At 56.1% G+C, this 113,903-nt stretch carries 107 protein-coding genes and 1 other RNA gene (2 of these 108 cut by a window edge); 57 read left to right on the top strand and 51 right to left on the bottom strand.

The genetic code is table 11. The annotated features are described in order from the left end of the window. From dacB to MY069_RS06485, 6 genes are all read right to left on the bottom strand, one after another. Positions 1–131, bottom strand: the 5' end (the start) of a protein-coding gene (dacB, locus tag MY069_RS06510; protein ID WP_482796260.1) for a D-alanyl-D-alanine carboxypeptidase/D-alanyl-D-alanine endopeptidase. 1,357 nt of this gene lie to the left of the window's left edge; 131 of the gene's 1,488 nt are visible here — the first part of the coding sequence; it begins with the start codon at positions 129–131; the stop codon falls past the left edge of the window. 73 nt (positions 132–204) lie between these two features. Further along, positions 205–1,314 carry a DNA replication/repair protein RecF gene (gene recF, locus MY069_RS06505; RefSeq protein WP_482796259.1) on the bottom strand — a complete coding sequence of 370 codons (1,110 nt, stop codon included), beginning with the start codon at positions 1,312–1,314 and terminating at the stop codon, positions 205–207. Further along, on the bottom strand, positions 1,314–2,432 hold the full coding sequence (dnaN, locus tag MY069_RS06500) for a DNA polymerase III subunit beta (RefSeq protein ID WP_482796258.1): 1,119 nt from the start codon (positions 2,430–2,432) through the stop codon (positions 1,314–1,316). Before dnaN ends, recF begins: the two co-directional genes overlap by 1 nt. A 147-nt stretch (positions 2,433–2,579) precedes the next feature. After that, positions 2,580–4,046 (bottom strand): DnaA ATPase domain-containing protein, encoded by a 1,467-nt coding sequence (locus MY069_RS06495; protein ID WP_482796257.1) that lies wholly within the window; start codon positions 4,044–4,046, stop codon positions 2,580–2,582. Between the two features lie 446 nt (positions 4,047–4,492). Beyond that, positions 4,493–4,756, bottom strand: coding sequence for a 30S ribosomal protein S20 (gene rpsT / locus MY069_RS06490; RefSeq protein WP_482796256.1), 264 nt, complete (start codon positions 4,754–4,756; stop codon positions 4,493–4,495). 132 nt (positions 4,757–4,888) lie between these two features. Next, entirely contained in the window at positions 4,889–5,665 is a 777-nt protein-coding gene (locus MY069_RS06485; protein WP_482796255.1) for an enoyl-CoA hydratase, read from the bottom strand. Between the two features lie 346 nt (positions 5,666–6,011). On the opposite strand from MY069_RS06485, the gene MY069_RS06480 reads away from it, so the two are divergent. After that, the gene (locus MY069_RS06480) at positions 6,012–6,995 is read left to right on the top strand and encodes a diguanylate cyclase domain-containing protein (RefSeq protein ID WP_482796254.1); all 984 of its coding nucleotides are present in this window, start codon (positions 6,012–6,014) and stop codon (positions 6,993–6,995) included. Here MY069_RS06480 and mutS read toward each other — a convergent pair. Beyond that, positions 6,992–9,619 (bottom strand): DNA mismatch repair protein MutS, encoded by a 2,628-nt coding sequence (mutS, locus tag MY069_RS06475; protein WP_482796685.1) that lies wholly within the window; start codon positions 9,617–9,619, stop codon positions 6,992–6,994. The two genes, MY069_RS06480 and mutS, sit on opposite strands and share 4 nt — an antisense overlap. Positions 9,620–9,788: 169 nt before the next feature. On the opposite strand from mutS, the gene MY069_RS06470 reads away from it, so the two are divergent. Further along, positions 9,789–12,062 carry an NADP-dependent malic enzyme gene (locus MY069_RS06470; RefSeq protein ID WP_482796253.1) on the top strand — a complete coding sequence of 758 codons (2,274 nt, stop codon included), beginning with the start codon at positions 9,789–9,791 and terminating at the stop codon, positions 12,060–12,062. On the opposite strand, the gene MY069_RS06465 is transcribed toward MY069_RS06470, so the two are convergent. From MY069_RS06465 to rsmI, 8 genes are all read right to left on the bottom strand, one after another. Beyond that, positions 12,059–13,831, bottom strand: a complete 1,773-nt coding sequence (locus tag MY069_RS06465; protein ID WP_482796252.1) for an MFS transporter — start codon at positions 13,829–13,831, stop codon at positions 12,059–12,061. The genes MY069_RS06470 and MY069_RS06465 overlap by 4 nt on opposite strands. Next, a complete protein-coding gene (locus tag MY069_RS06460) occupies positions 13,828–15,306 on the bottom strand; it encodes a response regulator (RefSeq protein WP_482796251.1) in 1,479 nt (492 codons plus the stop codon). The genes MY069_RS06465 and MY069_RS06460 overlap by 4 nt, the downstream gene beginning before the upstream one ends. Before the next feature lie 47 nt (positions 15,307–15,353). Continuing rightward, positions 15,354–16,907 (bottom strand): YifB family Mg chelatase-like AAA ATPase, encoded by a 1,554-nt coding sequence (locus MY069_RS06455; protein ID WP_482796250.1) that lies wholly within the window; start codon positions 16,905–16,907, stop codon positions 15,354–15,356. 66 nt (positions 16,908–16,973) lie between these two features. Beyond that, positions 16,974–17,363: a hypothetical protein gene (locus MY069_RS06450; RefSeq protein ID WP_482796249.1), complete on the bottom strand. Its 390-nt coding sequence runs from the start codon at positions 17,361–17,363 to the stop codon at positions 16,974–16,976. 28 nt (positions 17,364–17,391) lie between these two features. Continuing rightward, positions 17,392–18,342 (bottom strand): glutathione synthase, encoded by a 951-nt coding sequence (gshB, locus tag MY069_RS06445; RefSeq protein ID WP_482796248.1) that lies wholly within the window; start codon positions 18,340–18,342, stop codon positions 17,392–17,394. 77 nt (positions 18,343–18,419) lie between these two features. Then, a complete protein-coding gene (locus MY069_RS06440; RefSeq protein WP_482796247.1) occupies positions 18,420–19,070 on the bottom strand; it encodes a BON domain-containing protein in 651 nt (216 codons plus the stop codon). A gap of 80 nt (positions 19,071–19,150) precedes the next feature. Next, positions 19,151–19,513, bottom strand: a complete 363-nt coding sequence (locus MY069_RS06435) for a YraN family protein (protein ID WP_482796246.1) — start codon at positions 19,511–19,513, stop codon at positions 19,151–19,153. Beyond that, a complete protein-coding gene (gene rsmI, locus MY069_RS06430) occupies positions 19,506–20,387 on the bottom strand; it encodes a 16S rRNA (cytidine(1402)-2'-O)-methyltransferase (RefSeq protein ID WP_482796245.1) in 882 nt (293 codons plus the stop codon). The genes MY069_RS06435 and rsmI overlap by 8 nt, the downstream gene beginning before the upstream one ends. Positions 20,388–20,424: 37 nt before the next feature. On the opposite strand from rsmI, the gene MY069_RS06425 reads away from it, so the two are divergent. Continuing rightward, complete coding sequence (locus MY069_RS06425) at positions 20,425–21,783, top strand: penicillin-binding protein activator (protein ID WP_482796244.1); 1,359 nt, start codon at positions 20,425–20,427, stop codon at positions 21,781–21,783. Here MY069_RS06425 and MY069_RS06420 read toward each other — a convergent pair. Continuing rightward, the gene (locus tag MY069_RS06420) at positions 21,780–22,193 is read right to left on the bottom strand and encodes a YkvA family protein (RefSeq protein ID WP_482796243.1); all 414 of its coding nucleotides are present in this window, start codon (positions 22,191–22,193) and stop codon (positions 21,780–21,782) included. The genes MY069_RS06425 and MY069_RS06420 overlap by 4 nt on opposite strands. A gap of 58 nt (positions 22,194–22,251) precedes the next feature. Between MY069_RS06420 and MY069_RS06415 the strand changes: the two genes are divergently transcribed. Beyond that, positions 22,252–23,031, top strand: coding sequence for an SDR family NAD(P)-dependent oxidoreductase (locus MY069_RS06415; RefSeq protein ID WP_482796242.1), 780 nt, complete (start codon positions 22,252–22,254; stop codon positions 23,029–23,031). A 93-nt stretch (positions 23,032–23,124) separates the two neighbouring features. On the opposite strand, the gene MY069_RS06410 is transcribed toward MY069_RS06415, so the two are convergent. From MY069_RS06410 to MY069_RS06400, 3 genes are all read right to left on the bottom strand, one after another. Continuing rightward, positions 23,125–23,718 carry a CC0125/CC1285 family lipoprotein gene (locus MY069_RS06410; RefSeq protein ID WP_482796241.1) on the bottom strand — a complete coding sequence of 198 codons (594 nt, stop codon included), beginning with the start codon at positions 23,716–23,718 and terminating at the stop codon, positions 23,125–23,127. Between the two features lie 226 nt (positions 23,719–23,944). Further along, the gene (locus MY069_RS06405) at positions 23,945–24,748 is read right to left on the bottom strand and encodes a mechanosensitive ion channel family protein (RefSeq protein ID WP_482796684.1); all 804 of its coding nucleotides are present in this window, start codon (positions 24,746–24,748) and stop codon (positions 23,945–23,947) included. A 210-nt stretch (positions 24,749–24,958) separates the two neighbouring features. Continuing rightward, entirely contained in the window at positions 24,959–26,389 is a 1,431-nt protein-coding gene (locus MY069_RS06400) for an aldehyde dehydrogenase family protein (protein ID WP_482796240.1), read from the bottom strand. 174 nt (positions 26,390–26,563) lie between these two features. Between MY069_RS06400 and MY069_RS06395 the strand changes: the two genes are divergently transcribed. Continuing rightward, complete coding sequence (locus MY069_RS06395; protein WP_482796239.1) at positions 26,564–27,481, top strand: class I SAM-dependent methyltransferase; 918 nt, start codon at positions 26,564–26,566, stop codon at positions 27,479–27,481. Here MY069_RS06395 and MY069_RS06390 read toward each other — a convergent pair. The 3 genes from MY069_RS06390 to MY069_RS06380 all read right to left on the bottom strand — a co-directional run bounded on the left by MY069_RS06390 (position 27,478) and on the right by MY069_RS06380 (position 30,396). Beyond that, on the bottom strand, positions 27,478–28,014 hold the full coding sequence (locus MY069_RS06390) for a TetR/AcrR family transcriptional regulator (protein ID WP_482796238.1): 537 nt from the start codon (positions 28,012–28,014) through the stop codon (positions 27,478–27,480). The genes MY069_RS06395 and MY069_RS06390 overlap by 4 nt on opposite strands. 9 nt (positions 28,015–28,023) lie before the next feature. Beyond that, positions 28,024–29,565 (bottom strand): helicase HerA-like domain-containing protein, encoded by a 1,542-nt coding sequence (locus tag MY069_RS06385; protein WP_482796237.1) that lies wholly within the window; start codon positions 29,563–29,565, stop codon positions 28,024–28,026. 75 nt (positions 29,566–29,640) lie between these two features. Further along, the gene (locus MY069_RS06380) at positions 29,641–30,396 is read right to left on the bottom strand and encodes a hypothetical protein (protein WP_482796236.1); all 756 of its coding nucleotides are present in this window, start codon (positions 30,394–30,396) and stop codon (positions 29,641–29,643) included. Positions 30,397–30,517: 121 nt separating this feature from the next. Between MY069_RS06380 and MY069_RS06375 the strand changes: the two genes are divergently transcribed. Continuing rightward, the gene (locus tag MY069_RS06375) at positions 30,518–31,252 is read left to right on the top strand and encodes a TIGR04283 family arsenosugar biosynthesis glycosyltransferase (protein ID WP_482796235.1); all 735 of its coding nucleotides are present in this window, start codon (positions 30,518–30,520) and stop codon (positions 31,250–31,252) included. A gap of 28 nt (positions 31,253–31,280) precedes the next feature. On the opposite strand, the gene MY069_RS06370 is transcribed toward MY069_RS06375, so the two are convergent. Next, positions 31,281–32,756, bottom strand: coding sequence for a cytochrome c peroxidase (locus tag MY069_RS06370; protein WP_482796234.1), 1,476 nt, complete (start codon positions 32,754–32,756; stop codon positions 31,281–31,283). Between the two features lie 164 nt (positions 32,757–32,920). On the opposite strand from MY069_RS06370, the gene MY069_RS06365 reads away from it, so the two are divergent. After that, entirely contained in the window at positions 32,921–33,430 is a 510-nt protein-coding gene (locus tag MY069_RS06365; protein ID WP_482796233.1) for a DnaJ domain-containing protein, read from the top strand. Here MY069_RS06365 and MY069_RS06360 read toward each other — a convergent pair whose 3' ends face one another. From MY069_RS06360 to MY069_RS06345, 4 genes are all read right to left on the bottom strand, one after another. Beyond that, a complete protein-coding gene (locus MY069_RS06360) occupies positions 33,431–34,948 on the bottom strand; it encodes a phosphomannomutase/phosphoglucomutase (protein WP_482796232.1) in 1,518 nt (505 codons plus the stop codon). Positions 34,949–35,112: 164 nt separating this feature from the next. Beyond that, the gene (locus MY069_RS06355) at positions 35,113–36,342 is read right to left on the bottom strand and encodes an MFS transporter (protein WP_482796231.1); all 1,230 of its coding nucleotides are present in this window, start codon (positions 36,340–36,342) and stop codon (positions 35,113–35,115) included. A 50-nt stretch (positions 36,343–36,392) separates the two neighbouring features. Then, entirely contained in the window at positions 36,393–37,115 is a 723-nt protein-coding gene (locus tag MY069_RS06350) for a type 1 glutamine amidotransferase (RefSeq protein WP_482796230.1), read from the bottom strand. After that, a complete protein-coding gene (locus tag MY069_RS06345; RefSeq protein WP_482796229.1) occupies positions 37,112–38,857 on the bottom strand; it encodes a DUF885 domain-containing protein in 1,746 nt (581 codons plus the stop codon). The genes MY069_RS06350 and MY069_RS06345 overlap by 4 nt, the downstream gene beginning before the upstream one ends. A 198-nt stretch (positions 38,858–39,055) precedes the next feature. On the opposite strand from MY069_RS06345, the gene sdhC reads away from it, so the two are divergent. The 4 genes from sdhC to MY069_RS06325 are packed head-to-tail and all read left to right on the top strand — an operon-like array spanning position 39,056 to position 42,452. After that, positions 39,056–39,454, top strand: coding sequence for a succinate dehydrogenase, cytochrome b556 subunit (gene sdhC, locus MY069_RS06340; RefSeq protein WP_482796228.1), 399 nt, complete (start codon positions 39,056–39,058; stop codon positions 39,452–39,454). 10 nt (positions 39,455–39,464) lie between these two features. Next, positions 39,465–39,845 (top strand): succinate dehydrogenase, hydrophobic membrane anchor protein, encoded by a 381-nt coding sequence (gene sdhD / locus MY069_RS06335; protein WP_482796227.1) that lies wholly within the window; start codon positions 39,465–39,467, stop codon positions 39,843–39,845. Positions 39,846–39,870: 25 nt separating this feature from the next. Next, positions 39,871–41,661 carry a succinate dehydrogenase flavoprotein subunit gene (sdhA, locus tag MY069_RS06330; protein ID WP_482796226.1) on the top strand — a complete coding sequence of 597 codons (1,791 nt, stop codon included), beginning with the start codon at positions 39,871–39,873 and terminating at the stop codon, positions 41,659–41,661. Between the two features lie 8 nt (positions 41,662–41,669). Further along, positions 41,670–42,452 (top strand): succinate dehydrogenase iron-sulfur subunit, encoded by a 783-nt coding sequence (locus MY069_RS06325; protein ID WP_482796225.1) that lies wholly within the window; start codon positions 41,670–41,672, stop codon positions 42,450–42,452. 19 nt (positions 42,453–42,471) lie between these two features. On the opposite strand, the gene MY069_RS06320 is transcribed toward MY069_RS06325, so the two are convergent. Next, positions 42,472–43,548 carry a GNAT family N-acetyltransferase gene (locus tag MY069_RS06320; protein WP_482796224.1) on the bottom strand — a complete coding sequence of 359 codons (1,077 nt, stop codon included), beginning with the start codon at positions 43,546–43,548 and terminating at the stop codon, positions 42,472–42,474. 43 nt (positions 43,549–43,591) lie between these two features. On the opposite strand from MY069_RS06320, the gene MY069_RS06315 reads away from it, so the two are divergent. Then, on the top strand, positions 43,592–44,383 hold the full coding sequence (locus tag MY069_RS06315; RefSeq protein WP_482796223.1) for a polysaccharide deacetylase family protein: 792 nt from the start codon (positions 43,592–43,594) through the stop codon (positions 44,381–44,383). Here MY069_RS06315 and MY069_RS06310 read toward each other — a convergent pair. Both MY069_RS06310 and MY069_RS06305 read right to left on the bottom strand, forming a co-directional pair. After that, entirely contained in the window at positions 44,380–45,195 is an 816-nt protein-coding gene (locus MY069_RS06310) for an exodeoxyribonuclease III (RefSeq protein ID WP_482796222.1), read from the bottom strand. The genes MY069_RS06315 and MY069_RS06310 overlap by 4 nt on opposite strands. Positions 45,196–45,282: 87 nt before the next feature. Then, positions 45,283–46,137: a DUF3108 domain-containing protein gene (locus tag MY069_RS06305; RefSeq protein WP_482796221.1), complete on the bottom strand. Its 855-nt coding sequence runs from the start codon at positions 46,135–46,137 to the stop codon at positions 45,283–45,285. A gap of 218 nt (positions 46,138–46,355) precedes the next feature. Between MY069_RS06305 and rpmB the strand changes: the two genes are divergently transcribed. Next, complete coding sequence (gene rpmB / locus MY069_RS06300) at positions 46,356–46,646, top strand: 50S ribosomal protein L28 (RefSeq protein ID WP_482796220.1); 291 nt, start codon at positions 46,356–46,358, stop codon at positions 46,644–46,646. Positions 46,647–46,761: 115 nt separating this feature from the next. Further along, a complete protein-coding gene (locus tag MY069_RS06295) occupies positions 46,762–48,435 on the top strand; it encodes an amidohydrolase (protein ID WP_482796219.1) in 1,674 nt (557 codons plus the stop codon). On the opposite strand, the gene MY069_RS06290 is transcribed toward MY069_RS06295, so the two are convergent. Further along, positions 48,417–49,325, bottom strand: a complete 909-nt coding sequence (locus MY069_RS06290; protein WP_482796218.1) for an alpha/beta fold hydrolase — start codon at positions 49,323–49,325, stop codon at positions 48,417–48,419. The genes MY069_RS06295 and MY069_RS06290 overlap by 19 nt on opposite strands. 165 nt (positions 49,326–49,490) lie before the next feature. Between MY069_RS06290 and cobS the strand changes: the two genes are divergently transcribed. The 5 genes from cobS to MY069_RS06265 all read left to right on the top strand — a co-directional run bounded on the left by cobS (position 49,491) and on the right by MY069_RS06265 (position 55,706). Continuing rightward, positions 49,491–50,474 (top strand): cobaltochelatase subunit CobS, encoded by a 984-nt coding sequence (cobS, locus tag MY069_RS06285; RefSeq protein ID WP_482796217.1) that lies wholly within the window; start codon positions 49,491–49,493, stop codon positions 50,472–50,474. A 91-nt stretch (positions 50,475–50,565) separates the two neighbouring features. Then, the gene (locus MY069_RS06280) at positions 50,566–51,780 is read left to right on the top strand and encodes a glycosyltransferase family 87 protein (RefSeq protein WP_482796216.1); all 1,215 of its coding nucleotides are present in this window, start codon (positions 50,566–50,568) and stop codon (positions 51,778–51,780) included. Between the two features lie 76 nt (positions 51,781–51,856). Continuing rightward, entirely contained in the window at positions 51,857–53,845 is a 1,989-nt protein-coding gene (gene cobT / locus MY069_RS06275; RefSeq protein WP_482796215.1) for a cobaltochelatase subunit CobT, read from the top strand. A 56-nt stretch (positions 53,846–53,901) separates the two neighbouring features. Further along, positions 53,902–54,951: an esterase-like activity of phytase family protein gene (locus MY069_RS06270; RefSeq protein WP_482796214.1), complete on the top strand. Its 1,050-nt coding sequence runs from the start codon at positions 53,902–53,904 to the stop codon at positions 54,949–54,951. A gap of 11 nt (positions 54,952–54,962) precedes the next feature. Continuing rightward, on the top strand, positions 54,963–55,706 hold the full coding sequence (locus tag MY069_RS06265; protein ID WP_482796213.1) for a sulfite exporter TauE/SafE family protein: 744 nt from the start codon (positions 54,963–54,965) through the stop codon (positions 55,704–55,706). Here MY069_RS06265 and MY069_RS06260 read toward each other — a convergent pair. Next, the gene (locus tag MY069_RS06260; protein ID WP_482796212.1) at positions 55,703–56,305 is read right to left on the bottom strand and encodes a TlpA family protein disulfide reductase; all 603 of its coding nucleotides are present in this window, start codon (positions 56,303–56,305) and stop codon (positions 55,703–55,705) included. The genes MY069_RS06265 and MY069_RS06260 overlap by 4 nt on opposite strands. A 42-nt stretch (positions 56,306–56,347) precedes the next feature. On the opposite strand from MY069_RS06260, the gene argH reads away from it, so the two are divergent. From argH to MY069_RS06240, 4 genes are read left to right on the top strand one after another with little or no spacing between them, the layout of a single operon-like run. Then, entirely contained in the window at positions 56,348–57,745 is a 1,398-nt protein-coding gene (argH, locus tag MY069_RS06255) for an argininosuccinate lyase (protein ID WP_482796211.1), read from the top strand. Positions 57,746–57,768: 23 nt separating this feature from the next. Then, complete coding sequence (gene lptM, locus MY069_RS06250) at positions 57,769–58,041, top strand: LPS translocon maturation chaperone LptM (RefSeq protein WP_482796210.1); 273 nt, start codon at positions 57,769–57,771, stop codon at positions 58,039–58,041. 9 nt (positions 58,042–58,050) lie between these two features. Next, positions 58,051–59,316, top strand: a complete 1,266-nt coding sequence (gene lysA, locus MY069_RS06245; RefSeq protein ID WP_482796209.1) for a diaminopimelate decarboxylase — start codon at positions 58,051–58,053, stop codon at positions 59,314–59,316. Further along, complete coding sequence (locus tag MY069_RS06240; RefSeq protein WP_482796208.1) at positions 59,304–61,934, top strand: DUF4175 domain-containing protein; 2,631 nt, start codon at positions 59,304–59,306, stop codon at positions 61,932–61,934. The genes lysA and MY069_RS06240 overlap by 13 nt, the downstream gene beginning before the upstream one ends. Here MY069_RS06240 and MY069_RS06235 read toward each other — a convergent pair. Beyond that, positions 61,917–62,831, bottom strand: a complete 915-nt coding sequence (locus MY069_RS06235; RefSeq protein WP_482796207.1) for a class I SAM-dependent methyltransferase — start codon at positions 62,829–62,831, stop codon at positions 61,917–61,919. The two genes, MY069_RS06240 and MY069_RS06235, sit on opposite strands and share 18 nt — an antisense overlap. Positions 62,832–63,029: 198 nt before the next feature. On the opposite strand from MY069_RS06235, the gene MY069_RS06230 reads away from it, so the two are divergent. After that, a complete protein-coding gene (locus MY069_RS06230) occupies positions 63,030–63,509 on the top strand; it encodes an Hsp20 family protein (protein ID WP_482796206.1) in 480 nt (159 codons plus the stop codon). A gap of 228 nt (positions 63,510–63,737) precedes the next feature. On the opposite strand, the gene MY069_RS06225 is transcribed toward MY069_RS06230, so the two are convergent. The 3 genes from MY069_RS06225 to MY069_RS06215 all read right to left on the bottom strand — a co-directional run bounded on the left by MY069_RS06225 (position 63,738) and on the right by MY069_RS06215 (position 66,315). Then, a complete protein-coding gene (locus MY069_RS06225; protein ID WP_482796205.1) occupies positions 63,738–64,868 on the bottom strand; it encodes a glycosyltransferase in 1,131 nt (376 codons plus the stop codon). Continuing rightward, the gene (gene galE, locus MY069_RS06220; RefSeq protein WP_482796204.1) at positions 64,861–65,844 is read right to left on the bottom strand and encodes a UDP-glucose 4-epimerase GalE; all 984 of its coding nucleotides are present in this window, start codon (positions 65,842–65,844) and stop codon (positions 64,861–64,863) included. The genes MY069_RS06225 and galE overlap by 8 nt, the downstream gene beginning before the upstream one ends. 75 nt (positions 65,845–65,919) lie before the next feature. After that, positions 65,920–66,315: a PaaI family thioesterase gene (locus MY069_RS06215; RefSeq protein WP_482796203.1), complete on the bottom strand. Its 396-nt coding sequence runs from the start codon at positions 66,313–66,315 to the stop codon at positions 65,920–65,922. Positions 66,316–66,502: 187 nt separating this feature from the next. On the opposite strand from MY069_RS06215, the gene MY069_RS06210 reads away from it, so the two are divergent. Next, the gene (locus MY069_RS06210; protein ID WP_482796202.1) at positions 66,503–67,486 is read left to right on the top strand and encodes a class I SAM-dependent methyltransferase; all 984 of its coding nucleotides are present in this window, start codon (positions 66,503–66,505) and stop codon (positions 67,484–67,486) included. 113 nt (positions 67,487–67,599) lie between these two features. Then, a complete protein-coding gene (locus MY069_RS06205; protein ID WP_482796201.1) occupies positions 67,600–68,592 on the top strand; it encodes a glutathione S-transferase family protein in 993 nt (330 codons plus the stop codon). Here MY069_RS06205 and rimM read toward each other — a convergent pair. Continuing rightward, positions 68,589–69,128, bottom strand: coding sequence for a ribosome maturation factor RimM (rimM, locus tag MY069_RS06200; protein ID WP_482796200.1), 540 nt, complete (start codon positions 69,126–69,128; stop codon positions 68,589–68,591). The two genes, MY069_RS06205 and rimM, sit on opposite strands and share 4 nt — an antisense overlap. A gap of 96 nt (positions 69,129–69,224) precedes the next feature. On the opposite strand from rimM, the gene MY069_RS06195 reads away from it, so the two are divergent. From MY069_RS06195 to MY069_RS06175, 5 genes are all read left to right on the top strand, one after another. After that, the gene (locus MY069_RS06195) at positions 69,225–70,439 is read left to right on the top strand and encodes a threonine ammonia-lyase (RefSeq protein ID WP_482796199.1); all 1,215 of its coding nucleotides are present in this window, start codon (positions 69,225–69,227) and stop codon (positions 70,437–70,439) included. Positions 70,440–70,535: 96 nt separating this feature from the next. Continuing rightward, positions 70,536–73,004: a M1 family metallopeptidase gene (locus MY069_RS06190; RefSeq protein ID WP_482796198.1), complete on the top strand. Its 2,469-nt coding sequence runs from the start codon at positions 70,536–70,538 to the stop codon at positions 73,002–73,004. Between the two features lie 3 nt (positions 73,005–73,007). After that, positions 73,008–73,544, top strand: a complete 537-nt coding sequence (locus MY069_RS06185; protein WP_482796197.1) for a DUF6702 family protein — start codon at positions 73,008–73,010, stop codon at positions 73,542–73,544. A 56-nt stretch (positions 73,545–73,600) separates the two neighbouring features. Further along, entirely contained in the window at positions 73,601–74,488 is an 888-nt protein-coding gene (locus tag MY069_RS06180) for an FKBP-type peptidyl-prolyl cis-trans isomerase (RefSeq protein WP_482796196.1), read from the top strand. 42 nt (positions 74,489–74,530) lie between these two features. Then, positions 74,531–75,529 carry an FKBP-type peptidyl-prolyl cis-trans isomerase gene (locus MY069_RS06175; protein ID WP_482796195.1) on the top strand — a complete coding sequence of 333 codons (999 nt, stop codon included), beginning with the start codon at positions 74,531–74,533 and terminating at the stop codon, positions 75,527–75,529. 3 nt (positions 75,530–75,532) lie between these two features. On the opposite strand, the gene MY069_RS06170 is transcribed toward MY069_RS06175, so the two are convergent. Further along, positions 75,533–76,144, bottom strand: coding sequence for a DUF924 family protein (locus MY069_RS06170; protein ID WP_482796194.1), 612 nt, complete (start codon positions 76,142–76,144; stop codon positions 75,533–75,535). Positions 76,145–76,149: 5 nt separating this feature from the next. Beyond that, entirely contained in the window at positions 76,150–76,926 is a 777-nt protein-coding gene (ubiG, locus tag MY069_RS06165; RefSeq protein ID WP_482796193.1) for a bifunctional 2-polyprenyl-6-hydroxyphenol methylase/3-demethylubiquinol 3-O-methyltransferase UbiG, read from the bottom strand. Positions 76,927–77,019: 93 nt separating this feature from the next. Here ubiG and MY069_RS06160 point away from each other — a divergent pair, with 93 nt between their 5' ends. The 3 genes from MY069_RS06160 to MY069_RS06150 are packed head-to-tail and all read left to right on the top strand — an operon-like array spanning position 77,020 to position 81,404. Beyond that, positions 77,020–78,270 (top strand): aspartate kinase, encoded by a 1,251-nt coding sequence (locus tag MY069_RS06160; protein WP_482796192.1) that lies wholly within the window; start codon positions 77,020–77,022, stop codon positions 78,268–78,270. A 25-nt stretch (positions 78,271–78,295) separates the two neighbouring features. Beyond that, positions 78,296–80,566: a phosphoenolpyruvate--protein phosphotransferase gene (ptsP, locus tag MY069_RS06155; protein ID WP_482796191.1), complete on the top strand. Its 2,271-nt coding sequence runs from the start codon at positions 78,296–78,298 to the stop codon at positions 80,564–80,566. Next, positions 80,556–81,404, top strand: coding sequence for a RodZ domain-containing protein (locus tag MY069_RS06150; RefSeq protein ID WP_482796190.1), 849 nt, complete (start codon positions 80,556–80,558; stop codon positions 81,402–81,404). The genes ptsP and MY069_RS06150 overlap by 11 nt, the downstream gene beginning before the upstream one ends. Positions 81,405–81,483: 79 nt before the next feature. Here the strand turns inward: MY069_RS06150 and MY069_RS06145 are convergent, their stop codons facing one another. Further along, complete coding sequence (locus MY069_RS06145; RefSeq protein ID WP_482796189.1) at positions 81,484–81,924, bottom strand: pilus assembly protein N-terminal domain-containing protein; 441 nt, start codon at positions 81,922–81,924, stop codon at positions 81,484–81,486. Between the two features lie 250 nt (positions 81,925–82,174). Between MY069_RS06145 and MY069_RS06140 the strand changes: the two genes are divergently transcribed. The 10 genes from MY069_RS06140 to MY069_RS06095 all read left to right on the top strand — a co-directional run bounded on the left by MY069_RS06140 (position 82,175) and on the right by MY069_RS06095 (position 91,771). Continuing rightward, entirely contained in the window at positions 82,175–82,324 is a 150-nt protein-coding gene (locus tag MY069_RS06140; RefSeq protein ID WP_482796188.1) for a Flp family type IVb pilin, read from the top strand. Positions 82,325–82,715: 391 nt separating this feature from the next. Then, positions 82,716–82,865, top strand: coding sequence for a Flp family type IVb pilin (locus MY069_RS06135; RefSeq protein WP_482796187.1), 150 nt, complete (start codon positions 82,716–82,718; stop codon positions 82,863–82,865). 147 nt (positions 82,866–83,012) lie between these two features. Next, entirely contained in the window at positions 83,013–83,528 is a 516-nt protein-coding gene (locus MY069_RS06130) for an A24 family peptidase (protein WP_482796186.1), read from the top strand. Positions 83,529–83,610: 82 nt separating this feature from the next. After that, complete coding sequence (gene cpaB / locus MY069_RS06125; RefSeq protein WP_482796185.1) at positions 83,611–84,444, top strand: Flp pilus assembly protein CpaB; 834 nt, start codon at positions 83,611–83,613, stop codon at positions 84,442–84,444. Continuing rightward, entirely contained in the window at positions 84,445–86,109 is a 1,665-nt protein-coding gene (locus MY069_RS06120; RefSeq protein WP_482796184.1) for a type II and III secretion system protein family protein, read from the top strand. It abuts the gene before it with no gap. Positions 86,110–86,122: 13 nt separating this feature from the next. After that, complete coding sequence (locus tag MY069_RS06115) at positions 86,123–86,824, top strand: CpaD family pilus assembly protein (protein ID WP_482796183.1); 702 nt, start codon at positions 86,123–86,125, stop codon at positions 86,822–86,824. Positions 86,825–86,854: 30 nt separating this feature from the next. Continuing rightward, positions 86,855–88,252, top strand: a complete 1,398-nt coding sequence (locus tag MY069_RS06110) for a CpaE/TadZ family protein (RefSeq protein ID WP_482796182.1) — start codon at positions 86,855–86,857, stop codon at positions 88,250–88,252. Between the two features lie 21 nt (positions 88,253–88,273). Further along, the gene (locus tag MY069_RS06105) at positions 88,274–89,749 is read left to right on the top strand and encodes a TadA family conjugal transfer-associated ATPase (protein WP_482796181.1); all 1,476 of its coding nucleotides are present in this window, start codon (positions 88,274–88,276) and stop codon (positions 89,747–89,749) included. 3 nt (positions 89,750–89,752) lie between these two features. Continuing rightward, complete coding sequence (locus tag MY069_RS06100; RefSeq protein ID WP_482796180.1) at positions 89,753–90,790, top strand: type II secretion system F family protein; 1,038 nt, start codon at positions 89,753–89,755, stop codon at positions 90,788–90,790. Positions 90,791–90,799: 9 nt separating this feature from the next. Then, the gene (locus MY069_RS06095; RefSeq protein WP_482796179.1) at positions 90,800–91,771 is read left to right on the top strand and encodes a type II secretion system F family protein; all 972 of its coding nucleotides are present in this window, start codon (positions 90,800–90,802) and stop codon (positions 91,769–91,771) included. A gap of 68 nt (positions 91,772–91,839) precedes the next feature. Here MY069_RS06095 and MY069_RS06090 read toward each other — a convergent pair whose 3' ends face one another. Then, positions 91,840–92,844, bottom strand: coding sequence for a hypothetical protein (locus MY069_RS06090; RefSeq protein ID WP_482796178.1), 1,005 nt, complete (start codon positions 92,842–92,844; stop codon positions 91,840–91,842). Positions 92,845–92,943: 99 nt separating this feature from the next. Between MY069_RS06090 and MY069_RS06085 the strand changes: the two genes are divergently transcribed. Beyond that, positions 92,944–94,311, top strand: a complete 1,368-nt coding sequence (locus MY069_RS06085; protein ID WP_482796177.1) for a leucyl aminopeptidase family protein — start codon at positions 92,944–92,946, stop codon at positions 94,309–94,311. Here MY069_RS06085 and soxR read toward each other — a convergent pair. Further along, the gene (gene soxR / locus MY069_RS06080) at positions 94,308–94,757 is read right to left on the bottom strand and encodes a redox-sensitive transcriptional activator SoxR (protein WP_482796176.1); all 450 of its coding nucleotides are present in this window, start codon (positions 94,755–94,757) and stop codon (positions 94,308–94,310) included. The two genes, MY069_RS06085 and soxR, sit on opposite strands and share 4 nt — an antisense overlap. An 86-nt stretch (positions 94,758–94,843) precedes the next feature. On the opposite strand from soxR, the gene MY069_RS06075 reads away from it, so the two are divergent. The 5 genes from MY069_RS06075 (at position 94,844) to MY069_RS06055 (ending at position 100,925) form a co-directional block, all read left to right on the top strand. Further along, entirely contained in the window at positions 94,844–95,230 is a 387-nt protein-coding gene (locus MY069_RS06075; RefSeq protein ID WP_482796175.1) for a VOC family protein, read from the top strand. Positions 95,231–95,367: 137 nt separating this feature from the next. Beyond that, complete coding sequence (locus tag MY069_RS06070; RefSeq protein WP_482796174.1) at positions 95,368–97,269, top strand: gamma-glutamyltransferase family protein; 1,902 nt, start codon at positions 95,368–95,370, stop codon at positions 97,267–97,269. A gap of 305 nt (positions 97,270–97,574) precedes the next feature. Next, positions 97,575–99,203, top strand: a complete 1,629-nt coding sequence (locus MY069_RS06065; RefSeq protein WP_482796683.1) for a cisplatin damage response ATP-dependent DNA ligase — start codon at positions 97,575–97,577, stop codon at positions 99,201–99,203. Positions 99,204–99,237: 34 nt separating this feature from the next. Continuing rightward, the gene (locus tag MY069_RS06060) at positions 99,238–100,146 is read left to right on the top strand and encodes a DMT family transporter (RefSeq protein WP_482796173.1); all 909 of its coding nucleotides are present in this window, start codon (positions 99,238–99,240) and stop codon (positions 100,144–100,146) included. Further along, the gene (locus MY069_RS06055; protein ID WP_482796172.1) at positions 100,143–100,925 is read left to right on the top strand and encodes a peptidoglycan recognition protein family protein; all 783 of its coding nucleotides are present in this window, start codon (positions 100,143–100,145) and stop codon (positions 100,923–100,925) included. The genes MY069_RS06060 and MY069_RS06055 overlap by 4 nt, the downstream gene beginning before the upstream one ends. Before the next feature lie 7 nt (positions 100,926–100,932). Here MY069_RS06055 and MY069_RS06050 read toward each other — a convergent pair whose 3' ends face one another. Beyond that, positions 100,933–101,544 carry a glutathione S-transferase family protein gene (locus tag MY069_RS06050; RefSeq protein ID WP_482796171.1) on the bottom strand — a complete coding sequence of 204 codons (612 nt, stop codon included), beginning with the start codon at positions 101,542–101,544 and terminating at the stop codon, positions 100,933–100,935. Positions 101,545–101,562: 18 nt separating this feature from the next. Further along, the gene (locus MY069_RS06045) at positions 101,563–102,333 is read right to left on the bottom strand and encodes an SDR family NAD(P)-dependent oxidoreductase (RefSeq protein WP_482796170.1); all 771 of its coding nucleotides are present in this window, start codon (positions 102,331–102,333) and stop codon (positions 101,563–101,565) included. Between the two features lie 118 nt (positions 102,334–102,451). On the opposite strand from MY069_RS06045, the gene rnpB reads away from it, so the two are divergent. The 3 genes from rnpB (at position 102,452) to MY069_RS06030 (ending at position 104,779) form a co-directional block, all read left to right on the top strand. Next, positions 102,452–102,816, top strand: an RNA gene (gene rnpB / locus MY069_RS06040) — RNase P RNA component class A. Positions 102,817–102,945: 129 nt separating this feature from the next. Beyond that, positions 102,946–103,545: a TetR/AcrR family transcriptional regulator gene (locus MY069_RS06035; protein ID WP_482796169.1), complete on the top strand. Its 600-nt coding sequence runs from the start codon at positions 102,946–102,948 to the stop codon at positions 103,543–103,545. 16 nt (positions 103,546–103,561) lie between these two features. Beyond that, complete coding sequence (locus tag MY069_RS06030; RefSeq protein WP_482796168.1) at positions 103,562–104,779, top strand: serine hydrolase domain-containing protein; 1,218 nt, start codon at positions 103,562–103,564, stop codon at positions 104,777–104,779. Between the two features lie 144 nt (positions 104,780–104,923). Here the strand turns inward: MY069_RS06030 and MY069_RS06025 are convergent, their stop codons facing one another. From MY069_RS06025 to ppa, 5 genes are all read right to left on the bottom strand, one after another. Further along, on the bottom strand, positions 104,924–105,397 hold the full coding sequence (locus MY069_RS06025; protein ID WP_482796167.1) for a hypothetical protein: 474 nt from the start codon (positions 105,395–105,397) through the stop codon (positions 104,924–104,926). 109 nt (positions 105,398–105,506) lie between these two features. Then, positions 105,507–106,307, bottom strand: coding sequence for a 3'(2'),5'-bisphosphate nucleotidase CysQ (gene cysQ / locus MY069_RS06020; RefSeq protein ID WP_482796166.1), 801 nt, complete (start codon positions 106,305–106,307; stop codon positions 105,507–105,509). After that, positions 106,304–107,278: a Gfo/Idh/MocA family protein gene (locus MY069_RS06015; RefSeq protein WP_482796165.1), complete on the bottom strand. Its 975-nt coding sequence runs from the start codon at positions 107,276–107,278 to the stop codon at positions 106,304–106,306. Before MY069_RS06015 ends, cysQ begins: the two co-directional genes overlap by 4 nt. A gap of 101 nt (positions 107,279–107,379) precedes the next feature. Beyond that, positions 107,380–107,967 (bottom strand): TetR/AcrR family transcriptional regulator, encoded by a 588-nt coding sequence (locus MY069_RS06010; protein WP_482796164.1) that lies wholly within the window; start codon positions 107,965–107,967, stop codon positions 107,380–107,382. A gap of 264 nt (positions 107,968–108,231) precedes the next feature. Continuing rightward, on the bottom strand, positions 108,232–108,765 hold the full coding sequence (gene ppa, locus MY069_RS06005) for an inorganic diphosphatase (RefSeq protein ID WP_482796163.1): 534 nt from the start codon (positions 108,763–108,765) through the stop codon (positions 108,232–108,234). 139 nt (positions 108,766–108,904) lie between these two features. Here ppa and MY069_RS06000 point away from each other — a divergent pair, with 139 nt between their 5' ends. Further along, on the top strand, positions 108,905–109,534 hold the full coding sequence (locus MY069_RS06000) for a hypothetical protein (protein WP_482796162.1): 630 nt from the start codon (positions 108,905–108,907) through the stop codon (positions 109,532–109,534). Positions 109,535–109,536: 2 nt separating this feature from the next. Here MY069_RS06000 and MY069_RS05995 read toward each other — a convergent pair whose 3' ends face one another. Further along, positions 109,537–110,151: a TIGR02466 family protein gene (locus MY069_RS05995; protein ID WP_482796161.1), complete on the bottom strand. Its 615-nt coding sequence runs from the start codon at positions 110,149–110,151 to the stop codon at positions 109,537–109,539. Positions 110,152–110,314: 163 nt separating this feature from the next. Between MY069_RS05995 and MY069_RS05990 the strand changes: the two genes are divergently transcribed. The 3 genes from MY069_RS05990 (at position 110,315) to MY069_RS05980 (ending at position 113,569) form a co-directional block, all read left to right on the top strand. Next, a complete protein-coding gene (locus MY069_RS05990) occupies positions 110,315–110,776 on the top strand; it encodes a (2Fe-2S)-binding protein (protein ID WP_482796160.1) in 462 nt (153 codons plus the stop codon). A gap of 11 nt (positions 110,777–110,787) precedes the next feature. Next, the gene (locus MY069_RS05985) at positions 110,788–112,989 is read left to right on the top strand and encodes a xanthine dehydrogenase family protein molybdopterin-binding subunit (protein ID WP_482796159.1); all 2,202 of its coding nucleotides are present in this window, start codon (positions 110,788–110,790) and stop codon (positions 112,987–112,989) included. Between the two features lie 118 nt (positions 112,990–113,107). After that, positions 113,108–113,569, top strand: a complete 462-nt coding sequence (locus MY069_RS05980) for a hypothetical protein (RefSeq protein WP_482796158.1) — start codon at positions 113,108–113,110, stop codon at positions 113,567–113,569. Between the two features lie 57 nt (positions 113,570–113,626). Here the strand turns inward: MY069_RS05980 and lpdA are convergent, their stop codons facing one another. Further along, positions 113,627–113,903, bottom strand: the 3' end of a protein-coding gene (lpdA, locus tag MY069_RS05975) for a dihydrolipoyl dehydrogenase (protein ID WP_482796157.1). It continues 1,127 nt past the right edge of the window; 277 of the gene's 1,404 nt are visible here — the last part of the coding sequence; its start codon lies beyond the right edge, outside the window; its stop codon occupies positions 113,627–113,629.

Raw genomic sequence — 113,903 nt, 5'->3', positions numbered from 1 at the left:
ACCAATCCCCAACGAATGCCGGTATGATCTGGATTATAGAGCGCGGCCTCAACATCGCTTTGCAGCGTACTCGCGCACCCTGTGACGGCGATGAGCGAAAGCCCGAGGATGCTGAGAACACATTTATGCATGAGAGGCCTCAATCGATGCTGGCGGCAAGTTAGGCGGGGCCGGGGCCTCTGTCAGCAAGCAAATCGACCTGGATTAGACCGCATCTGCCTCTGCTTGGATTTCGACGCGTTGCGCGCGGTCCCCAAACGCCTCGAACAGGAATTCTTCGGTGCCTGTGAGCCATGCCTGTCCACCCAGCTCGATCAGCTCATCGAACAAGGCGGCGCGGCGGTCGCGGTCCAAATGTGCGGCGGCTTCGTCAAGCAAGATGAGCGGGCTCGGGCCGTCGCCATCTTCGGACAGCGCGCGGGCGCTAGCGAGGATTAAGCCGATCAGGAGCGCTTTCTGTTGACCGGTCGATGCCTCGCTTGCGGGTGCGCCGGTGGGGCGGTGGATCACCGTGAGGTCGGTTCGATGAGGACCAGACAGTGTGCGACCGGCGGCTTGATCACGATAACGGCCTTTGACGAGGGATTCGGCGATTAAGTCTTGAATATCGAACAGGCTAGCGCCTTCGCTCGCCAATCGTTCAGCCTCGCCCTCCAGCGCGAGATCGCCTTTCGGGAAATAGCCTTCAGGCCGGGCATTGATACCGTCTTGCAGGGCCGTCAGCACGCGCGCGCGATGGCTGGCTATCAGGGCGCCCGCTTCGGCCATACGGCCCTCAATTGCGTCGGCCCAGGCCGGGTCCACGCGCCCGCGCTCAAGCAAGGCATTGCGTTCGCGCATGGCTTTTTCATAGCGGCTGGAGACGCTGCCATGGCCAGGAATATGGGCCATGACTTGCCGATCAAAGAAGCGCCGCCGTTCGCTCGCCCCGCCGCGGAACACGCTGTCCATGGCGGGCGTGAGCCAGACTATGCGGATCAGATCGGCGAGATCCGTCGCTGTGGCTGGAGCGCCATCAAGCCGAATGGTTCGCTTGTTCCCCGTCGCGCCGCGCTCTAGGCCGACGCCAATTTTGCGCTCATCATCAAGCGTTGCAGAAATGGTCCAGCCATTCTCACCCGTGTGGCGCGTCATGTCGGGAAGGGCGGCTGCGCGCAGTCCTCGGCCAGGCCCGAGCTGGCTGATCGCCTCTAGCACATTAGTCTTGCCTGCACCGTTCGAGCCCCAGAGGCAAACGGGGCGCGCATCCAGTTTAAGATCGAGTGCGGCGTGACTACGAAAGTCAGTCAGACGAAGGCGAGTTAGAGCGGTCACTAGACCCTTAGCGGCATCAACACATATTGTGCGCTCTCATCACCGGGATCGAGAACCAGGGCCGGTGAGGCGGGATCATTGAACAGGAAGCGGGCATCTTCGGCTTCGATTTGGGCCGTTACGTCGAGCAGGTATTTCGCGTTAAAGCCAATATCCATTTCGTCTTCTTGATAGTCGCACTCGATTTCTTCGTGCCCTTGGCCGGTTTCGGCGCTGTTCACGGCGAGTGTCAAACGGCCCTCAGCAAGCGACAGCTTGATTGAACGTGATCGCTCGGCAGACACGGTAGCGACGCGGTCCACGGCGGCTTCAAATAATTTATTGTCGATGATCAGCGCCTTGGCATTCCCTTTTGGGATTACGCGCGCATAGTCTGGAAACGAGCCATCGATCAGTTTGGAGGTCAGCTGCGCGCGGCCGGATTTGAAGACGATTTTGGTGTCTGATACAGAGACCGAAACGTCGCCATCTTCGCTATCGATCAGGCGGCGCACTTCGCCCACTGCTTTGCGCGGTACGATCACGCCTTCCAGCGCTTCTGCCCCTTTTGGGGCGTCCGTTTCTGACAAGGCCAGGCGGTGGCCATCAGTGGCAACGGTGCGCAATTTCTTACCTGCATCCGTGTCGGCAGTATGCAGATAGACGCCGTTCAAATAATAGCGCGTCTCTTCGGTCGAGATAGCGAACCGGGTTTTATCAATTAGGCGGCGGAGGTTTGCGGCTTCGAGGTCGAACTCGGTGGCGTCCTCATCCGGCGTCATGGTTTGAAAGTCGCCAGCGGGTAGGGTCGGGAGAGAGAATTTTGACCGGCCTGACCGAATGGCGAGCTGGCGGTTCTCCGGATTTAGTTCCAGCTCAACATCAGCGCCGGTGGGCAGCTTGCGGATGACATCAAACAGCGTTCCGGCTGGCGCGGTCACCGCGCCTTCATCATCGATCTTTGCGTCTGCGTGATCGACGGCCTCAATATCAAGATCGGTTGCGGTGAACTTCACTTCGCCACCCTTTGCGTCAATCAAGATATTGGACAGGATCGGGATCGTGTTCCGGCGTTCCACGACGTTTTGGACATGTCCAAGCGCATTCAAAAGCGCGCCGCGTTCGATCGTCAGTTTCATCTCATCATCCCTTTGCCGGTAATCCGGTCTTGCCCACGTGTTTTCTTGTCCCGCATCAACGAATCAGCCCGCTCCTTTTCGGGAGCGGGCCGCTAAAGTCACGAATTTCCAGCCAAATGCAAGTCTTTGTCAGCCTCGGGCTGTGGATCAGGCTTGATCGTGGCCAGCGAGGCGATCGAAGACAGCATTTTTGACCCGTTCGATTTCCTCGCCCATGTCGCGATCGCCTTTGTCGAGCGCCTTTTTGACTTTGCGATAGGCGTGAAGAACGGTTGTGTGATCTTTCTTTTTGTAAGCTGTCGCAATCTGCGGGAATGACTTATCGGTCATCACGCGCGACAGATACATGGCGACCTGGCGCGGATGGCAAATTGTGCGGACTTTACTGGCGCTCTCAATGTCGGTTTTTGAAATCCGATAGAGATCCATACAAGTGCGCTTAATGTCATCGAGCGTCGGCGTCCGCGGCTCACCCGCGATGCGGCGGATGACGGTTTCCAGCATTTCTGGCGTTGGGGCAAGTTCGCCATAGCCGGTTTCGAGCTGCAGGCTCCAGAGGACACCGCATAGCTCACGTCCGGCGCCGCGCACAGTGGCGATGATGCGCTCAACCATCGCATCTGTGAGCGCGAAATTCGGTGTGTCTTTTGCGATCAGGTCGACATGCCGGCGAATAATCGCTTTGCGCATTTCATTGTCTGGCATCGCGACTTCGACAGAGGCCGCGCCTTTGATCTCACCGGCGAGCTCTTTTGACAGACCGACCATGTCGCCCGGCGCCGCATCAGCCGTGATGATCACATGGCCGCCCATAGAGGTGACCGCCCGCAGCGCGCCAAAGAAGGCTTTGTCGGTTTTCGCTTTGCCAGCGATCCAATGCAGATCGTCAATCAATAGAAGATCGTTCTGCTTCACATAGGCTTGCAGCGCGCTGGTATCGCCAGACCGCGAGTCATTCACAAACCGGGTCATGAATTCTTCGGCAGAAATATAAGCGAGACGGCGCTTGTCTCCGCGCAATTGCGCATCAGCTTCAATCGCCTTGAGAATGTGGGTTTTGCCAGTGCCGGGCTGGCCATAGATGACAATCACGCCAGCTGGAATTGGCGCGCCTTTTGCGAGGCGTTTGCCGAGACCGACGGCGCGTGCGTTGGACGGACCTGAGACCAGCGTCGCGAATGTCATCGCGTGGTCGAGATCCAAAGCTTCATACTCAGCCTGGACATCATCCGTTTCGGCAACAGCCTGCGCGTCTTCGCTCAGCCAAGGGTCGCCCACTACATCGCGGACGTCTTCAGGGACCCGGCCCCAAAGCTCAAACTTCAATCGGCGGTTTTTCGGATCCAGCTTCAGCCACGCTTGTTGCAGTGGCCGCGCGAAATCCGATGTTACACGATCAAGGGTGAGTTGATCAGGTGCCGCAATCACAATTGACTTATTAACTTCCGCGACAAAGCGAATGGCGGTCAGCCATTGCTGCGCGTTGCCTGGCTTGGTTTCCGCTTCGACAGCTTCGAGCGATTTCGACCAGATTGCTTTTGCACCTTGATGAGCAACGGTGTCTCCCGTTTTGGGTGCAGCCTTCTGCCCATCAACCCCATGCGTCAGCCCCATCAGATGTTCCTTTCTTAGAATTCTTTTTTTGTTCATCTTGGTGACCGAACGGAACAGACACGCCCTCTGATCAGGCTTTTACAAACCTGCCCCAAATACGCTGTGCACAGAGGACATTCCGTCGATAAAGATAGTTAACCAGAGACGGATTTTCGTGGCAACTGAAGAAACCCTATCATGCTCGTGAGAGTCCCGGTTGACTCGTCGAAAGCCCTTGAAGAATCACACAAAAAAAAGGAAAAAAAGATCGGCTTGACAGGTTTCAACCTATTGCGGTGACAGTGTATTCAAGCTTTGTTCTGTCAACGCTAAAAACGCGCTTTCCCTGTGGATTTTTCAATAATGAGACACTGGGTAATTTTCGACACGAACGCAAATGAAAAGCCCGCATGGCGAGGCCAGCGGGCTATGCAATTCTATCAGTATAGAAACGGCTAAAAAACCGCTTAGGCCATCGCTTTGACGCGTGCAGAAAGACGCGAAACTTTGCGCGATGACGTATTCTTGTGAATGACGCCTTTACCAGCTGCGCGCATAATTTCTGGCTGCGCTGCTTTCAAGGCCTCAGAAGCGGCGGCTTTGTCACCGGACTCAATCGCTTCTTCAACTTTGCGAACAAATGAGCGCATCCGAGAGCGGCGCGCTTTGTTCACTTCGGTGCGCGTTGCGATTTTGCGCACCATCTTTTTGGCTGATTTCGTGTTCGCCATCTAAAACTCCTTTGGTCGCCCTATCTGGCGAAGAGGCGCTAAGTACAGAATGCACCTCGCTGCGTCAACCGCTGCATGCGGTGTTCGTGTAGAATCTGCTGACTCTTTTAATATGCGGCTGAAAGGTGGCGCCTATTGATTTTTGAAATGCGCCTGACGCTTTTCAACAAAGGCTTCCATGCCTTCTTTCTGATCCTCAGTCGCGAACAGCGAATGAAACAGCCGGCGTTCGAACATCACGCCCTGGCTGAGCGGGGTTTCGTAAGCGGCATTGACCATTTCTTTGGTCAGCATCGCCGCCGCGCGCGGCATTGACGCAATCTTTTTGGCGACGGCTTTGGCTTCTTCAACCAAATCATCGACGGGCAAGACCCGTGAAACAAGGCCGCAGCGCTCAGCTTCTTCGGCATCCATCATGCGGCCCGTCAGGCACATTTCCATTGCCTTTGACTTGCCCGCAAAGCGCGTCAGGCGCTGCGTGCCGCCTGCGCCAGGTGAGACGCCGATTGTGATTTCTGGCTGACCAAACTTCGCCTTCTCGCCCGCCAGAATGAAATCGCACATCATCGCAAGCTCGCATCCACCGCCAAGCGCATAGCCGTTGACGGCGGCGACGAGCGGCTTTCGCGTCCGCGCGGCGCGTTCCCAATTGCTGGTAATGAAGTCGCGATAATAAGCTTCCATATAAGAAAGCTCGCGCATCTCTTTAATATCGGCGCCTGCGGCAAAGGCCTTTTTGGAGCCAGTGATCACGATGCAGCCAATTTCAGGGTCGGTGTCAAACCGGTCAAGCGCCGCGGTCAACTCATCCATGAGTTGGTTATTAAAAGCATTCATTGCGTCTGGACGGTTCAAAGTGATGACCGCCACTGCGCCATCGACCTCGGTTAAGAGTGTTTCGTAGGCCATGGAAATCCCAGCTATCCTTATTTTGCCCAAGTCTACCGCTTTTGGCGGCAACCCATTCTTCGGTCGGTGTAGATTATATTGGGCTAAGCGTCGATAGCGCGAGTCAGACTGGCAATCGTGAGCAGTCGGCCCAGGATCTTAATGCTTGGTTACTGCGCCGGCCTCCAAATCTAAGGAAAGGGTTAAAAGCCGCTCAACACTAGGTTGATAGAAGTATTAATCAATTAGAACGTGGACTGGAATCAGAATGATAAATGATCCTAAATCTAATTCAGCTTCGACTCGTAAAATAAAGTCGCCTCGATCTATTTTATTAGAGACCGGGCAAGCGGCGTTTAAACTGATTATGCAACACCGAAGTTTAGCAGAACCAAAAGCCTATTCGGTCTGGTATACATATGCCGCCCAAAGCCATCCATCGCTGAATGAGGAGCTCGATGAAATCCTCGCAGAGAATGGCGGGATTAGCGCGGTTGAAATCCACCAGCTGTTCGATGCTCACCTGAAAGACCGTGCCGCGAGCGAGCACAGTTTGGAAACGATTAGCCGGGCGATTGAGGACAAAGTTGCAGGCGCACAATCGCTGGTTACCGAAGCGATCTCAAGCACGGATGAATATGTCTCATCCTTGAACCGGGCCAAGCAACAGCTTCCATTCGATTCCACGCGCGAACAGATCGTTGGCGCAATTGAAGGCATCATTGAACAAGGCGAAGCGTCTAAAAAGTCTGCGCTAGGGGTTCAGACCGCGCTACAAAGCACGCACGGGGAAATCTCTAAGCTCAGTTCAAGAGTCGGGAAACTTCGCGAAAACCTGATGCGCGACACCGTTACTGAACTGATCAATCGCCAAAGCTTTGTCAGCCTTCTTGAAGAGAAATCGAGCGAGGCGCTCGCCAATGGCTATTCGCTGACAGTGCTCGTTCTCAGCCTGAAAAATGTTCAAGCTCTGAATGAGAGTGCGGGCATGGATATATCAGAATTCATCGTCAAATCCGTTTCGGAGATCATCGCCAAAGCGACGGGCGATAAAGGTGTCTGCGCCCGGTTCTCCGGCACCGTCTTTGCCATTGTCCTTCCGCGATCGGCCTATGGGGATGCCAGCAAAGTCGCGCGCGCAATAACAGATGAGCTCGATATCTTTAAGCTCATGAAGAAACCGAGCGATACGCTGGTCGGTTACATAAAATGTTCGATTGGCGGCTCATCTTTGCGCCCGGGCATTGAACCCGACGATCTCATCAAACTCGCCACCGAACAGGCCCAGCAGGGCAAGTCTTCAGATCAGAATACGATTAAGTTCGACCTGAAGAACCAACAAGCCGCCTAGAGACTGTTTTTGAGGCGATAGATCAGATCCAACGCGTCGCGCGGGGTTAGCGCGTCGGGATCAATCGTGTCCAATAGATCGATCGCGGGGTGCGGGTCGACCTGATCGCTGGCCTCGGTCTCATCAATCGCGGCCGCGAATAGCGGGAGTGTTTCAACCGCGTCAGGCGCGGCTTCTAGTTTCTTTAAAACCTGCTCGGCTCGGCGCACCGCGCGCCCGGGCAAGCCCGCGAGTTTGGCAACTTGTACGCCGTAAGACCGGTCTGCAGGCCCTGGATGAACATCGTGTAGGAAGACGAGCTCGTCTTTCCATTCTTTGGCGCGGAGAGAAAGATTGGTGGCGGCGGGCAACTCCTCAGCGAGCCCTGTCAGCTCATGATAATGCGTCGCGAACAGAGCTCGGCATTTATTCGTATTGTGCAAATGCTCAACCGCAGCCCAGGCAATGGCGAGGCCATCATAAGTGGACGTCCCTCGTCCCACTTCATCTAAGATGACGAAGGACTGTTCTGTGGCTTGGGTCAGGATGGCGGCGGTTTCGACCATTTCGACCATAAAGGTCGAGCGCCCACGCGAGAGATCGTCACTGGCGCCGACGCGAGAAAACACGCGGTCCGCAAGCCCGAGCGTTAACTGGCGCGCCGGAACATATAGTCCTGCCTGAGCCAGAATTACGGCCAGGCAGGCTTGCCGCAAATAGGTTGATTTACCGGCCATGTTGGGGCCTGTGACCAGCGCTAAGCGCGGGCCGTCTGAGCCTGTCGCATCGAGCAAAGTGTCATTTGCGGTAAAGCCATCGCCTTGTTTGCGAAGGGCGGCCTCCACCACGGGGTGACGTAAGCCTTCGGCACGGAAGACGGGGTCACTCGCAAGTGTTGGGCGAACCGCTTGGCATTCATGCGCCCATTCGGCGTTCGCGTTGGCTGTATCAAGCTCGGCGAGTGCGAGCGCGGCGGCATTGAGCGGATCGGAAAGTGTTTCAATCCGTTGGCAGAATGCCTCGAACACCGCGAGCTCGCGTCCCTTCGCAATATCATCTGCGCGCGAAATTTTGCCCGCCAACTCGGACAGTTCCGCGGTTGAGAAGCGGACATTTGAAGCCAGGGTCTGACGATGAATGAAGGTCTCAGCCAGTGGCGCTTGCATCATCGGATCGGCGTGACGCGCTGGCACATCAATGAAATAACCGAGCACATTATTGAATTTGATTTTTAACGCGCCGATGCCGGTTTGCTCTGCATATCGCGATTGCAGTTCAGCGATGATCTGACGGCTATCAGATTTGAGCGACCGGGCTTCATCGAGCGCGGCGTCCCAACCATCGGCCACAAATCCGCCATCGCGCGCGAGCGTCGGGAGATCGTCGCTGAGCGCCTGTGTCAGATCAGAGGTCAGGGCCGCAAGATCGGGCTGATTGGACAGGGTGAGCGCCGCCAATGCGGCCTCGATCAGGCCGGGTGGATTGGTTTGGGCACGCGCGGTTTCAGCGACAGCGGCTTCACCCGCCTTTAGCGCTGCCCCAATCGCAGCCAGATCCCGAGGTCCGCCGCGCCCCAATCGAATGCGAGAGCGGGCACGCTCTAAGTCCGGTGCGCTTTTCAGGCGCTTGCGGATGGCCTCTCGCAAGTGTTCATTGGCGAGGAAGTACTCAACCGAGTCATAGCGCTCTGTGATCACGCCTGGATCGGTTTCGGGCCGCGCTAGCCGGGAGGCCAAAAGCCGCGCGCCGGGCGAGGTCAGGGTGCGATCCACAGTGTCGAGCAGCGTGCCTTGCCGCGCGCCGTTTAGGGCAATGTCGATCTCCAGGCTCGCGCGCGTGGCTGGATCGATGCTGAGCGCGCTCGACTTCGCGTTCCGCTTGGGCGGATCGAGCCGGATGTCAGCACCTGCTTGCGTCAGCGAGAGATAGTCGAGGAGCAAGCCGCATGCGCTAAGCTCGCTCTTTGAGAAGCTTCCAAAAGCATCAAGCGCCGCGACTTTGAAGGCGTCCTTTAGCAGGCGCTCTCCGGACTTTGCCGAGGCGGCGCTGTTTGGGCGATAGGTGAGCGGCAGTTTTAGCGCCTCGTTGGCAATGCCAATCAATGGCCGTTCTGCGTCGCGTTCCGTGATCAGCAATTCCCGGATCGGCAAGGCGCCAAGGGTTTCCGATAAAACCTCAGGTGCGAAAGCCAGCACTTCAAAATATCCGGTTGAGACGTCACAGGCCGCCAATGCTGCGTCGGCACCACCTGCGCCAAACACCACCGCAACAAGCGCCTGGGCTTGGCGTGCGGGGAGCAGGCTCTCTTCGGTAATCGTACCAGGGGTCACGATACGCACAATTTCGCGATTGACGATCGCTTTTGAGCCCCGCTTTTTGGCTTCGGCGGGGCTTTCGGTCTGTTCACAGACGGCGACCCGCTCTCCGGATTTGATCAAGCGCGCAAGATACCCCTCTGCAGCGTGATAGGGCACGCCTGCCATGGGGATCGGTTCGCCATCATGTTCGCCCCGTGAGGTCAGCGTGATGTCTAAAATCTCGGCGGCGCGAACAGCGTCTTCAAAGAACAATTCATAAAAGTCGCCCATCCGAAAAAACAGAAGTGCATCCTCATGACGCGCTTTAATGGCGAGATATTGCGCCATGAAGGGCGTCGGCGCCTTGGGTGTTTTCACAGGTTTAGCGGTGTCGGGCACAGTCTTGCGAATCCTTCAAGAGGCATCTCGAATAAAGCAATCACAAACGCTTGTCCCCCCTTGCGGACAGGCTTATGAGGCTCCACAAAATTTAAAAGCCTCGAAAGGCGATTCGATCATGACCACCAAGCGTCCAAGCTTCACCGATCAAGAAGCGCTTGATTTTCACGCTCACCCGGTACCCGGCAAAATCTCAATGATGCCAACCAAGCCAATGCAGACGCAGCGCGATCTGTCTTTGGCCTACAGTCCTGGTGTTGCGGTGCCCGTCGAAGCAATCGGGGAGGACGAAGACCTCGCCTATGATTACACGGCCAAAGGCAACACTGTAGCGGTGATCTCAAACGGAACCGCCATCCTTGGTCTAGGCGATCTCGGGGCGATGGCCTCAAAGCCCGTCATGGAAGGTAAATCAGTCCTGTTCAAACGGTTCGCAGACATCGATAGTTTCGATGTCGAAGTGCAAACCAAGGACGTGGACGAGTTCTGTACGGTCGTGCGCAATATCGGCGCGACCTGGGGTGGGATCAATCTCGAAGACATCGCCTCGCCGGAGGCTTTTATTATTGAACAGCGCCTGCGGGACGAACTCGATATTCCTGTTTTCCACGATGATCAGCATGGTACGGCGATCATCGCAGCGGCTGGCATCATCAATGCCTGCGCGATCACCGGACGCCGCTTAGAAGACTTGAAAGTCGCCGTCTCTGGCGCCGGCGCTGCCGGTCTATCCGTCGCAGGACTGATCCGGCATCTCGGGGTCAAAGCCGAGAATATCCTAATGGCCGATAGTTCCGGCATTCTTTATGAAGGCCGGACTGAGAAAATGGATCAGTTCAAGTCGGCATTCACGGTGAAGACTGAGAAACGCACCTTGGCGGAAGCCATGGAAGGCGCCGATTGTTTCCTTGGTCTTTCAGTCAAAGGTGCGGTCAATCAGGACATGGTCAAATCAATGGCCAAGGATCCGATTATCTTCGCGATGGCGAACCCGGATCCGGAAATCCGACCCGAGGAAATCAAAGCCGTGCGTGGTGATGCGATTATTGCGACCGGCCGTTCTGATTACCCAAACCAGGTCAATAATGTGCTCGGTTTCCCTTATATTTTCCGCGGCGCGCTCGACGTCCGTGCCCGCGGGATCAATGAAGAAATGAAAGTCGCCGCAGCGCGCGCTTTGGCTGAACTGGCCCGTGAAGACGTGCCCGATGAAGTGGCCGCCGCCTATCACGGCGCCCGCCCGCAATTTGGCCGCGACTATATCATCCCGACGCCGTTTGACCCGCGTCTGATCAGCTTTATTCCGCCATTCGTTGCGCAGGCCGCGATGGACACCGGCGTCGCGCGTAAGCCGATTGCGGATATGGAAGAGTATCGCCATTCCTTGGCGCGCCGGCTCGACCCAACTGCATCGTTCCTGCAAGGGGTTCAATCTGCAGTTCGTCGCGATCAAAAACGGATCGTCTTTGCCGAAGGCGAGGAACCGCAAGTCGTCCGGGCCGCTTGGACGTTCAAACAGCAAGGACTGGGGCACCCGGTCCTGATCGGGCGGGAAGCGCAAGTTGAGCGGACGATGAAGCAAATGGGTGTGCCAGAAGGGGCACTGGAAATCATCAATGCGCGCCTATCAGACCGCAATGCTGACTATACGGATTATCTCTATGGCCGCTTGCAGCGCCGCGGATACCTGAAGCGCGATGCGCAACGGCTGGTCAATCAAGACCGGAACGTTTTCGGCTGCTGCATGCTCGCCCATGGTGATGCCGACGGCATGGTGACTGGTGTGACCCGGAATTATGATGTGTGTCTGACAGACGTGCGTTTATCACTCGACCCACTACCAGACTCCGACGTGATCGGCATGTCGATGGTGATCAATCGCGGGAAAACGATCTTCATCGCCGATACCAGCGTCAATGAGTTGCCAGATGGCGAGCAGCTGGCTGGGATCGCCAAAGAAGCTGCAAATGCTGTAAAACGCCTTGGATTTACGCCGCGTGTCGCGTTCCTGTCCTATTCGACCTTTGGCAACCCGATGGGCGAGCGCGCTGAAAAAGTTCGCGACGCCGTCTCGATCTTGGATGCCTGTGGTGATTGCGATTTTGAATATGAAGGCGACATCGCAGCAGACGTTGCGCTGAACCCGATGCACAAAGTGCTGTATCCATTCTCACGCTTATCTGGCGAAGCGAACGTATTGGTTATGCCGGCCATCCACTCAGCGTCGATTTCGACCAAATTGCTGGAAGGGATGTCGCGTGCGACGATCATCGGACCCGTCCTACTCGGCATGTCCAAGTCCGTTCAGATCGCCTCTCTCGGCGCCACGGTGAACGATATTGTCAATCTGGCTACGGTTGCGGCTTTCGACATTGACCGGGTTGGGTCTTAGTCGGCCGAACTTGCGATTTGCTGGTTCAGAATAAGGCTTTCTGAAGCGTCTTTGGTTCTCGATTGGCGGATCCATTCGAGGACACAAAGCACCACCGCGATACCGCCAAGCCAGAAGGTCAGAACGAAAACATTGTAGAATCCGTCTGATTCCATCAGTTCGCCCAACCAGGCGCGGCCAAGTGTTCCCAGCAGCATTGTGAGCGAAACCAGGAGCGCATACTGCATCGTTGCGAACCGCGGGTTCACGATGCTGGTTAGATATGCGGTTATCGCTACGAGCGCCAGGCCGCCCGCAATGTTCTCAGCGAATATTGTCAGCATCAAGCGCGCCATGCGCTGTCCTTGATCAGGCGGGATGGCCACTTCTTCCGGCTGCATAACGGCGGCCCATTCTGCGAACGCAATGAGGGGAACGTCCAATCGGGTTAGGGCGAGGAATGCATCTACATAAGCGCCGCCTGCAGCAAGATCTGCATAAAGAAGATTAGTGACCGCTGCGACGATAGCGCCGATAAAAAGGATCGGCATTCGCCCCAGAACGGTGATCAATGCAGCGCCGAGAAAGGCTCCAAATATGGTGGCAATCACGCCAGAGAATTTCGACGCGATGGCCACATCGTCGAGTGAATGCCCCAGCGCACCATAATTCTCGCCAAGATAGAAGGCATAGGCAAGCGAGCCCCATACGGCATCTGTAAAACGGTACATCAACGCCAAGCCGATAACCAGAATGATGCCCCATCTGAGCCGTACGAGCAGATCCATCAGGGGATCAAAAATAGCTCGAAACAAGACGCCTTGAAACGCTATCGTTTTGTTCGGCGCTGCCGCTCCGACACGGATTGATGAGGGCTTGCCGTTTTGAGTGAATACCAACCAAGCTGAAGTTATCGTGGGCACAAGAACCGTGAGCGAGACGATCAACCACCCTTGATTGCGGACAAATAAGCGCGCGCTTGAGCCTTCGGGATCGCTCACAAATGAGATCAAGAAATTGCCGATTAGCGCAAACGCAACCAGCCAACTCAGCGCGACAATAGCAACTCCGAAATTGACCAAGTTTTGCGGTAAACTGGGTTGGAAGCTGATATGTTCATAGCTGCCATCTTCCGCCGTTTTCGTCGCTTTTGGCTCGGGGGCCAGTAAGCTGCCGATGATGCAAAGTGCCATAAACACCGCGATCATGAGATAAACATTCACCCATCCGATCCGGGCGGCAAGGATGAGCGCGAGAAAGCCGCTGACAAACCCGCCAGCCTTGTAGCCGAATTGATATAGCGCCGACATAAGGTCTTTGTCTTCTTCTGACTCTGCAACTTCGATCCGCCAGGCATCGAGGATCAGGTCATGGGTCGGAGAGAGTAATGTAATGACGAATGCAATTACGGTGACCAGGCCGATATTTTGAGCCGGATTGGAAAACGCGAGCACCATTAGCGCAACTGAGATCGCTGCTTGCAAAAACAGCAACCACGACCGGCGCCCCCCGATCCGTAAGAAGGGAAGCTGTTTGGCGCGTTGGAAGCCTGGTGCCCAGAGATACTTAAACGCGTATCCCATGGTTCCGAGGCCTATCGCCCCGATAACCGCTGGACCGACACCTTCTTCCGTAAGCCACGCGGTCAGTACCCCTAGTACCGCACCATAGGGAAGACTTGCAGCGAATGAGAGAATGACCATCGCGGCCATTTTCCGGTCATTTAGCGACTTGAACGCGCGGAGCAGCCTAGACTCAGACCGTGTGGTGTCCGCCGTCGCCTCGCTCACGCAGCGCCTGCTTGAGATGATAGGCCGACCCATTTGAAGGCGAGTTGGCGGAGGGCTTCGGCTTCAAGCGGTTTTGCCGCAACGCCGTCCGCGCCGGCTTTGCGGGCGCGCTGTTCAATTTCCGGATTGATTTCTGCCGACACCGCAATCACCGGCGTCTTAATGCCGTTTGCTCGGAGGCGTCGCGTCGCTTCAAAACCGTCCATGATGGGCATCCTTAAATCCATCAAAATCAAGTCTGGACTGATTTGCTCGACGGCGTCGAGGGCCTCTCGCCCAGTTGTTGCCACCGTGACGGTGAATCCTGACGATTCCAAGGCGCGTTGCGCGATCAGTGTATTAATTGGATTGTCATCGGCGATCAGGACGCGGCCGCTCTTAGACCCCTCAGTTTCTTCGGGCGGACTATTCTCGCCCGAAATGGCAAGCCCGGTTCGGTCTACCACAGACGCCGCGCGTAGCGGCCGAACGAGCCAACCGGAGGCGCCCATTTTGCGGAACCTTGGCATTTCTGCGCGGTCTTCTTGGCGCAGAATGATCAGCACTGGGGCGAATTTGCACAAGACTTGAAGCGTGGCTTGGGGAAGGTCTGCGCTCGCAAAAATGAGATCCGCATTGACTGAAAGCGCGGCTTCTGGCGGCGCCACATTCAAAACTGTTGCTCCTGCCCGCGTCAGGGCTTCTGTCACTGCAAGTGTGCTAGCCGCCGGCAATCCTACCAGCGCGATCCGGCCTTCGATGGGGTCGTTCGCCGCATAGTCGAGATTGCTGGCTTCGCTAGCAAATGGAATTTGAACGCGGAAGCGGGTCCCTAATCCGACGGTGCTGGTGACCGAGATGTCGCCGCCAAGCGCCTCACAAATGCGCTGTACGATGGCTAGGCCAAGCCCGACGCCGCCATCTTTTTGGGCGTCTTCATGGCTGACCTGTTGAAACGCTTTGAACAAATCGGCCTGTCCCTGCTCCGAAATGCCAGGGCCGGTATCGTAGATGTCGACGGTGAGTGTGCCGTTCTCATGAGACAGGTCGACAAGGATGCCGCCAGTCTCGGTAAATTTGATCGCATTGCCGATAAGATTGAACAGGATTTGGCGGGTCTTTCCGGCATCTCCGCGCAGTGTGAGTCCGCGATCGATCCGGCAGCGCAGCGCAATATCAAGGCCGTGGGCATGCGCTTTTGGCGACAAGAGTTCGACCACTTCTCGCGCCAGAGCGCTGGGTCGAAAAACTTCCGAGGAGAGCGCAATAGAGCCAGAATCGAGGCGCGCGAAATCGAGAATATTGTTGAGCAAATCTAACAATCGCTCGCCCGAGTTTTGGATCGCGTCGGCATACTCACGCTGGGCGGGAGAGAGCTCAGTTTCGAGTAGCAAGGAAACGGTTCCGAGGATGCCGTTCAACGGCGTTCGGATTTCATGACTGGTTGTGGCCAAGAAAGACTGTTCCGGGCTTAGTTTTGCAGACTCATCACTCATTCAGCCAGCATGACATAAGCTGCTGAGGATTTGCTTAATTTCGCCGCTTAATATGCCAGCGCATTTGGCCGGTTTGTTTGTAATTCCTGTGCAGGTCGGCGACGATAGGACAGCGCTTCAGCGACATGCACCCGTTTGACCTGTGTGGCGCCATCCAGGTCAGCAATGGTGCGCGCGACTTTCAAGACCCGGTGATAAGACCGCGCGGAGAGGCCGAGCTTGACCGCCGCATCGGCAATCAGAGCCTGCCCAGAGGCATCCGGGAGCGCGTGCTTTTCTAGTAGATCACCCGTCGCATCGACATTTAGGGCGCGGGCGTGATTGTGATCCTCGAGTTCCTCATATCGAGCTTGTTGAGCCTCTCGAGCTTGAGCAACCCGCTTTGCGACATCAGCGCTGCCTTCGGTGCTTGGCGGGAGGATTAAGTCGATGGCCGTGACGGGCGGGGTGTCGAAGAACAGGTCAATCCGGTCGAGGAATGGACCGGAGAGCCGCGCTTGATAGTGTTCCGCGCATTTTGGGCCTTTGCGGCAGGCGCCATCGCCATGCCCGCCGCCGCAGCGACAGGGATTCATCGCGGCGATGAGTTGAAAGCGAGCCGGATATTGGACGTGCCGGTTGGCGCGCGATATTGTGACGACGCCATCTTCGAGCGGCTGGCGCAGGCTGTCCAAGACCTGGGCGGAGAATTCCGGCAATTCGTCCAAGAACAATACGCCATGATGAGCGAGTGAGATTTCACCGGGCCGAGCGCGCACGCCGCCGCCGACCAATGCCGCCATCGAGGCGGAATGATGCGGCGCGCGGAAAGGGCGCTCACGAGAGAGTTGTCCGCGCTCCAGCAGTCCCGACACCGATTGGATCTGGGACACATCGAGAAGTTCCCGGGCGGATAAAGGCGGTAACAGACCGGGCAACCGCTTGGCGAGCATGGACTTTCCTGATCCCGGCGGGCCGCAAAAAAGGAGATTGTGACCGCCCGCCGCTGCGATTTCTAAGACCCGTTTGGCACCTTCTTGGCCGCGAACTTCCCGCAAATCGGGTCCAGTCGTAGAAGCTGGGATCTCACCAGGCGGCGGACAGCTCAGCGGCGCGCGGCCGGTAAAATGGTTGATCAAACTGATCAGGTTCGGTGCGGCGAGATTGCCTTGTCCCGCCCAAGCAGCCTCGGGGCCGCAGACCTCAGGGCAAATCAAGCGCAAATCCATATCGAGGGCTTTAATCGCTGCGGGCAGAGCGCCTAGAGTTGGGCCGAGTTGGCCATCGAGCGATAGTTCCCCAAGCGCCGCATAGCCGTCCAGCATATCCGCCGGAAACAGGCCCATCACCGCCATCACCCCAAGTGCGATCGCAAGGTCATAATGGCTGCCTTCTTTAGGGAGGTCGGCAGGAGCAAGATTTACTGTGATCCGTTTAGGCGGGAGTGCGAGACCGATTGCGCTAAATGCGGCGCGCACACGCTCGCGGCTTTCCGCCACCGCTTTGTCGGGCAAGCCGACAATCATAAAAGCCGGTTGGTTTCCGCCCGCCATATGTACTTGTACATCGACAGGTTTTGCCTCAATGCCTTCAAATGAAAATGTGGTTATGCGTGCGACCATTGCTCCACCCTTTCTAAATACTTCAGTATCAGAAAGATTGGAACAAATAAAGAACGAGCTATATTTTTATTCGAGGCGAATGACCGGCTCGTCGTCTGCGGCTTCGGTTTCGAGCACTTCCGGAATCGCGTTCTCGGCATCCGCAGGCACAATATCTGTCGCGATTTCAGGGATATCCGAGAGGCCATTCGACGCCGATACTTCTGTCGTGAGGTTGAACCCATCCGTACTGGCAGGTGCGTCGCCGGGCAAAGCAAGATTGAACCCGCTTGTATCGGCTTGGGCCCCAGTACCCATTTCGGTTGGCAATCCGAGATTGAAGCTACCGCCAACATCAGCTGCCGCATTTGTTTCTTCAGCAGGTTGAACGGTCTCTGTTTCTGTTTCCGCGTCTTGCGAGCAGGCAGTCCCTGCAATACCAAGCGCGATTAAAGAGGCGATGGAAAGAGCTTTCATGTTCATGGCTCCTATTGTGGCCGTGCGGCTATTTGTTGGCAAGCTTATCCTGCACAACTTGCCAAAACATTGCCGCTGGATCGCGGCCTGTAAAGTCACGAACTTGTTGGACGCCGGTTGGCGAGGTGTTGTTCACTTCTGTGAGGCGTCCGCCAATCACATCAATTCCAACCAGAACCTGTCCGCGCGCCTTTAGGTCTGGGCCGATGGCGGCGCAGATGGCGAGGTCTGCCTCGCTCAGCTCGCTCGGTTCTGCGGTGCCGCCGACGGCTAGATTAGATCGAGCGTGGCCCTTCAGAGGCACACGATTAAAGCCGCCGACCGCTTCACCATTGATCAAAATGATTCGTTTGTCGCCATCTGCGACCGCCGGGAGAAAGGCTTGAACGATCAGCGGCTCGCGCGTGCGTCCGAGGAAGAGTTCGATCAGCGCGCCGAAATTACTATCATCTGGTTTCACCCGGAACACATCGCCGCCGCCAAATCCGTAAAGAGGTTTGACGATCACGTCTTTATGATCGGCTCGGAACGCCGCGATTTCCGTGGTATCGCGCGAAATCAGAGTGGGCGGCATAAACTCAGGCACTAAAAGCGGGTAGAGCTTTTCAGGGCCCGACCGCACGTGGGTGGGGTCATTCATCACCAATGTGTCTGGCGCGAGCAATTCGAGCAGGTGACAGGCGGTAATATAAGCCATGTCAAAGGGCGGATCTTGCCGCATCAATACGACATCAACGTCTTCTCTTAGATCAAGCGAGATGCGGTCTTTGAAAAGCGCGGGCGTTCCCGGAACGCGCTGAACCGTCATCGGACGGGCATATGCGGTGATGCGCCCTTCACGATAAGAGAGATTTTCGGGCTGATACTCAAACAGCTCAGCGCCAATCTTTTGCGCGGCTTCGGCAAGCGCGAAAGTCGTATTCGACTCAACGACCGCGGTTTCGAGTGGATCGGTTTGGATCGCAACGCGCAAGCTCATGGCAGCTCCTCAATCTGGCGTCGCCTATATGAGGATAAAGTCCGCGATTGCAAAGAATTAGATTGTGAAAGCTGGGTTTAGCTGCCGGGGCCACCAAGCAGCTCGCCATTGTCAAAGTCTGCGGGCGCACCGGGTGTGTAGGGCACGATTTCACCGCGCTCATTGCGCAATCTGACATACGAAACGACTTGGTTGACCCCGCCGACAATGCTGGCTTCTTCCGCGGCTTTTTCTAGCTCTTCTGCAGAGCGCGCGATGCCCAGCAAATAGACCGTGCCGCCATAGGTCTCGACATTGAAATTGCTGGCTTGCACAGAGGAGGAGCCAAGGAGACGCGCCCGCACGCGGGTCGAGATCAGCTCGTCTGAGGCGTTCGCGAAAAAGCCGCCTGGCGACTCGATCCGGACCTCGTTTGCAACATCCGCGGCGCGCTTGACTGACCAGGCAATGCTTTCGGCTTTGAGGCGCAATTCCGGCGTTTGAACACGACCCGATAGCAGGACCAGGCCCGCGGCCACTTCAACATCAACCTCGCCCATGCCGCCGTGCGCAAGGAGGCGTGACTTGATTTCGTTTGAAACAGCAGCGTCATCCAGAGCTTCGCCAAATGAGCGTTCCTGCGTTGCTGTAACAGCTGTTGCGCCCGCGGCGCCAACAATCGCGGTCGCGCATCCGCTCAGACCCGGCAGCAGGCAAAGAAGGCTTAGACTGGCAAGAGTACGGGACATGATCAGATCTCCTTCAATAACGGCATGCTCGAATCATCCCGCTCAATTAGGGGAGGGATAGGGCGATAATGCGGCGTCAATCAAGGGCGCCAGAAATCACGATAATGTTTCGGAAATGAACGTGGCGTGATTGCAACGAGATCATAGCGCCAATCCAACTGGGCAATCTTTGTCTGACGCGAAGCCCACACCTCTGCCGCTGCCGCAATCCGCAACCAATTTCTTTGCGGGACAGAAGATGCGGCGACATCCGTCGTCGGACGCTGCTTCACCTCAATCAGCGCCAGCACTGACCCACGCTTCGCGATAAGGTCGATCTCACCCACTTTGCATTTAAACCGGCTTGCTAAGATCTGATAGCCTTTTAGGCGCAGCCAGACGGCGGCAAAGGTTTCCGCCCGGCGACCTCTTCGTTCTGCTCCCCGGCGATCCCGATTAGCCATCCTTCAAGGCGAGGGCGCGCTGATAGATCTGCCGTTTGGGCAGATCAAACAGGTCAGCGATTTCTGTGGCTGCCTGTTTGACCGGCTGAGTTGCCAGCGCTTGGCGCAGCGCGTCATCAATGGTGTCTTGATCGGCCTCAACTTTTATCGGTGGTCCAATCAGGATGACGATCTCGCCCTTGGGTGGACCATTCTCAGCATAATGCTCAGAGAGCGATTTGAGCGAGCCGCGTTTTGTCTCTTCGAATAATTTTGTCAGCTCGCGGCAGACCGCCGCCTCTCGCGCGCCGCCTAGGGTTTCTGTTGCTGCTTGTAAGCAGTCCACCAATCGCGGTCCGGATTCGTAGAAGACGAGCGTGCTTGGCACGGCAGCCAAGGCGCTGAGGGCGCTTTTTCGCGCACCGGCTTTCGGCGGCAAGAACCCGCAAAACATGAACCGGTCGCTGGCGAGGCCGCTCGCGACTAAGCCTGCCAGCAGAGCGGAGGCGCCCGGAATGGGGAAAACTCTGTGCCCCGCATCCAAGGCGTCGCGCGCGAGTTTCCAACCTGGATCAGAGACCATCGGGGTGCCAGCATCGCTGATCTGCGCGATCACAGCCCCGCTTGACAGTTTTTCTAAGATTTCTGGTCGCCGCTTCGCCCCATTATGGTCATGATAAGGGGTGAGTTTCGCGCGAATATCATACGCATCCATGAGCCGCCGAGCGACCCGTGTGTCTTCCGCCAGGATTTCATCCGCAGCGCGCAACGTGTCGATGGCGCGCAAGGTGATGTCACGCAGATTTCCAATCGGCGTGGCGACGATGTAAAGACCAGGATCGAGCGCTTGCGCAGCCTCGGTCCGAGAATTAGGCTCGTCGGAGTCGCGACTCACTTCGCGATCCTCCTGCGTTGGAAAAAAGGGATTATAGATGACATTGCCGACAACATTGCGCGTCCGTTCGCCTCTGCCAATCCTCTTTTTTGCAGGCTTCTTGGCGCTGGCCGGATGCGCAACCCAATCTCCCGGGCCTGTCGGGCCGATTTCAACCGGAAATCCGCGGGTCGATCCCGTCCCCGGAACAGAGGGTGAGGGCACGGATACGGCAGGGGTTGAAGAAGAGGATATGGACGATCTCAGCATTCCTGCGGGCCCCTATACGCCGCCGCATATGGAAGGACGCGAGATTATTCGCGCCGGGGTCTTATTGCCCTTCTCGCACCCAAATGAGCGCGTGCGGCAACAGGCCGAAGGCATGCTCGCCGGGATCGAGCTAGCTCTGTTTGATTTTGATAATCCCAATCTCGTGCTGATCCCGACCGATACAGGTGGATCCTTGAGCCAAGCGGTCAGCGCAGCTGAAGGGCTTCGTGATAAACAAGTGGATGTGGTTTTAGGCCCGCTCTTCGGCGCGAATGTGCAGCCGGTCAAAGAAGCGCTGACACCGGAAGTTGAGACTGGTTTCTTCGGCATGGGCGCAGAGCCGGCTGAAGATGCAAAGCCGGTGATTGCCTTTTCCAATGACCGATCTGTGGCGAGCTATGGCGCTTGGTTGGCATCGATTGCGCCGGAAGAGGAAGTCTCTGCTATTGTCGAATATGCAGCGTTGAGAGGCTATGACCAATTCGCGTTTTTCGGGCCACAAAGCAGCCTTGGCACGCGGATCGAAGCGGCGATGCAGACGGCGGTTCTGCAAAATGGCGGCTTCATGCTGACCTCTGGCTTCTATCCAGCCTCGTCTAATAATCCGAATACCGAGGCCGAATATTTCGCCTCAACCATCGCCTCTGCAGTTGCCTCAGGGGCTCGGGTCGCGGTTTTGGTGCCTGAACGCGGCAACCGGTTGCGCCGCATTGCACCACTGCTCGCCTATCATGGGGTTGATACGCGGACGGTTAAAATGCTCGGCACGAGCAGCTGGGATGATCCAGATGTTTGGCGTGAGCCGAGCTTGCGGGGCGCTTGGTTCCCGACGGCGCCTTCGGCAGATATCGCAGATTTTGAAACCCGGTTTGCCCGCCTTTATGGCGCAGCGCCGTCTTCGCTCGCCGCGGTGTCTTATGATGCGGCGGCATTGGTTGCTGCTCTGTCCGAAGATGGCACGCTGACGCCAGGCGAATTGATCAATCGCGATGGCTTTATGGGTGTGAACGGCCTGTTCCGCTTCCGCGATGACGGCACAGCGGAACGCTCGCTGGCGATTATGGAGATTGATCCGACGGCCGAAGACGGCAGCGGGGTTACAGAAATCCTGCCCGTCTCGCCAAGCTTCGACCCAACAATCGGCTAAGCCTCGGCCCCTTCGGGAGCAGGAGCGGCGGGAAGACCCAATAGACGACGGGCTGCGATACGATGCGGCTCGCGGATATGCGCCCCAACAATCCCAAGAGCTGTTGCGAGCACGGTCGCATCATCAGTGAAACCGAGCCCCGTCAGAACGTCTGGAATGGCGTCGACAGGTAGGACGAAATATCCGAGCGCCGCGAACAGCACCATTTTGACCTTCATCGGGGTCTCAGCATCGATTGCACAATAATAGGCTGAGGCTAAATCATCAGCGAATGGAATACGCCCAGCCACCCGCAAAAGCTTGGGAACAAGCTTGCGTTTGGTGCGTTTTCGCTGCCGTTCCGTCGGGATCGGAAGCTGTGTCGGGACAGTTTCACCGTTTTCTATGATGATTTCCGTGGGGTCAGACATTGGCCGCTAGCGTACTTCCTTCTACATCGCCTCCAGTACCCATATTGGAGGACTTCTCATGGAACTCAACTCAAACATTTCTGCCGTCATCACCGGAGGCGCTTCGGGCCTAGGCGCAGCAACGGCAAGACTGCTCGCGAGTCATGGCGTTAAATGCGCGCTTTTCGATCTAAATGCGGAAAAAGGCGAAGCCGTGGCGAGCGAGATTGGCGGTGTCTTTTGCGAGGTCAACGTGACCTCTGATGAGAGCGTCGATGCCGGATTTGAAAAAGCACGCGCCGCGATCGGCCAAGAGCGGATCTTGATCAATTGCGCTGGCACTGGCAACGCAATCAAAACCGCAAGCCGCAATAAAGAGACCGGCGAGATCACGCATTTCCCGCTCGATAAATTTGACCTGATCATTCAAATCAACTTGGTCGGCACATTCCGCTGCATCGCAAAATCGGCGGCTGGCATGATGACGCTCGACCCAATCAATGGTGAGCGCGGCGCGATGGTGAACACGGCCTCTGTTGCCGCTGAAGATGGTCAGATTGGCCAGGCTTCTTATTCTGCGTCTAAGGGCGGTGTGGTTGGTATGACCCTGCCAATCGCGCGCGACCTATCGCGGGAACTGATCCGCGTGAATACAATCCTGCCTGGCATCTTTGACACACCGCTTCTAGCCGGTGCGCCTGAAAAAGTGCGCCAAGCGCTTGGCGCTCAAGTGCCAAACCCAGCGCGGCTGGGCAATCCAGACGAATATGCGTCTTTGGCCGTCGAAATGTGTAAGAACGGGTACTTTAACGGTGAAGACGTTCGGCTTGACGGCGCGATCCGCATGGCGCCTCGCTAAGACGGACGCCCGTATCGAAAAGGTCAAAGCCCGCCAGATTGGCGGGCTTTTTCCACTCTACAGATACTCTACTAAACTCTACGCAGCAGGGGATCACACGTCTGGACGTACGATACGCCCTGCTAGGTTCATCAAAACCTCATCGGCGTTAAAAAAGGATGGATCATCTGGCTTTTCGCCTTTGCCCATGACGATTTCTGACGTCGCTTCGTAGCGAACGATCTCGCGGAAATCGAATCCGTTGCCCCAGAATGGGTCGTGATAGCCGTATGGGCCGTGAAAGCCACGGAACGCGGCGCGGCGGGAATACCAACTGTGCGGATAGCCATAGAGGCGACCAGTTCGCCCGTAGAAACGGTAATCACACAGGAAACCGGAATAGAATGGATCGTGGAAGCCGGTCGATACGACGCGCCGGTTTTCGTCTGTGGCGCGCTGAACGACTGAGAAATAGTCATAGCCTTCCATATCGGTGAGCTCAGCGGCGCGATACAGGAGATAGGTTTCGACGGTTTGCCGGTCGGTCAGACTGTTGCCAGCAAAGCTGATTTGCCATCGATTGCTTTCGATTTGCTGGTTGGCATATCCGCGTTGATTGTCGGTTGCGGCTTGATAGGGCGTCGCTGTTGCGCAGGCGCTTAATACCGCAAGGGCCGCCAATGCAGATGTAAGACGTAGTTCAGTCATTTCCGTCGATCTCCTCAGCCTAAGCATTCACGTTCAGTTAACATATGCAAGCTGAACGCCAGATAAATCGCGAAACTGTGACCCGCGTCACGGTCTGCTGAGGCAGGTTTTGTTAAAAGAAAGTCCGGGGGACGCAGGTGGAGGTGACCTCTCTTTCTCCTTGCTTTCACAGCGTCATCTTAAGGGGGGCAGCAGGCAAAGCCCCCCTCTTTTTTTGCCGACAGCGCTATTCGTCACCTTTGAACAGGATGACTTTTTGGTGCGGGAATGGGATTTCGATACCGGCTTCATCCAAAGCCTTTTTGACCAGTTCCGGCACGGTGAACCGTACATCAAACCAATGCTCGCCTTTGACAAACGGCCGGGTGGCAAAATCGACCGAGCTATCATTTAGGGTCGAAACCACGATGACCGGCTCCGGATCATCCAAAATTAGCGGGTGATCGGCGAAAACTTTCTTGATCACGTCGCGGGTTTTGTCGATGTCGGAATCGTAAGACACACCAAAGGTCAGCTCTACGCCGCGCACTTCGTGATGGCTGTGATTGACGATTTGCTCACCCCAGATTTTCCCGTTCGGAATAATGATCTGTTGATGGTCAAATGTCCGCAGCACGGTGGTGAAAAGCGTAATCTCTTCGACATTGCCGAAATTGCCTGCCGCGTCGATAAAATCGCCAACTTTGTACGGCCGGAAGATCATCAGCATGACGCCCGCCGCCAAGTTCGACATGGCCCCTTGCAGCGCGAGACCAACGGCTAGACCCGCGGCACCGAGAAGCGCAACGATTGAAGTGGTTTCCACGCCAAACCGGTTCAGAACAGCGATCACTACGAATGCGAGGATGACGTAACGCGCCAAGCTTCCGAGGAAGTTGAACAGCGTATCGTCGAGATTTTTGTGCTGCTTACCGATGCCGCGCACAAAGGCGCCTACTCGGCCCGCGATCCAGAAACCAACAATCAGAATAACCAAGGCTAACAAGACGTTGGTGGCGCCAGATAAGATCGGGCCTGCCTGCGCTTCCATGCCGATTGGCTCTAAGATTTGCTCTAAAAATTCCATGTGAACGAAACCCCCTTTATGTGTTCGATCCGGGGAGCTGAGCGCTTTCGCCTTGTCCCCATGCGTGATGTTAGGGGGAGAATTGTCTGGCAGGCAAGGGCGCGAGAACAGAGCTGGCTGCAAAGAAAAAGGGCGAACCAATGGCCCGCCCTCTCAAATCCGATGGAAATAAAGCTACGCCGCAGCGGCGCCCATGACGGCTTTCACTTCGAGGAATTCCTCAAACCCGTGCTCGCCCCATTCGCGGCCATTGCCTGACTGCTTATAGCCGCCAAATGGTGCAGAGAAGTCTGGACCTTGGCCGTTCACTTGGATCTGTCCCGCGCGGATGCGATTGGCGATTTTCGCTGCTTCAGCAGGCTCGCCTTGCACATAGCCCGCCAGGCCATATTCGGTGTCATTGGCCATTTCGACCGCTTCATCGACACTGTCATAAGGGATCATGACCAAGACCGGTCCGAAGATTTCTTCGCGGGCAATAGTCATCTCATTGGTGACATCTGCGAACACGGTTGGGCGCGCAAAGTAGCCGCGATTGAGGCCTTCTGGGCGTCCGGTGCCGCCGGCAACAAGGGTTGCGCCCTCGTCGATGCCTTTTTGGATCAGATCCTGGACTTTTGCATATTGGTTGCCGTTTGAGATTGGGCCAATCGCGCCTTTGTCGGCTTCGCGCGGCATTTGCACTTTGACCGCTTCAGCCGCCGCTTTCGCGATCGCTTTGGCTTCTTCATTGCTCTCACGCGGAACAAACATCCGGCTTGGAGCGTTACAAGACTGACCGGAATTGGTCATCATTTGCATGACGCCGCCACCGACCGCTTTTTGAAGATCGGCGCTTGGCAGGACAATGTTTGGCGACTTACCGCCAAGCTCTTGAGCGACGCGTTTCACAGTTGGCGCCGCGGCTTGAGCCACCAGGATGCCGGCGCGGGTTGAGCCAGTGAAGCTCATCATGTCGACGTCTGGGTGGCCAGAGAGGTGTGCGCCGACGCTTGGGCCGTCGCCATTTACAAGGTTAAACACGCCAGGCGGAACACCAGCTTCGTGCATAACTTCTGTGAAGATCATCGCATTTAGAGGCGAGATTTCAGATGGCTTCAGGACCATTGTGCAGCCGGCGGCGATCGCTGGTGCAACTTTACAAGTGATCTGGTTCAGCGGCCAATTCCATGGCGTGATGAAGCCGCAAACGCCGATCGGCTCTTTGCGTAGCAGAGTGGTGCCGCGCTGTTCTTCAAACTCATAATTGCGCAGAATCTGGCTCATGGTTGCGACATGGCCCATGCCGGCTGGGACTTGCGCGGCATTCGCGAGCCACATCGGCGCGCCCATCTCGTCTGAAATGGCTTCGGCCATTTCGCCCATACGAGCCTGGATGCCCGCAGTGATTTTATCGAGCAGGTCCGCGCGATACTCGACACTGGTTTGGGAGAAGGTCTCGAAGGCGGCCTTTGCGGCGGCGACGGCTTTATCAACGTCAGCCGAAGAGCCAAGCGAGATGGTCGCAAATGGTTCTTCAGTGGCTGGGTTTTCGACGTCGAGCGTGCGCGGTTCGACCGGGTCGACCCATTCGCCATTAATATAGAATTGGAGATACTCTTTCATGGCTTACGCCTCCCGTGATATGTTTAGGTTTCGCCGCGTGCAGAAGCCTGACACGAGCGTCACCGTTTATTTAAGCACAGCAATGCCTCGAGGGAAGCCCACACGCAGCGGAAACGCGCGTTCTCTCACGGGCTTGTGTGCTGTTTTTCTAGCAGCATGAGTTAGAATGTCGGGATGACGGTTCTTACAAATGGCCAGCGTGAGCGCGACCTGCTCGAACGCATTCCAGTGCCAGACCTCGTGCGTGCTTGGCGCCAGGATTTCGGGATCGACGTCGCTGCTTTGTTTGAAGGCGCTGACCAGATTGAGCTGAAACGCGATCCTGGTAGCGGCGTCTTACACTTTGATCCCCCCATCCTCGGTGATGCTGCTTTCTATCAACAGCTCCGCGCGTTCAAATGGTATCACCCTGCGCAAAAGCGCGAACACGTTCACGCGGCAAGCGTCGTAGCGGCAGGTGCGTTTGTGTTAGATGTTGGCGCTGGCATTGGCGATTTTGCGCGGCACCTTGAGCGTGTCGGCTATATCGGGCTCGAAAGCGATCCGGAGGCCATCCTTGCCGGGCGCCGGGCCGGTCGCGATCTACGGTGCCAGACAATGAGCACTTGGCGCGGCAGTGCCGATTATCGCCCCGCCAATATCATCACGGCGTTTCAAGTCCTCGAACATGTGCCCGCGCCACAGGATTTCATCGCCGAAATGATCCAGTGTCTCGCGCCAGATGGAACGCTGATGATCGGCGTGCCCGATGCCGAAAGCTATGTCGCAGACTTGCCTGACTTCATGCTCAACGCGCCGCCGCATCACATCACCTGGTGGACGGAAGCGGCGTTGAAGCATCTGCTAGAAACGGCAGGACTGAAGGTTGATGCAGTGACGCGATTCCAGGTCGAACCTTGGGAATATCAGCTTTGGTGGATGGCGAAACTCTCGAACTGGCTGCCAGGACGGAAAGCACGACGGTTCGGTCGCGCTTTGCGGTGGCGAAAGATTCTCGCATTCTGTTTGTCTTGGCCTTTGCAACGGGTGTCTCCGCCAAGGAGCGCGTGCGGGTCAACATTGCTGATCCAGGCGTCTCGAAAGGCTCGCTAGGCTTGCGGCGTATTGGCGAGGTCAACCACGTCTTCTAGACCCAAACTGCGCAGTAGGACACTGCCTTCAACTTGAACCAAGAGCTTCGCCGCATCGCGTTCTCGCGCCGCTTCATTTGGCGCAGCGAGCTGTTGTTTGCCCCACGCCACAAAGCCGCGTCCGATCCGTTCGCCGCAGGTCTTATAGAGCGGATCACCGCCAGCGGACAGTGCTGCAACTTCGAGCCAAAGCCTCAAATAAGGCCAGAACAGTTCGGATTTCATGTTCTCGACCAACATCGGCGCCAAGACGTCCAAAGGGAGCGGCTCTGGCGCGGTGGACTGTCCTAAGATGGCGGTGATCCGAGCTGCGATGCGATCGAGGACGGCCTCGATCAGCTCGTCCTTGTCCTTGAAATAATAGAGCAGCATTCGATCGCTCGTCCCGACGGCCTTGGCGAGCGGGCGGAGACTAGCATGCAGCAGGCCCTCCGCCAAAACGTGATCAGCCAGTTTGTCGATCAGCTCAGAACGTTTGTCTTGTGCCGCTGCCACCGCCAGCTCCTAGCGCACGCGGCCGCCGAAAATACCGCGCAAAACGTATTTGGTGATATCGCGAGCGATTGTGCGCGTGGCTGTGTTGACCGCGCGTTCAGTCGTGGTCATCCGCGAGCTGCGGCGGCGCGTGGTGGTTTTTTTCTTCTTCTTCTCGCGCGCTTTTTTCTTTTCAAGCTCTGCCGCGGCTTTCTCTTCTTCCTTAGCCAGTTTTTCAGCGGCCTCTGCAGCGTCTTCTTCCCGCTTCAGTAGGATTTCATAAGCCGACTCGCGGTCAATCGCTTCATCATACAGGCCAAGGACTGGACTGTTTTCCATCTCAGCTTTGCGTTCTTCTTCCGTGGCCGGGCCGAGCCTTGAGCTTGGCGGACGGATCAGCGTCCGTTGGACAATGCCAGGGGCGCCTTTCTCATCCAGGGTCGAGACCAAAGCTTCGCCCACACCGAGATCGGTAATCACTTCTTCGGCGTCAAAAGACGGGTTTTCTCGGAAAGACTGTGCGGCCGCTTTCACGCCTTTGCGTTCTGAAGGCGTATAAGCACGCAGGGCGTGCTGGATGCGGTTGCCGAGCTGGGCCAGCACGCTGTCGGGCAGGTCGCGCGGGTTTTGCGTGACAAAGAACACGCCAATCCCTTTTGAGCGGATCAGGCGCACGACTTGCTCAATTTTCTCCAAGAGCGCGCGCGGCGCATCATTGAACAGCAAGTGCGCTTCATCAAAAAAGAAGACCATTTTTGGTTTTTCTGGGTCGCCCACTTCTGGCAGCTCTTCGAACAGTTGCGACAAAAGCCAAAGCAAGAAGGTTGAATAGAGGCGGGGGCTGTTGATCAGCGTGGTCGAGTCGAGCACGTTGACGACCCCGCGGCCATCTCGCGTGGTGCGCATAAAGTCCTTCAGGTCCAGCGCCGGTTCGCCAAAGAATTGCTCCGCGCCTTCGCGCTCTAAAACGAGGAGGCGTCTTTGGATCGCGCCCAGGCTCGCAGTGGCGACATTGCCATATTCGCGGCTGATCGCATCCCGGACCTCTTTGTCTCCCATATGATTGAGCAGCTTCCGCAGGTCTTTCAGGTCGAGCAGCAGCATGCCTTCATCATCAGCATATTCAAACGCCACGGTGAGCACGCCTTCTTGGGTCTCAGACAGATCCATTAGACGTGAGAGGAGCAGCGGCCCCATATCAGAGATCGTGGTGCGGACCGGGTGACCCTTCTCACCAAATACGTCCCAAAACACAGTTGGCGTGGCGCCATAACCGTAATCTTCAAACCCGATTTTTTCGGCGCGAGAGACGAGTTTTGGATGCAGTTTATGCTCAGGCGATCCAGACACGCAGATCCCAGACAAGTCGCCTTTTACATCCGCACAGAAGACTGGCACGCCTTCATTCGCAAAGCCTTCGGCCAGGATTTGCAGCGTCACGGTTTTACCGGTACCCGTTGCGCCGGCGACGATGCCGTGGCGGTTGGCGCGATTGAGGAGCAGCGATTGCGCATCATTCGGCGTGCCCTCGCCATCCATATCTGCGCCGCCAATAAAGATCCTGTCACCCATGCTGAGCTCCCTCTGTAACGGCGGCAAAGTACTGTGTTTGCAAGGCGGAGCAAGAGATGAGCTCAGAACTGGGCGCTAATCGTCCGATTTACGAAACCCGTCTCGCATGTCTTGGCTCCAAAGCGGTTCTTGTCCATTGCGAATACGGCGCGCATCGTTCGTCCCCGGCGGCAAAGGATCGACGAACAAGTCCTTATCCGGCCAATGAAACCGGTTTGCCGCTTCGCGTTCGAAGCGTTTATCGCTAACAGAAAGCGAAATATAGCGCGGGTCAGCGAATAGGCTTTCGGGCGGAATGTCTCGTTCGGCAGCCGCGATCGCAACTTCGAACGGATCGGCGGGCGGGCAAGCGCCTTCCTCATGTCGCTTCAGTTTCAAACAATGCATTTTTTCGAGCACGGCCGCCACTTGTCCTGCTGAAACGGCATCAGCCGCATCCTGATTGGCCGACCCGACCGCCACAGAGTCCATCGATGCTACGACCTCTCCAGTTGGCGCGGTTTCTAATTGGGTGAGGACGCTTGGCGCGGCGGCTGGTGTCTGTGCGGGTTTGGGTGGGGGAGGTTCCGGCTCAGTTTCGGGCGGCGGTGCTGTAGCAGGTGGCGGCGCGGGATCTGGTTCCGGTTCAGGTTCGCTGTCGATCAGATCGGGTGTCTCCATTTCCTCAGGATCCAACTCGGCCAGCTCAATCTCTAAAATGTCAGGTTCGAACAGAATATCGGCTCGAAACTCATGTCCCAGAAAAACAGTCGCGATCGCAATATGCGCGCCTGTAGCAATCATTACGATTGCGGCGCGGCCCCACCGTTTGGATTTCCATCCTCCAGCCATGCGCGTTGCTTAGACCCAAAAACCTGCGATGCGCGCTTAATTCTCCGTAATTTGCGGGTCGGTGGCCAAGATCAAGACATCTTGAATTTCCTCTTTCACTCAAAGGGTCTATTCCCTGAGCATGCCGCTATCGATCATCATACCGACTTTGAACGAAGAGATGGCGCTTCCGGCAACGCTCGCCAGCGTTGCGGCATTGAACCCGCCGCCACAGGAGATCATTGTGGCAGACGCTGGCAGCGATGACCGAACGGTTGAGATTGCGCGCGCAGCGGGAGTCCAAGTTTTGACCGATCTTGTGCCGGGACGGGCCGGCCAAATGAATGCCGGTGCACGCAAAGCCCGGGGAGACCAGCTTTGCTTTCTGCATGCTGACACGGAAGTGCCATCTGATTTCGTGGATCTCGTCGACGGCGTGTTGCAGGATCACACGACCGCCCTTGCGGGGTTCATCTCGGTGATGCGCGGCGCGGCGGGTGTACGCCGGATCACGACCGCGCATAATTTTATCAAAACCTGGTACGCGCCGCTGCTTTTTCGGACGTTTTCTTTCTTCCGCGGCGCCCGGCTATTGTTCGGGGATCAAGTGATTGTTTGCCGCAAGCGCGACTTCGAAGCGGTTGGTGGTTGGGATCCCAGCCAAAAAATCATGGAAGAAGCGGATATGTGCCTGCGCATCGTGCGAGGCGGGTTTGGCCGCGTTCGCCAGGTGCCGCGCAAAGTCTGGTCGTCCGATCGGCGCGTCGCTGAATGGGGCTTTTGGCGCGCCAATCTGACTTATCTTTATGTCGGCCTCATGTGGGGATTTGGCGCGAAACCAGAACGGCTCTCACAGCATTACGAAGACGTTCGCTAGGTGCGAGAGACCGATCTGATTTTGCTCACTAGAACGGATCGGAAAGTTTCGGATCGGTATAGATGCTGACCCCTGTCAAGGTCAGCATAAAGGCTTCAAGCTGATCTTTTTCGGCCTCTGTCAGATTTAGCCGTTGCGGGTTCCCGCCCGGGAGCAGGCGATTATCAATCGTTGCCCGCCACTCTGAAAGGGGTGGTTCGCTGGCCGGCGCTTGGATGGCATCATAGTGATCGATGACATCTCGCAGGGTCGCCAGCGATCCATCATGCATGAAGGGGCCGTTTGAGCTGCCGCCTGGGCCAACCATATCGCGCAAGCTGGGCGATCGTGTATTGGTCAGGTCGAACTCTGTCACCGACCCGGCGACTGCAAAGACTCCATTGTGATCTGAGTTTGGGCGAATGTCGAATTCTGGGGCGCGGTGGCAGGCATTACAGCCGGCGCCATTATTGTTTGGGCCTTGCATAAACAGCGTCTTGCCGGCGTTTTCGTTGGCGGTGAAGTTTGGAAAATTGGCATTATTATTGTTCACCTGAGCGCGCCCTTCATCATAGCGCGAGTCAAAGGATTGGATGGATTTGGTGAACTGCGCGAGGGCTTCTTGAAGACGCGCCTCTGTGATGTCCGGATCGAGATAGACGAAGCGAAACAGTTCTTCATAATATTCCGTCGCTTGCATTTGGGCGATTAATGCATCGAGATCGGGTCGGCCATTTTGGCCGCTAAAGCCCATTTCATTATGATCTTGGATCGGTTGAGACTCTTGGGCTTCATGGCTGGGCGCGCGTTCATCCCAAAAGAAATTCTCTTCGTCTGCGAACATGGTGTTGATCAGACGCATAGAGTGGCGACCGGTTTGGCCACCTTCGACACCGGTGCTGACGATCCCGGCATCGCTAAACCCAAGCGATTGCACGTGACAGGTTGCGCAAGACACGGTGCCGTCGGTTGATAGCGATGTGTCGTAAAACAGAACGCGCCCCAAAGTTGCACCCGCATCTGTGATCGGATTGCCGCCATCATTCAATTTGGTGATATAATTAGGCACCGTTTGATTGGCGTAATTGTCGAGATTTTCGAGATCGATCGATCCGCCAAAGGTTGCAGTGATCGCGCTTTGGTCGACGGTCACATCGATTGTGAATGTATCGCTCGCCGTCTCGCCATCGGGATCTGTTGCGGTGCAGGTGACGGTCACCGTGCCAGAGGAATCTGGGCGGCCTGAAATCGTCGTACCGTTGAGCGAAAGACCTTTGGCATCCGCGCCAAAGTCGGCCGAGATCGTCAGGGTGTCATTATCAGCATCTGAAAATGTCCCGGAAACATCTAGGCTGAAATCAAACCCGACATTCGCGACTTGATCTGCAATCGCGGATGAAACGGCGGGCGCGGTGTTGGTCGTGGTTGCGGTGGGCGTGGTCGTGGTGGGCGTCGTACTCGATCCCCCGCCGCCGCAAGCCGAGACCAAGATAATCGCGCTCAGTGCGCCAAATATGTTTCGCATTATAGTCCTCCCGCAAGCACCAGGGTTTGGTGCTAGAACGATAAAACGCCTGGATTCGGGAATTCCGTCGCTGATTTTTATGACTTTTTTGTCATGCCTGAAGGCGCCAACCAGCAAATTTGATGGATCTCATTTTTCATGCCGAAACCCTGGTGAGATAGGGGATGACCGGGACGCATCTGGGAAGCAGAGCGATGTTCGCGGTTTGGAAGACAGTTGGTCCAATTTTGCTGTTGCAATTATTGATCGCCTTTATCTATTTGGGCTGGCCGTTCCTCCGGCGGATTGTTCAGGCGTGCGGGACTCTTATCGCGCGATATGTCCCCGAACCTGAGCCTGATCCGAGGTTTGAAGGAAAAACCGAGCAACCCTATCGCGGGAAATGGCGCGAAGCCGCTTATACGCGGCAAAACGAACGTGAGGGGGCGCATAAGACCCGTTCTCCCCCCTCTCAGGCGACGAGCGCGCGGGACGACTTTTTGCAGACGCTCGGACTATCGGGCTCGGTCTCGAAGGCCGAGCTGAAGCGCAGGTATCGCAAGCTCGCGAAGATCTACCATCCAGATCAGTTCACAGCCGCGCATCACACCGCTGTCGCGCGCAAAGAAGCGGCTGAGAAAATGCTCGCCATCAATGAAGCTTATGATTGGCTGGTTGCGAACCCGCGATTCTAGCTAGATTTCCTGGTTGTATGCGCCGATTTCTGGGTATTTTGCCAAGCGCGGTTTCACTTCTTCTCGGAACAGGGCGATCATGTCTTCTTCCGAACGCATACTCTCAACCACAACTGCGAATTCCGGCTTGTTCGAGCTTGCTCGGGCGAGCACCCAAGAGCCATCTTCGAGCGTCACGCGCGCGCCATTGACCGTGTTCACGTCAACGACTTTGCGGCCCAGAATTTCTGTGCCGAGCAGGCCCTTATATTCCTCAACGATACGCTCAATGACCTCATATTTCACTTCATCAGCGCAATGCGGCGACATGGTGAGCGAGGTGAAGGCGACGCCCAGCTCACCTTTCAAATCCGCCATAGTCTTGTCTGGATTGCGGTCGAGCATTTCCAAAATGGCTTTTGCCGCGACCAGCCCATCATCATAGCCGAGGCCAATCGGCGGGCGGAAGAAGAAATGGCCGGATTTTTCAAAACCCGCCAAGGCATCGAGATCGGTCGTCCGGCGCTTAATATAAGAGTGACCCGTCTTGTGATAATCGACCGTCGAGCCATTGGCTTCAAGCACTGGGTCAGTCTTGTAGAGGCCGGTCGATTTCACATCGACGACGAATTTTGCGCCCGGATATTCTTTCGACAGATCGCGGGCCAGCATCAGGCCAATCTTATCGGCGAAGATCTCGTCACCGGTATTATCGATCACGCCGCAGCGGTCGCCATCTCCATCGAACCCAAGCGCGATATCCGCCCCAAGCTCTTTAACCGCGGCCGACATGGCATGCAGCATCGCCGCGTCTTCTGGGTTTGGATTATATTTCGGGAAGGTGTTGTCGAGATCGCAATCCATCTCGATCACTTCAACGCCCATCTTACGCAAAGCATCGGGAGCAAACGCGCCAGCTGTGCCATTGCCGCAGGCAGCAATAACTTTCAAAGGCCGTTTGATCGACACGCCTTCGGCGACGGCATCGATATATTTTTCGCGAATTCCGTCGACGCGGAAATGTCCGCCGCCGGCGCGCGGTTGGAACTCGCCGTTTAGAACGATCTCCTTGAGGCGGCCCATTTCATCTGGCCCGAAGGTAAGCGGCCGGTTCGCGCCCATTTTAACGCCGGTCCAGCCATTTTCATTATGGCTCGCTGTGACCATGGCGCAGCAAGCGCAATCTAGCTCAAACTGGCTCCAATAGACCATTGGTGAGAGTGCCAGGCCCACATCCAGAACCTCACATCCGCCTTGCACCATGCCAAGGATCAGCGCGTTTTTAATCGGCTGGCTGATCGACCGGAAGTCGTGTCCAGTGACGACTTTTGGCTCAACGCCGAGTTCATGGAACAGTGTCGCCATGCCGAGGCCGAGCGCTTGCACACCCGTGAGGTTCAGTTCCGGTGTTTTCTCATGGCCAATGCCATTAAACCACCATCGCGCATCATACTCCCGAAAGCCGGTTGGCTTTACCAAAGGCAAGATTTCAAAGTCGAGCGTGTTCGGTGCGATGTCCGCGCGCGGTTTAGGCAGCATTGTTACGTCCTGATCAAAATTTTCCCCAAAGGGCGTTGAGCAGAATGCGGTGCAATAAGCAAGCCACAGACGGTTAAGTCATTCATATCGCACATTGAATGCTAAATATCCGTGGGACGAGGACGTGCCGTCGTGGTTTTTACGCGAATCGACCGCGCCGCCCCTTAGTCTGGCGGGTTGTTTTCATTTCCAGCTTTGCTGAATCGCACCTGTGCAACGGCGCAAAGTGTCAGCACGATCGCCGACACACTAGCCGCCAGGACCGCGTTGCCGGTCCAGCCCCAAAGATCATAAGCGCTGGTGCCCGCCCAGCTGGCCAGGCCGCCGCCGACAAACATCATGACAATGTAAATCGTCATCAATCGGGTGCGAACATCCGGGGGTTCATTCAAAAACGTCATCCGCCCTGTGACATCGATGACGGGGCCGAAAATATTGGTGATCAGGATCGGGATCATGAGCAGCCACAAATTGTAGCCGAAAAAGAAGAACAGGCAGACGCCGAGGAACTGAAAAATCGCGACAATCAGCCTGGCTTTGCGGGCGCCGGTTTTGTCTGCCCAGGCGCCGAAACGCGGAGTTGTGACCAAGTTCACAATCGCGAAAAGGGCGAGATAGCCAACCACATCGACGCCATAGCCCATTTCTGGGCTGGTTAAATGCAAGCCAATCCCGAGCCAGATTGAGATGAAAATCCCAAAGTTGAGGCCTTGTATCGCGCCAGAAAGAATGAGGTCTGGGTATCGCCCGATCATTGGCACCATTGAGAAGATCAGCTTGGCATACGAGCTGCTGGTCGCATTTGTAGAAGCCCTTTCCCGCTTATCCATGCTGAAGGGCAGGATGATCGCGACGAGAAACATCAGGCCTGTCGCAACATAATAGACGGTCCGCCAGCCAAAATACTCGGCAATGACGCCGGCCCCGGCCCGGGCGGATAGAATGCCCGCGATAATGCCGGTCGTGAGAATCGCGGTGACTTTCCCAAGCTCGCTCGGATCCACGCGTTTCGAGGCATAGGTTGGTAACAAGTAGGGCGCGATGGTCATGAAGCCCAGCGCCGTCGAGCCAATCAGAAATAGCCTAAAGTCCGAGGAAAATGTCATCACCGCGATGGAGACAAACTGCCCGGCCACGAAGATCGCCGTCAGGGTGCGATTGCTATACCGGTCGCCGAGCGGCAGCAGTAAAAAGATACCGAGCGCCAGTGCCAATTGGTTGAATGCGGGCACCAGACCAATGGTTGAAGAGCTAACTTGGAAGTCCTCAGCCACTCGAGCGATGATCGGGTGAATATAATAGGCATTGGCTGTGACCACGGCTGAAGCCAGCGTCAGAATCCAAACTTGGCGAGCGCTTAAACGAGGTGTTTCGGGGGCAGGTGTATCAGACACAAGGCCCAGCTTAAGGCGAGCCGGTGAGCGCTGAAAACCCTGCCGCGACGCTAATCCATATGGCTTTTCAGGAACCGCGCCATCCATTGCCCGGTTTGATCATTGTCAATTGGATCTTCAAAGCTCGCTTCTGCCGCGTCGACCATATCGACTGGCAGCTTCGTCCCTTTCCGCACGGCATAGAGCGCACAAGAAAACCCAGAGCTAAACTCGGGATGACCCTGGAAGCTAATCGCCTTCGCCTCTGGATATGCCAGCGCAGCATAGGCGCAGAAGGCGTTTTGCGCGACGAGGATTGCGCCTGGGGGCAGGGAGAGAACTTGGTCTTGGTGACTGACACCGAGGCTAAAGGAAGAGGGCGGTTGGTCTCCCATCCAAGCCTGCGGGGCGGACACGTCATAGACATGACGCCCAATGCCCCAGCCTTTTTCTGATTTGTCGACGTCAGCGCCGAGTGCATTCGCGATCGCTTGGTGCCCGAAACAGATCCCGATTTGAGGTGTTTGCGCCGCTGCGGCCTCTCGAATGAAATCCATAAGCGGCGCCAACCAGGGGAGGTCATCATAAACGCCAGCAGCCGACCCTGTGATCAGGATCGCTTCGAGTGCGGCTGGGTCTGGCAACGCCGCCCCGCGCGATAGGGCGACGGTTTCAAACCGCCATCCAGCGAGGTGCGGTCCCAATAGGTCTTCAAACATCTCGGGATAGTCAGGCCAATCGCCCCTTATTTTTTCAGGCGGCTGTCCGGTTTCGATAATGGTCAGCGTTTTCATGGCGCCGCGGATAAAGCGGTTTCGATCCAAGCGTCAATTCGCTGTTCAAGCGCATCCAGCGGCATGGCGCCAGCGCCAAGTACGACATCGTGATAGGCGCGAATATCGAAGTCCTCGCCCAAAGCGTCTTTGGCTTTGGCGCGAAGTTCGAGAATTTTCAGCTCACCGACTTTGTAAGCGGTCGCTTGGCCGGGCCAGCCAATATAGCGGGTCACCTCGGTTTGGATGTTGAGCGGGGCCAGCGCAGTGTTCTCGATGAAACAGGCTTCAGCCTCAGCGCGCGTCCAGCCATAATGATGTAAGCCCGTATCGGCGACCAAGCGGCAGGCGCGCCACATTTCATAAGAGAGCTGCCCAAACCGCTCATACGGCGTGCGATAGAACCCGGCCTCGCCGGCGAGTTTTTCTGCATAAAGGCCCCAGCCTTCACCGAAAGCCGTTGGATAGAAAGACTTCCGGAATTCCGGCACGCCAACAAGTTCTTGCGCCAAAGCGATCTGCAAGTGGTGCCCGGGCACGGCCTCATGCGCAGACAGCGCGGGTAGCTCGTAAAGTGGCCGCTGATCGAGCGCGTAAGTGTTGACCAAATAGGTGCCGGCGATGCCTTTTTCGGCATCCCCGCCGGAATAGCGGCCGGTCGTATAGCCCGGCGCGATTGCGGCTGGAACTGCTTCAACACCGTAAGGCAGCCGCGGCAGAGTCTTAAAGTAACGCGGCAATATCGCATCGAGCCGTTTGCTCATTTCCGAAGCTTTTTCCAAAAGCTCCTCGGCCGATCCGGCGTAGAATTGAGGATCGGTGCGCAGAAACTCAACGAATTCAGCGAACGTGCCGTCAAACTCAACTTCCGCGATGATGGCTTCCATATTGGCGCGAATTCGAGCAACTTCGGCTTGGCCGAGCGCATGGATCTGTTCCGCGCTATAGCCTGCGCCCGCGGTGTGAAACCCCACCTCCATGGCATAAGTACCCTGACCACCTTCCAGTGTCGCGATACCTGCGCCTACGCGGGCGGCGGGTTGGTACTCTTCCTCCATGAATTTGAGTAGGTCGGCATACGCGCCGATTGCTGTTTGAACTGCCGTTTTGCCCTGCGTCTTCAAACTGGCGATCTCTTCTTCTGAGAGATTCGAGCTATCGAGTGACAAGAAGGGCGTGAACAATGTGCTCGCGGTTGGGTCGTCCACGATTTGCGCTTTGATTTGCGCAATCGATGTCGCGAGCGGATCGGAATGCTGGGTCCATCCGCTGTCGATTCCGCGCGTCATATTCGCGATATGATCGTCAAAATAGCGCGGCAAATCGTTGAGACGCGCGATCCAAGCTTCTGCTTTGGCGCGCGTGTTCGCACGCGTCCGCATCGCCGTGTATGGCGCTTCAGCGAAGAAGCCCCAATCTCCGACAAAAGGTATACGCGCAGTGTCGTAAGCATCCGCATTGATTTGGGCGGTTAGCAAATGGCGTAAGATGGCGATCTCGGGGTTTGCTGCCTCTGCCTCGATGGCGTTTAGCGTCTCGAGCATTTCCGCTGCCTGCTCGGCACGCGCTTTTACATATTCCGGCGACACGTCGGCCCAGCGGTCTGGCGCTGTGTCAGCCGCTTTCGCAGATTCTTCGGGATCTCCCGCCTCATTGAAGGCTTCATATTCCGCAATCAGGTCGGCCAGTGCATCGGCTGAGGCAATCGGGGTAGCTCCCCACAAGCAAAGGGCGGCGAAGAGCGGTCGGAGCAAAGCGTTCATGAATGAAAGATCCTATCAAATCACGGGGGGCAGGCTAGAATCGACAAGACGATCTGGAAAGACCCTAGACGGTTCCGCTTCACTTCACGCTGCGGCATGACATTTTGTGACCTTTATCAGAGCGCTGGTCGCGTTGACACGCCCCTCGACGCGCTTAAGAACGGCGCCCAAGCAAAGATGTTTGCACGGAGACTCATTATGGCAGGACCAGGAGGGGCTGACCCGCGCCCGCTATCGCCGCATTTGCAGATTTGGAAATGGCACTGGACCATGGCCGGTTCAATCTTTCACCGCGTTTCAGGCGCTGGCCTTTATGGCGGCGCCTTTTTGATTGGCGCATGGTTGATTGCCCTGGCCACTGGACCTGAGGCTTACGCTTTCGTTGAAACCATTGCGTTTAGCCTGCCTGGCCAAATCTTGCTCTTCCTCTGGTCGATGGCGGTTCTGTACCACTTCGCCAATGGCTTGCGGCATTTAATCTGGGACGGGCCGATGGTTGGCTTCAATCCAGGTTTGGCCAGCCTCTGGTCGATGTTCAATTTCGCGTTTGCGATCATCGGAGCGGCGGTCATTTGGTCGCTGGCTTCGTTCTACTAGGGGGCTAACAATGACAACAAGCGCAAAATCCGTTCGAGGTCTTGGAGCTGCTGGCGCAGGCACCCAGCATCACATTCGCCAGCGAGTGACAGCAGTGGCTCTGCTCTTCCTCGTGCCTTGGTTTATTTATTCGATCATCCATGCCTGCAAAGCAGGCTATGAGGGTGCGCTGGTTTGGGTGGCGCAACCGGTAAATGCAATTTTGCTAATTTTGACACTTGGTGCGGCGCTTTATCACATGCGTTTGGGGATGCAGGTGGTCATCGAAGACTACATCGCCAAGAGCGGTACCCGACAAGCGCTTCTGATTTTGAATACGTTTGCGGTGATTGCCTTGGCGGCAGCGACGATCCTGTCGGTGCTGAAAATCTGGTTCACGGCGGGCGCCTAAGGCGCGATCGCGGGAGAGGTAAGAGATGAGCGATTATAAATTCATCGATCACACATATGATGTTGTCGTTGTCGGCGCAGGCGGATCAGGTCTTCGAGCGGCACTGGGCGCCGCGCAAGCCGGTCTGAAAACAGCCTGTATTACAAAAGTCTTCCCAACCCGCTCGCACACCGTTGCGGCGCAAGGCGGGATTGCGGCGTCTCTAGGCAATATGGGCCCGGACGATTGGCGCTGGCACATGTATGACACGGTCAAAGGGTCTGATTGGCTCGGTGACCAAGATGCGATTGAATATCTCGCCCGTGAAGCGCCAGCGGCGGTTTATGAGCTTGAGCATTGGGGCATGCCGTTCAGCCGAAATGAGGATGGTAAAATCTATCAGCGTCCTTTCGGCGGCCACACGACAGAAATGGGCTCTGGCCCACCCGTCCAGCGCACCTGCGCAGCGGCAGACCGTACCGGTCACGCCATGCTGCACACGCTCTACGGACAGTGCGTGAAAGAAGACACTGAGTTCTTCATTGAGTATTTCGCGCTCGATCTGATCATGGACGAAGACGATATTTGCCGCGGCGTGACCGCGTGGAAGCTTGATGATGGCACATTGCACCGTTTCCGGGCGCAGAAAGTCATCCTGGCGACCGGCGGATATGGTCGCGCCTTCTTCAGCTGTACCTCAGCCCATACATGTACCGGCGACGGCAATGCCATGGTCCTGCGTGCTGGTTTACCGCTCCAGGACATGGAATTCATTCAGTTCCACCCAACCGGCATTTATGGCGCTGGTTGCTTGATCACCGAGGGTGCACGCGGTGAAGGCGGTTACCTCACCAATTCCGAAGGCGAGCGCTTCATGGAGCGCTACGCGCCAAGCGTGAAAGACCTCGCCCCGCGCGATATGGTCTCGCGTTCGATGACGATTGAGATCCGAGAAGGCCGCGGAGTCGGCCCAAATAAGGATCATATCTTCCTGCACTTGGAGCACTTGCCGGCTGAAACGCTCGCGGCGCGCCTGCCAGGTATTTCTGAGACCGCCAAAGTGTTCGCAGGCGTTGACGTGACGCGCGAGCCGATCCCGGTTCTGCCGACGGTCCACTATAATATGGGCGGCATTCCGACCAACTTCCACGGCGAAGTTCTGACCAAAAAAGACGGCGATCCAGACTCTGTCGTTCAAGGCCTGATGGCTGTCGGTGAGGCGGCCTGTGTGTCGGTCCACGGCGCCAATCGTCTGGGCTCTAACTCACTGATCGACTTGGTCGTGTTTGGCCGGGCAGCGGGTCTCCGCTGTGGGGCAACGCTTGAAGCCGGCGCCAGCCAGCCAAGCATTGATGACAAACAGACGGAAAGCCACTTGGCCCGTTTCGATCGCATCCGGAACGCGGATGGTGAGCACACTGTGGCTGATCTTCGCCTCGAAATGCAGAAAGCCATGCAAGACAATTGCGCGGTGTTCCGGACTGGCGATGTCCTGGACGAAGGCGTCGAGAAAATCGAAGCGATCAACAAGAAAGCGCCAGGCATGCGGATCGAAGATCGCGGCATGATTTGGAACACAGATCTGCTTGAAGCGCTCGAATTCGACAATTTGATCGGACAAGCCACAGTGACCGTGAATTCTGCGGCAAACCGTAAAGAAAGCCGCGGCGCCCACGCCCGTGAAGACTTCGATAAGCGCGACGATGAGAATTGGATGATGCACACATTGGCTTGGTCAAACGAGGCCGGTGAAGTGAACATCGATTACCGCCCAGTGCACAATTACACGATGTCGAACGAGATCGAATATATCAAACCCAAAGAGCGGGTTTACTAGGAGCAAGCATGGTACAGCTTACACTTCCAAAAGGCTCCGCGCCGAAAAAAGGCAAGACTTGGCCGAAGCCCTCAAGGGGCAAGAATGTCAAAAAATTCAAAGTCTATCGCTATAGCCCGGAAGAGGGCGGCAACCCGCGTTGGGACACGTATTTTGTCGACACCGATAAATGCGGCCCGATGATTTTGGATATCTTGATCTATATCAAGAACCATATCGACTCGACACTCGCCTTCCGCCGCTCTTGTCGCGAAGGGGTTTGCGGCTCCTGCGCGATGAATATTGGCGGGCATAATACGATCGCCTGTACGCGCGGTTGGGATGAGATTGCTGGCCCGCACATTACGATTGCGCCTCTGCCGCATCAGCCAGTCGTCAAAGACTTGGTTCCAGACCTGACCAATTTCTACGCGCAGCACGCTTATGTTCAGCCCTTCTTGAAAACTGATACGCCTGAGCCTGAAAAGGAATGGACGCAATCGGAAGAAGAGCGCGAGCATTTGGATGGCCTGTATGAGTGCATTCTCTGCGCGTCTTGTTCGACTTCATGCCCATCTTATTGGTGGAATGGCGACAAATATCTTGGCCCAGCCGCACTGCTACAGGCTTATCGCTGGTTAATCGATAGCCGCGATGAAGCAACCGGTGAGCGTCTTGATGACCTCGAGGATCCGTTCAAGCTCTATCGCTGTCACACGATCATGAATTGCGCGCAGGTCTGTCCGAAAGGCCTCAATCCAGCGAAAGCAATTGCGAAGATCAAACACATGATGGTTGAGCGCGTCGCTTAGGCTTTAGTTCTGAGCGTTTTTAGGCGCGCCAAGTGCCTGAAAGTGCCATTCTTTCATATTTCCGGGTATATTTGGCCGGCACATTGAGAAGCCTATTCTGGCCCTCTATGCGAGCGCTCCATTTGCTGAAATCCGTCGCGATCTGCTGGGCGGGGGCGAGCGCGAGTGTGCCGCCGCGCACGGGCATCATCCAACTTGCCATTTGTCTTTTATATTGCGTGTCACCGAGCCCAAGATGCAGTTCGGTTAGGCCTTCTTGGTCGGCCCACTCAGCAAGCGAGAAGAGCAGGGCGAGCCCTGGCTTCTGTTTGGCAAATTTGGCTTCATAGGCTGGGAACCAGTAATGCAAGACGCTCGCTGAGCGCATACAATAAGCAATCGCGGCGGTTTGATCCGAAATGCTGAGCGTCGAGAGCACCCCGCGGGCGCGGTCGTCGGTGCTTTTGAGAAGTTCGAGCAAGAGCGCTTTCGGCCAATCGAGCTTAAACAGATCGAAATGGCCAGCCCCGGCATACGCCTCGCGTTTCAAATCCACCAGCCGGTCAAAGCTCACCGTGTCGACGACGTCATGGCGGACTCGGACATCTGGATCGTCTAACAGCTTTTGAGCTTTGCGCCATTCGCGCCGAAAATTCGAGCTTTCACCGCTTCTGCCAGCTAGCCAGGCCTCATAGCCGCCACTCAGATCCATCACTTGATTGCCGCTACCATATTGGCCGCTTAGGCCATGTCGTCGCTGCTCGTAGGGAAGGGCTGAGAAAGCATATCCGCCAATGAATCGGCGTACGCGCGGATGGTTGAGGTCAAGAACGGCCTTTGGGTGAGCGATGATGCCGTGCAGATCATCCATTGTGCCAGCAACCGGTCGCGCGGTTCCGAATGGCCCTTTTCGAAACGGCCAATAGGCCGCTATCCGGCCATTCTCATAGAACCGAAGAACTTGAATGCCTGGCCGTGCCTGCTCGACAGCCTGAAAATAAGCATACGAAAAATAGGGGCTCGCGAGCGCAGGATCGGCGTTTTGGAACCTCGTCCATACGTCAACGTCCAATTCGGACAATTCGCGGAGTGGGAGATAATCTACACTGGAATGCATCTTGCACGAGAATCCCTGAATTTTGATCCCTCAGAGACGTATGATGGCAGATTTAGGTTATTTTTCTCAGAAGATTGGCGGCACAATCGATCGGGTTTTATGCGAAACGCTTGAAAAGCGTGAATATATACTGCCAGCGGGGCGGTTCGTAAGCTTCTGTTTTGACGATTTTCCAAAGTCGGCGGTTGAAAATGCGGCGCCGATGCTGGAAGCGCGCGATTGGCGGGCGACTTGGTATGTTGCCGGCGGGTTTCTCGGTAAAACCGAGCCACATTATGGCCAGATGTTCGATGATGCGGACCTGGTACGGCTGCAGCGCGTGGGACACGATTTTGGTTGTCACACATTTGATCACATCGATTGCCGAGACGCGTCGCCCGAAGAGATCGCGGCGCAATGCACAAAGAATATGGAATTTCTGGCCGAACGCGGCATCACCGATGTTGCCTCATTCGCGTATCCATTTGGGTCTGTGGATTTGTCGGCAAAACGGACGCTGGCCCCAGCCGGTCTCGCGCTGCGAGGCGTGAAACCGGGCCTAAACCGGGGCACGGTTGATCTGAACATGCTCAAAGCGTGCGGCTTACAAGTCGAAACCGGCGGCATTCAGCGCGCATTGCGCGATCTTGAAACATTGCGCCGCACTGATGGTTGGTTGATCATCTTCACCCATGATGTCCGCCCCGCGCCGTCCCATTGGGGCGCAACGCCACAAGATTATAGCCAGCTCCTACAAGCGGTTGAGGCGAGCGGGGTCGACGTCGTTACGGTTGGTGACATGGTTAAACGTGTTCGGCAATCCGCCGCGCCCGTGAACAGCGTGGAAGCCGCCTAAGAACGCTGAAAATCTAAGCTTATGGGCGCATGGTCAGATGGTTTCCAGCCGCCGCGCCACCCGAGATGGATTTTATAGCTTTCAAGATCAGCAAGCTCTGTCGCGGCTTGGCTCGTCCAAATATGATCGAGCCGGCGCCCTTTATTTGAAGCGGCCCAATCTCGCGCGCGATAGCTCCACCAAGAATAAAGGCGTTGATCGTCTTCATGAACATGCCGCGCAATATCGGTGAAGCCACCTTTTTTACGAGCCTTTTCAAGACTTTCAGTCTCAACCGGCGTGTGCGATACGATCTTTAAGAGCTGTTTGTGCGACCAAACATCATTTGGATGTGGCGCGATATTGAGATCACCAACCAATACCCGAGCCGCGCCATCTTTTGCCGATTTGCCATAATGCCGACCCAGACGTTTTACGAAGTCGAGCTTGTGCGCAAATTTCGGGTTCGCCTCTGGATCCGGCACGTCGCCGCCAGCCGGGAGGTAGATATTGTGCACTTCAATATCGCCCACCTTCACCGCATTCACCCTTGCATGACCTTCCCGGCAAAGCGCTGGTGTCTCCAAGATCTCAATCGGTTCGCAGCTTGCGATGGCAACCCCGTGATGGCCGCCGCGTTGGCCGTTAATCGCCAAATGTGGGAGCCCCATTTGTTTAAACGCCTTTTCCGGAAACTCCGCGTTTTGGCATTTTATCTCTTGAAAACAGACAATGTCCGGCTGTTGAGCCGCAACGAATGCTTCGATATTTGGCAGTCGCAAGCGAACAGAATTGATGTTCCAGCTGACGATTTTGAGGGGTGATTTAGACATATAGCTCGATAGGCAGACCTGTCTCATTCGTCAACGCGCCCGCCTGAGTGGTGGGGTAGACCCAGCACAACTCAGCAGGTTTTATTTTTAGTTTTCCAGCGGCGTGAATTTCAGCTTGGCGGCTTGCAGGGTCACGGTGCCAATATCGTCAGTCTCCGCTTCGATGCGGACCGGCACATGCGCGCCATTCGGAAGCGGCGCAAGCCACATGCGGAGCGGGCCATCAATTCCGGATAGATTATCCTTTTCCGCTTCGCCTTCTTTATAGCCAGCGACTTTATCCATTCGGATATGGCATTCAAATGCGCTGCCTGACCACGCCTCTGACTTCACCTGTTTCATACCGTGATTGGTCAGGTGCAAATGGGTCAGCTGGCGCCCGTCAAAGATTTTTAGCGGACCGCCGCAAGGGTCTTCGCCTTCCGCACGCGGTTCTAGTGCGAAGGAGATCAGCGCCGTCACAGGGTCTTTGGCCTCGAGGGCCTGTTCCACAGTCGCGGCGGGGTCGCCAAGGTTTCCGAATGTCGGGTTCGCCGTCATCTCGAAATTATCTTTGAGATATTTCATCTCAACCCGGCGGTTTTTCTTGCCATCCTTGTTCTGTGAAACGAAGGCATAAGTGTCGAGCCCATCCATTCGCGTGTAACCGGATGCGGCAATCTCGAGATCATAATTGACCAATATGTCGGCCAATCCAGTGGTCTTCACCTTACTCTTAATCGCGTAAGTATCCTTGTTCATCGTCACTCGGAAATTGGCTTTTCCGGTGATTGGCAGGATTAAGACCCAGGCGCTGGCTTTGATATTATACTCCATCTCCATCGGCTGCCCGGCCTCGATCTGCGCCAAGATATGCGGCTCAATCAATGCAGTGTCAGCGCCGGAAATGCTTGAGACGGTGAGCGATGTCAGCGCGGCAGAAGCAAGGAGTTTTTTGATCATGGCAGGGGGCCTCGTCGGAATTTCGAATTCACTAGATATATATCTGTATGGCGAAAGCTAGGCTGAACGGATGCGCCTTGGTTTTGCCTTGATTTTCACGGTTTTTTGCAAGCATCCAAGATAACAGCATTTTGGCCGCATCTGAATGCTTGACGTGCCCGAGATCGGCGCGTAATAGCCGCGCTTCGGTTTTAATCTAGACAATAAGCGAGCGACCCATGTCCCGCGTATGTGAACTTACTGGCACCGGCCCAATGGTCGGACACAATGTCAGCCACTCAAATATCAAGACCAAGCGCCGGTTTATGCCAAACCTGGTGAATGTCACGCTACATTCTGAAGCTTTGGACCAACGTTTCTCTATGCGCGTCGCGGCTAAAGCCCTCCGCACAGTGGATAAGCTTGGCGGTCTCGACGCATATCTCGCAAAGGCGAAGGACGATGTCCTTTCTGCGAAAGCGTTGAAAATCAAAAAGAATATCGCGAAGAAAGCTGAAGACGCCGCTTAAGCCGCGTCTCGCCTAAGAATTGAACGCGCTCTGCAGACCAGGGCGCGTTTTTTCGTACCCGGTTTGCGAAACTCTCAAAGCTGGCTAGGCTCTCCCGGCTATTGGGAGACAGCATATGAATCGTGTCATCGCCGTTCTGGCCGGGTTGAGCTTGGCCGGATGCCAGCCTGCTTCGTCACCAGCCCCTGCAACCGAAGCGCCAATTGAAACGTCCGCGTCGGCGCTCACCGTGTTTACGGGCGGGACGATTTATACCGGCATTGGAACAGAGACCGCCGAGGCCGTGACAATAGATGGATCCGGCCGAATCGTCGCGGTCAGCCCGCCCAGTTCGCAAGATTGGAGCGAGGATGAGGTCACGCTGATCGACTTGGACGGCGCGGTAATGTTTCCGGGCTTTGTGGATGGCCACGCGCATTTGCTCGGCATTGGCCAACGCGAGCTTACCCTGAATCTTGAAGGCACGGCGTCGGTGGCTGACCTCGTCGCGCGGATTGAGACCGAAGTTCAAGGCTTGCCAGCTGGCCAAGTCTTGTATGGACGCGGCTGGATTGAAACCGGTTGGCCAGAGGGACGCATGCCGCTGGCCAGCGATCTCGATACGGTCAGCCCAGATAATCCTGTCATCCTTGAACGCGCAGATGGACATGCTTTGGTGGCGAATACCGCGGCTTTGGTGGCAGGGGGGATCACCGACGAGACGCCGGATGTCGATGGCGGCCGGATCGAACGGGACGCAGATGGGAGAGCAACGGGGATTTTGATCGACAATTCGATGACGCAGGTTTTCGAACTGGTGTCGGCTCCGACACCAGAAGAAATCACTCGGTCTTACATTGTTGGATCCCAAGCTTATGCCAATCGCGGCTGGACCGGCATTCATAATATGAGTGTTAACCCTCGCGATGCGTCTTTATTAGAGCGTTTGGATCTTGAAGGGCGAATGCCGTTACGGCTTCACAATGCTTATGATCGCGAAGGGTTTGAGATTGCCGCCGACCGGGCGCATGAAACCGACACGATCTCAAACCGCTCTGTGAAGCTTTATATGGACGGCGCGCTCGGCTCGCGCGGCGCGCTGCTCATCGAGCCATATTCCGATCGCCCGAATACGAGCGGTTTGTCTCTGATGGAGCCCGAGGTTTTATCCGAGCTGTTGCAACGCGCGGCGAATGATAATGTTCAGCTTGCGATTCATGCCATCGGGGATCTCGCCAATCGGCGTATCCTGGATACGTATCAGGCTGGCGGATATGGCTCAGGCAATCGTTGGCGGATTGAGCATACGCAAATTCTGCATGCTGACGACATCGCGCGGGTAGGATCGCTTGGGCTGATTGCGTCCATGCAGCCAAGCCACGCGATTGGCGATCTTAAATTCGCGCCGGATCGATTAGGCCCGAATCGTTTATATGGCGCTTATGCGTGGCAGAGCCTGCTCCAGTCCGGGGCGGTCGTTCTCGGCGGGACCGATGCACCGGTCGAAATCGGGACGCCGCAAATTGAATTCTACGCCGCCGTGGCGCGGAAGGATCTTGAAGGGTTCAGCACCAAAGATTGGTATCCAGAGGAAGCGCTGAGCCGGGAACAGGCGCTCGCCTTGTTCACGACAGCGCCGGCCTATGGCGCATTTATGGAAGACGAACTCGGGACAATTGAAGTCGGCAAACTGGCAGATTTCACTGTCTTCGATCGCGATCTCATGACGATCCCGGACGCTGAAATCCTACAGGCTGAAACCGTAATGACCGTCGTTCACGGCGAGATTGTCTATTCAGCCGCCGAATAGACTTTCGTCGCGCCAAAGTGATCGAGCATTAGTTTGGTGATTTGCGGCAAAAAGCGTGGAGGGACGTCATGGCCCATGCCGTCAATGACTTCCATCCGCGCGCCGCGGACCAGCTTGGCGATGTCATAGCCGCCTTCGATGGGCACGAGTGGGTCAGCATTGCCGTGAATAACCAGGGTTGGCGCTTGGATGTTGCGCGTGTGTTTGCGGAAATCCCCTGAGGCGACAATCGCGGACATTTGTCGGGCAACGCCAGCAGGATTGTAGCCCCGATCATAAGAGCGGGTGATGCGATCACGCATACCATTGGTGTTCTGATCCTCGCCTGGTGTGCCGATCACACCAAAGGTCGCGACAGACTGATCGATAATCGCGTCGCGTGTTGTCGGTTGCGGTCCACTGCGGACCATTGCTTTCATCACCTCGCCTGAGGGGCGCGGCAGCTTTGGATTACCGGTTGTGGTCATAATAGCGGTCAGGCTCTTCACGCGGGTCGGCGCCATTGAGGCCACATGCTGACCAATCATCCCGCCCATAGAAATGCCGACCAGGTGCACCTGATCGAGCTTTAAAGTGTCCATCAGGCCCAATGTGTCTTGGGCCATATCCGCCAGCGCATAAGGGGTTTTCAGCTTGATCCCGATCCGGCGCAGCAGGATTTGACGCAAAATGCCCGGCGACTTTTCACCCGTATGATGATGTGACAGGCCAATATCGCGATTATCAAACAGAATGACGCGATAGCCGCCTTTGACGAGATCTTCGACCAACTCATCCGACCACATGGTCAATTGGCCACCCAGACCCATAATCATCAGCACAGTTGGATCTGTGTCGGCGCCAAATGTTTCATAGGCGATGTTGATGCCATTCGCGGTAATCGTGGGCAAAGCCAGCCTCCTCTACGTCTCGTTCCTCGGCGATTTAGGGGAAAGACCCAAATAAAACCAGGGCAAGGCAGGCTTAAACACAGCGCTTCCCCCAATGTCACACTTGGCGAGCGGCGCGGTTGTGATAGGTGACGCTTCTGAATGATTTGATGAAAGACGACCGCAATGACCGTGATGAGCGATAATGACGCCCTGCAGGGTATGAAGCCAACGGAAAAAATCGATGTTCGCGAGGTATTTGGCCTCGACACGGAAATGGTCGTGCATGGCTTTAAAGAGCGCACAGAATATGTGCCTGCCATCGACGAGTCCTACCGGTTCGACCCGCAGACGACATTGGCCTTGTTGGCCGGGTTTGAGCACAATCGCCGGGTCATGGTGCAAGGCTATCACGGCACCGGGAAATCAACGCATATTGAGCAAATCGCGGCGCGCCTCAATTGGCCAATGATTCGTGTAAACTTGGACAGCCACGTGTCGCGGATCGATATGGTTGGCAAAGATGCGATCGTCCTAAAAGACGGTGCGCAGGTTACTGAATTCCGCGAAGGGATCCTGCCATGGGCGCTGCAGCGTCCGGTCGCGATTACGTTTGATGAATATGATGCTGGCCGTCCGGACGTAATGTTTGTGATCCAGCGCGTGTTGGAAGCGAGCGGGAAACTGACGCTGCTCGACCAAAACCGTGTGATCGAACCGAACCCGTTTTTCCGCTTATTCTCGACGACAAACACTGTTGGTCTCGGTGACACAACCGGTCTCTATCACGGTACCCAGCAGCTCAACCAAGGCCAAATGGACCGCTGGAGCATTGTCACGACGCTCAACTATCTCGAGCATGATGCCGAGGTTGAAATTGTCGCGACTAAAGCCGGGGATGTGGATATAGAAACTCTGGGCAAAATGGTGACGCTTGCGGATCTGACGCGAAACGCCTTCATGAACGGTGATCTCTCGACCGTGATGAGCCCGCGGACTGTGATCACGTGGGCGGAGAATTTCGCGATCTTTAAAGATCTCGGACATGCGTTCCGGATGACCTTCCTCAACAAGTGCGATGAGCTAGAGCGGCCCTTGGTGGCTGAAATGTATCAGCGCTGCTTCGCCGAAGAATTGCCCGAAAGCGCGCTCATGGTGCGCGTGGCCTAGAGCGAAAGCGCTGTAACCGCGGCGCTTTTCACGAATATTTATCCAGTCAGGTCTATGGTCGGCCATTCCAAGGTTAGACCAAGGCCCGTTCATGCTGGACAAATATTTCCAACCCAAGCCCGCGTTTCTGTTCGTCTTGTTGATGGCGAGCATCCAATATTTGATGTTTGCGAAATTCATGTTCTGGCCGTCTGGAGATTTTGTGCCGGGCGGTGATTTTGTGGTCTTTTGGCCAGCGGCGCAGGCGATTTTGGATGGCAATATGATCGGGCTTTATGTCGGCGACGGCATGCATGATGCGATGCTGCAATATTATCCCGAAGGCGCCGTCGAACAGCTCTATTGGCAATATCCGCCGCACGCGGGGTTGCTGTTTAGCCCGGTTGGGCTGCTGCCATTTACGGCCGCCTACATATTGTGGTTTGCAGTGGGTGTTGCGGCGCTCGCCGGGGCGCTGACCGTTGCCAATGTTGACCGGCGCGCAATTGCTGTTATCGCGCTCACCAGCCCGATCTTCCTGGCTCTGATGACCGGACAGATCGTTCTGTTCATCACCAGTTTGATGCTACTAACTGTGTTTTGGGCGAAATCACGCCCGATCTTGGCTGGACTCGCAGCGGCGCTGCTGACGATTAAACCGCAGCTTGGGATTTTTCTCCCCATCGTTTTCATAGCTGGCGGTCATTGGCGCGCATTTGTCTCGGCAGCAGTGTTCAGCCTTGCGCTTTGGCTCGGATCGGCGGCCGTTCTCGGCGTAGAAACGTGGATCGCCTTCTTTGAGCGTCTCGGCGTGGCGTCAGACTTGGTCTCTGAAGGCACGATGCCGTATCGCAAGATGCTGAATATTTACGCCGCCAGTAGCTACGCCATGTTGCCGCAGATCGTTGCCTACGGGATCGCTGCAATCGCTGGGCTTAGCGCTTTGGTCATCATGGTTTGGACCTGCCGGAAGACCGAAGATCCGCGCTGGCGCTATGCCGTGCTGGCGACCGCCACACTGCTGGTGACACCCTATTCTTGGTACTATGAACTGGCTTTAATTCTGCCCGCGATTTGGTTTGTGCTGGAGCACGGTTATCGCAAAGGCTGGCTTGCTTATGAGCGAGAGCTGGTGGCGATTCTCTTCGTCTTAGCCGTTTCTTTGCCGGGCCCAGCGCTGAAGGCCGGCGTCTCCTTGCCGTTCCTGATTATGCTTTGCGCAAGCGTCGTTATTGCGCGGCGGGTTCGGTTTGAACTGACAGGTAAGCCGTCCTCTATGCTGTCTGACCAGGATCTCGCGCCTCAGGGTGCCCAAACGGCAGGCTAAACTCGCGCCTGTGACAAACAGCACGAAGATCTGAATTCGCCTTCGCAAATCGCCTTGCGCGCGCTAAGTGACGCGAATGAGCAAAACTGACGACGCCCCTTTCGAGCTGTTTAAGCAAGCTTTGGCCACGACGGCTAAGGCGATGAGCCAAACGCGGGATGTCGAAGTGTCGTTTTCCGGCGATGGCCCTCGGGCTGAACCAGACCGGATCGTCTTACCCCCGCCGCCGCGCGATCTTGCACCTGAGCTTGCGGCCCGGGCGCGTGGTGAAGCCGACGCCACGGCGCTTCGGATGGCGCACCATGACGAGGCCTCGCATGCGCGACTGCGTCCGAGCAGCGAGGTTGGGCGGCAGGTCTATGAAGCCGCTGAACGCGCGCGGATCGAAAGTATCGGCGCCCGCGCGATGGATGGCACGGCCGATAATCTCGATGCGGCTTTGGCGGCGCGCTGTGAGAAAGCTGGCTATTCCCGCATGGAAGATCGCCAAGAAGCGCCGCTCGCGCCGGCTGTTGAATTTCTCCTACGGGAACGTCTGACGGGACGAGCACTCCCAGCCGAAGCCGAAGGGATCGCCGCGCTCTGGCGCGATGAGGTCAATTCGCGCGGCACCAATACGCTCGAAAAACTGGTCGATCAGCTGCATGACCAGGAAGCCTTTGCGAAGACGATCCAAGAATTGATCCGAGATCTCACAAAAGGCGATGAGGTCAGCGACGATCAGGGCGAGCAAGACGAGGAATCTCAAGAAGAAACCGAGCAGAGCAATCAAGAAAACTCCTCCGAAGATGGCGAGTCCGGTGAAGAGACCGAAGGCGCTACTATGGAGGAGGTCGAAGCCGGCGATACTGAGGACATGGAAGGCGAGGAGACCAATGTTTCTGTCGATGCCGATGTCGATATGGACGCTGACGATAATCCTGAAGACACCGATGATGGCACCAAGCCGCTGCGTCCAAACTTTCGCGATGGCGATGACGCGCAACGCTTTGTCGATAAAGCCTTCACCACCGCCAATGATGAAGTGGCCCAAGCCCCAGACCTTTGCGATCCAGAAGAGCTCACCCGGCTGCGGGCGTATCTCGATCACCAGCTCGAAAGCTTGCAGGGCGCAGTCTCGAAGCTTGCGAACAAACTACAGCGCCGCTTGATGGCGCAGCAGAACCGCTCATGGTCTTTTGACCTCGAAGAGGGTGTTCTGGACACTGCGCGCCTAACCCGAGTGATCACCGACCCAACGGCGCCGCTGAGCTTTAAACAAGAAGATGACAGCAATTTCCGCGACACAGTCGTAACGCTGCTGCTCGACAATTCTGGATCGATGCGGGGACGCCCGATTATGGTCGCGGCATTGTGCGCTGATATCTTGGCGCGAACGCTAGAACGGTGCGGGGTAAAAGTTGAGATCCTTGGCTTCACCACAAAAGCCTGGAAAGGCGGGCTTAGCCGCGAGGACTGGGTCAAAGGGGGCAAACCAGCTGGGCCAGGGCGCCTCAATGATCTTCGCCATATCGTCTATAAATCAGCCGATGCCCCGTGGCGGCGCGCGCGCAAGAATCTCGGATTAATGATGCGCGAAGGCCTGCTCAAAGAAAACATTGATGGCGAGGCATTGCTTTGGGCGCATGATCGCCTGATGGCGCGCTCCGAACAGCGCAAAATCATGATGGTGATCTCCGATGGCGCGCCAGTCGATGATTCAACGCTGTCTGTAAATGTTGGCAACTACCTGGAACGCCACTTGCGCCAAGTGATTGAAGAGCTTGAGACGCGCAGCCCGATTGAATTGATTGCCATTGGCATCGGTCATGATGTCACCCGCTATTACAAACGCGCGGTGACGATTGTGGATGCCGAACAGCTTGGTGGTGCAATGACGGAACAGCTCGCAAGCTTGTTTGATGAAAATGGCGAAGCGCCGAAGCCAGAAGCGATGGCTGTGCCGCCACTGACCCGAGAAACCGTGCGTCCCGGCGGCGCGACGAGTGGAGCGGGTGCGGGCGCGCCGCGCTATGGCGGTCCGAAAGTCGGATCCGGCCGCGATGTTCGCCGCACGCGGATGTAATTCCTTCATCATCCTGCCCTAATCGTGCGGTTAAAGCGGCTCGAAAGAGGTTTCCGATGCGTTTTATTTCGTTGATTTCGCTCACCGTTTTGGGCGCGTGTACCGCGGCTGAGGTGCAACCAAGCGCCCCCCTGCAAGAGGCTGCGTCGGCACCGGTTTGGTCTTTCTCAGAGCAAGCAGCCGGGTTGCGTGCGCAGTCTTGCCCGGATGGCGTCGCGTTTCGCCGCGCCGATCCGGTCGATATCAAAGTCATTGAAGCAGAGCGCGGCTCGGCTGAGGCGCGGGATCTAAATCTGAGCGGGATGAGCCTGACCGGCGCTTGGCATCTTGAGGCGAAAGGCGGTTTTGGCGGGCTTTCCGGTCTTGCTGTGATGCGCTCAGGCTCGCTGCTGGCGATTGCGGACAATGGCAAATTTGTTTGGATCAGTATCGACCCTGAGACTGGCGCGCCTGATGGGATTGGGTCCATGGCTTATATGCATGATGGCGAAGGTCATGTTTGGTCCAACAAGCTCGCCGCCGATGCTGAGGGTTTGGCGTTTCGCGATGGATTGGCGTTTGTGAGCTTTGAGCGCGATCACCGGGTTGAGGCGTATGATCTCGAGAGTTGCGGTGCTGCGGCGCGCGCGGCCCTCGTCGCAAGGCTTGATACCGTCGTGGACGGGCATGTGATCGGGGATAATCGCGGGCCCGAAGCCTTGGCGCTTGCCGGAGATCAACTCGCGCTTGGGTTTGAATCGTATGGAGCTGGCGGATCACCAATTGGGGAACTCAACCGGGACGGAACCCTCTCCAATGTGCGTCGTACCAGCCAGCAGGTTATGTATTTCCTGACCGGGATGGATCACAAAGACGATCACACCGCGATGATCTTTCGCGCTTATGATCCGGTGCGCGGCGCGCGCGGCATCATGCAGGTGAAATCTGATGGTGATACGATTGCCGAGGCGGCGCTCAAATCGCCGCTACCAACCGATAATTATGAAGGCATTGCGATCGGCAAAGCACCGAACGGCGCAACGCGTATCTGGCTGATCTCGGATGATAATTTCAGCAACAATCAGCGCACTTTGTTGCTGGCATTAGACTTAGACGACGCATCCTGAAATAGAAGCCTATGGGGCATGATCCTATTTTCTGGGCTGTGGCGGTTTTTTCCGTCCTGATCACGGGCGTCTCGAAGGGCGGTTTTGGTGGCTTGGCGCTCATCGCTGTCCCATTGATGGCGCTCGTTATCTCGCCGGTGCAAGCCGCAGGCATCATGCTGCCAATCTTGATCATTATGGATTGGGTTGGCGTCTGGACTTATCGCAAATACTGGGATCGCAAACTGCTCTTCCTGACGCTGCCGGGGGCTCTATTGGGAATTGCCGCAGGCGGGTTCTTGGCGGGTTATGTCGATGATCAGGCGGTACGGATTGTGGTTGGCGTCATCGCAGTCGTTTTTCCGATCTATGCCCTCGTGAAGCCGACGGGGGGCGATGCGTTTATCCAGAATAATCGACCACTGGGGCTGATCTCAGGCACAGTGGCGGGGTTCACGAGCTTTGTCGCGCATGCAGGCGGCCCGCCTTATCAAGCTTATGCGATCCCGCAAGGCTTGGACAAACGAAACTATGCCGGCACGGCGGTAATGTTTTTCTTTGTGGTGAACTTCATCAAAGTCATACCCTACGCGATGCTTGGCCAGTTTGATCAAACCAATTTAACGACATCGCTGATCCTGATCCCGATTGCGCCATTTGGGGTTCTGTTTGGCGCATGGCTCGTCAAACACATCGACCAGACGCTGTTTTATCGCATCCTCTATGCGTTGATTTTCAGTGTTGGATTGAAACTCCTATGGGACGGGTTTGCCTAGTCGCCTTTAATCACGTCAACCAGCGCCACTGCTTCATAGCTTGCCCAATCAGCTTCGCCTTCGATCTTACCGATTTTAAGCCCGGCCTTGTCATAGAGGATGGTCGTCGGGAATCCGCCGCCCGCGCCCATATCATAGACCACGTTCCACCCGTCTGGCCCGTCTGCAAGCTTGTAGAACTCAAGCACACCGCCGGAGAGTTCCCGCAGACGCTGTTTAGCGTAATCGGTGTCTTCCGGGGAATCCACGCTGATCGCGATGACTTTGAACGCGTCATCACCGCGGGAGGTCTCCAGCGCCGCTAAGGAGGGCATCTCGCGTTCGCAAGGACCGCACCAGGTTGCCCAGAAATTCACCAAGATCGCTTGGCCTTGAAAGTCCTGTAAAGTCAGGCTGTTGCCCTCATTGTCGACGAAGGGCGCGGTGGCGCCAAGGGCGCCGCGATCGGTTAAATCCAGCTTTGCCATCGCGCCGGTGGCGAGTTTTGCCACAGGGTCGCGGTTACTTCCCTTTGAACTGGCGCTAAAGACGGCGTAAAGCAGCGCCAGTACGATTCCGGCAAACATGGTCGGGATGGCGATGCGCAAGAAACGATCCATGGGGCAATGGGCCTCTGAACAAAAACAAGACGAGACAGCGATATGGCGAGTGACAGTTCAAAAGGCCAGAAGATGTGGGGGGGACGCTTCGCCGCACAGCCCAGTGACATTATGCAATCGATCAATGCCTCGATCGATGTCGACAAGCGAATGGTGCGTGAAGATATTGCAGGATCGCGCGCTCATGCCGACATGCTGGCTGAACAGGAAATCATTTCAGCCAAAGACAATGAAGCCATACAAGGTGGGCTTGATCAGATTGTTGACGAGGTTGAAGCCGGAACCTTTCCATATCGTGTCGAGCTGGAAGACATTCACATGAATGTCGAAGCGCGACTGAAAGAACTGATTGGCGAGCCTGCAGGCCGCCTCCACACTGCACGCTCTCGCAATGACCAAGTGGTCACAGATTTCCGCCTCTGGACCCGCGGCGCCCTGACTGAAGCGCGTCGCAGCTTGAAAACACTGCAACGCGCCATGGTGAAGCTGGCGGGCGAGAATGCCGACACGGTAATGCCGGGCTTTACGCATTTGCAAACCGCGCAACCGGTGACGCTAGGCCATCACTTGCTGGCCTATGTAGAAATGATGGAGCGGGATCGCACCCGGATGGATGATTGCGCGCGGCGTCTGAATGAATGTCCGCTTGGATCCGCTGCGCTGGCGGGAACCGGGTTTACGATTGATCGCGACGCGACTGCTGAAGCGCTCGGTTTCTATCGCCCGATGGCAAACTCTTTGGATGCCGTCTCGGCTCGTGATTTCGCGCTGGAAGCCCTGTCGGCGCTGTCTATCGCCGCGACGCACCTCTCGCGCCTCGCTGAAGAGATTGTGCTTTGGACCAGCGCGCAGTTCGCCTTTGCAAAACTCTCAGATGCTTGGTCGACGGGGTCTTCGATCATGCCGCAAAAGCGCAATCCGGATGCAGCTGAGCTGATCCGGGCAAAAGCCAGCCTGATCACGGGGCAGTTCTCGGCTTTGCAAGGCGCGGTCAAAGCGCTTCCGCTCGCCTATGCGAAAGATCTGCAAGACGATAAGCAGCTCACCTTCGCCGCTTTCGACACATTCAGTCTCTGCGCCGCGTCCATGGCGGGAATGATGGAGACGATTTCGTTTAATCGCGACAATATGCGGGCGGCGGCTGCGAAAGGCTTCTCAACAGCGACTGATCTAGCCGATTGGCTGGTGCGCGAGCTGAAAATGCCGTTCCGGGATGCGCACCATGTAACCGGATCCTTGGTCGCGAAGGCTGAGGAAAAAGGATGCGATTTGCCGGAGCTTAGCCTCGAAGACATGCAAGCTGTTGAACCACGGCTAACAAATGACGTATTTTCGGTGCTGACTGTTGAAGCATCCGCGATGAGCAGGCAAAGCTATGGTGGAACTTCGCCGGTCCGCGTGGCCGAACAAGTAGAACAATGGACCCAGCGCCTCGGTTAGGCGCCCGAAAAGGAGCGATCCGCATGAGACAAGTGATTAAAACGGCGTTGGCAATGTCGGTCCTGGCTGGCCTTGCTGGGTGTGGTCTTCGAGGTGATCTGGAACGTCCACCGCCAATCTTTTCTGAACCGCCAACCGAAGAAGCGCAGGTGCCGGTTGATTCTGCGGCGATATTCGCGGTGGCTGAAATCGACGAAGATAAAGTCTATTACAATTCACTTGGCGGCGAGATTCCGAAACCTGCCCCCGCGACCGATGTTGAAGAAGATAGTATGGGGGAGGTCAGCCCCGGCTGATAATCGCCTTTGCATCACTTTAACTATGAGCAAGGCCGTCTTCACTGCGAAGGCGTCGACCTGAATGAGGTCGCTGATCAAGTCGGCACCCCCGTCTATATCTACTCAACCGCGACGTTGCGGCGCCATGCGCGCGTGATTGCGGCGGCCTTTGAGGGCATGGATTGCTTGATCGCCTATTCGGTCAAAGCGAATGGCAATTTGGCGGTTCTAAAAACACTGGCGAGCGAAGGTTGCGGCGCGGATGTGGTGAGCGGTGGCGAGCTACGCCGGGCGCTGGCAGCGGGTATTCCAGCAGAGCGCATCGTGTTCTCTGGCGTCGGGAAAACCCGTGAAGAAATGGCCTTGGGCCTCGAGCATGGTATCCACCAATTCAATGTTGAGAGCGGGGCAGAGCTGCTCGCGCTGTCTGAAGTCGCTGCAGGATTGGGGAAAAGCGCGCCGGTCGCTTTGCGGGTAAATCCAGATGTCGCCGCAGGCGGACACCCAAATATTTCGACCGGGAAATCTGGCGACAAGTTTGGGGTGCCGTGGACCGATGCGCCTGGGCTTTACGAGCACATGAAGTCGCTGCGTGGTGTGAAAGCTGTTGGAGTCGACGTGCATATCGGCTCGCAAATTGGCGAACTAGCCCCAATGCGCGCAGCGTTTGAAAAGACGATTGGACTGGTCAAACAGTTGCGAGACTCCGGACATGATCTCACCCGCATCGATCTCGGCGGCGGGCTCGGGATTCCGTATCAAGCCTCAGATAACCCAGCGCCGCCGTCTGATTATGCCGCGATGATCCATGACGTGACCAAGGATCTCGGCTTGCAAGTCGTGCTCGAGCCAGGTCGCGTGATTGCGGGTAATGCCGGGGTTATGGTCACCGAAGTGCTCTATCATAAGCCCGCGCCAGATCGGACATTTATGATCGTGGATGCGGGTATGAATGATCTGATGCGCCCTGCGCTCTACCAGGCACATCACGATATTGTACCTGTCGTTCAACCCGCCGACGAAACTGTACAAGTTGAGTATGATATTGTCGGGCCGATCTGTGAGTCGACGGACAAGTTTGCTGCAAAGCGCAGCATGCCACCGGTGGAGCCTGGCGAGCGCATTGCCTTTATGTCATCTGGGGCCTATGGCGCCGTGCTCTCAAGTCAGTACAATGCAAGACCGCTCGTGGCGGAAGTGCTTGTCGATGGCGACCAATTCGCTGTGGTGAGACGACGCCCGAGTTTTGAACAGATGATTGAATTGGAGCAATTGCCCGATTGGCTGACCTAAACCGCATTCCCGGCACCAAACGCCTGATTGACCTGACCTATGGGCGGCTCAGGCGGTTGGAGTTGTGGCGGGCCTGGTGGCCGTTTCTGGCATTGGTGACTGTCTTCGTCATCGCGGCGATTGGCGGCGGCTTTGAGCGCGCACCGGCAGGTCTTGCCGCGATCGCTGCTTTAATTTTCTTTGTAGGCGCTCTGATTACAGGCTGGCGCGGGTTTTCGCGCTATCAAAGCCCAAGCCGCAAACAGGCGATCACTGAGCTCGATCAACAATCGGATCTACGACCGCTCGCATCGCTCGCCGACCGTCCGGCGCGTCCTGAAGTTCAAGGCGTTCGCTTGTGGCGCGCTCATGAAGAACGCCTCACGGATGCAGTCCGGCGGCTAAAAGTTCCTAATTTCAGTGCGGTTTGGCCGAAGCTTGATCCGCTTCGGTTGCGGATCATCCTGCCGCTGGCCTTGGCAGGCATACTTGCCCTCAATTTCGATCAAGCTGGGTCGCGGCTGAGCCAGGCGTTTAACCCAGATTATGGCAGCCTGTTTGGTGCGGAAAACGTGCGCATTGAGGCCTGGATCGCGCCGCCGGAACATACCGGCCGAGCGCCAATCTTCCTAAAGGCGGATCAAACCGAAGCGCGCGTGCCAAATGGTTCGGTTATGACGCTTCGCGTTCAAGCGCCGTCCGCGCCTAAATTGCGGGTCAAATCCGCGGCGGGACGCGAGACAATCCGGTTCGAAGCCACACCGGATGGGGCTTTTGAGGCGGTTGCGACCGTCTCGGCAAACAGCACCATTTCCGTTCATTGGTGGGGCGAGCGAAAGGCCTGGACGATTTTCACCTCGCCGGATGCGCCACCAGAGGTTCAATTCGTCGACCTTCCTGTCTTGGGCGAGGGGGATCGCACCGAGTTCAGTTGGACGGCGAGTGACGATTACGGTGTGTCCAAGCTCGAGCTTGCGATCAAACCCGATGGAGAGGCGCGGGAGCCAGATCTCGTCCCGGTCGAATTGGGCGGTGTCAGCCCGCGCGAGGTCGAAGATGAGTCTAAGCTTGATCTGACGCGCAATCGTTGGGCAGGCGCGCGGGTCGAAGTTTGGCTGATTGCTACAGATGGCGCCGGGCAAACCGCAACCAGCGACATTCATCGCTTTAAGCTGCCTGAAAAACTGCTTCTGCAGCCGCTGGCCAAAGCTATCCAGGACGTGCGTGTCACCGTCCTTCGAGAAGACAATGCGTATGGGGAAATCGAACCCGCCACGGATTCAACGCAAGCTGGTGCCTATTATGTCTCCGCCACGCAGCGCCTGGAAACCGCGCCCGCTGGGGTGCAACGCGGCGCGATTATGCTTGAGGCGGTCACCTATAAGGCGCCGCGCTATTTCAAAGATGTATTGGTCTATTCTGGCTTAGAAACCGCGCGCTATGCCCTAGAAGCGTCGGTCTCGACCGATGAAGCAAAATCGACCGAACCGTTGCTTTGGTCGCTCGCTTTGCGCGCGGAATATGGCTCCGCTGCTGATGCCTATGCGGCGCTGATGGCGGCGAAGAAAGCGCTCGAAGATGCGCTTCGCGACGGCGCCAGCGAAGAAGAAATCAAACGTCTCATGGAGGCGTTTAAACAAGCCGCGCAGCGCTATATCGCCGCCAAAATGGCGGAGGCACTGGCGAACGGGCTGGAGTCCGCGCCGAGCAATGAAGACAGCGCAGAAGGCCCAGGCGGCTCTGGCCTCGGCGGACAGGGCTTTGCTGACATGCTCGATGCGTTGGAAGATCTCGCTGAAACAGGTGCGACCGACCAAGCGCGGCAATTGCTGGCCGACATTACAAACATGCTCGAGAATTTGGAATTCCAGCAAGGATCAGGTTCTGGCGAAGGCTTCCCCGGATTGCCTGGAGAGGGCGGCGAGGGCGACGATGAGGATCTGCCGCAAGAAGAACGCGAAATGAGCGAAACGCTCCAAGAGCTTTCTGATCTTCTGCGCGAACAGCGTGAGCTCAATGACGAGACTCTGGCCGAGCAGCGCGGCGAGCGCGGTCAGCAATCTGGCAATGGCGAGCCGGGCTCGAATGGCCAGCCCGACACTGGGTTTGGCGAAGGCGAGATGCCGGACTGGATGCAAGGCGAAGACGGCGAATCCCTCGCCGAACGTCAGCGCGATTTGGCGAACCGTTTAGAAGAGCTCGCTGAAAATGGCCTCGGAACCGGTGAAGAGGGCGATGGCGAGGGCGGTGGCCTGGTCGATGAAGATGTCGCTAATGCAATCGAACGCTCTCAGCGCCGGGCTGGTAACGCATTGGAAGACGGCAATACAGGTCGAGCCATCCGCAACCAAGAACAGGCCACGCGGCAACTTAGGGAGCTCGCAGAAGGGCTCGCGGAGGCGCTCGATCAAGCTCAAGCCGATCGGGTTGGCGATCCGCAGCAAGCTGGACAGAATGCTGCGGACCCATTTGGCCGATCGCCGATGGGCGGCGTTGATGACAGCAATAGTGTCGACGTACCGGATGAAGCTGAACGGCAGCGCGCCAAGGATATCCTTGATGAGCTGCGCCGCCGCTATGATGAAGCCGTCGATGAAGACGAGCGAGAATACCTCGAACGGCTACTCGACCGTTTCTAGGGGTTTGATGAATTTGAGCGTCATGCGGTCGGATTCACCAATCGCGGTATAGATGTCCGCATCAAAATCTTCTGGGGCGTTGCCTTCGCGATCCGTCGTCCGGCTGACCGGCGGCAAGGTCCAAACGCCAAATGGGTGATCGGCCGTGTCGTCTGGATTGGCGTTGATTTCGCTGCCTTCAACAAATTCGAAGCCGGCGGCTGCTGCCATAGCTTTGACGAAGTCTTCGTGGACATAACCTGAGGCTGCGCGGGGGTCTTGCTCAGAGCTAGAGGGCAGGCGATGCTCAACAACACCAACAATCCCGCCTGGTTTTAGCGCGGCATAGGCGTCGGTGAAGAATTTCGCGGTATAGTCATTACCCATCCAGTTGTGGACGTTTCGGAACGTGAGTACGGCATCGACGGTTCCCGCTTCGGCCAGCGGGCCGGATTCTGCTGAAAAAGCGCTATAACCGAGCGTTCCGAACAGATCCGCGTCCGCCTCATAAACCGCTTTGAAGTCTGCGATCCGCTGCTCAATCCGAGCCAAACGTTCGCCTTCGAACACGTTTACGTCCCAGACCGCTGCGATCAGTTGTCCATCTCCCGACGCCAAATATGGGGCAAGGACATTGGTGTACCAGCCGCCGCCCGGCCAGATTTCGACCACGGTGTCGGAAGGTTCAATCTCGAAGAATGCCAGGGTTTCTGCGGGATTTCGCCAATTGTCCCGGGCTTTTTCATCATCGCTGCGCCAATCGCCGCTCACAGCATCAGAGAGGCTCATTGGCCCCGCTTCAACCACCTCAACCGCTGGCGGTGTTTCGGCTTCAACAGGCTCTGAAGGGGCTTCATTTCCAGCTGAACAGGCTGCCAAGAGCAGGGCACTCGCGCTCATCATCCAAATCGTCTTCATGTTTTTGCTCCGAAAAAGGGTTGAATCATTCTGTACGCGTTTCCACATAGCTTGTGTCGCGGCGCTGCCAAGCAGGTTGTGACCGGAAATTTCGCCAGTGCCGATGGTCGGGCTGGGTCAACGAAAGGTCCGAACCTCAAACCTCTCGGCTTTTGATGATCGCCGAAGGACACAGTTGCTAGTGAAAGGACTGTACCCATGAGCACGATTGATCTCACCCCCCTTTATCGCACCATGGTTGGCTTTGACCGAATGGCCAACATGATTGATAGCGCGGCTCGCCTCGATGGCGCGCAAGGCTATCCACCTTATAATATTGAGCGTGTCGCAGATGATGAATTTGCGATCGAGATTGCTGTCGCCGGATTTGGCGAAGAAGATCTCGACATTGAAACCAAAGATGGTTTGCTCACCGTCGCGGGCCGCAAAGCGCCAGCTGGTGAAGACCAAGAAGAGCGCCAATTCCTCCATCGCGGCATTGCGGAGCGCGGATTTTTGCGCCGGTTCCAACTCGCTGATCACGTGATTGTGACGGGCGCCGAGCTCCGTAACGGGCTGTTGCGGGTCGAACTGGTCCGTGAGCTGCCGGAAGCGAAAAAGCCGCGAAAGATCGAAATTGGCGCGCCGACCAAAGGCACTAAGCCCAAACTGATCGAAGGCAGCGCTGATGCCGCATAGGCAAATTCTATAGTTTAGGTGTTGAGCCCCGGACCAGTTTGGTTCGGGGCTTTGCTTTATGTGGGTCGCGGTGCGGCTTCAGGTTTCGAAGGGGCTGCAATTTCTATCTTGTTCTGGCGCGCTATTCATGTAAACTTGTTTACATTGAGGTCAGCTAACGGTCCCCACCTAATTCTGACTGAACAAAGCTTTACCTGCTGATCCACTGCGTTCAGCAGGTTTTTTTTACTAAAGCTCGGAAATTTTCAGCAAATGGTCTTCGAGCTTCCGGCTTTGTTTCTGCAGATTAAAGTCCTCGGTCGCGAGCTTTAGCCCCGCTTCTCCCATGCGCGCAGTTGCCTCGGGGTCTTGCAGCATTTTCCTCAGATTATCGGCCAAGGCATCAGAATCGCCTTCATCGCAGAGATAGCCCGTTTCACCATCGCGCACGCATTCAACAATCCCCGAATGCCGAGTCGCGGCGAGGGCGCAGCCAGAAAGCATGGCTTCGATACAGACCAAGGGTAGGCCCTCTGCGTCCCCAGAGGGCGCGCGTTTTGACGGGACACAGGCGATTTTCGCAGCGGCCCAATGTTGCGGCATCTCATCTGCGGGGACCCAGCCTGCCAGCTCGACATTCACGCCGGAAGCCGCCAGCTGATCGTGCAGTCCTTGCTCGAACGTGTCCCGCTCACCAGCGGGTTTGTTTCCGCATAGCCGGACGGTCCAACCCTCTAGGTCAGGCTTCAGCCTGGTCAGTGCCTCGATCAGCGTATCGATGCCCTTTTTCGGGGACCAGCGCCCGGCAAACACGAGCAGGTTTTCTTTCTTGCCAGGCTGGAACTTCGCTGGATCTGCGGTGTTATGGTGGACGATCATTTTCTCATCCGGCGCGCCCTTTGCGAGCAATTCGCGGCGGATGAAATCGGAACAGGGGAGGATGAGATCAGCCTCATCCCAAAGCGTCTGACGGCGGCGATTATAGACCCTGAACGCCGAGTTCTTTGTATTCGATGTCTTGGTCGCGTCGCCGCCGTAGTAAGTCACCGCGAGCGGTAGGCCGAGCTTCTTCGCTAAGGGCAGAGCATAAGCGCCCGATTTGCCGAAACTCGCATGGATCGCGATGGGATTGAGCGCCCGGAGCGTCTCTTCAAGTTGGGTTGAGATCATGCCGAATTGTTTGAACCCGGACGCGCCAAACGCACCATGCAAGGGCGTTAGATCAATCGCCTCAGCGCCTTCAGGCACCGGGCCATTGATTGTGTGGCCAATATAGATCGGCTTGAGGCGTTCGAACGCGCTATAGCCGCGCGGGATAAAGCTCTCAGACGGAGTGAACATTTTATCGCAATAGGCGAGGATGTTTTTTAGCTCAGCCACCGTTCCGCTCCTGCTCAAACCAGTTCCACGCCGTCCTGATAATCGTCTCCATATCCGAGTGTTGCGGCACCCAGCCTAGCGTCTGTTTGGCTTTGTCGGCGCTGGCGACCAAACTTGGCGGGTCGCCTGGCCGCCGATCTGCGATGATGCGCGGAACCTTTTTTCCCGCGACCGAAGAGACCGCGTCTGCAAGTTCTAAGACGCTGCACCCTTGGCCGGTGCCGAGATTGAAAACATCGCTTACGCCGCCATCGAAAAGATAGGTCAGTGCGCGGCGATGCGCGTCTGCGAGGTCGGTGACATGAATATAGTCCCGCACGCAGGTGCCATCTGGGGTGTCATAGTCGCCGCCAAAAATGTTGAATGTGAAAGTCCCGTCCATCGCGCCGCGAATCGCGAGCGGGATCACGTGCGGCTCTGGGTCATGCCGCTCTCCGGTTTCGCCCGCGGCGTCACACCCCGCGGCATTGAAATAGCGGAGCATGGCGGAACGAATACCGTGGGCTTGGCCATAATCTTTGATGATTTGCTCACAAATCAGCTTGCTGCGGCCATACGGATTGATTGGGTTTTGCGGGGTTTGCTCCGTGATCAGGTCATTGCTGATGCCGTACGTTGCGCAGGAGGAAGAGAAGACGAGGTTTGAGACTTCACTCTTCAGCATCGCATCAAGCACGTTCAGCGTGCCGGTCAGATTGTTGCGGTAATAAATCTCAGGCGCGGTCATCGACTCGGCGACATAAGCAAGGGCCGCAAAGTGCGCGACTGCATCAGGTTGCACCGATTGCATCGCCGCTTGCAGCGCAGGTTGGTCGAGAATGTCGCCTTCGATCAGCTCGCCCCAATTGACCAAATCCCGGTGCCCACGGGATAGATTATCGTAGGTGACCACGGTCCATCCAGCTTCGGCGAACGCCTTCGCGCAGTGGCTTCCCACATAACCCGCGCCGCCAGTGACAAATACAGTTTTGGACATGCTCAGCCCTAATTTCGAGTGATGCCGCTGGCCTAAGCTGCAGGCTGCGCGCCGTCAAACAGGCAAATGCGGTTTCTAGAGCACCAATTGGGTTTGGGTGACCAGGCAGACTTTCTTGCCGGTCGGGTCGGTCACTTCGGTCTGCCACACTGACAGACGGCGTCCGATCCGCACCGGAGTTGAGACGCCGGTGACCAGCGTGCCAGCGGGTGGTCCACTCAAGAAAGCAGTGTTGCTATCGATCGTTGTGGTCCCGTTGGCGCCTTCTGGAATCGCGAGCCACGCGCCCGTCGCGCCCAGGACGTCGCAGAAGCTCATCATGCAGCCGCCATGCATCGTGCCGCCGGATGTGCAGAGCTCGTCGCGAATGAGCAGCTCACCCACGACTCTATCCTTACTGGCTTCGGTAATCTTGATGCCGAGCAATTTAGAATAGGGCTGGGCTTCCGCGATTTGTACGAGTGGATCCATTTTTGCCTCCTGTGCCACAAAGCTATCGTTGTGCCGCAGCGCTGAAAACCCTGGACGTAAGGGTAGATCGAACCGCTGTTCACGCGTCTGTGATGAGAATCTTCGTATTGATTGTCGATAACGCGCGACAGGCGAATTTTTCTGCGTTAAGAGTCGGCAACCTAACGCGAGAAGGGAGTCGTGGGTGATGAAACCAATCCTGAATTCGAAACAATCTTTGGTCGGTGCCAGTATGGCGCTTGCCTTTATTCTTGGCGGCTGTGTCGCTGTCGACACCGCTGAAACGGCAGAGACTGAAACAACCGAAACGGTCGCAGAAGTGACTGAGGTCGTTGAAGAAACTCAAGCCGTCGTCGAAGAAGCAAAAGAGCAAGCCGCTGAATTGAGCGCCGAAGCAACCCTCGCCGCCGTCCTTGCTGCGCAACCGGCAGACGTTCAGGCGCGCTATGGCGCGCGGAACCCGGCTGAGACCATGGCCTTTTTTGGCATTGAGCCAGGCATGACAGTTGCTGAAGCCCTGCCGGGTGGCGGCTGGTACTCAAAAATTCTCCTCGCCTATCTCGGCGAAGAGGGCACACTAATCGGCGCCCATTACCCAGATAATCTTTGGGGCAAATTCGGGTTTGGCGATGAGTGGACCGCAACCCGCATCGAAGGCACGGCCAATTGGCCGACCCAAGCCGCGGAATGGGGCGTTGATGGGGCTGCGATCGCATCAACAATTTTGACCGACATGCCAGCAGACGCCAGCGGCCAAGTGGATGCTGTTCTGTTCATCCGAGCGCTGCACAACCTCAACCGCTTCACCGATGAGGAAAACAACTTCATGGGCGATACGCTGTCTGAGACCCATCGCGTGTTGAAGCCAGGCGGCATTGTTGGCGTCGTCCAGCATAAGGCGCCGGAAACCAACAGCGACGAATGGGCAGACGGAAGCAATGGCTATCTGAAAAAGTCCGCTGTTATTGCCGCCTTCGAAGCGGCTGGTTTTGAATATGTTGGCGGGACTGACCTGAACAAAAACCCAGCCGACGTGCCAACCGAGGAAGACTTTGTATGGCGCCTGCCGCCATCCCTCGCGGGCACCGAAGAGGGCTCGCCAGAACGGGCGGCCAATGAGGCGATTGGCGAGTCAAATCGCATGACACTGAAATTCCGTAAGCCTGCCTAATTCGGTTTACGAAATGGGTGGCGCGGGTCCCCTCGCCGCGCCACCGCTTTATTCGACTTGGCAGTCGGTCGTGCTTGTCCTAAATCACGCGCCTTAGTCGCAAAGAGATAGACATGACCAATTACCGCCTATTCGGGGCCGAAACTTCTCCTTACTCGCTGAAAGTGCGGTCCTTCCTGCGCTATAAGGGCGTGGAGTTCGATTGGATTGTTCGTAGCAAAGCGACGGATGAAGAGTTTGCCGCTTTTGCGCGCGTTCCCACGGTGCCGCTATTGCTGTCACCAAACCGCCCGGCCAACCAAGATTCGACCAGCATCCTGGCCACGGTTGAGGCCGATCATGCTGAGCCGTCGGCGGTGCCAGATGATGCGGCCTGTGCGGCGCTGGCTTTGATTCTCGAAGACTATGCCGATGAATGGCTGAACAAGCTGATGTTTTTCAATCGCTGGGGCCAGAAGCCAGATCGTGAATTGGCGGGCGAGCGCACAATGGAACAGCTCCTGGATGGCGACCTTCCGCGCGCGAAGAAAAAGACCCGCGACCAAATCGTGAAACGGATGCGCGATCGATTGCCATTGGTTGGCATCGAAAAGAAAAATGAGAAAACCCTCAAACCGAGCTTTGAACGGTTCTTCACGCTGCTGAACGCGCACCTTGAAAAGAACCTTTTCCTGTTTGGTGGGCGTCCATCTTCAGCGGATTTCGCGATTGCCGGGCAAGTTGCGCAGCTCTTGCTGGACCCGACGCCAGGTGACTGGTTGCGCGCGCAGGCGCCTTTTGTGACGGCCTGGAGCGAGTTCATGGAAGCGCCAAAAGCAGGTGGACCGTTCTTGCCGCTGGCTGAGCTCGAAGAGACGCTGCTGCCTTTGTTCAGAGACGAAGTGGCGACGACTTATCTGCCTTGGGCCAAAGCCAATATGGAAGCGGCAGAAGCCAAAGCTGAGCGGGTCTCCCTCAAACTTGACGGAAAAGCCTATGAACAGGTCACGCAGCATTATGCCGCGCGGGCGTTCAAATCGGTCGTGAAAGCGACGGGATCAGCGAAATCTGCTGATGGTCTCTCTGATTTTCTTGAAAAAGCTGGCGCCGGCGAGGTCTTCGCTTAGGCGTCGTCTGGCCGAGACTCATCGGCCCACAAATCGAAATTCGCAACAATGATCCGGCCAAGGGTTAGATCTACCGTTGGCACGTCCTCAAACGTGAACGGGATCAGCACGGGCTTTGCCTGACCTTTGCTTTGGATTTCGATCAAATCTCCCGCCCCGTGATTCAGCACGGCTTTCACTCGGCCAATCGGAGCCTCTCCGCCAGAAAAAACGTCCAGGCCGACGAGATCTTCGATGTAAAATTCGTCTTCATCGGTGTCTGGCAAGACGTCACGCGGCACAAAGAGTTTACTGCTTTTCAGGCCGTCCCATTCCTCTTTCTGGCGCGTCGTCTTGGGCGTCACGATAAAATGGTCTTTGGCGGTTCGGATTGAAACGGGGTCGATCAGAATATCGCCTTGCTCAGAGAGAAAAGGCGCATAATCAAACACCGCTTCTGGCTCTGCGGTGAAACTCTTCACGCGAACATCCCCGCGCACCCCATGAGCGCCGAGGATCGCGCCAATAACGACCAAATCTGACTTATGTTTCTTCATCGCCGCTCTGGTAAACCGTGGGCTTACAGAATGAAAGCTTCCTTTTTCGCGTGCGTCGCACTAGGAGTGCGCGCTGAATAATTGAAGACGAAGACCATGACCAAATCTTTGCCAATCTCAATCGATGATGTTCGCGCGGCCGCTGAAATCTTAGACGGCCAGATTGAGCGCACCCCTATGCGCCATTCTAAGACGCTCTCAACGATTACCGGGGCAGAGGTTTGGGTGAAGTTTGAGAATCTTCAATTCACCGCCGCCTTTAAAGAGCGCGGGGCACTGAACAAGCTGGCGCGGCTGACCGATGAGCAAAAAGAGGCAGGCGTTGTTGCCGCGTCTGCTGGCAATCATGCGCAAGGGGTTGCCTATCACGGCCGCCGCCTGGGCATTCCCGTGACCATCGTGATGCCGGTGACGACCCCATTCAACAAAGTTGAGCATACCCGCGCGTTCGGGGCTCGAGTGGTTCTGGAAGGCAATACCTTCGATGAAGCCAATGCGCACGCCCAAAACCTGCGGCAGCAAGAAGGGCTGACCTGGATCCATCCTTTTGATGATCCTGAAATCATGGCCGGGCAGGGCACGATCGCTCTAGAAATGCTTGAGGAGAATCCTGAGCTCGACACGCTGATCGTTCCGATTGGCGGTGGCGGCTTGATTTCGGGCATCGCCACGGCGGCGAAAGACCATAATCGCTTTATTCGCGTGATAGGGGTGGAAGCGTCGATGTATGCCGGCATGCGCGCCCGTCTCGAAGGGCGCGAACCAAAGACGGGCGGCGCGTCCATCGCTGAAGGCATCGCCGTGAAAGATGTGGGCGCATTGACTGAAATGGTCGTGCGTGAGCTCGTAGATGACGTTGTCTTGGTCGAAGAAGAGCATATCGAACGTGCGATCACTCTGTTTGCGGATATCGAGAAAACGGTTGCGGAAGGCGCAGGCGCAGCGGGTCTTGCAGCGATGCTCGCCCATCCCGCCAAGTTCACAGGCCGCCGGGTTGGGCTGGTCTTATGCGGCGGCAATATCGACTCGCGCCTGCTGGCTTCGGTTTTGACCCGGTCGCTGGTGCGCGACAATCGCTTGGTCAATATTCGGATCATTGGCGATGATCGCCCGGGACTGCTTGCGCTTGTGTCGCAAGTGATCGGGGATGCGGGGGCCAACATCGTCGAAGTGACCCACAATCGCATCGCGCTTGATGTTCCTGCGAAAGGAGCTGAGTTCGACATCATGATGGAAACGCGAGATGCGCAGCACACCCAAGACGTCATCGAAGCTTTGAGCCAAGCCGGATATCCGCCACGCACCCATTAATTTTTCTTCAGATCAAGCCTCTCATTTTAAGCATTAGTTAGAGAATCTGCTGTCTTTGTTAACTAATCAATCGATTTAGCATCAGAGGCATAGATAATGCGATTTTTGTTGGCTGGGTTTGTTACCGCGCTAACGATTTCCGGGGCGAGTGCTCAAGGAATTCAACAGACCAAAGGCGATTTTGAAGATAAGTTCCGGCAATTGGACGAGGTTCTTCCAAGCCCGAACGTGTATCGAAACGCCGCTGGTGAGCCTGGGCATGAATACTGGCAACAGGAAGCTGATTATTCGATCAAAGTAAGCTTGGATGAGCCGGCACGGCGTCTCACAGCTTCATCGACGATTACCTATAAGAATAATTCGCCGGATACGTTACGCTATCTCTGGCTGCAGCTTGATCAAAACCGCTTCCGTGAAGACTCGATTGCGGAAATGACGCGGACGTTTACGGCCAAAGAGCCTGGCTCGGTCAATGCGCGCGAAGCCGCGACGCCGCAAATCACTTTGCGCTCGCTGCGCCGGATGCAATCGCAAGCCGATCATGAGTATGGCTATGACATTACCCGCGTCGAAGACACGCGCGGCAATGCGCTGCCAAGCACAATTGTCGGCACGCTGATGCGGATTGACTTGCCGCGTCCTTTGGCGCCGGGTCGTACGACGAGTTTCGAAATCGATTGGGCGTATAATCTGATCGAACAGAAAGCTATGGGGGGACGCGCGGGGTACGAGCACTTCCCAGATGATGAGCGCGAAGGCGGCAATGATATTTTCCTCGTCGCGCAATGGTTCCCGCGCATGATTGCCTATTCAGACTATGAAGGCTGGCACAATAAAGAGTTCCTCGGCAGCGGCGAGTTTACGCTCGAATTTGGCGACTATGATGTTGAAATCACTGTCCCCGACGATCATATCGTCTCGGCTTCAGGCGTGTTGCAAAATGATCGCGACGTCCTGACCGCAACCCAGCGCGCGCGACTGGCGGATGCTGAAAATGCCGACCGTCCGGTCTTTGTGGTTACCCCGGAAGAAGCTGAAACGAATGAAAGTTCGAACCCAACCGGGTCGAAGACGTGGAAATTCGAAGCCAATAAAGTGCGCGACTTTGCTTGGGCGACCTCACGGAAGTTCGCTTGGGACGCACAGGGCTTCAAACAGCCGGGCGCTGAGTTCGAAACAGTTATGGCGATGTCCTTCTATCCGAAAGAAGGCGGCGAGCTGTGGCAGAAATATTCGACCACAGCGGTGATCCACACGATGGATGTCTATAACCGGTTTGCCTTTGATTATCCTTATCCCACCTCGCAATCGGTCAACGGACCGGTCGGCGGGATGGAATACCCGATGATCACGTTCAATGGTCCGCGCACAACGCTGCAAGACGATGGGTCTCGCACTTATACGATGGCGGAAAAGCGCTTCTTGATTGGCGTCGTGATCCACGAGATCGGGCATATCTATTTCCCGATGGTGGTCAATTCAGACGAACGCCAATGGACCTGGATGGATGAGGGGCATAACAGCTTCTTGGATAGCGTCGCTGGCTATGAATGGGATCCCAATATTCCGTGGACCCGCTCGCTGCCGCGCGATCTGATCTATTACATGGTGTCTGACGAGCAGGTGCCGATCATGACCCAATCGGACAGCGTGTTGCAACTCGGACCGAATGCGTACGGCAAGCCGTCTGCGGCGCTTCACATCCTGCGCGATACGATTTTGGGGCGTGAGAAGTTTGACTTTGCGTTCCGTGAATATGCGCGCCGCTGGAAGTTTAAACGCCCCACCCCAAGCGATTTTTTCCGCACAATGGAAGAGGCGTCCGGGGTTGATTTGGATTGGTTCTGGCGCGGCTGGTTCTACACCACAGATCATGTCGATATTTCGCTCGATCGCGTCTTCCACATGGAAATGAACACTGAGGACCCCGATATTGATTTGGCGCGTCTGCGAGAAGATGTCGCCAATCAGCCAGGTAAAGTCGGGGTCGATCTCAATGAAGACGAAGGCCTAGAGACTTGGGTTGACCGGTTTCCGGACATTCGCGATTTCTATGACGAGAATGATATCTACACGGTCACCAATAAAGACCGGAATGATTATAAGGACTTCCTCGATGAGATGGACGAGCTTGACCGTCAGGTCTTTGACCGCGCCATCGCAGAAGATGCCGAATATTATGCGCTTGAATTCTCGAACATTGGCGGCCTCGTCATGCCGATTATTCTCGGACTGGAATTCACAGATGGCACCACAGAACGGATGTATATCCCGGCCGAAATCTGGCGCCGGAATCCGCATCGCGTCAGCAAGCTCTTGGTCTTTGAAAAGGGCAAAGAACTGAAGCAGATCGTCGTCGACCCAGATTGGGAGACCGCCGATGCGGACATCGAGAACAACTATTATCCGCGACGCATTACGCCGTCTCGTGTAGAATCGTTCAAATTCCGTGCTCCGTTCTCATATGATCGTCGTGATATTATGCAGGACATCAAAACTGAGCTCGAAACCGATGACGATGATGAGAACGCTGCAGAAGACACGGATGATGGTGCAGAGGAGTAGCGCATGCGCACGCTCTTAACACACGGCCTTGTCGCGTTCGCAGCCGCGCTGATGCTTCCCGCGCCCGCCAGCGCTCATGAGCAAGCGGTTGCCTTTACTGAACTGACCGTAAAGGCCAATGGGGCCGAGACCGATTGTTCGGTCCAGGGCTGCACGCTTGAAGTCGCGCATCGGCTGGCCATTCATGACGCAGAAAGCACATTGATGCACGTCCTCGGCGCCCGCGCGGATCTGTATGGCGACCGCGAAGCTCAGTCTAAGTTTGAAGCCTATGTCGCCGACCAGTTTTCGCTCGCCGATGCTCAGTCAGGCGAGGCGATCGAATTGACCCTGCTCGGCGGCGAAGTCGAGCGCGGTTATTATTGGGTCTATCTTGAGGGTGAGCTGCCGGCGAGCACAACAGAGCTGAGCGTGATCAATACGGTAATGATGGATGCCATTGAGAACCAAACCAATCGCGTCAATATTCGCCAGAATGACATGACCCGGACTTTGGTGTTTCGCGGCAGCGCGCGTCCAAGAGCCTACCGCATTCGTTAGATGACAGCCCTCTGAAAGCGTCTTAGACAACGCCAAGCATTTCAGGAGTATTCGTCTTGCGCACTCTATTCGCGGCCCTTGGCGGCCTCTTTCTCGCAGCATGTGGTGGAGAAACCATGGACCCTGTTGACCCGAACGACCCGCTCGCAACTTACATCCCGTGGGATGCCGAACGCGATGGTGTGCAAACAACCGAAAGCGGCCTGCAATATGTCATCGTGCGCGAAGGCGACGACGGCGGCGATACGCCAGGACCTCGCGACCGTGTCAGCGTCATGTATGATGGTCGTCTTGTCGACGGCACTGTGTTCGATAGCTCATATGAGCGCGGCTCTTCGGCGACATTTGGGGTTAATCAAGTAATTTCCGGATGGACTGAAGGCTTGCAACTCATGTCGGTCGGCGACGAGTTCATCTTCTATATTCCAACTGAGCTTGGATATGGCGATCATCCGCGCCCAGGCGGTAAGATCAAACCGGGTGACGATCTCATCTTCCGCGTTGAGCTGCAGCAAGTCGTGAAAGCGCCAGAACCGCGCGCGACAGATGATGCGGCGTGGGACAAATTTACACCCTGGAACTCAGACCTGCCAGAAGTCGAAAAAACCGGCACTGGCCTTGAATATGTTGTCCTCGCAAGCGGCGACGAGACCGGGACCAGCCCGCAAGGCGGCGACCGGGTTGTTGTCTATTATGAAGGCCGCTTTGATGATGGCGGGGACGTGTTCGACAGCGCATTCAAGCGCGGCGAAGCCGCATTGTTCCCGGCCAATCGCGTCATTCCGGGCTGGGTGGAAGCCTTGCAAAAGATGAAACCGGGCGATCGTTGGCTTGTTCACGTGCCCGGCGAGCTGGCCTACGGACCGGCTGGCAATGGACCGATCCCACCAAACGCTGCCTTGAATTTTGAGGTAGAATTAATGGATGTTGTGCCAGTCCAATAGGTGAGAATTTAAACGGGACGTTTTACTGAGAGGGGCTTTAAAATGATCCGCAATACACAATTCGCAATCGGGGCCGTGTCGGCACTTTGTCTGACCGGCTGTGCCTCATTGCCGGAGGTTTCGCTTCCGACCAATGCGGGCGGTATTTTCGGTGGCGGCGCTTTGCCGGACTGCCCAGAATTGCAGGCAGGGCCTGGACCGTTTGCTCCGCCATTTCCAGCTGAATGCGCGAGCATGAACAAAACAGCGAGCGGAGTCCGCTATATTCCCATTGCGAACGGCGACATGGCTGAAGGTTCCCCCAGTGCAGACGCGACGATTGTCGTCAGTTATGAGGCCTTTCTGGCGGCAGATGGGCGGGTGATTGATAGTTCTTACGCGCGCGGCGAGCCGAGCGTCTATGATATGAATGAATTGATCGACGGTTGGGCGGAGGCGGTTAGCTTGATGAACCCAGGCGATGAGTGGCTGGTTTATGTCCCATCTGATCAAGCGTTTGGCGATGAGCCCCTGGGAGATCTGATTCCAGCGCAGTCCGACCTGGTCTATCGCGTGAAATTAGACGGATTTCTCTCGTCTCAACAAGTAGAACAAGTCGCCGCAAACCGTCCGGCAGCGCCTGTTGCGGGCGCAGGCCCCGATATGGCAGCTTGGCAAGCCAACTTCCCATGGGACGCCAATCGCGAAGGTGTAGAGACGCTTCCAAGTGGGCTTTCTATTGTCGTGCTCGAGACCGGCGATCCGGCCGGACCAACGCCGTCTGAAGACGACCAGGTGCGCATTCATTATGAAGGCCGGTTCGCAGATACGAGCGAGTATTTTGATAGTTCTTGGGCAACTGGCGGTCCTGCCGAACATAATGCTGGCGGCTTTGTGCCCGGCTTTTCAGAAGCCTTGATGATGATGCGCCCCGGAGATCGCTATCTGGTCCATATCCCATCTGAGCTTGCTTACGGCGAAATCGGGGTAATTCGTCTTGTGCCACCGAATTCTGATCTGATGTTCCAGATCGAGCTGTTGGATGTTCTGAGCGCGGAATAAGGGTTAGAAGCCCGATCCGGGTTTTTGGAGATAATCCGACTCTGCGGCTGTGTTCTGGCGGCCCAAGATCGCGTTCCTGTGCGGGAAGCGCCCAAACTCAGCGATCACATCTCGATGCTGCCGCGCATAATCGAGCGAGTTTTCGAGCAATGGCCGAAAGACCGGGCGGCTTGAACCGAGTAGCTGTTCGAATGCGGTGACGCAGGTGTTCTGGTCTTCGAGGGATTCAGAATGCTCGAGCGGCATCAAAAAGAAGGCCCGTTCGACCTCGGTCAGCTGGGACGTCTCCCGGCGCGCGAGTCCGGCCTTGGTGAGCCGCAGCGCCAAGGGATCATAAGAGAAAGCCTTGGGCGTGCCGCGATGAATGTTCCGGCTGAACTGGTCCAATACAATGATTGCCGCCAGAGTTTGGCGCGGACCCGCCTTCGCCCATTCCGCCGCCAAACCATCACTTAGCTCGTCGAGCAGATCGCCGAACTGGGATTGGATAAACGCATCGGTCTCGGCGGATTTGATGAACCAAGTTTTGTTCAGGCGGTTCGCCGCGAGATGGTCATGCGTGGCGGGTCCAATCCAATAATCGAGCACAGCTCCGGGGGTGAGATAAGTTGCCATTGGGCTCAGCTCGCGGGACGATGGGATACCATCATATAATTGACTTTGGTGTCACCAGTTAATCGCCATTGGTCGCTGAGCGGATTAAAACTGACGCCTTGCGGCGCTTCAACATCCAATCCTGCGGCACGCAGCGGACGCTCAACTTCCTCTGGACGCAGGAATTTTTCGAATTCATGCGTTCCGCGCGGCAGCCATCCCAGCACATATTCAGCGCCAACAATTGCGAGAGCAAAAGCTTTTGGGGTGCGGTTGAGTGTGGCGACAATCATCAAGCCGCCCGGTTTAACGAGACTTGCGCAGTCTTTAAGGAATTGGGCCGGATCGGCGACATGCTCGACCACTTCTAGGTTCAGCACGACATCAAATTGCGGTTCGCCGCCTTCGATCAGTGCTTCGACTGTGCCTGCTCGGAAATCGATGTCGAGGCCGCCTTGCTCAGCATGGGTCATCGCGGTTTTGATATTTGCGTCGCTAGCGTCAACCGCGGTGACTTTGGCGCCAAGACGGGTCATCGGTTCACTGACCAGCCCTCCACCGCAGCCAATGTCTAAGAATCGCAAGCCCTCGAACGGCCGCTTCGCAACCGGGTCGAGCCCAAAATGGAACTCAACCGTATCGCGAATGAATCCGAGCCGAACCGGATTAAACTTATGTAAGGGCCGAAACTTACCTTTCGGGTCCCACCATTCGGCGGCCATCGCGGTAAATTTAGCGACTTCGCTTGGGTCAATACTGGGCCGCGTTGGCGCATTTGGGGCGGTGTTGGTCGCAGCTGTCATGAGTTTAGCTATCCTAATTGCGATTTCGCGCTGAGCCCTATAAGGAAGCGCCTGCTTACTTCATCGCAGATGGTATGTTTTGACGAGGCGGCAATGGCGCGCACTGTACTGAAATTTGGCGGAACCTCCGTCGCGGATCTCGATCGCATCTCGCATGTGGCCGATATTGTGGCGCATCGCGCCGCAAAAGGTGAAAAACTGGCGGTGATTGTGTCTGCCATGTCGGGTGAGACCAATAAGCTTGTTTCCTTGGCCAAAGGCGCTGCCGGCACGGACGTCGTGGGTGAGGATTTTGACGATGAATATGATGTCGTCGTCGCCTCAGGCGAACAGGTCACCTCTGGTCTTTTGGCGCTATCCTTGCGCAAACGGGGCCTGAAAGCCCGCAGCTGGCTAGGCTGGCAAATGCGTATGAACACGCGCGAAGGCCATGGCGCTGCTCGAATCAACGGGTTTGATGAAGATAGCGGTCTTGGTGCCGCGATTGATTCTGGCGAAGTCGCGGTGATTGCCGGTTTCCAAGGCGTCACCGATGAAGGCCGCGTCTCGACGCTCGGCCGGGGCGGATCAGATACGACGGCGGTGGCTGTTGCGGCGGCCCTCGGATCTGTGCCGTGTGATATCTATACCGATGTTGACGGCGTCTACACGACCGATCCGCGAATTGTGCCGCAGGCGACGCGCTTGCCGCGTGTTTCGTATGAAGAAATGCTCGAAATGGCGTCTTTAGGCGCGAAAGTGCTGCAAACCCGCTCGGTTGAGCTCGCAATGAACCACCAAGTGCCGCTTCGGGTGCTGTCTAGTTTTGCTGAGCCCGGAGACGACAATCCCGGGACTTGGATCTGTAATGAGGATGAGATTGTGGAAAAACAGGTTGTAAACGGCGTTACTTATTCGCGGGACGAAGCCAAAATCACCCTCTATGGCATGGAAGATAAACCGGGCACCTCGGCCAATCTGTTTGCCCTTTTGGCCCGTGAGGGCGTAAATGTGGACATGATCGTGCAGGCCAATGCGCGTGGCGAGGGCCGGGCCAATATGGTGTTCACCTGTACCAGTGGGGACAGTGAGAAAGCTCAACGCGTGCTAAATGCGAACCGCGAAAAGGTGGTATTCGAGAATATGGATGTCAGCCGCGATGTCGCGAAAGTCTCCGTCGTCGGCGTCGGGATGAAATCGCATACGGGTGTGGCCGAAACCATGTTCGATGCGCTGGCGGCGAAGAATATCAATATTGACGTCATCTCAACCTCCGAGATCAAGATTTCGGTCTTGATTGATACAGATTATACCGAACTTGCGGTTCGCGCGCTTCACACCGCGTTTGACCTTGACGCGAGCTAGGTGAACCCCCCATCTGAGCCCAGGCATGCCTGATAGCTTTTCCATCCCCCGGCTTCTAATGAACCGACTTCGGTCGGTAATGGCTGCCGAAGCCGATACTGAGGCGCGGCTGCTCAAGGTCGTGCGCCTGATTGCGGGCACGATGGTGGCGGATGTTTGCTCGATTTATCGGCGCACCGATGATGACCGGATGGAATTGATTGCCACTGAGGGTCTACGCGAAGACGCAATTCATCGAACCTTTTTGGCTATGGATGAGGGGTTGGTTGGACAAATCGCGCAAACCGCGCAGCCGGTCTCGATCCAAGACGCACCGCGGCATCCAAGCTTTTCTTACCGGCCCGAGACGGGCGAAGATCCTTATCACGCGTTTTTGGGGGTGCCGATCCTAAAAGGCGGTTTGGTGATAGGTGTACTGACCGTACAGAACCGAACTGAGCGCCTCTACCAAGACGATGAGATTGATAGCCTGCAAACCATCGCCATGGTGCTGGCTGAGATTGTGCCTGCGTCCGGATCGGGCGCGGAGCAGACTGAAGCGGCGCGCGAAGGGCGACCAGTCAATTTGCAGGGACGTAGCCTCTGCGGGGGGCTTGGAATGGGCCGAGTCCGCTTGCACGATCCGGTGATTCCGGCGGCCCGCTTCTTCGCCGAAGACCCAGAAATTGAAGAACATCGCCTCGAGAATGCCTTAGAGGAGCTTCATCTCTCAATCGACCGGCTCCTGGCAGCAGAGATTGGCGGTCTGTGGGGCGAACCCCGAGAGGTGATCGAAGCCTATAAATTGCTGGCATCGGACCCAACCTGGGCGGAAAAGCTTCGCGAAGGGGTGCGAGGCGGACTTTCCGCGGAAGCCTCAATCGATCGATTGCGCCGTGAACACCGAGCCCGGTTCGAGAAAGTGAAGGATCCCTATTTGCGGGAACGCCTTCATGATTTGGAGGATTTGGACAACCGTTTGCTTCGTATGCTTGCGGGCGCAGAAGACCCGCACGCACAGGCTAAACCGAACCCCGACGACCCCGAGATCCTTATCGCGCGACGCCTTGGGCCAGCCGAACTGCTCGATTATGGAAAGGCGGGCTTTGCCGCGATCATTCTCGAAGAGGTTGCGACCTCAAGCCATGCGGCAATTGTTGCGCGGGGCTTAGGCATTCCAACGGTTGGCGGCATTGATGGCTTGCTGACGCATGTTTCTCGCGGCGATCAGGTGATTGTCGATGGCGAAGACGGCCGGGTGCATCTGCGCCCAGATGAAGAGCTGCTGCACGCCTATACCAATCGGCAAGCTGTGCTCAGCGAGCGCCAGGCGCTTTATGCGGCGTTGCGAGACGAGCCAACTGAGTCAAAAGACGGCGTTCCTGTCCGCTTGATGTTAAATGCCGGGCTCGGGCTCGATACGGAGCATCTCGACAGCACCGGCGCGCAAGGTATCGGTCTGTTCCGGACGGAATTCCAATTTTTGATGTCCGAACGCTTGCCCAGCGTGACTGACCAAATCGAGCTTTATAAGCATGTTCTTAGCGCCGCGGACGGGCGACCCGTCTATTTTAGAACGCTCGATCTTGGCGGTGATAAGCTCTTGCCGAACCTCAATGATGCGCGCGAGGAAAACCCTGCGCTGGGATGGCGATCGATCCGATTTGCTTTGGATCGGCCAGGTCTTTTCCGGCGCCAATTGCGCGCCTTGTTGCGCGCCGGGGAAGGGCGACCGCTCTCGGCGATGTTCCCAATGGTGACGAGCGCACATGAGTTTCGCCAAGCGAAACAAATGCTCTTGGAAGAAGTCGAGTGGGGAAAAACACGCGGTTTCGCGGGGCCAAGCGACCTCCAAATTGGCGCGATGCTTGAAACGCCAGCCTTCGCCTATGCCTTGGAAGACATTGCTGGCGAGGTCGATTTCGTCTCGATCGGCACCAATGATATGTTACAATTTTTCCATGCGGCAGACCGCATGACGCCGCTTGTGTCAGATCGGTACCCATTTGTGAGCCGCCCGGTCATGCGCTTTTTGGCGCAAGTTTTTGAGACATGTCAAAGGGTTGGCGTACCAGTTTCGATTTGTGGCGAGGGGGCAGGGCGCCCGCTCGAAGCGTTATGCTTGATCGGTCTTGGCTATCGCAGCCTTTCCATGCCGGGCGGCGGGATTGGACCTGTGAAGCGAATGCTGCGATCCTTGGACTTGGCGAGTTTCGGCCCGGCATTTGCAGATCTCTTGCAAAAGCGAGATCCTGCATTGCGTAACGGAGTGTTAGAGCTTGCTGATGTACAAGGTATAGTTCTGAATGACGTCTAAGCAGCCAAACACCGAAAACGATACCGTGACTGAGCCTATTCTTTCCGATCCTAGCGATGAGATCATGGAACCAAGCGTTGGTGTTCGTTTGCGTGAAGCGCGCGAGGCGAAAGACTTAGAGTTGCGCGATGTGGCACTTAAAACCCGGCAATCGCAAGACACGTTGGCGGCGCTCGAAGCTGAAGAAACAGATCATATCCCGGCCAGTATCTTACGCCTTCAGGCGCGAAACTATGCACGGTTTCTGGGCTTACCCGAAGCCGACATTGTCGGCGCTTTTTCAGAAGATCGTGGCGCCCCAAATGTCGACTCTATGCCGTCGCAGGCACGCGAGACCAGTTTTCCGGCGCGGACCGTTATGCTGGCGGGAGGCGCCCTTGTCGCCTTAGCTTTTATTGTCGGAGCGGTTGTGGTGATGACAAATGCACCGGAGCCGACCACTGAAGACCCACTCGCAATCTCAGCCAGACTAGCGCCGGCTTTTGATCGAACAGCAGGGCTGGAAGTTCTATCGACACGGACCAGCCAGGAATTTGCGATCCAAGCGACTAAAACGGCATGGATTGAAGTGCGAGGATCGGACGGAACTGTGTTCCGAAGCCGTGATATGCGGGCGGGCGAAACCTATTTTCCGCGCACAGATGCAGGCTGGACGATTACTGTACGCGATGCAGGCGCATTTGAATGGCGCCTCGGCGAAACAGTTGCGAGCCCCATCGGAGAGCCTGGCCAGGCTTTGTTCTCCGTCAGTGTAGATGCCGCGCGCGACATGGCGGTCCAAGCTCAGAATACAGCTTTAGCAGAGACCTCCGACAATCGGGGTCAAGAACGCCGTTAGACCGATTATCTATCCTGCGACTCAAAAAGCCGGCCTATGAAAGGCCGGCTTTTTCGGATCTCAATACTCGGATCAGTATTTAGTCGTCGCTGTTCAGCTCTTTTTGCATGAGCAGCTGTTCGCCAACATTCTCGTAGTGAGCGCGGTTGTCGCCGGCTGAGAGAGTTGGGCGACATGCTGGGGCGCAATCATAGGTGAAGTTGTCGCCGGCACGTTTCACGGAGACCCATGTTGTCGCGTTGGCAGTCACAACCACATCCGAAGAATGAATCGTGTTTCCATCCGCATCGAAAATCATCAGATTGGTCGTCCCGAACGATTTTCCGGTTACGAATAACAGTTTGTCATCATGAACGGCGACGTCCGCGATGTTTGGGTTGCCGATAATCACGCTCTCCGCATTCACATTGAGTTTGATGGCTTTCGCTTTACCCGCCTCAACGGTGACGTGTCCGGCATGAGCGGCGCAGGCGACGAGCGCGGCAGCACCAATCGAAATTACGGATTTTGAAAAGGACATCTTTCGAGCACTCCAGACTATTGCGTGTATAAATGCCTGAAAGAGGTTATCTGAATCCTAAGGCTCGCATTTGTATTGGCGCGAGCATCCCCCAAAATTCACGATTTCTTTGGTTAATCGTTACTTACGATCGGTTAGAGATTTTCCGGAATTGATTCACGAGATTTTGAGGGCCGTATAGTAGAAGCGGTTCTGTTCGGGACGTCTCGAGCATCTAGGGGACAAAACTGGTACTTAGTGGAGTCCTCCAATGCTAAAATTTTTCAAAAATGAATCCGGCGCGACCGCAATCGAATATGGTTTGATTGCTGCGCTCATTGCTGTTGCGATTATCGGTGCTGTCACAGCGCTCGGTTCGAGTGTTTCTACGACATTCCTTTCTGTTGCTAACGCAATGTAGTTGCCTGATTGAGATTTAGTCCGTCGCCTGATGGACTAAATCGTGGCTCTGTTGGCATTAGACCAAGGTCTGATGTCAACAGATACGCCTTCAAGGTTGATGAAAATTCTCAGCAGCCAGCTCAGCGAGGCTTGTATCGGTATCTTTTGGTTTCGCGATTGACGAAACGCCGTCACTTCTAACGATCACGCGCCCTCAAAAACGCCTATACTATCAATACTATATAGATAATCGTCCGTCATCCGCTGAAGGTTAACGGACCCTTCCATTATGTTCAGGAATTACTTGCATCAGTTTACTGGATTTTCAGTGCGATGGGGTAGAACCCAATTCGTTCCGGGGACACCCGAAACTTCCGGGACGTCTATAACCTGCATAGTGGGAGTTTCCAATGCGTAATTTTTTCAAGAATGAATCTGGTGCTACTGCCATCGAGTATGGTCTCATCGCTGCTCTGATCGCTGTTGCGATCATCGGTGCTGTTTCTACTCTTGGTACTAACACATCTACTACATTCCAGTCTGTTGCAGACGCTATGTAGTCAGAAGTACCGTAAGGTACGCTGATAATTTGAAGCCGTCAGGTTCGCCTGGCGGCTTCTTTCTTTTCCGAGTGTCTTTTTCGTCAAGCTATCTTTAAATCCTTTGCTCTAGGCCACGATCTAAATCTGATAGTCGGAGGCCTTTTGATGATTCTATCTCTGTTTGCCGTAGCCTTTTTTGCGCTGTGTATTTTTGCGGCCTTGATTGATGTCGAAACGCTGACCATTCCAAACTGGTTGAATGGCTGGATTGCTTTCCTATTTGTCCCGGCTGCAATTGTGGCAGCGCCAGGTTGGGACGTCGCCGGTCTTCATCTCCTGGTGGGAACGATTGCCTTCATCGTTTCGGTCGGTCTGTTCTTCTTAGGCGTGTATGGCGGCGGCGATGCCAAATTTATTCCAGCCGTGATGTTGTGGCTTGGGCCTGCGGGCGCGGTGCCATTCCTCGTCGCGACAGCCCTCGCAGGCGGCATTCTGACAATTGTGATCGTGATTTTGCGTGGTTTGATGCCGAAAGGTGTCACCCCAGGGTTCGGCGTTGCAACGTTCGAAGAACGCAAAGGTGTGCCGTATGGCGTCGCCATCGCAGCAGGCGCCTTTATGGCCGCGCCAGCCTCTCCATTACTTATCGATTTATTAAAGCAAATCCAACTTCTGAGTTAACCATGCCTTAGCACACGCATGGAATATTAAGATCTGACGCCTCGTACTTACTGGGGCTTTGTAAAGAGAAGAAAGCGTCGTCATGTCACCTATGCGCCTTATTGTTTTGGCCGTCGCGCTGATTGCAGCGGTGGTCGCAGCTTTCTTGGTGCGCAATCTCGCGCAACCCACAGTCGTAAACGGCCCAACTCAAACTGTAGAGCGAGTGGTCGAGGTTGAGGTTGCTCAGCAAAAAGTGCTGGTTGCGAAGACAGACTTAAGAGTTGGCACGCTGCTGACTCCTGATGAATTCAAATGGGCCAACTGGCCTGACTCGACGCTGAACCCCGCCTATTACACGCAAGAAATTGCGCCGGATGCGATGGAAATTCTGACCGGCAGCGTTGTCCGTTCAGCCATGTATGCGGATGAGCCAATCATGCCGCAAAAGATCGTTCAAAAAGGCGAGACCGGCTTTATGGCGGCGCTTCTGAGCCCCGGCAAACGTGCGATGACGGTTGAGATTTCACCAGAGTCTGCTTCTGCCGGCTTTATTCTGCCGGACGACCGCGTTGATATCATCCTTACACAGATGATTGAGTTTGCAGGCGACGAAGATTTACCGCCGGTCATGGTCACGAAGACTATTTTAGAGAATGCGCGTGTGCTCGCGATCGACCAAACTTTTGGCGATGTAGACGGTATCCCCACGCTCACGGGTTCGACCGCGACCATGGAGCTTGATCAGACTCAAGCCGAATTGTTAGCGCGTTCAGCCCGAGTTGGAACGCTATCTCTCACACTCCGAAGCGCAGCGGATGCAGGCTTCAATGAGGGCGAAGCCCTCGCCAATGTCGTTGCCCTGGATGAGGTCGATTCTGGGGGACGAAAAGTCATGATTTATCGCAGCAACAAAGTTGAGGCGGGAGGCAGTTAAATGACGCCAATTAAGCGCATCATACAAGCTTCAGCGATGGCCTGCGCCATCGGCTTGTCGGGTCTGGGCTTTGCTCAGGCTCAAAGTGATGACAATCCGCTGGGCGTAAGCTCATTGGATCCAGGCGAGACCGGGGTCACGCGCTCAATTAATCTCGGGTTGAACAAATCCGTTGTGATTGATCTTGATCGCTCTGCATCGGATGTGATCATAACCAATCCAGAAATTGCGGATGCGACGGTTCAAACCGCAAAGCGCATTATTTTCCGCGGCGTATCGGTTGGGCAAACCAATGCTTTTGTATTTGATTTGCACGGTCGCCCGCTGATCAATCTCGAGATCGAGGTTGATATCGATACCAAAGTGATCACCGATATGATCGAACGCTATGTGCCTGACGCACGCGTTCAGGTCGAAAGCGCGAACAGCAATTTGGTCATATCCGGCACAGTCGACAATCTGGTCCAGTCTGATCAAGTCATTCGTTTGGTCGAAGCCTATTTGCCACCTGGCAATATTGCCAATGTCATCAATATGATGAACATCCGCGCAAAAGATCAGGTCATGCTTGAGGTTCGCATTGTCGAGATGCAGCGGACGATGGTCAAGCAACTCGGTATTAATCTGAGTGGCGCAACGAATTTTGGAGACCTCGCCGGACAAGTTGTTGAACAAGTGTTCGATCCGTTGACCGGCAACCCAATCTTCTTTGACCCAGATCAGCGTGTCATTGAAGTTGAAGACGGCGTCGCAACGATTGTGGATGTTACAGGCATCGGCGAAAACACTGTCGGTCTTGGGTCGCCTTTAACGCGGCAGGTTCCCGGCGCGCCATTTTCAAATCGCTTCCGTTTTAACAGTTCCAACGGTTTCAACATCCAAGGCGGCCCGCTTGGCGGCTTGGACACATCCGTCGGATACACCAACTTTGTAGGCGGGGTTGAACAGTCGGCGCTCGGCGCGCAAATCAACGCGCTGGAGCGGATTGGCATTGTCAGAACGCTTGCCGAGCCGAACATTATGGCTGTTTCTGGCGAGAGCGCCAAGTTCCTTGCAGGCGGTGAATTCCCAGTTCCTGTTGCTCAGGAAGAGGGAGAGATCACTATTGAGTTTAAACCTTTCGGGGTCGGTCTCGCTTTCACGCCGGTCGTCTTGTCTGAAGGTCGTATCTCGCTGAAGATTTCAACGGAGATCTCAGAACTCTCTACCCAGGGCGCGTTCCAAGGCAGTTCCGCTGCAGGCGTTACCAATACGGGCCAAGTCATCCAGGTGCAGGGTCTTACGATCCCGTCGCTGGTTGTGCGCCGGGCGGAAAGTGTTGTCGAGTTGCCGTCAGGCGGATCAACCATGCTCGCAGGTCTTATTCAGTCGCGGGCGCGTCAGACGCTGGACCAACTGCCAGGTGTCAAAAACCTGCCGGTTCTCGGCGCTTTGTTCCAGTCACGAGACTTTGAGAACCAGGAAACCGAGATGGTGGTGATCATCACGCCTTATCTGGTCGATCCAGCGAAGAAAGACGAGCTGAAGACCCCGGCTGATGGGTTTGTGAATGCGTCAGATTCTAAGACGGTCTTCTTCGGCAAATTAAATGCTCAGTATGCGGAGCCCGGTAAAGGTTTGTCCAAAGAAAACTATTCGGCTCCGGTCGGGTTTATTGAGGAATAGGTGCAATATGTCTATGACTAAACGTCTCAGTTTTGGAGCCATCCTAGGCGGCGCAATCCTCATTGCCGGTTGTCAGTCGGGCGGTACACCAAACAACATTCCGCCAGAATATTTCACCGGAACTGCCTTAGATCGCCATGAGATCGGCGTTACACAGCATACGGAATACCTCGAAGTTCAGCTTGACCCGCGCGACACGCAGTTGCGCCGCGATGAAGTGTCGAAAGTTCGTGGTTTCTTGGACCAGTACGCAGATGTAGGCCACGGCCCACTTGTGATTTCCATGCCGAAACACGCAGAAAATCCTCAGCTCGCGGTTGGCGCGGTTTCTGAAATTCGCGAATTCGCTTGGGAAGCGGGCGTCAGCTATGAGCAGATGCTTGGCGCAGCTTATGATGCAACAGGCCGTTCGAGCAGCCCAATTGTCATGGCGTTCAAGACTTACAAAGCGGTTGCGCCGGACTGCCCGTCGCTGGCGCAAATCGATATCTCGAATGTGTCGAGCAACAATGATTTGCCGACGCTTGGGTGTTCGATCCGTACCAATATGGCGGCGATGATTGCGGAACCCGCAGATCTGCTTGGCGGGCGCGAACTCGGTGAAGGCGACAAGGTCCGCCGAGGACAACAATTGCGACTTTGGCAAGCCGGTGAAGCAACGGCTGCGGCACGAACGGATAATGATTCAGGAGCTGTTTCTTCGGTTATTAACTAGGCCAAGGAAACGCATCGGGAGAGAAGTAGAATGTCGAATGATAACGCGCTTTTTGAAGACGATTTCGATATGGATTTCGAGGATGATTTTGATTCCGCTCTATCGAGTGTGATCGAGGATCAGTCTGGACTAGAACCCGTCGAACTCGATCCGCCTCAAAAAGATGTTGCGGAGTTTGACCCCGATCTTGATGCTGGGGAAGAGACTCCGATTACGCTGAGTGATTATGACGATGGCGGATATCGTGCGATCCCAGCTATCTCAGCCATGGCATTCTGCGAATCTGGCCGGACCGTCGCCCTGATGGAAGCGGTCGCCAGTGATCGCCGCATGTCGCAAGCGACGCTGCAAACGCAGGAAGGCGGCCTAGAGGCCGCGATCGCGTATCTGCAGGAGAACCAGACGCCCAATCTTCTGATCCTGGAATCGTCCGCTGCGAACGCAACCATGATTGCTCAAATTGATGAACTCGCATCGCATTGCGATGAAGGTGTGCAGGTCATGGTGATCGGCAACACCAATGATATCGGTCTGTATCGTCAATTGATGGCGCGCGGCGTGAGCGAATATTTGGTGCCGCCTGTTCCGCCGGTTCAGATCGTGCGTTCGATCAGTCAGCTCTTCGCGGATCCGGATGCGCCATTCGTGGGCAAGTCGATTTCAGTGCTCGGTGCCAAAGGCGGTGTAGGCGCATCGACGATTGCCCATAACCTCGCTTGGTCATTGGCTGAGAGTGCGCATGTTAGCACGGCCCTGATCGACTTGGATCTGTCTTTCGGTACGACGGCTTTGGACTTTAATCACGAGAACCAGCAAACCGTGGCCGACGCATTGCTCGCGCCAGAGCGGGTTGATGATGCTGTGGTTTCGAAACTGCTGGCAAAAGTCACGGATCGGCTTTCGCTGTTTACGGCGCCCGCGACGGTTTCTCAGATCATGGATATCCCCGCGGAGTCTTACACCTCGATCATCGATACGGTGCGACGGGTGATGCCATATGTCGTGCTCGACATGCCTCATGCTTGGAATGAGTGGACCTACCAAACCCTGCTCTCTTCAGATGAAGTCATTCTGGTTTGCCAACCCGATCTCGCATCTTTGCGGAACGGCAAAAACATCATCGATGAGCTCAAAGCTCAACGCCCGAATGATGCGCCGCCAAAACTGGTTGTGAATATGATGGGCGTGCCGAAACGGCCTGAAATCCCGACCAAAGATTTTGCTGCAGCGATCGAAGTTGAGCCGAGCGTGATTCTTCCGTTTGACCCGCAATTGTTCGGCACCGCTTCGAACAATGGTCAGATGATTTCGGAAACTGATGCAACGGCCGATGCATCTGTGTCGATTGATAATCTAGCCGGTGTGCTGACGGGCCGAGAAATCGTTCCGCAAACGAAGTCACTATTGAACAAACTGCTTGGAAAATAAGCGGAATTAGAGGGCTAACCTATGGCATTTGGCAAACGTTCTGCAGGATCCGCGGCGGTCAAACCCGCTGTCAAAGCGCCTGTGCCTGCTGCGCCAAAAGCTGCGGCACCGCCGCCTGCTGAGCAAGCGCCCCCACCCGCGCCGAAAGAGCAGCCAAAGCCAGCCGCGCTAAAGCCGCCACCGGCGACAGAGCACAAAGAACAAATCACTAAAGTCAATGATCGGTCGGAAGAGTATTACGCGACCAAGACGACGATCTTTAATGCTCTGATCGACACGATTGATCTTGGCCAGCTCGCGCAGCTCGACCAAGAAAGCGCGCGCGAAGAAATTCGCGATATTGTCGTTGAGATCATCGCGATTAAAAACGTCGTGATGTCGATCTCTGAGCAAGAACACTTGCTCGATGATATCTGTAATGACGTCCTCGGCTATGGTCCGCTTGAGCCGCTTCTGGCGCGTGACGATATCGCCGATATCATGGTGAACGGCGCCGACACTTGCTATATCGAAGTCGACGGTAAGATTGAGCGCACGAATATCCGTTTCCGTGACAATGCCCAGCTGATGAATATCTGTCAGCGCATCGTGAGCCAAGTTGGCCGCCGCGTTGATGATGCTAGCCCGATTTGTGACGCCCGTTTGCTCGACGGTTCTCGTGTCAACGTCATCGCGCCGCCGCTGTCGATTGACGGGCCTGCCCTGACCATTCGTAAGTTTAAAAAGGACAAGCTGAAGCTTCAGGACCTTGTAAACTTCAAATCGATTTCTGAGTCCGGCGCTGAAATCCTACGGATCATCGGCCATGCCCGCTGTAACGTTCTGATCTCGGGCGGTACCGGTTCGGGTAAGACGACTTTGCTCAACTGTTTGACCGGCTTTATTGAGCCGAGCGAGCGGGTCATCACGTGTGAAGACTCGGCGGAATTGCAGCTGCAGCAGCCGCACGTTGTGCGCCTCGAAACACGTCCGCCAAACATTGAAGGCTCGGGCGAGATTACGATGCGGGACTTGGTCAAAAACTGTCTGCGGATGCGTCCTGAACGGATCATCGTGGGTGAGGTGCGTGGCCCTGAAGCGTTTGACTTGCTGCAGGCCATGAATACCGGGCACGACGGCTCGATGGGAACACTGCACGCCAACAGCCCGCGTGAGGCCCTGTCGCGTGTCGAATCTATGATCACAATGGGCGGGTTCAGTCTGCCTGCGAAAACGATCCGCGAAATGATTGTCGGCTCGGTCGACGTTGTCGTTCAAGCGTCGCGCCTGCGCGATGGTTCGCGCCGTATCATGTGCGTGACGGAAGTTATGGGCCTCGAGGGCGATACGATCGTGCTGCAAGATATCTTGAAGTATGAAATTGAAGGCGAGAGCGATGATGGCAAGATTGTCGGTCGCCACCGCGGAACTGGAATCGGTCGTCCAAAATTCTGGGAACGCGCTCAGTATTACAATCTCGAACGCGATCTCGCGACCGCTCTGGACGAGCTGGATTAATCGATGGATCTGAGCGGCGATATCATCTTCTACGCGATTGGCGGTTTGGCATTCTTATGCATCGCCGGAATTGGCTTGGCCTTTACCGGGGATCAGAACACCGAGAAGGCTTCTAAACGCGCGCGGCAAATCACGTCCGAAGAGGGCGGAGGGCGACGCGGCGCACGCAACGATCCGAATGCCGCGCGAAAGAAACAAACCGCGCAAATGCTGAAAAAGCTGCGTGAGCAGGATGAATCGCGCCGAAAATCGCTGGTTGCTAACGATATTCAGTCGAAGATCAACCAAGCTGGTCTCGAAATGCCAGCGCAAACCTTCTGGATCATCTCGATTATCTTGGCCGGTATGGCGGCGTTCGGGACCTGGTATTCTGGCGCCGAAGGCCCGCCCATGATTCTCGGGTTCCAGTTTAAGTCGCAGCCCGCGATGATCGTGCTGGCCGCTTTTGTTGCTGGGTTCGGCCTGCCGCGTTGGGTCCTCAATTTCATGACCAATTCGCGCAACAAAAAGCTGATGAACCAGTTTGCAGATGGCATCGACATTATCGTTCGCGGCGTAAAATCTGGTCTGCCTTTGACCGAGTGTTTGCAGATTATCGGGCGAGAAAGCCCGGCGCCGCTTGGGCCAGAGTTTCAGCTTCTGACCAATAATCTTTCAATGGGGATGACGACAGAGCGTGCATTGCAGCAATTCTACAAGCGGGTGCCGCTGCCAGAAGTAAATTTCTTCGTCATCGTGCTGTCCATTCAAGCCAAAGCTGGCGGAAACTTGTCCGAGGCTTTGGGCAATCTATCGGTGGTTATCCGGTCGCGTAAAATGATGCGCGAGAAGATCAAAGCATTGTCCGCGGAAGCGAAAGCATCAGCGGGTATTATTGGTGTCTTGCCGTTTGCTGTGGCCTTTATGGTTTATCTAACGACCCCAAGTTACATCATGGAACTGTTCACCAGTTCAGGCGGTCACACCGTTCTATTCGTGGGCTTTTGCCTTTACGCCACCGGCATCACCGTGATGCGCAAAATGATCAACTTTGATTTCTAGGAGCGGCACGTGGGCGATTTTGCATCATCACTAAGTGACCCGGCCTCTCTACTGTCGATGGCAGTTGCGGTCGCAATGTTCATGACCGTTATCGGTGTGATGTTGCCGGCGCTGAAAGGCGACAAGCTTGAAACCCGCCTGAAACAGGTCTCCTCGCAGCGCGAGAAATTGCGGCGCGCCAGCCGGTCTCAGCTCGAGCAAACTGGACTGAAGCGCGAAGCAAAAGGCACGATCAGCGATATTACCAAGAAGCTTGATCTGCAAAAAATGCTCGAAGACCCGAACATTGCCGAAAAGCTTGAGCAAGCGGGTATGCGAGGGCCACGGCCGCTTGTGATCTTCTATTTTTGCCGTTTTGTTTTGCCGTTTATCGGGGGCCTCACGGCGTTCATCTATATTTTCTTCGTGAACGATCACGGCTTGTCACCAGCCATGAAATATGGGTCGATTATTTTTGGCCTGGCGGCCGGCTTTTATGCTCCGAACCTGTATGTCGGAAACATTGCTCAGAAACGCCAACAAAGCTTGATGCGAGCCTTCCCAGATGCGCTAGATATGATGCTGATCTGCGTGGAATCGGGCATGTCGATCGAAATGGCGTTTGCGAAAGTCGGCGCAGAAATTGGCACCGCATCGGCCGAACTTGCCGAAGAGTTGCAGCTAACCACTGCCGAGCTGTCTTATTTACAAGAACGGCGTATGGCGTACGAAAACCTCGCCCGACGCACAGGGCATGAAGGCGTTAAAGCCGTTACCATGGCCCTCACACAGGCCGAACGCTATGGTACACCTTTGGGTGATGCATTGCGCGTAATGTCCAAGGAAAACCGCGAGATGCGGATGTCAGCCGCTGAGAAGAAAGCTGCGGCTTTGCCGGCTCAGCTGACCGTGCCGATGATCATTTTCTTCCTGCCGGTCCTGTTCCTCGTGGTGCTGGGTCCAGCGGTGATCAAAGTGATGCGGATGCAAGCCGAGAACTAGGGTCCGGCCAGCTGCGAAGGCTTCTGAAATTTTAGGAAAATCGCCGCCTTAAGCGGAGGCGGGTCAGCTTACCGATTTTGCGAGCCGCGGAGCTTTGGACGCAAGCCATTGTTGCTCGGCGCAGGTGTTTCACCCGCGAGTTCTGTCGTGGCGCCCATTGGCTCCGACATGGCTTCGGAGGCGACTTGCGCTTCGGGAACACCGGGCATCTGTTGCGCTGCTGCTGGGGTTCGTTCGACATCCTCGATCACTTGGTCGAGCTGTTTTAAACCTTCATAGGAGCGACCCGCGGGGATCATCATCTCGCGCAGCGCAGACTGATTGGCTTCCACGGTCCGCATTGGAGCATTTGGATCTACAGAGACCATTTCGTCAAAACGTCCTTGCAGTCCTAGGATCAGAGCGAGGTTTTGGCGGACGCGGCCATCGGCACCAGGCGCTTCAACCGCGCGCCGGAGCGCGGTTTCTGCAGCCGGTAATTGGCCCGTGATGGCGAGTGAAAGCCCATAGTTTGACAGCGTCGACACCCGATCTGGTTCGCGTTCCAGGGCGAGTTTGTAAGCGTCTTGCGCCTGATTGTGGTCCTCCATGCGGTCGAACGCCAAGCCCAGCGCCGCAAGCGGCGCCGCTTCGGTTGGCGGCGACAGATCGGCACTACGCACAAACGCCTGTGCTGCATCATTGAGCCTGTCTTGTGCCATCAGTGACCGTCCAAGCTCCAAGTAGAGCTCATAAGCGGTGGGATGGATAGGCAGCGCTGCGGACGCAACTTCGCCGACACGTTCATGACTGCCGATTCGGCGCAGGGCGCGCATAAACTTCACCGTGACGTCCAAACTTGCCGGGTCTTTTTGATATTCGGTTGCCCAAAAGTTAGCGCGGGTAATCGGATCGGAGCGTTCGGCTTGGGCGATTTCTTCAGGCGTTGCAGGCGCAAGCGCTGCCTTGATCGCTTCCTTGTAGGCCTGTTCTTCTGCGGTCAATTTCGGCTCAGCTTCCGTCGTGGCGCACGCAGCGCTGGACAGTAGAACGAGGGCGGGAAGCACATATTTGGCAGATCTGACTCTGGACATTTGGCAGGCTCCGGGGCTGTAAGAGCGAGAACAATGCCATTGACCTGGTCAAGACAAGGTTAACAAAACTGGCTTTCTCATTAACGGACTTGGACTGCGATGCCTGAACACTCTGCCCTAATTTCTAGCTCTGACGCCGCGGTGCCGGTCTATCTGTTCACCAAAGACAGCTGGGACGAGAATGCCGATCTCCCCGCTGGATTGAGCGCTTTGGCAAAAGCCCACGCGTTTGAAGGCAAGACCGGGCAAATGGTGATTGGCGCGACGGAGACGGGTGAACGGTCCGGCGTGCTCTTCGGGCTTGGCGATGGCAGTGATGCGCTCGGTGTGGCGTCTTTGTCGGCGAAGCTAGCGGCGGGGGATTATGAGCTGATAAATGTCGATCTGGCGGCGCTTGCCATGCATGCCATCGCTTGGGCTGATGGAGCCTACCGATTTGACCGGTATCTAAACAAGCCCGCGACGCCGCCCCGCCTGGTCGTTGGTGAGACCGATGCAGGCGAAGCTCTGATCCGCGAAGCTATCGCGATTGATCGCTTGCGGGATCTCGTCAACACACCCGCCGAGGATATGGGGCCACCTGAAATCCAAGGCACGATCAGTGATTTGGCAGAACGCTATGGCGCGACGCTGGAAACCATCATTGGCGATGCCTTGCTCGACCAGAACTATCCGATGGTCCACGCCGTCGGGCGCGCTGGACCAGAAGCACCGCGCATTATGGAGCTGAGTTGGGGCGATGCTGCGCATCCAGAACTCGCGATTGTGGGTAAAGGGGTGGCGTTTGATACGGGCGGTCTCAATCTGAAAACCGGCAATTATATGCGGTTGATGAAGAAAGACATGGGCGGCGCGGCGCATGCGATTGCGCTGGCGGAATTGGTCATGGGTGCAAATCTGCCGGTGCGCCTGAAACTGTATGTGCCTGCCGTGGAAAACGCGATTGCGGGCGATGCGTTCCGGCCTGGTGATGTGCTTTCCAGCCGTAAGGGCTTGAGCGTCGAGATTGACAATACAGATGCTGAGGGCCGGTTGATTCTTGGCGATGCGCTAACCCGTGCGTCTGAAAGTGAGCCTGATCTGGTGATCGATTTTGCGACCCTTACTGGAGCAGCACGTGTGGCGCTTGGGCCAGACCTCGCGCCATACTATACAGACGATGAGGCGCTTGCTGCTGCGATCTCAGAAGGGGCGCAAGTGGCTGGCGATCCAGCTTGGCGCATGCCGCTCTGGGCGCCCTACAAATCAATGCTGAAAAGTCCGATCGCGGATCTCGTGAACAGCGCGGCTGGCGGCATGGCTGGATCGATCACTGCGGCAATTTTCCTCAAACAGTTTGTTGATGCGAAAACTTGGGTTCACCTTGATGTGTGGGCATGGCGCGAGGGCAAATATGGGCGACCCGCTGGTGGCGCCGCTTGCGGTCTGCGAGCCATGTGGGCGACGATACAAGCGCGGTATTCTTAGCGTTTATCGCTGAGCACGTATCGCGGACCAACCCCTAAGCGATACGCTTTGTCTTCGGGATTGTAGAGGTTGCAGGCCTTCAGAGACAGGCACCCGCATCCGATGCATCCGTCCAATCGGTCACGCATTCGCTCCATCATCGCGATCCGCTCATCGAGCGTTTTCCGGAACTTTCTGCTCATTTTACCCCAGTCCGCTTTTGTCGGCGTCCGCCCGGCCGGCAAGTTCGCCATTTCGGCTTTAATGTCTTCAATTGTGAGTCCGATTTGTTGAGCAATCAGAATGAAGGATAGGCGGCGAATATCTGAGCCTTCATAGCGCCTTTGATTCCCCTCATTGCGATCTGGCGTGATGAGACCTTTGCTCTCATAAAACCGGATGGCCGAGACGGACAGGCCTGTTCGGGCTGCTAAATCGCCGATAGATAGACCGCGTTTCATCTTCATGAAGAACTCCAAAAAAATACCTTGACCTAAACTTAGGTTGAGGAATTACACCATCGCTATCGAACAATCAAATGAAGGAGATAGAGATGCAAAAAGCGATCCTTGAACATATCAATATGACAGTGACAGACCCGGACAAAACGGCCGAAATGCTGGCGGATTTGTTTGGCTGGAAAATTCGGTGGAGCGGCGCGTCGTTGCACAATGGACGGACTGTCCATGTTGGAAATGACGATGACTATGTCGCGCTGTACAGTGTCGGAGCGCCGCGCGCTTTATCCGATAGCGAAAATTATCGTTTAGCTGGCGCCGTCAATCACCTTGGCATTTTGGTCGACGATTTGGCGGCGGCCGAAAAACGCGTGCTCGAATATGGTATCAAAACCCATAGCCATCAGACCTATGATCCCGGCAGCCGGTTCTATTTCCATGACCATGACGGAATTGAGTATGAGGTGGTCAGCTATGCTTGAGGGGCTCATCCAAGCCTATCTTGAAGGTTTTCTAGCAGGCTGGCGACCGCGCTGCGAGCCGCATCAAACTTTTCGTGACTCGCCAAGCGGCCGAACCGCGCTAAGCTCTCGCTCAAGCAATAAGGGTGAGACGCGACATGTTGCAGCGATCGATTTTGGCAAGCGTACTGGCCATCGGGCTTTCGGCCTGCGCCAGCATTGAAACAGGCACTGCTGAGGCGCCGTCGGTGAAACCTACTCTAGGTCAAGCCGCCACGGGAACCGAGCCAATTATTGGACCAGGTGACCGGATGCCCTCCGGTCGAGATCTCGGCACCCGGTCCGCCGTGGTCGCTCCAAATGCCGCCGCGGCGACAGCCCATCCGCTCGCCACCCAGACCGCCTTGGACGTGATGAAACACGGCGGAACAGCCATGGATGCAGCCATCGCTGCCAACGCCATGCTCGGCCTGGTCGAACCCACGGGCAATGGCATTGGCGGCGATCTTTTCGCCATCGTCTGGGACCCGAAGACCAAGCAACTCTATGGCTATAATGGCTCTGGAAAATCTCCGATGGGCGCGACACTGGAAGACATGCAGGCCAAAGCCGACGCGTTTATGGATGGCGAAGAGATTCCACCATTTGGGGCGGCGCCTGTTTCGGTACCAGGCACGATTGATGGCTGGTTCGCCTTACATGAACGCTTCGGCCGGCTCGATATGGCAGACAATCTCAAGCCAGCGATAGAATATGCACGAAACGGAGCGCCAATTCCCGAAGTGATCGCGTTTTATTGGCAGTTCGGGCCCCAGCGTTTTGGACCTGCGGCTGAAAGCGGAATGCTGGAAGAATACGAGAATGCTAAGAAGACGTTCTTCTCGCCAACGCCGGTTGAAGGATCGCTGTTCCGCAATCCGGATCTCGCTGACACGCTGACCAAAGTCGCGCTCAATGGCCGAGACGCGTTTTACAAAGGCTCGATCGCGCGGACGATGGACGCTTATTTCGAGCGGATTGGCGGTTATTTGCGTTATGAGGATTTTGCCTCCCACCAAGGCGAGTGGGTGGAACCACTCTGCGTCGAATATCGCGACCTCGTGAAACTGTGCGAACTCGGTCCGAACACGCAAGGCGTCGCGGCCTTGCAAATGCTGGAAATGCTCGAGCGCTTTGATCTGCGCGCCATGGGTTTTGGATCGCCGGACAGTTTGATGGCGCAAATTGAAGCCAAGCGCTTGGCCTTTGCCGACCGCGCGGCGGGTTACGCTGACCCTGCCTTTAGCGGTGTCGATCCAGATGTGTTTATTCGACCTGGTTATAATGCAGCTCGTGGCGAGGCGATAGACATTACGCGGGCCATGGCGCCGCCAGCGCCTGGCTTTGCTGAAGCGGACGCCAAGCTTGAGGATGGCGACACAACTTATCTGACCGTCACCGATAGTGACGGCATGATGGTGTCGCTGATCCAATCCAATTATCGCGGCATGGGCTCTGGACTTGTAGCGGATGGTCTCGGCTTCATGTTCCAGGATCGCGGGCAATTGTTCAGCCTCGACCCCGAGCATCCGAATGTGTTCGAGCCTGGCAAACGCCCCTTCCATACGATCATTCCGGCTTTCGCGTTTAAGAAAGATATGCCGGCTTGCCAGGTCCGGGCCGTGGCGCCGGAAGTGGCATGTCCATATGAGCCATGGCTTAGCTTTGGCCTAATGGGCGGCGGCATGCAGCCGCAAGGCCATGTTCAAGTGATCCTCAACCTCATCGATTTTGACATGGGCCTACAGGAAGCGGGAGATGCCGCGCGTTGGGAACATCGCGGCGGCTGCGAGCCGACGGACGGTCTGAACGGTGATGCCTGCGAAACTGATATGGGCACCGTGCATCTCGAGAGCGGGATCCCAGTCGAATCGCGCGCCGAGCTAGAGCGGCGTGGGCACACCGTCGAGTGCTGCCGTGCCAATGGCGGTGGCTATCAGGCGATCATGCGAGATTTTGAAAGCGGCGCTTGGATTGCTGCAACCGAGATGCGCAAAGATGGCAATGCTGACGGATATTAAAGGGTGAAAGCGGCCAGTCCACCTAACAGTCTTTGGTCTCGTCTAAGTTACTATACGTGGCTTTGAAAGCCTGCGCGGACTGGCTATTCCCGCTTCCAATACGGTCATCCGTAGCACGAACTTGACCTAAGGGCAATTGTGAGTGGAGAGACGTGTATGCGGTCTTGTCATCCCGGAATTTCTGCGCGGCAGAAATGTCCGGGACCCAATTTACTCGATCGCCACAAATCTCCGCTGGGTCCCGGACAAGCGCTCACGCGCTTTCCGGGATGACAGCGCTAAATGAGCGCGCCATATCTCTCCTCATGGAAGCCTTTGCGAATCTTCTTGAACGTCTGCTGCTAACTCCGTCGCGGAACGGGAAGCTTGCCCTGATGGCGAACTACTTCGCCACGGTGCCCGACCCAGAGCGAGGTTGGGCGTTGGCGGCGCTGACCAATGAAATCGATCTTCCCGGTGTCAAAGCTGGCCTGGTGCGGCGTTTGGCGGAGAGTAAAGTCGATCATGAACTGTTCCGCCTCTCTTATGATTATGTTGGCGACCTGGCTGATACAGTCAGTCTGATTTGGCCGACCGAACATGGCGCGAATTATGTGCCAACGCTGAGCGAGGTCGTGTCTGAACTTTCTGAAGCAACCAAAGCGCAGGGCGAGAAACTGATCGAAGGCTGGCTCAATGCGTTAGACGCGCGGGGGCGGTGGGCGTTGCTGAAGCTTGTTACAGGCGGGCTTCGGATTGGCGTCTCAGCACGCCTTGCCAAAGTTGCTGCGGCGCAATTTGGGGATGTCGCGCCGAATGAAGTCGAAGAAATCTGGCACGGGCTGGAGCCGCCTTATCTGTCTCTATTCGCTTGGCTTGAGGGCAAAGCGGATCGGCCTTCGCCCGACATTGAGGCGCCCTTCCGGCCGGTCATGCTAGCGCATCCGCTGGTCGCAAAGAAAGACCGGGACAATCCGAATGCGATTGACCCAGACGTGATCACCGCGGAGGCGTATGCCGCGGAATGGAAATATGACGGCATCCGCGTGCAAGCGGTGGCCGAGAATGGCGTACGGCGGATCTATACGCGCACCGGCGATGATATCAGTCACGCATTTCCAGACGTTCTCGCCGCCATGAATTTTGACGCGGCAATCGATGGTGAGCTTCTGGTGCGCGCTCCAGGCGGCGGGGTTGCGCCTTTCAACGAGCTGCAGCAGAGGCTCAACCGCAAGACGGTGTCGAAGAAGCAAATGGAGGCGCGCCCGGCTTTTATCCGCGCCTATGATTTGCTGGTGGAAGGCGAAGATGATCTGCGTTCGCTGAGCTTCCAGGATCGGCGCGCCCGGCTTGAACATTTTATCTCGGGCTTGAGCACCGAACGGATCGATCTCTCGCCGCTTGTCCCTGTCACAGGCGTCCAAGCCTTAGAACACGCGCGCAACAATCCGCCCTCGCCCGAGATTGAAGGCCTGATGCTGAAACGGTGGGACAGCGTCTATGAAGCCGGGCGACCGAAAGGGCCGTGGTTCAAGTGGAAGCGCGATCCGTTTCTAATCGATGCGGTGATGCTGTACGCCCAGCGCGGGCATGGCAAACGCTCAAGTTATTATTCCGATTTCACCTTTGGGGTGTGGCGCGAAATCGATGGTGAAGATGTCCTCACGCCCGTCGGGAAAGCGTATTTTGGGTTCACAGATGAAGAGCTGAAACAGCTCGATAAATTCGTCCGCGATAATACGATTGAGCGGTTCGGTCCGGTGCGGTCTGTTACCGCGACGAAGGCGCTTGGACTGGTGTTTGAAGTCGCGTTCGAAGGCCTGCAACGCAGCCCTCGCCACAAATCTGGCATTGCCATGCGCTTCCCACGTATCAATCGGATCCGCTGGGATAAACCGAGCGCGGAAGCTGATCGGCTCGAAAACTTGGAAGCCTTATTGCCCGAGAATGCGTGATGGACATGGCGCCAAAGCCTGATAGGCCGGGGCGATGAATTTTCGCGATTTCATTCTGCTCTCGGCGGTCTGTTTCGTCTGGGGTTTAAACCTGGTCGTGACACGCTGGGTCGTTGCGGATGCCGGTGTCCCGCCGCTCTTCTTCGCGGCGATGCGGTTTGCCGGGATCGCGCTTGTGCTGATCTGGTTCTTAAGACCCATCCCAAGAAACCTCGGAACACTCTTTTTAATCGCGATGGGGATGGGGGCAGTGCATTTTGCGCTCCTCTTCCTCGGCCTTGCGAATGCAGAAGCCAGCTCCGTCGCAGTGGTGGGGCAATTAGGCGTGCCATTCTCGACATTGATGAGTATGGCCTTCTTGGGTGAGGTTGTCGGTTGGCGGCGCGGATTGGGGATCATGCTGGCCTTTGCGGGTGCGATCTTGATCGCGGTTGATCCGAGTACGTTTCAGCTCAGTTATGGCCTGCTCTATGTCGTCTTCGCCGCCTTAATTGCTTCAGGTGCCGGCATTCTGATGAAGCGCATGCCGTCGATTAGTGCCTTACAAATGCAAGCTTGGATTGGTCTATTTAGTTTCGCACCTTTGTTTGCCGTGTCAGGCCTGATTGAGGGCGATCAAAATGGTTGGGGCGCTTTCATCGAAGGCGGTTGGCTGGTCTGGGCGGCGACGGCTTTTGCCGTGCTCGGCGTCAGCGTGTTCGGCCATGGCGCTTTCTATAACCTGATCAAGAAATATGACATCTCTCTGCTCTCGCCGCTGACTTTAATGACCCCGGTTTGGGGCGTGGTGCTAAGCATTGTGATGCTGGGCGAGGTCTTGACCTTACAGCTAATCGTGGGGGCGGCGATTTCCTTAGGCGGGGTGTTTGTTATTCTCATCCGGCCAAATCGCGCTATGCCAGAAGCTGCTTTGGGCGATAAAGTGAGAGGCAAAAAGGAATGAAAGTCGAGGCGCATCCCAGCCCGAATTTCAATGACCGCAAACACTCTGTAGATATGCTGGTCTTCCATTATACTGGCATGCAGACAGGTCAGCAGGCCCTCGACCGCATGTGCGATCCTGAAGCTGAGGTTTCCGCACACTATATGATTTGGGAAGATGGCCGCATCGCGCAACTGGTCGGTGAAAACAAACGCGCTTGGCACGCTGGGGTCTCAAGCTGGAAGGGCGAAACCGATCTCAATTCCCGCTCGATTGGTATAGAGATTGTGAATGGCGGGCACGATTGGCCATTGCCAGGCGACGTCTTACCGCCTTATCCGCAAGCCCAGATCGATGCCTTGATCCGGCTGACGCATGGCATTCTGGATCGATGGGACATTCCGCAGACCCGAATTCTCGGCCATTCCGATATTGCCCCGGCCCGCAAAATCGATCCAGGCGAGCATTTTCCATGGGCGCAATTGGCGCGCTATGGCATCGGGCTTTGGCCAGCGTCCTTGACTGATGCCGGTGCGGGGTCTGGGCGCGCGCGCGTCACCGGCCCGCAATTGATTGGTCGCGGTCTTGGGCCAGGCGATGATAAAAAGGCCGTCATGCGGATGCAGACCATGCTGTCAGGCATTGGCTATGCGATTGAATCCACCGGCACTTATGACGAAGCGACTGAGGCGATTGTTAGCGCCTTTCAGCGTCGTTGGGTGCAAGATCAAGTGACCGGCCGAGCCGATCTGCGGACGCTCCGCATGATTGGCCTCATTCACCCACTTTTCTTGCGCTGAGCGCGCCTCAGGCTTTGGCGCTGGGGCGCGCGAGACAGCGATCATACCAGGCGCTGACCGTTTTCAGGTCGCGATTGAGCGGTTGCCCGACCTGTTCACCAAACGCGAGGAAGGATGACAGTAAGATATCGGCCAGCGTAAATTGATCCCCGGCTAGAAAATCTCGTCCAGCCATTTCACCATCGAGCCATGCCAGCTTGTCCTGGGCGCAAGCTTTCAGACCATCTGAAGCCTCCGGGATGCAGCGCATACGGTCTTGGAAGAGGGGCAGGCCTTCGGCAAAGCGGAACCCATTTGCCAGCGGCTCACAAACATTCAGATCCGCCCAGCGCGTCCAGCGCCGAACTTGCGCGCGCGCTTCTGGGGTTTCGCCCATAAGTCGCGGCCCCGGTTGGCTTTCGTCAAGATATTCGCAGATGACCGTGATCTCGGTCAGCAATGAGCCATCGTCGAGTTCCAAAGCCGGGAGCTGACCTGCGGGGTTCACTTTGAGATAGTCTGACTGGCGATTGACGCCGCTCATAATGTCAATCTCTTCCATTGGCAGGGTGATGCCGCGTTCGGCCATAAAGGTTCGCACGACTTGCGGATTTGGTCCGACTGAATTGTAGAGTTTCATCATAATCTCCCGAATGGATTAGAAGTTGACGCGGTTCGAAACCGTGCCATCGACGATCAGGTTTGAGCCCGTGGTGTAAGACGATTTTGGACTGGCCAAGAACACCGCGGCATCGGCAATTTCTTGCGGCGTGGCGCAGCGGCCGGTTGGGTTACGCTTAACCGCCTTCTCGAAAAATTCCGGCATATTCTGTTCAACCATGTGCCACACTCCGCCTTCGAAATAGACCATGCCCGGCGAGACCACATTGGTGCGGATGCCGCGTTTGGCATGCTGGCGAGCGAGGCCTTTCGCCATATGGATGAGCGCCGCTTTGATTGGGCCGTAAGAGCCAGCATTATCGGCCACTGCGGCGGAGATCGATGCGATAATCACAAAGGCGGCATCGCCGTTCGCGTCGGTAGCTTTGCCGAGAAAGGGTTCAGCCGCTTCAAACGCATTCACCGCGCCGAGCACGTCCAGATTGAAGTTCTGTTTCCAAGAGGCTTCGTCGTTGCCTTGCGCCATTGCGCCGGCATTTGAGACCAGGATATCGATCCCGCCAAGGTCCTCGCCTGCAGAGGCGATCCAGCTTTTCAGCCCTGCGCCATCGGTAACATCAACCGGACCGCCAATCGCATTGACGCCCTTGGCTTTGAGGTCTGCGACGGCTGCCGCGATTTGATCAGCATTGCGGGCGCAGATCGCGACATTCGCACCTTCATCGGCGAGCGTGTCCGCAATCGCGCGACCAATCCCGCGTGTGCCGCCAAGGATGACGGCGTTTTTGCCTTTGAGGTTCAGGTCCATGCTGTGCTCCAGTCTCTGTCTTTGATCGGCATCGGAGCACACCCGCGGCTCAGCGCCAATGTGAGTCGTCGCGGGAAGGGGCTGGCGGATTCTTACTGATTGGCCTATATCGCCCGCTCCAGACGGCTGGGCAGTTGCTGGCAAGCTTGCTTGCTGGAGGAAAGTCCGGGCTCCAAGGAGACATGGCGGTGGATAACGTCCACCCGGCGTGAGCCGAGGGAAAGTGCCACAGAAAGCAAACCGCCTCGGACTTCGGTCCAGGGTAAGGGTGAAAGGGTGGGGTAAGAGCCCACCGGGGCTTCGGCGACGCGGCCCGCATGGTAAACCCCGCCAGGAGCAAGACCGAATAGGGGGCGTATATGGGCCGTCTTCAGCCTACGCCCCGGGTGTGTCGCACCAGGCGCGCAGCAATGTGCGTCGCAGAGGAATGACTGCTAAACCCGCAAGGGGGAACAGAACCCGGCTTACAGGCCGTCTGGACTTTTGCTTTTTGGTGCGGATGTGGGGGTTCTTTTGGGATCGCGAGTTTGAGTCGAATCGCTTGATTCCTATAAATTGTCAAGTTGACAGTTTATAGGATAAGTTTATTGTCATTGTGACAGAAAACCTCATATGGCCGACCTCATGCCCCGCCCAAAACTTGATCAAGAACGCGAACCGCAGATCCTCAAAGCGCTGGAAACCTGTGTGATCCGGCAAGGCTTAGCGAAAACGTCGCTCAAAGACGTTGCCGAAGAGGCGGGCTTGCCGCGACCTCTGGTCCGCCACTTTGTAGGCAATCGAGACGCGATGATCGCCAAACTGTTTGACGGAATGATTGATCGCGCCGAACAGCAACTTGAGAACGTACAAGGGAATGACTCCGCGCTGTCTTTGGAGAAGTGTCTCGATCTTTTGTTTGACGGCGTATTTGCCGATGAAACTTCAAACGCGCTGGTTGGGGAACTTTGGTTATTGGCTGAGCGCGATGACGCCATTCGCGCGCGACTCGCAAGTCTGTATCAACGCGTCTGCGATCGGCTCGTCGGCGCACTCGCAAATGAAGGCATGGGAACGAACGAGGAAGAGCGCCGCGATGCCGCATTCTCACTGGTTTCTTTGTCCTATGGTGACGCGTCTTTCCGGGAAATCGGCCTGCGCGCACCGAAACGTCGGTCCATTCAATCTCACGCGCGGGCAATCCTCGCCACGTTGCAAAACCAAAACACATAGTCGGAAGGTTTCTCTGATGAAGAAGGATATATTTGGCGGACTCGCCGTCCTTGTCGTTGGCATTGCCCTGCTCGCCTTTTTGAACAAAGGGCGCATTGACCGCGCCGCCACCGCTGCAACCTTGTTCAGCGGGGCTGAGCAGTATGAAAACTTCAACCGCATGCATGAAATGTTTCCAAGTGCGGAAATGACCCCAGCCGAAACAGTATTTGAGTTTGGCACGGGCACTTCTGTGACGATGCCCACCTCGTTCACGTACAAGGGTCAGGTGGTCGATACACAAACTTTCCTATCAGACACGGACACCGCTGCACTTTTGGTTCTCAAAGACGGAAACGTTGTGTTCGAGGAGTATTGGCTAACCGGTGGACGCGACGTGACGTGGCTTTCAATGTCGGTTGCCAAGAGCTTTGTCTCGGCGCTGGTTGGAATTGCAGTCTCTGAAGGCGACATTGAGAGCATTCAGGATCCGGTCACGACATATGTTCCGGAGCTTGCTGAATCTGCTTATGCTGGTGTGTCCATCAAAGACGTTTTGCAAATGTCATCAGGCGCGCGATGGAATGAAGATTACTCAGATCAAAATTCCGACATCAATCGGTTTGGCCGCATCTTTGCGTTAGGTGGATCTATGAATGAGTTTGCTGGAACGCTTGAACGCGAAAGAGCTCCCGGCACTTACAATCTCTACAACTCAGCCGACACGCAAGTATTAGGGATGCTACTAGTCAACGCGACGGGCCGCTCAATCACAGAATATATGCAAGAAAAACTGTGGCAGCCGCTTGGTGCGGAATCTCGAGCCCATTGGCTTTTGGACAGCGAACGCATGGAAATGGCCTTTGGTGGCCTGAACGCGACGGCTCGCGACTATGCAAAGATCGGTGAACTCTATCGACTCGGCGGCCGTTTCAATGGCCGGCAAATTGTACCAACCGAATGGGTGTCGGCGTCCGTCACACCCGATGCTCCACACCTGATGCCAGGCAAGGACAATCCAGCCTCAGATTTTGAGCTCGGCTACGGTTACCAGTGGTGGATCCCCGAAGGCGACGAAGGTGAATACTCAGCGATTGGCGTTTACAATCAGTTTGTCTTTGTGAACCCGACCCGCGGCACCGTAATCGTCAAACTTTCAGCCAACAGTGACTATGGGGTTTCCAATGACGAGAGCAGTTATCGAGAGATTGAAACGATTGAATTTTTCCGCGCCATTAATGAAAGCCTGGGTTGATATTGCCGATATCAAATTTTGCGTGAGGCATGAACAGCTCGCGAGTCGTCCGATGCCGATGGTGGGTTAGGGATCAACGTCCCAAACACGCACCATCAAAGACGCTCTCCGCCATCAATTTCTGTGCTCAGAATATCCCAACCCCTATCCGTCACAGTTCTGCGTTTTTGCCATCACGCCGAGCTGTTCGACGCGGCCGGTACTGTTGGCGACGTTGAAATAGATATTGCCATAATCATAGACTGTACTGTCGGCTTTTGAGACGACGCAATCTGGCACGCCGAAGACGGCGCGGGTGGTGATTTGCTCGGCGCCGGTTGCGATACCTTCCGCGGTGCGGAACCGGCCGTCTTGGACGATGATCCAGTACACTTCGTCATGAGCACCGACGGTGAGACCGTCAAAAACATATGTCGTCGCCGCGGTGCCGCGCATCGGAATGGTTTGGCGCGGGACGCCCTTAAGGGCGAGCAATTGGTCGAGCGGCATGCCGATTTCGACATCGCCGACGCGTTCGCCGGGCACGATTTGATTGTCATTGAGGGTGAGCGGGGAGCTGGCGCAGCTGTATAAGAACGCGGCGCTGGCCAGGACGGATGCAGATTTTACTAAAGTCATGCTGAGACGGTCTCGATTGGCCGCCCCCGCAGCACGATCGCGCTAATTCACTGGAAACAAGCGGCTTTGTCGAGACTCTGTGACGTGAACTCTCTGTCAGGTTTGCGGCTTAACTGGCCGGAACCGTGACGTCGCCCCAGACGATAAAGTGCGGATTGTCGTAGCCGCGCTCTTTTTTGCCATAAAGGAGCGGCGTGCCATCGGTCTGCGTGACTTGCGCCCCGGCGGCTTCGGCAACGGCTTGGCCCGCGGCGGTGTCCCATTCCATGGTGCGGCCATGCCGCGGATAGAGGTCCGCTTCGCCGGCGGCAATCAGGCAGAACTTGAGTGAGGATCCTGCAGAAATGATGTCGCCGATTTTTTGGGTTTCGAGAAAGGCGTTTGTTTCATCGCTGCGATGGGACTTGGATGCGATCGCGGTTAGGCCAGCGTCAGGAGCGCGGCGAATGCGGAGGGGCGTGCGGGCGGATGCCGGCGGCACATCGGCGCCGGGTTCAGCTTTGGCTTGCCAGGCGGAGAACCGGCTATCGGCCACGAAGAGGCGGTTCAGTGCTGGCGCATAGACGACGCCCATAACCGGAACGCCATTCTCGATAATGCCGATATTGACGGTAAACTCACCGCGTTTGTTGATGAACTCTTTGGTCCCGTCGAGCGGATCAACCAAGGCAAATCGGTTGCCATGCTCAGGAATATTGCCCGCCGCCACCGACTCTTCTGCGATCACTGGAAGGGTCGGATCGGCCGCGACCAAGGCGTCCAGGATTAAGGCTTCAGCCTTTTCGTCAGCTTCTGTGACGGGAGAGCTGTCATCCTTGCGATCGACATTGAAGTCGGTTGCATAGACTTGCATGATCAGTTTGCCTGCATCCAAGGCGATGCGGGCGAGGATGTCTCCGGTCAAACTCATGAGACGTGCCTTTCTTGAAGGGGGACCAGCAGCGGGTCGGCCGCTAGAATTCTGTGGGCGGTGCTAATCGTATCAAAGGCTTGCTGACTATCCCCGAGTCGCGGGGCTGCGGGATCGCTGATGCCTGCGAGGAAAGCCGAGAGCGCCACCAGAGCGCCATTGGACGCCTCGAACCGATCGACGGTTTCGTGGCGCGGTGTAGATCCGTCAATGCGCGCAGAGATGAGCGCTTCTTGACCAAATCTCTGGTCTTCTACGTTGAGACCTTCCAGCCATAGATAGCCACGCTCATAACCGAGCTCGAGGCGGAAAGTGGGCCGCCACTGCGTGGTTGAGATGTGCAGGCTTGCAAGTGTTCCCGTGTGCGTTCGAAGCGTGGCGAGTACATTGGTCTCGGATCCGATTGTTTCGTTCCGGTCGAGATCTGCGAAGCCTTCAATGTCCTGAAACGGCCCGGCGAAAGCTTGCATGATGTCGATCATTTGGGCGCCGAGGCCGAAGATTGGGTGAATGTCATCGTCGCGCCCAGCAAGGCCGCAAACCGCGCGCATGGTCAGCAGGTTGCCAAACTCGCCTGTGCCGACTTTGGCGAGTGCTGTCGCGACCGAGTCATGGTGGCGAGCCGTGAAGCCAAATTGCAGCCGGGCGCCTTGGGCATTCTGTTCGCTGCGGCGGATTTCGATCATATCCTCAACGGTCAACGCCACTGGATAGGTCGTATATACAGGCCAAGACCCGCTGAGGGCTGTTTCGATCCACGGGCGGAGGTCCTGCTGATCTCCAGCCAGGATCACTGCATCTAGAGATTCCGTTCGCATAGCTGCGCGAAATTGTTCAATTCCGTCTTCGTCGCAGCTCACATCAAGCGCGAAAGCGGCAATCTGACCGGCTTCAGACAGGGTGTTTAGGGCAGTGTGATGATCAGGGTCCAATTGGTCAGCACCAATCACGGCAATGCGGATTTGTGACATACCCAACCAGGCTCCTAAAGCGCTGGACAGCGATAGCGGTTTGATATGCTGATCACAAGCGCGATGCTCAGACCTTGCACAAAAAATTCTTTGGTTTGGGCTTAAGCGGCGAGCGCCTTCAGCAAAGCCTCGGCTTGCAGCTTTGAGAAGGATTCGGGCAACGGCGCGCGCATAATCAAAATCCGTGACCAAATCTGCCCGGTCAGGATATCAACTGCCTGATCCAAATCATAATCGCGTCGCACGACGTTTTTGGCCGCGATTTCCGCTAGAATAAGGCGGAGCGGGGCGCGGATATGCTCTTTCATCCAATTGCGCCATGTCTCGCCAGCGTCTTTATCGTCGCTCGCGGCAATCATCGCGGTGCGCAGAACGGCGTGTCCCGATCCATGGCGCGTCACGTCTTCTAAGGGTTGAACCAAAGCGGCGATCCGTTCGAGGGGGTCCCGGCCGAGCTTCGACGCCGCTGGAACCAAGTCAACGGCGGCTTCGATACACATATTCCCGATCGCAGGCCACCATCTGTAAATGGTCTGTTTTGACGCTTTGGCTTTGCGCGACACTTTATCGACGCTGAATTTTCGCCAACCATTCTCGGCCATTTCTTCCCGTGTGGCTTGTAGAATGGCAGCGCGGGATTCTTCACTGCTGCGTTGTCCCTTTTTAGGTTTGGCCTTCAGATCAGTCATAGCGCCCGTATCGTTGAATTGGTTAGACTTTTCGCTAGCACGGAACGAACCGTTTGTCTTTCGCTTCGTGCATGAAAATTGTGAACCCACTGGGACTTGCAAATCAGAGACCAAATGGGCGTGAAATGCGACGGTTTCTGACCCGATTGCGCGCCCAGGCGTGACAAAAAGTGCGCCCCGAAGAGATCGGTTATCTCCTCGGGGCGCATATTGGGGGACGGTGATTGAGGTTGAAGGCCCGCGGCTATCACCGTTTTAAAAGATCTATTCGCCTTCTATGCCGCGCTCGACGGCCTGGGCGATCAATTCACGCGCTTTTTCAACGCCTGACCAACCCTCCACGCGGCTCCACTTGCCGGTTTCCAGGTCTTTATAGTGGGTGAAGAAGTGGGTGATTTTCTGGATCAGAATGTCTGGTAGGTCGTGATAAGTCGCGATCTTATCATAATAGGCCGTGAGATTTGGGTGCGGAACCGCCAAGATCTTCTCGTCCGGTCCTTTGTCATCGGTCATCATTAGGACGCCGACGGGCCGAGCACGAACAACGCTGCCAGGAACGAGCGGGCGATTGCCAACGACCATGACATCAATCGGGTCGCCATCCAGGCTGAGAGTATGCGGCACGAAGCCGTAATTACACGGATAGCGCATCTCAGTATAAAGATATCGATCAACGAACATCGCCCCGGATGCTTTGTCGATTTCATATTTGATGGGGTCGCCGCCAAGCGGAACTTCAACGATTACATTCAGATCGTCGGGTGGGTTTTGCCCTGGGATAATTTTGCTGATGTCCATGGGAGGTTGCCTTTGACTAAGCCCTGTTTTGCGCAGCCCGTGCAGGATCACGGCCAACACGTCAAGCGGTCATAAAGTCTTGGCGGTGGCCGTCTGCAGTGCTTTACTCAGCGCAAATCATAGTAGCGTGAGACTCAAAATGAAATTGCTCGGAAAATCAGCATGTTGCGCCTTGGTGGCTTTGGGAGGCGGCCTTTCCATATCCGCGCAAGATATGCGATCTGCGTCTGAAAAAGTTGTCGCCTGTCAAACGGTTGAAGACGCGACAGAGCGGCTCGCCTGTTTCGAAGCGGCCGCAACTGAACTTTCAACCCTGCTCACAACGCCAGCGCCGGTTCAGAGTGCAGCGGTGAAACCAGAGGCTCCGATCATTCCTGCGGCGCCAGCTGAGTCGACCGCTGCGCCGACCACAACAGACGCGGCTCAAGCGCCAATCCAGCAGGCTTCCGCAGCCACTGAGGAGAGCGGCGAAGTCCCGCGTTCTCGTCTACCGTCTTGGATCCCGCGGATTACGTTTGGCAGCGACCGCGATGTCGAAAAAGAGCCTGACGAATTCCAAACGAAACTCACTCGGGTACAAGTGAACAGAATTGGTCGACATTTCTTCACAACTGAAGAGGGGCACGTTTGGGAGCAAAAAACACCGGATGAGATTCGTGCGCCGAAATCATTGCCGGCAGACGTAATTTTGTACCAAAACATCACCGGCGGGCTGCGACTTAAAATCGTAGAGACCAATCGAAGCTATGCCGTGCAGCGCGTCGAATAGTTTTATTCGGCGGCGAGCCCATAATTAAAGCTTATCGAGATCCGGGGCTCTTCGGTCTGGCTGGTAAGCACTTCGTGGCGTAACCAGCTATCCCACATGAGAATATCGCCGGGGCGGGGCGTTCGATAGACGAACCGCGCCATTGCTTCAGGAGCGTTGTCGGCGAGTGGCGGGGCCGCCATCATCATCGCCAATCGTGGATCTTCGAACTTAATTCGCCCGGCGCCTTCAGGCATGGCGATGTAGCAAGTGCCAGAAATGACGCTATTGGGATGGATATGGCCCGAATGATGCCCGGCTTCGCCAAGTATATTCACCCATAGACTGTCGCAATTGAGCTTGGCGGTTCCAAGATCCCAATGCCGCGCTTTCGCGAAGGCGACTGCGAACGTGTCGAGTTGTGCAACGAGCTCGGCGAAGGCGGGGGCGCGTTGGGGAAGATCATCAAGAGAGGCATAGGACGTATAGCCCGGATAACCTTCCTGTTCGCACCAATCGTGCCCCGCATGATCGCCGTCTTCGATCATCCAGCACGCATCGCTCAACTCTGCCAGCAGAGCCCCGTCGGGGAGGCGGTTAGTTTGAATAGTGGTTGCGAACAAGGGTTGGTCAGTCATGACCTCCTCATACGGCGCAAATTCACGCTGGCAATATGTGCCGAGTGGGGCGCTCTTCCTAAACTGGAGGTATGTCCCAACCGCGCCGGTAATTTGGGCTTGTGTTTGCGCGAATTCGATGTACTGAATATTGTACAAATCATTCATTGATAAGGGGGCGGTCGTGGCGCAAACAAAATTCACCGTGAACGGAGAAGAGCGGGTCGTCGACACTGATCCCAGCACGCCGATTCTGTGGGTGCTGCGCGAGCAGTTGAAGCTGACTGGCACTAAGTTTGGGTGCGGGATCGCCCAGTGCGGCGCGTGCACCGTCCATTTGGATGGCACGCCGGTTCGGTCGTGTTCGACCCCTTTGGCAGCTGCAGACGGCGCAGAGATCACCACGATCGAAGGCGTCGCGGCTGAAGACGGCACCCGCCACAAAGTCCAGGCCGCTTGGATTGAGCACCAAGTGCCACAATGCGGATATTGTCAGTCAGGTCAGATCATGTCGGCGGTGGCGCTCTTGCGAGACAATCCAAATCCAACCGATGAAGACATCGATACAGCAATGCAGGGCAATATCTGCCGATGCGGTGCTTACGGGCGAATCCGCGCCGCGATTAAATCAGCTGCCAGCGCTTAAGGAGATCGGTCATGGGAAAGTGGACCCGTAGAGGATTTATCGCAGCTGGCTTGGTTGGCGGCGGTGTGCTCGCTGTCGGCGTTGGCATTCGCGAAGGCCATCGTGCGCCCAAACTGGCTGGTTTGGTTACGGATGAAGGGGAGAGCTTGGTCAATGTGTGGGTCAAGCTGGCCCCCGACAACACGATCACCGCCATCGTCCCGCATAGTGAGATGGGGCAGGGTGTGTTCACTTCAATGACGCAAATGCTGGCGGATGAAATGGACGCCGATTGGGATAAGGTGACATTCGAGCAGGCGCCTGCGCATGAAGGCTTCGCGAACCATCCGATGGGTCGTGAGTTCGTGATGGGCGACACAAAAGTTCCCGGCTTTGTGCAGGACTCGCTAAATGGCGGTTTCCTGCGCATTGCCCAGTCGATGAGTTTGCAGATTACGGGAGGCAGCACAGCGGTTCGGTTCACAGGCATGGGCGGCATGCGGATCGCGGGCGCCGCGGCGCGCGAGATGATCGTGAAGGCCGCCGCGAAAGAATGGGGCGTCTCATCGAAAGACCTGCGGACCGAAAAGAGCCATGTCTATCATGATGCAAGTGGCCAATCTGCGCCTTATGCCAAGTTTGCAGAACGAGCCGCGAAATATTCGCCGCCAACCCAACCCAAGCTCAAAACGCCCGCAGAATTTACCCTAATGGGCACGTCGGTTCCGCGGTTTGATATTCCCGCGAAAACCAACGGCACGGCCGAATTTGGCATCGACGTAGATCTGCCTGGCATGAAATACGCCGCCGTCATGGGACCACCTGTACTGGGCGCTGAAACTGAAAGCGTCGATGACACTTATGCGCGAGATATGCCGGGCGTGATCAAAATTTTGGACAAAGGCAGCTTCGTCGCGATTGTCGCGGACGGATATTGGCAGGCGGAGAACGCCATTCGCCAGCTTGAAGTCACCTGGACAAAGACCGGCGCAGAGACGCTCAATCAGGCTGACATCTTCGATAAGATGCGGACAGCGATGGATGAGGCCGGGGCCAAAGGCAAAGAAGACGTTGCTGTGGGCAATGTTCGTCGCGCGACGGAATCGGCGAGCCGGGTCTATGAGGCGGAGTATTCGGTGCCATTTTTGGCGCATGCAGCGATGGAGCCGATCAACGCCACCGCTTGGGTGCGCGACGGACAGGTGGATCTATGGTCAGGCCTGCAAAACCCGCTTGGCGTTCGCGATGAAATCGTCGGCGCGTTCGATGTGAAGAAAGACAGTGTGACGATCCACAATGTTCTGCTCGGCGGTGGTTTTGGACGCCGCTCGAACCCCGATTATCCGTTGATGGCGGTCGAGATCGCCAAAGAGTTTGATCATCCGGTCAAAATGATCTGGTCACGTGAGCAAGACACGCAGCAAGACTGGTATCGCCCCGCCTCGGTTAGCCGGTTCAAAGCCGGGCTGGATGAAAACGGAATGCCTGTCTCATGGGATAATTTGTTCACGCAAAAGCACGACCCGCCAGAAGCATCACATATTCCGTACAAGATCGACAATCAGCTGATCCATTATGCTGAGGCTGAGCACCATGTTCGGTTTGGACCGTGGCGATCGGTTGATCATACCCAGCACGGTTTTTTCATCGAAAGCTTTGTCGATGAATTGGCGGATCAAGCAGGCATGGATGGATATGCCTATCGGCGCAAATTGCTCGAGCATTCGCCGCGCTACACCGCCGTTCTCGATGCGGCTGCGAAAGCTGCCAATTGGGGGCGCGAGGTGCCGGAAGGTCGAGGCCTCGGCATCGCGCTGGTCGACTCGTTCGGGACCGTGGTTGCGCAAGTGGTCGAAGTTGATGTGACCGGTCCTGAACCGCGCGTCGTCCATGTCTGGTGCGCCGCTGACCCCGGTTTTGCCATGAACCCAGATGGCTTCACCGCGCAGATCGAGAGCGGTATCATATATGGCCTAACCGCCGCGCTATATGGCGATATCACGATCGAGAATGGTGCGGTGGTGCAGTCTAATTTCCACGACTATCCGATGCTCCGTATGGACCAAGCGCCTGAAATCTCGGTCGAGATCATCAATAGCGGCGCCAAAGTGGGTGGCGGTGGTGAGCCGGGAACGCCGCCGATTGCACCGGCGCTCGCCAATGCTGTTTTTGCGGCCACAGGCGTTCGCGTGCGAAGCCAACCGATTGCGAATTTTGTCGAAGGGCTTTCTTAGACGCTCAGATCCTTACTAAGTGAAGAGCTAAGGTTTTCTGTAGTCCGATCTTGTCCAGCGGGGGCTCGCTGGCTTATTTGGGCAACGCAAATCGCTGAGCGAGCAGGAGAGCTATCGAATGGATGAGCGAAATTACGAGCCGATGACCAAAGCGGAAGTTGTGACCGCACAACGCGCTTGGGCGAAATATGTCACCGAACAGGATGTCGACAATCTACTAGAACTTTACGATTTTGGCACGTCCGACCAGCCTTTGCTGTTTAAACCAACTCTGACCAATGTGATCCGTTTGGATCGCGCGGGTGCGAAGTCATACTTCATCGGCGGAAATCCAGACTTTCCGCACGATCATGGCTTCCTGAAAAATGGTTGGAAGACGGTTGAGTTTCATAGCGCCGCTGGACCGCTCCCAAATGCAGGGGGGCTAAGCTATAAGGATATGGGGCAGTATACATTCACGAATGGCGATGGGAACGCGACCCGCGCCGACTATACGTTCGCTTATCATAAGCTAGATGGGCGCGTTTTGATTTCACTGCACCATTCTTCGCTGACATGGTTCCCGCCGGTCGATGAATAAGCCGACAGGCAACCCCCAAGAGAGCTAAAGTGATTCGAGGGGCTTAGGCCCCTCGAACTACATTTGCATGGTCCAACCTTCGACACCCATCGCAGCCTGACGCACCGCTTCGGACATGGTCGGGTGGGCGTGGCAGGTGCGGGCGACGTCTTCAGACGACGCACCAAACTCCATGGCGATGGCAATCTCGTGGATCATTTCGCCGACGCCGACGCCAATCATATGCGCGCCGAGAATGCGATCTGTGCCTTCTTCGGCGAGAATTTTCACAAAGCCAGTGGTCTCGTGATTGGTCCGGGCGCGGGAATTGGCCATGAAGGGGAATTTGCCCTTC

The sequence above is a fragment of the Hyphomonas sp. ske169 genome, assembly GCF_056850855.1.
Note: the sequence above shows the minus strand (reverse complement) of the source record. Positions and strands in the feature narration are given on the sequence as shown.

What these genes read in the sequence shown, in the direction of transcription:
- MY069_RS06460 (WP_482796251.1), bottom strand. Translation starts at nt 15,306, where the DNA reads ATGAGTGATGAGTCTGCAAAACTAAGCCCGGAACAGTCTTTCTTGGCC.
- MY069_RS06205 (WP_482796201.1), top strand. Translation starts at nt 67,600, where the DNA reads ATGACCAATTACCGCCTATTCGGGGCCGAAACTTCTCCTTACTCGCTG.
- MY069_RS06350 (WP_482796230.1), bottom strand. Translation starts at nt 37,115, where the DNA reads ATGAAAACGCTGACCATTATCGAAACCGGACAGCCGCCTGAAAAAATA.
- MY069_RS06495 (WP_482796257.1), bottom strand. Translation starts at nt 4,046, where the DNA reads ATGGGGCTGACGCATGGGGTTGATGGGCAGAAGGCTGCACCCAAAACG.
- galE (WP_482796204.1), bottom strand. Translation starts at nt 65,844, where the DNA reads ATGTCCAAAACTGTATTTGTCACTGGCGGCGCGGGTTATGTGGGAAGC.
- MY069_RS06045 (WP_482796170.1), bottom strand. Translation starts at nt 102,333, where the DNA reads ATGGACCTGAACCTCAAAGGCAAAAACGCCGTCATCCTTGGCGGCACA.
- MY069_RS06210 (WP_482796202.1), top strand. Translation starts at nt 66,503, where the DNA reads ATGAAACCAATCCTGAATTCGAAACAATCTTTGGTCGGTGCCAGTATG.
- MY069_RS06185 (WP_482796197.1), top strand. Translation starts at nt 73,008, where the DNA reads ATGCGCACGCTCTTAACACACGGCCTTGTCGCGTTCGCAGCCGCGCTG.
- MY069_RS06420 (WP_482796243.1), bottom strand. Translation starts at nt 22,193, where the DNA reads ATGTCTGACCCCACGGAAATCATCATAGAAAACGGTGAAACTGTCCCG.
- MY069_RS06405 (WP_482796684.1), bottom strand. Translation starts at nt 24,748, where the DNA reads ATGGAAGCGCAGGCAGGCCCGATCTTATCTGGCGCCACCAACGTCTTG.
- MY069_RS06315 (WP_482796223.1), top strand. Translation starts at nt 43,592, where the DNA reads ATGGCAGATTTAGGTTATTTTTCTCAGAAGATTGGCGGCACAATCGAT.
- sdhA (WP_482796226.1), top strand. Translation starts at nt 39,871, where the DNA reads ATGAGCGATTATAAATTCATCGATCACACATATGATGTTGTCGTTGTC.
- rpmB (WP_482796220.1), top strand. Translation starts at nt 46,356, where the DNA reads ATGTCCCGCGTATGTGAACTTACTGGCACCGGCCCAATGGTCGGACAC.
- cobS (WP_482796217.1), top strand. Translation starts at nt 49,491, where the DNA reads ATGACCGTGATGAGCGATAATGACGCCCTGCAGGGTATGAAGCCAACG.
- MY069_RS06470 (WP_482796253.1), top strand. Translation starts at nt 9,789, where the DNA reads ATGACCACCAAGCGTCCAAGCTTCACCGATCAAGAAGCGCTTGATTTT.
- cpaB (WP_482796185.1), top strand. Translation starts at nt 83,611, where the DNA reads ATGTCACCTATGCGCCTTATTGTTTTGGCCGTCGCGCTGATTGCAGCG.
- cobT (WP_482796215.1), top strand. Translation starts at nt 51,857, where the DNA reads ATGAGCAAAACTGACGACGCCCCTTTCGAGCTGTTTAAGCAAGCTTTG.
- MY069_RS06075 (WP_482796175.1), top strand. Translation starts at nt 94,844, where the DNA reads ATGCAAAAAGCGATCCTTGAACATATCAATATGACAGTGACAGACCCG.
- MY069_RS06100 (WP_482796180.1), top strand. Translation starts at nt 89,753, where the DNA reads ATGGATCTGAGCGGCGATATCATCTTCTACGCGATTGGCGGTTTGGCA.
- MY069_RS06110 (WP_482796182.1), top strand. Translation starts at nt 86,855, where the DNA reads ATGTCGAATGATAACGCGCTTTTTGAAGACGATTTCGATATGGATTTC.
- MY069_RS06485 (WP_482796255.1), bottom strand. Translation starts at nt 5,665, where the DNA reads ATGGCCTACGAAACACTCTTAACCGAGGTCGATGGCGCAGTGGCGGTC.
- MY069_RS06145 (WP_482796189.1), bottom strand. Translation starts at nt 81,924, where the DNA reads ATGTCCTTTTCAAAATCCGTAATTTCGATTGGTGCTGCCGCGCTCGTC.
- MY069_RS06230 (WP_482796206.1), top strand. Translation starts at nt 63,030, where the DNA reads ATGAGCACGATTGATCTCACCCCCCTTTATCGCACCATGGTTGGCTTT.
- MY069_RS06190 (WP_482796198.1), top strand. Translation starts at nt 70,536, where the DNA reads ATGCGATTTTTGTTGGCTGGGTTTGTTACCGCGCTAACGATTTCCGGG.
- MY069_RS06435 (WP_482796246.1), bottom strand. Translation starts at nt 19,513, where the DNA reads ATGGCTAATCGGGATCGCCGGGGAGCAGAACGAAGAGGTCGCCGGGCG.
- sdhC (WP_482796228.1), top strand. Translation starts at nt 39,056, where the DNA reads ATGGCAGGACCAGGAGGGGCTGACCCGCGCCCGCTATCGCCGCATTTG.
- MY069_RS06215 (WP_482796203.1), bottom strand. Translation starts at nt 66,315, where the DNA reads ATGGATCCACTCGTACAAATCGCGGAAGCCCAGCCCTATTCTAAATTG.
- MY069_RS06010 (WP_482796164.1), bottom strand. Translation starts at nt 107,967, where the DNA reads ATGACTGATCTGAAGGCCAAACCTAAAAAGGGACAACGCAGCAGTGAA.
- MY069_RS06450 (WP_482796249.1), bottom strand. Translation starts at nt 17,363, where the DNA reads ATGAAAGCTCTTTCCATCGCCTCTTTAATCGCGCTTGGTATTGCAGGG.
- MY069_RS06440 (WP_482796247.1), bottom strand. Translation starts at nt 19,070, where the DNA reads ATGTCCCGTACTCTTGCCAGTCTAAGCCTTCTTTGCCTGCTGCCGGGT.
- MY069_RS06065 (WP_482796683.1), top strand. Translation starts at nt 97,575, where the DNA reads ATGGAAGCCTTTGCGAATCTTCTTGAACGTCTGCTGCTAACTCCGTCG.
- MY069_RS06130 (WP_482796186.1), top strand. Translation starts at nt 83,013, where the DNA reads ATGATTCTATCTCTGTTTGCCGTAGCCTTTTTTGCGCTGTGTATTTTT.
- MY069_RS06310 (WP_482796222.1), bottom strand. Translation starts at nt 45,195, where the DNA reads ATGTCTAAATCACCCCTCAAAATCGTCAGCTGGAACATCAATTCTGTT.
- MY069_RS06140 (WP_482796188.1), top strand. Translation starts at nt 82,175, where the DNA reads ATGCTAAAATTTTTCAAAAATGAATCCGGCGCGACCGCAATCGAATAT.
- MY069_RS06025 (WP_482796167.1), bottom strand. Translation starts at nt 105,397, where the DNA reads ATGACTTTAGTAAAATCTGCATCCGTCCTGGCCAGCGCCGCGTTCTTA.
- MY069_RS06235 (WP_482796207.1), bottom strand. Translation starts at nt 62,831, where the DNA reads ATGAAGACGATTTGGATGATGAGCGCGAGTGCCCTGCTCTTGGCAGCC.
- MY069_RS06320 (WP_482796224.1), bottom strand. Translation starts at nt 43,548, where the DNA reads ATGCATTCCAGTGTAGATTATCTCCCACTCCGCGAATTGTCCGAATTG.
- rpsT (WP_482796256.1), bottom strand. Translation starts at nt 4,756, where the DNA reads ATGGCGAACACGAAATCAGCCAAAAAGATGGTGCGCAAAATCGCAACG.
- MY069_RS06050 (WP_482796171.1), bottom strand. Translation starts at nt 101,544, where the DNA reads ATGAAACTCTACAATTCAGTCGGACCAAATCCGCAAGTCGTGCGAACC.
- MY069_RS06150 (WP_482796190.1), top strand. Translation starts at nt 80,556, where the DNA reads ATGACGTCTAAGCAGCCAAACACCGAAAACGATACCGTGACTGAGCCT.
- MY069_RS06480 (WP_482796254.1), top strand. Translation starts at nt 6,012, where the DNA reads ATGCAACACCGAAGTTTAGCAGAACCAAAAGCCTATTCGGTCTGGTAT.
- MY069_RS06260 (WP_482796212.1), bottom strand. Translation starts at nt 56,305, where the DNA reads ATGGATCGTTTCTTGCGCATCGCCATCCCGACCATGTTTGCCGGAATC.
- MY069_RS06055 (WP_482796172.1), top strand. Translation starts at nt 100,143, where the DNA reads ATGAAAGTCGAGGCGCATCCCAGCCCGAATTTCAATGACCGCAAACAC.
- MY069_RS06270 (WP_482796214.1), top strand. Translation starts at nt 53,902, where the DNA reads ATGCGTTTTATTTCGTTGATTTCGCTCACCGTTTTGGGCGCGTGTACC.
- MY069_RS06295 (WP_482796219.1), top strand. Translation starts at nt 46,762, where the DNA reads ATGAATCGTGTCATCGCCGTTCTGGCCGGGTTGAGCTTGGCCGGATGC.
- ubiG (WP_482796193.1), bottom strand. Translation starts at nt 76,926, where the DNA reads ATGACAGCTGCGACCAACACCGCCCCAAATGCGCCAACGCGGCCCAGT.
- MY069_RS06395 (WP_482796239.1), top strand. Translation starts at nt 26,564, where the DNA reads ATGACGGTTCTTACAAATGGCCAGCGTGAGCGCGACCTGCTCGAACGC.
- MY069_RS06060 (WP_482796173.1), top strand. Translation starts at nt 99,238, where the DNA reads ATGAATTTTCGCGATTTCATTCTGCTCTCGGCGGTCTGTTTCGTCTGG.
- ppa (WP_482796163.1), bottom strand. Translation starts at nt 108,765, where the DNA reads ATGGACATCAGCAAAATTATCCCAGGGCAAAACCCACCCGACGATCTG.
- MY069_RS06105 (WP_482796181.1), top strand. Translation starts at nt 88,274, where the DNA reads ATGGCATTTGGCAAACGTTCTGCAGGATCCGCGGCGGTCAAACCCGCT.
- MY069_RS06385 (WP_482796237.1), bottom strand. Translation starts at nt 29,565, where the DNA reads ATGGGTGACAGGATCTTTATTGGCGGCGCAGATATGGATGGCGAGGGC.
- MY069_RS06455 (WP_482796250.1), bottom strand. Translation starts at nt 16,907, where the DNA reads ATGGTCGCACGCATAACCACATTTTCATTTGAAGGCATTGAGGCAAAA.
- ptsP (WP_482796191.1), top strand. Translation starts at nt 78,296, where the DNA reads ATGCCTGATAGCTTTTCCATCCCCCGGCTTCTAATGAACCGACTTCGG.
- MY069_RS06305 (WP_482796221.1), bottom strand. Translation starts at nt 46,137, where the DNA reads ATGATCAAAAAACTCCTTGCTTCTGCCGCGCTGACATCGCTCACCGTC.
- MY069_RS06370 (WP_482796234.1), bottom strand. Translation starts at nt 32,756, where the DNA reads ATGCGAAACATATTTGGCGCACTGAGCGCGATTATCTTGGTCTCGGCT.
- MY069_RS06195 (WP_482796199.1), top strand. Translation starts at nt 69,225, where the DNA reads ATGACCAAATCTTTGCCAATCTCAATCGATGATGTTCGCGCGGCCGCT.
- MY069_RS06415 (WP_482796242.1), top strand. Translation starts at nt 22,252, where the DNA reads ATGGAACTCAACTCAAACATTTCTGCCGTCATCACCGGAGGCGCTTCG.
- MY069_RS06115 (WP_482796183.1), top strand. Translation starts at nt 86,123, where the DNA reads ATGACTAAACGTCTCAGTTTTGGAGCCATCCTAGGCGGCGCAATCCTC.
- MY069_RS06380 (WP_482796236.1), bottom strand. Translation starts at nt 30,396, where the DNA reads ATGGCTGGAGGATGGAAATCCAAACGGTGGGGCCGCGCCGCAATCGTA.
- MY069_RS06375 (WP_482796235.1), top strand. Translation starts at nt 30,518, where the DNA reads ATGCCGCTATCGATCATCATACCGACTTTGAACGAAGAGATGGCGCTT.
- MY069_RS06175 (WP_482796195.1), top strand. Translation starts at nt 74,531, where the DNA reads ATGATCCGCAATACACAATTCGCAATCGGGGCCGTGTCGGCACTTTGT.
- argH (WP_482796211.1), top strand. Translation starts at nt 56,348, where the DNA reads ATGGCGAGTGACAGTTCAAAAGGCCAGAAGATGTGGGGGGGACGCTTC.
- MY069_RS06035 (WP_482796169.1), top strand. Translation starts at nt 102,946, where the DNA reads ATGGCCGACCTCATGCCCCGCCCAAAACTTGATCAAGAACGCGAACCG.
- MY069_RS06120 (WP_482796184.1), top strand. Translation starts at nt 84,445, where the DNA reads ATGACGCCAATTAAGCGCATCATACAAGCTTCAGCGATGGCCTGCGCC.
- MY069_RS05985 (WP_482796159.1), top strand. Translation starts at nt 110,788, where the DNA reads ATGGGAAAGTGGACCCGTAGAGGATTTATCGCAGCTGGCTTGGTTGGC.
- MY069_RS06030 (WP_482796168.1), top strand. Translation starts at nt 103,562, where the DNA reads ATGAAGAAGGATATATTTGGCGGACTCGCCGTCCTTGTCGTTGGCATT.
- lptM (WP_482796210.1), top strand. Translation starts at nt 57,769, where the DNA reads ATGAGACAAGTGATTAAAACGGCGTTGGCAATGTCGGTCCTGGCTGGC.
- gshB (WP_482796248.1), bottom strand. Translation starts at nt 18,342, where the DNA reads ATGAGCTTGCGCGTTGCGATCCAAACCGATCCACTCGAAACCGCGGTC.
- MY069_RS05980 (WP_482796158.1), top strand. Translation starts at nt 113,108, where the DNA reads ATGGATGAGCGAAATTACGAGCCGATGACCAAAGCGGAAGTTGTGACC.
- MY069_RS06360 (WP_482796232.1), bottom strand. Translation starts at nt 34,948, where the DNA reads ATGCTGCCTAAACCGCGCGCGGACATCGCACCGAACACGCTCGACTTT.
- MY069_RS06170 (WP_482796194.1), bottom strand. Translation starts at nt 76,144, where the DNA reads ATGGCAACTTATCTCACCCCCGGAGCTGTGCTCGATTATTGGATTGGA.
- rimM (WP_482796200.1), bottom strand. Translation starts at nt 69,128, where the DNA reads ATGAAGAAACATAAGTCAGATTTGGTCGTTATTGGCGCGATCCTCGGC.
- MY069_RS06400 (WP_482796240.1), bottom strand. Translation starts at nt 26,389, where the DNA reads ATGAAAGAGTATCTCCAATTCTATATTAATGGCGAATGGGTCGACCCG.
- MY069_RS06365 (WP_482796233.1), top strand. Translation starts at nt 32,921, where the DNA reads ATGACCGGGACGCATCTGGGAAGCAGAGCGATGTTCGCGGTTTGGAAG.
- MY069_RS06085 (WP_482796177.1), top strand. Translation starts at nt 92,944, where the DNA reads ATGCCTGAACACTCTGCCCTAATTTCTAGCTCTGACGCCGCGGTGCCG.
- MY069_RS06015 (WP_482796165.1), bottom strand. Translation starts at nt 107,278, where the DNA reads ATGTCACAAATCCGCATTGCCGTGATTGGTGCTGACCAATTGGACCCT.
- MY069_RS06425 (WP_482796244.1), top strand. Translation starts at nt 20,425, where the DNA reads ATGACATTGCCGACAACATTGCGCGTCCGTTCGCCTCTGCCAATCCTC.
- MY069_RS05995 (WP_482796161.1), bottom strand. Translation starts at nt 110,151, where the DNA reads ATGACTGACCAACCCTTGTTCGCAACCACTATTCAAACTAACCGCCTC.
- soxR (WP_482796176.1), bottom strand. Translation starts at nt 94,757, where the DNA reads ATGAAGATGAAACGCGGTCTATCTATCGGCGATTTAGCAGCCCGAACA.
- MY069_RS06345 (WP_482796229.1), bottom strand. Translation starts at nt 38,857, where the DNA reads ATGAACGCTTTGCTCCGACCGCTCTTCGCCGCCCTTTGCTTGTGGGGA.
- mutS (WP_482796685.1), bottom strand. Translation starts at nt 9,619, where the DNA reads ATGGCGCAATATCTCGCCATTAAAGCGCGTCATGAGGATGCACTTCTG.
- MY069_RS06325 (WP_482796225.1), top strand. Translation starts at nt 41,670, where the DNA reads ATGGTACAGCTTACACTTCCAAAAGGCTCCGCGCCGAAAAAAGGCAAG.
- MY069_RS06265 (WP_482796213.1), top strand. Translation starts at nt 54,963, where the DNA reads ATGGGGCATGATCCTATTTTCTGGGCTGTGGCGGTTTTTTCCGTCCTG.
- MY069_RS06070 (WP_482796174.1), top strand. Translation starts at nt 95,368, where the DNA reads ATGTTGCAGCGATCGATTTTGGCAAGCGTACTGGCCATCGGGCTTTCG.
- MY069_RS06000 (WP_482796162.1), top strand. Translation starts at nt 108,905, where the DNA reads ATGAAATTGCTCGGAAAATCAGCATGTTGCGCCTTGGTGGCTTTGGGA.
- MY069_RS06280 (WP_482796216.1), top strand. Translation starts at nt 50,566, where the DNA reads ATGCTGGACAAATATTTCCAACCCAAGCCCGCGTTTCTGTTCGTCTTG.
- MY069_RS06090 (WP_482796178.1), bottom strand. Translation starts at nt 92,844, where the DNA reads ATGTCCAGAGTCAGATCTGCCAAATATGTGCTTCCCGCCCTCGTTCTA.
- sdhD (WP_482796227.1), top strand. Translation starts at nt 39,465, where the DNA reads ATGACAACAAGCGCAAAATCCGTTCGAGGTCTTGGAGCTGCTGGCGCA.
- dnaN (WP_482796258.1), bottom strand. Translation starts at nt 2,432, where the DNA reads ATGAAACTGACGATCGAACGCGGCGCGCTTTTGAATGCGCTTGGACAT.
- MY069_RS06410 (WP_482796241.1), bottom strand. Translation starts at nt 23,718, where the DNA reads ATGACTGAACTACGTCTTACATCTGCATTGGCGGCCCTTGCGGTATTA.
- cysQ (WP_482796166.1), bottom strand. Translation starts at nt 106,307, where the DNA reads ATGAGTTTGACCGGAGACATCCTCGCCCGCATCGCCTTGGATGCAGGC.
- MY069_RS06135 (WP_482796187.1), top strand. Translation starts at nt 82,716, where the DNA reads ATGCGTAATTTTTTCAAGAATGAATCTGGTGCTACTGCCATCGAGTAT.
- MY069_RS06160 (WP_482796192.1), top strand. Translation starts at nt 77,020, where the DNA reads ATGGCGCGCACTGTACTGAAATTTGGCGGAACCTCCGTCGCGGATCTC.